General features: G+C 44.3%; 74 protein-coding genes and 5 pseudogenes (1 of these 79 only partly in view). 7 read left to right on the forward strand and 72 right to left on the reverse strand.

What is annotated here, in order from left to right:
- The 6 genes from ABN764_RS16040 to ABN764_RS16065 all read right to left on the reverse strand — a co-directional run.
- Nucleotides 1-1,637, reverse strand: partial view of a S9 family peptidase gene (locus tag ABN764_RS16040; protein ID WP_446672492.1) — the 5' portion only. Its footprint begins 712 nt before the window's first position; only the first 1,637 of its 2,349 coding nucleotides appear in the window; the start codon lies at nt 1,635-1,637; its stop codon lies off the left edge, out of view.
- A gap of 228 nt (nt 1,638-1,865) precedes the next feature.
- Nucleotides 1,866-2,678, reverse strand: coding sequence for a DUF4097 family beta strand repeat-containing protein (locus ABN764_RS16045; protein ID WP_446672493.1), 813 nt, complete (start codon nt 2,676-2,678; stop codon nt 1,866-1,868).
- A 410-nt stretch (nt 2,679-3,088) separates the two neighbouring features.
- The gene (locus ABN764_RS16050) at nt 3,089-3,691 is read right to left on the reverse strand and encodes a YdcF family protein (protein ID WP_446672494.1); all 603 of its coding nucleotides are present in this window, start codon (nt 3,689-3,691) and stop codon (nt 3,089-3,091) included.
- A 104-nt stretch (nt 3,692-3,795) separates the two neighbouring features.
- The gene (locus ABN764_RS16055) at nt 3,796-5,073 is read right to left on the reverse strand and encodes a S41 family peptidase (RefSeq protein ID WP_446672495.1); all 1,278 of its coding nucleotides are present in this window, start codon (nt 5,071-5,073) and stop codon (nt 3,796-3,798) included.
- A 367-nt stretch (nt 5,074-5,440) separates the two neighbouring features.
- Nucleotides 5,441-5,824, reverse strand: a complete 384-nt coding sequence (locus ABN764_RS16060; protein ID WP_446672496.1) for a serine hydrolase — start codon at nt 5,822-5,824, stop codon at nt 5,441-5,443.
- On the reverse strand, nt 5,821-6,621 hold the full coding sequence (locus ABN764_RS16065) for a serine hydrolase domain-containing protein (protein ID WP_446672497.1): 801 nt from the start codon (nt 6,619-6,621) through the stop codon (nt 5,821-5,823). Before ABN764_RS16065 ends, ABN764_RS16060 begins: the two co-directional genes overlap by 4 nt.
- A 168-nt stretch (nt 6,622-6,789) precedes the next feature.
- Here ABN764_RS16065 and ABN764_RS16070 point away from each other — a divergent pair, with 168 nt between their 5' ends.
- Nucleotides 6,790-7,233, forward strand: a complete 444-nt coding sequence (locus tag ABN764_RS16070) for an Lrp/AsnC family transcriptional regulator (protein WP_446672498.1) — start codon at nt 6,790-6,792, stop codon at nt 7,231-7,233.
- 84 nt (nt 7,234-7,317) lie between these two features.
- Here ABN764_RS16070 and ABN764_RS16075 read toward each other — a convergent pair.
- The 3 genes and pseudogenes from ABN764_RS16075 to ABN764_RS16085 form a co-directional block, all read right to left on the reverse strand.
- Nucleotides 7,318-8,530: pseudogene (locus ABN764_RS16075) on the reverse strand (MFS transporter).
- A gap of 281 nt (nt 8,531-8,811) precedes the next feature.
- Nucleotides 8,812-9,774 (reverse strand): proline dehydrogenase family protein, encoded by a 963-nt coding sequence (locus tag ABN764_RS16080; RefSeq protein ID WP_446672499.1) that lies wholly within the window; start codon nt 9,772-9,774, stop codon nt 8,812-8,814.
- A 77-nt stretch (nt 9,775-9,851) separates the two neighbouring features.
- Nucleotides 9,852-10,658, reverse strand: a complete 807-nt coding sequence (locus tag ABN764_RS16085; RefSeq protein ID WP_446672500.1) for an AraC family ligand binding domain-containing protein — start codon at nt 10,656-10,658, stop codon at nt 9,852-9,854.
- Between the two features lie 428 nt (nt 10,659-11,086).
- Here ABN764_RS16085 and ABN764_RS16090 point away from each other — a divergent pair, with 428 nt between their 5' ends.
- On the forward strand, nt 11,087-11,560 hold the full coding sequence (locus ABN764_RS16090) for a hypothetical protein (protein ID WP_446672554.1): 474 nt from the start codon (nt 11,087-11,089) through the stop codon (nt 11,558-11,560).
- A 191-nt stretch (nt 11,561-11,751) separates the two neighbouring features.
- On the opposite strand, the gene ABN764_RS16095 is transcribed toward ABN764_RS16090, so the two are convergent.
- The 13 genes and pseudogenes from ABN764_RS16095 to ABN764_RS16150 all read right to left on the reverse strand — a co-directional run bounded on the left by ABN764_RS16095 (nt 11,752) and on the right by ABN764_RS16150 (nt 28,781).
- On the reverse strand, nt 11,752-12,300 hold the full coding sequence (locus ABN764_RS16095; RefSeq protein WP_174808946.1) for a GNAT family N-acetyltransferase: 549 nt from the start codon (nt 12,298-12,300) through the stop codon (nt 11,752-11,754).
- Between the two features lie 163 nt (nt 12,301-12,463).
- A complete protein-coding gene (locus ABN764_RS16100) occupies nt 12,464-12,967 on the reverse strand; it encodes a hypothetical protein (RefSeq protein WP_446672501.1) in 504 nt (167 codons plus the stop codon).
- A gap of 62 nt (nt 12,968-13,029) precedes the next feature.
- Nucleotides 13,030-13,185: a DUF4279 domain-containing protein gene (locus ABN764_RS29560; protein WP_512699556.1), complete on the reverse strand. Its 156-nt coding sequence runs from the start codon at nt 13,183-13,185 to the stop codon at nt 13,030-13,032.
- Nucleotides 13,186-13,189: 4 nt separating this feature from the next.
- Nucleotides 13,190-14,307, reverse strand: a protein-coding gene (locus ABN764_RS16105) for an IS3 family transposase (RefSeq protein ID WP_446672502.1) whose coding sequence is annotated in 2 segments (ribosomal slippage) — nt 13,190-14,061 and nt 14,061-14,307 — 1,119 coding nt in all. Because the reading frame shifts where the segments join, the coding sequence is not laid out codon by codon here.
- Nucleotides 14,308-14,382: 75 nt separating this feature from the next.
- On the reverse strand, nt 14,383-14,739 hold the full coding sequence (locus ABN764_RS16110; RefSeq protein ID WP_446672503.1) for a copper amine oxidase N-terminal domain-containing protein: 357 nt from the start codon (nt 14,737-14,739) through the stop codon (nt 14,383-14,385).
- 163 nt (nt 14,740-14,902) lie between these two features.
- Nucleotides 14,903-20,800, reverse strand: coding sequence for a glycine-rich protein (locus ABN764_RS16115; protein WP_446672504.1), 5,898 nt, complete (start codon nt 20,798-20,800; stop codon nt 14,903-14,905).
- Nucleotides 20,801-21,943: a copper amine oxidase N-terminal domain-containing protein gene (locus tag ABN764_RS16120; RefSeq protein WP_446672505.1), complete on the reverse strand. Its 1,143-nt coding sequence runs from the start codon at nt 21,941-21,943 to the stop codon at nt 20,801-20,803.
- A gap of 42 nt (nt 21,944-21,985) precedes the next feature.
- Complete coding sequence (locus tag ABN764_RS16125; protein ID WP_446672506.1) at nt 21,986-23,962, reverse strand: hypothetical protein; 1,977 nt, start codon at nt 23,960-23,962, stop codon at nt 21,986-21,988.
- A 36-nt stretch (nt 23,963-23,998) separates the two neighbouring features.
- Nucleotides 23,999-25,762, reverse strand: a complete 1,764-nt coding sequence (locus tag ABN764_RS16130) for a hypothetical protein (RefSeq protein ID WP_446672507.1) — start codon at nt 25,760-25,762, stop codon at nt 23,999-24,001.
- A 39-nt stretch (nt 25,763-25,801) separates the two neighbouring features.
- Nucleotides 25,802-26,635, reverse strand: coding sequence for a protein phosphatase 2C domain-containing protein (locus ABN764_RS16135; RefSeq protein ID WP_446672508.1), 834 nt, complete (start codon nt 26,633-26,635; stop codon nt 25,802-25,804).
- Nucleotides 26,635-27,399, reverse strand: a complete 765-nt coding sequence (locus ABN764_RS16140; RefSeq protein WP_446672555.1) for a vWA domain-containing protein — start codon at nt 27,397-27,399, stop codon at nt 26,635-26,637. Before ABN764_RS16140 ends, ABN764_RS16135 begins: the two co-directional genes overlap by 1 nt.
- Before the next feature lie 135 nt (nt 27,400-27,534).
- Nucleotides 27,535-28,287: pseudogene (locus tag ABN764_RS16145) on the reverse strand (serine/threonine protein kinase); the annotation flags it as partial.
- Between the two features lie 41 nt (nt 28,288-28,328).
- Entirely contained in the window at nt 28,329-28,781 is a 453-nt protein-coding gene (locus tag ABN764_RS16150) for a hypothetical protein (protein ID WP_139070730.1), read from the reverse strand.
- A 68-nt stretch (nt 28,782-28,849) separates the two neighbouring features.
- On the opposite strand from ABN764_RS16150, the gene ABN764_RS16155 reads away from it, so the two are divergent.
- Nucleotides 28,850-29,221 (forward strand): hypothetical protein, encoded by a 372-nt coding sequence (locus ABN764_RS16155; protein ID WP_065293173.1) that lies wholly within the window; start codon nt 28,850-28,852, stop codon nt 29,219-29,221.
- Between the two features lie 2 nt (nt 29,222-29,223).
- Here ABN764_RS16155 and ABN764_RS16160 read toward each other — a convergent pair whose 3' ends face one another.
- From ABN764_RS16160 to ABN764_RS16305, 30 genes are all read right to left on the reverse strand, one after another.
- Nucleotides 29,224-29,574, reverse strand: a complete 351-nt coding sequence (locus ABN764_RS16160; RefSeq protein ID WP_446672509.1) for a hypothetical protein — start codon at nt 29,572-29,574, stop codon at nt 29,224-29,226.
- On the reverse strand, nt 29,564-29,857 hold the full coding sequence (locus ABN764_RS16165; RefSeq protein ID WP_446672510.1) for a hypothetical protein: 294 nt from the start codon (nt 29,855-29,857) through the stop codon (nt 29,564-29,566). The genes ABN764_RS16160 and ABN764_RS16165 overlap by 11 nt, the downstream gene beginning before the upstream one ends.
- A gap of 39 nt (nt 29,858-29,896) precedes the next feature.
- Nucleotides 29,897-30,625: a hypothetical protein gene (locus tag ABN764_RS16170; RefSeq protein WP_446672511.1), complete on the reverse strand. Its 729-nt coding sequence runs from the start codon at nt 30,623-30,625 to the stop codon at nt 29,897-29,899.
- Between the two features lie 20 nt (nt 30,626-30,645).
- Nucleotides 30,646-31,599, reverse strand: coding sequence for a M23 family metallopeptidase (locus ABN764_RS16175; RefSeq protein WP_446672512.1), 954 nt, complete (start codon nt 31,597-31,599; stop codon nt 30,646-30,648).
- 18 nt (nt 31,600-31,617) lie between these two features.
- Complete coding sequence (locus ABN764_RS16180; protein ID WP_446672513.1) at nt 31,618-32,232, reverse strand: hypothetical protein; 615 nt, start codon at nt 32,230-32,232, stop codon at nt 31,618-31,620.
- A 31-nt stretch (nt 32,233-32,263) separates the two neighbouring features.
- Complete coding sequence (locus tag ABN764_RS16185) at nt 32,264-34,723, reverse strand: hypothetical protein (RefSeq protein ID WP_446672514.1); 2,460 nt, start codon at nt 34,721-34,723, stop codon at nt 32,264-32,266.
- A gap of 32 nt (nt 34,724-34,755) precedes the next feature.
- The gene (locus ABN764_RS16190) at nt 34,756-35,757 is read right to left on the reverse strand and encodes a hypothetical protein (protein ID WP_446672515.1); all 1,002 of its coding nucleotides are present in this window, start codon (nt 35,755-35,757) and stop codon (nt 34,756-34,758) included.
- Between the two features lie 7 nt (nt 35,758-35,764).
- Nucleotides 35,765-36,214 carry a hypothetical protein gene (locus ABN764_RS16195; RefSeq protein ID WP_268624616.1) on the reverse strand — a complete coding sequence of 150 codons (450 nt, stop codon included), beginning with the start codon at nt 36,212-36,214 and terminating at the stop codon, nt 35,765-35,767.
- 15 nt (nt 36,215-36,229) lie between these two features.
- The gene (locus ABN764_RS16200; protein WP_268624615.1) at nt 36,230-36,517 is read right to left on the reverse strand and encodes a hypothetical protein; all 288 of its coding nucleotides are present in this window, start codon (nt 36,515-36,517) and stop codon (nt 36,230-36,232) included.
- 12 nt (nt 36,518-36,529) lie between these two features.
- Nucleotides 36,530-36,967: a hypothetical protein gene (locus ABN764_RS16205; protein WP_446672516.1), complete on the reverse strand. Its 438-nt coding sequence runs from the start codon at nt 36,965-36,967 to the stop codon at nt 36,530-36,532.
- Nucleotides 36,968-36,986: 19 nt separating this feature from the next.
- Entirely contained in the window at nt 36,987-37,382 is a 396-nt protein-coding gene (locus ABN764_RS16210) for a hypothetical protein (protein WP_446672517.1), read from the reverse strand.
- A 6-nt stretch (nt 37,383-37,388) separates the two neighbouring features.
- Nucleotides 37,389-37,814 carry a hypothetical protein gene (locus tag ABN764_RS16215; RefSeq protein ID WP_446672518.1) on the reverse strand — a complete coding sequence of 142 codons (426 nt, stop codon included), beginning with the start codon at nt 37,812-37,814 and terminating at the stop codon, nt 37,389-37,391.
- An 87-nt stretch (nt 37,815-37,901) separates the two neighbouring features.
- A complete protein-coding gene (locus ABN764_RS16220) occupies nt 37,902-38,456 on the reverse strand; it encodes a hypothetical protein (protein WP_446672519.1) in 555 nt (184 codons plus the stop codon).
- A 142-nt stretch (nt 38,457-38,598) separates the two neighbouring features.
- A complete protein-coding gene (locus ABN764_RS16225; RefSeq protein ID WP_446672520.1) occupies nt 38,599-40,593 on the reverse strand; it encodes a hypothetical protein in 1,995 nt (664 codons plus the stop codon).
- A gap of 5 nt (nt 40,594-40,598) precedes the next feature.
- Entirely contained in the window at nt 40,599-42,428 is a 1,830-nt protein-coding gene (locus ABN764_RS16230) for a pilus assembly protein CpaF (protein WP_268624609.1), read from the reverse strand.
- 14 nt (nt 42,429-42,442) lie between these two features.
- Nucleotides 42,443-43,234, reverse strand: a complete 792-nt coding sequence (locus ABN764_RS16235) for a CpaE/TadZ family protein (protein ID WP_446672521.1) — start codon at nt 43,232-43,234, stop codon at nt 42,443-42,445.
- Nucleotides 43,231-43,803, reverse strand: coding sequence for a hypothetical protein (locus ABN764_RS16240; protein ID WP_268624607.1), 573 nt, complete (start codon nt 43,801-43,803; stop codon nt 43,231-43,233). The genes ABN764_RS16235 and ABN764_RS16240 overlap by 4 nt, the downstream gene beginning before the upstream one ends.
- On the reverse strand, nt 43,803-44,867 hold the full coding sequence (locus ABN764_RS16245; RefSeq protein ID WP_446672522.1) for an SAF domain-containing protein: 1,065 nt from the start codon (nt 44,865-44,867) through the stop codon (nt 43,803-43,805). The genes ABN764_RS16240 and ABN764_RS16245 overlap by 1 nt, the downstream gene beginning before the upstream one ends.
- A 43-nt stretch (nt 44,868-44,910) precedes the next feature.
- Nucleotides 44,911-45,489 (reverse strand): hypothetical protein, encoded by a 579-nt coding sequence (locus ABN764_RS16250; protein WP_446672523.1) that lies wholly within the window; start codon nt 45,487-45,489, stop codon nt 44,911-44,913.
- Nucleotides 45,482-45,853, reverse strand: coding sequence for a hypothetical protein (locus ABN764_RS16255; protein WP_065293194.1), 372 nt, complete (start codon nt 45,851-45,853; stop codon nt 45,482-45,484). The genes ABN764_RS16250 and ABN764_RS16255 overlap by 8 nt, the downstream gene beginning before the upstream one ends.
- Nucleotides 45,854-45,891: 38 nt before the next feature.
- Nucleotides 45,892-46,761: a PP2C family protein-serine/threonine phosphatase gene (locus ABN764_RS16260; RefSeq protein ID WP_446672524.1), complete on the reverse strand. Its 870-nt coding sequence runs from the start codon at nt 46,759-46,761 to the stop codon at nt 45,892-45,894.
- 5 nt (nt 46,762-46,766) lie between these two features.
- A complete protein-coding gene (locus ABN764_RS16265; RefSeq protein WP_446672525.1) occupies nt 46,767-48,332 on the reverse strand; it encodes a DUF6382 and FHA domain-containing protein in 1,566 nt (521 codons plus the stop codon).
- 27 nt (nt 48,333-48,359) lie between these two features.
- Nucleotides 48,360-48,875 carry an A24 family peptidase gene (locus ABN764_RS16270; protein WP_268624601.1) on the reverse strand — a complete coding sequence of 172 codons (516 nt, stop codon included), beginning with the start codon at nt 48,873-48,875 and terminating at the stop codon, nt 48,360-48,362.
- Nucleotides 48,876-48,902: 27 nt separating this feature from the next.
- Nucleotides 48,903-49,679: a TadE/TadG family type IV pilus assembly protein gene (locus ABN764_RS16275; RefSeq protein ID WP_268624600.1), complete on the reverse strand. Its 777-nt coding sequence runs from the start codon at nt 49,677-49,679 to the stop codon at nt 48,903-48,905.
- Nucleotides 49,680-49,712: 33 nt separating this feature from the next.
- Nucleotides 49,713-50,417: a TadE/TadG family type IV pilus assembly protein gene (locus tag ABN764_RS16280; RefSeq protein ID WP_446672526.1), complete on the reverse strand. Its 705-nt coding sequence runs from the start codon at nt 50,415-50,417 to the stop codon at nt 49,713-49,715.
- Nucleotides 50,414-50,614 carry a Flp1 family type IVb pilin gene (locus ABN764_RS16285; protein ID WP_446672527.1) on the reverse strand — a complete coding sequence of 67 codons (201 nt, stop codon included), beginning with the start codon at nt 50,612-50,614 and terminating at the stop codon, nt 50,414-50,416. Before ABN764_RS16285 ends, ABN764_RS16280 begins: the two co-directional genes overlap by 4 nt.
- Before the next feature lie 21 nt (nt 50,615-50,635).
- Entirely contained in the window at nt 50,636-51,505 is an 870-nt protein-coding gene (locus tag ABN764_RS16290; RefSeq protein WP_446672528.1) for a type II secretion system F family protein, read from the reverse strand.
- A 4-nt stretch (nt 51,506-51,509) separates the two neighbouring features.
- Nucleotides 51,510-52,439 (reverse strand): type II secretion system F family protein, encoded by a 930-nt coding sequence (locus ABN764_RS16295; RefSeq protein ID WP_446672529.1) that lies wholly within the window; start codon nt 52,437-52,439, stop codon nt 51,510-51,512.
- Nucleotides 52,440-52,465: 26 nt separating this feature from the next.
- On the reverse strand, nt 52,466-53,689 hold the full coding sequence (locus ABN764_RS16300; protein WP_446672530.1) for a TadA family conjugal transfer-associated ATPase: 1,224 nt from the start codon (nt 53,687-53,689) through the stop codon (nt 52,466-52,468).
- Nucleotides 53,686-54,600: an AAA family ATPase gene (locus tag ABN764_RS16305; protein WP_446672531.1), complete on the reverse strand. Its 915-nt coding sequence runs from the start codon at nt 54,598-54,600 to the stop codon at nt 53,686-53,688. The genes ABN764_RS16300 and ABN764_RS16305 overlap by 4 nt, the downstream gene beginning before the upstream one ends.
- Nucleotides 54,601-56,096: 1,496 nt before the next feature.
- On the opposite strand from ABN764_RS16305, the pseudogene ABN764_RS16310 reads away from it, so the two are divergent.
- A pseudogene (locus ABN764_RS16310) lies at nt 56,097-56,288 on the forward strand (cyclic nucleotide-binding domain-containing protein); the annotation flags it as partial.
- A gap of 4 nt (nt 56,289-56,292) precedes the next feature.
- Here the strand turns inward: ABN764_RS16310 and ABN764_RS16315 are convergent.
- From ABN764_RS16315 to ABN764_RS16390, 16 genes and pseudogenes are all read right to left on the reverse strand, one after another.
- A pseudogene (locus tag ABN764_RS16315) lies at nt 56,293-56,958 on the reverse strand (IS30 family transposase); the annotation flags it as partial.
- A 317-nt stretch (nt 56,959-57,275) separates the two neighbouring features.
- Entirely contained in the window at nt 57,276-57,722 is a 447-nt protein-coding gene (locus ABN764_RS16320) for an oxidoreductase (RefSeq protein WP_446672532.1), read from the reverse strand.
- 76 nt (nt 57,723-57,798) lie between these two features.
- A complete protein-coding gene (locus ABN764_RS16325; protein WP_446672533.1) occupies nt 57,799-58,425 on the reverse strand; it encodes an immunity protein Imm33 domain-containing protein in 627 nt (208 codons plus the stop codon).
- Between the two features lie 44 nt (nt 58,426-58,469).
- The gene (locus ABN764_RS16330; protein ID WP_446672534.1) at nt 58,470-58,964 is read right to left on the reverse strand and encodes a hypothetical protein; all 495 of its coding nucleotides are present in this window, start codon (nt 58,962-58,964) and stop codon (nt 58,470-58,472) included.
- A 188-nt stretch (nt 58,965-59,152) separates the two neighbouring features.
- The gene (locus ABN764_RS16335; RefSeq protein ID WP_446672535.1) at nt 59,153-59,494 is read right to left on the reverse strand and encodes a helix-turn-helix domain-containing protein; all 342 of its coding nucleotides are present in this window, start codon (nt 59,492-59,494) and stop codon (nt 59,153-59,155) included.
- 160 nt (nt 59,495-59,654) lie between these two features.
- Nucleotides 59,655-60,665 carry a galactose/methyl galactoside ABC transporter permease MglC gene (gene mglC, locus ABN764_RS16340; RefSeq protein ID WP_446672536.1) on the reverse strand — a complete coding sequence of 337 codons (1,011 nt, stop codon included), beginning with the start codon at nt 60,663-60,665 and terminating at the stop codon, nt 59,655-59,657.
- 25 nt (nt 60,666-60,690) lie between these two features.
- Nucleotides 60,691-62,202: a sugar ABC transporter ATP-binding protein gene (locus ABN764_RS16345; RefSeq protein ID WP_174808951.1), complete on the reverse strand. Its 1,512-nt coding sequence runs from the start codon at nt 62,200-62,202 to the stop codon at nt 60,691-60,693.
- Between the two features lie 96 nt (nt 62,203-62,298).
- On the reverse strand, nt 62,299-63,327 hold the full coding sequence (locus ABN764_RS16350; RefSeq protein ID WP_174808952.1) for a galactose ABC transporter substrate-binding protein: 1,029 nt from the start codon (nt 63,325-63,327) through the stop codon (nt 62,299-62,301).
- Nucleotides 63,328-63,463: 136 nt separating this feature from the next.
- Nucleotides 63,464-64,435: a substrate-binding domain-containing protein gene (locus tag ABN764_RS16355; RefSeq protein WP_446672537.1), complete on the reverse strand. Its 972-nt coding sequence runs from the start codon at nt 64,433-64,435 to the stop codon at nt 63,464-63,466.
- Nucleotides 64,432-66,174, reverse strand: a complete 1,743-nt coding sequence (locus ABN764_RS16360; RefSeq protein WP_446672538.1) for a sensor histidine kinase — start codon at nt 66,172-66,174, stop codon at nt 64,432-64,434. Before ABN764_RS16360 ends, ABN764_RS16355 begins: the two co-directional genes overlap by 4 nt.
- 7 nt (nt 66,175-66,181) lie before the next feature.
- Nucleotides 66,182-67,780, reverse strand: a complete 1,599-nt coding sequence (locus ABN764_RS16365) for a response regulator (RefSeq protein ID WP_446672539.1) — start codon at nt 67,778-67,780, stop codon at nt 66,182-66,184.
- A 167-nt stretch (nt 67,781-67,947) separates the two neighbouring features.
- On the reverse strand, nt 67,948-68,454 hold the full coding sequence (locus tag ABN764_RS16370; RefSeq protein ID WP_446672540.1) for a DinB family protein: 507 nt from the start codon (nt 68,452-68,454) through the stop codon (nt 67,948-67,950).
- 317 nt (nt 68,455-68,771) lie between these two features.
- Nucleotides 68,772-70,166, reverse strand: coding sequence for an MATE family efflux transporter (locus ABN764_RS16375; protein ID WP_446672541.1), 1,395 nt, complete (start codon nt 70,164-70,166; stop codon nt 68,772-68,774).
- A 395-nt stretch (nt 70,167-70,561) separates the two neighbouring features.
- Nucleotides 70,562-70,774 carry a hypothetical protein gene (locus ABN764_RS16380; protein ID WP_446672542.1) on the reverse strand — a complete coding sequence of 71 codons (213 nt, stop codon included), beginning with the start codon at nt 70,772-70,774 and terminating at the stop codon, nt 70,562-70,564.
- A gap of 388 nt (nt 70,775-71,162) precedes the next feature.
- Nucleotides 71,163-71,258 (reverse strand): competence inhibitor ComI, encoded by a 96-nt coding sequence (gene comI, locus ABN764_RS16385; RefSeq protein ID WP_021260480.1) that lies wholly within the window; start codon nt 71,256-71,258, stop codon nt 71,163-71,165.
- A 134-nt stretch (nt 71,259-71,392) separates the two neighbouring features.
- The gene (locus tag ABN764_RS16390; protein ID WP_268624580.1) at nt 71,393-71,812 is read right to left on the reverse strand and encodes a hypothetical protein; all 420 of its coding nucleotides are present in this window, start codon (nt 71,810-71,812) and stop codon (nt 71,393-71,395) included.
- 312 nt (nt 71,813-72,124) lie between these two features.
- Here ABN764_RS16390 and ABN764_RS16395 point away from each other — a divergent pair, with 312 nt between their 5' ends.
- Both ABN764_RS16395 and ABN764_RS16400 read left to right on the forward strand, forming a co-directional pair.
- Nucleotides 72,125-72,295, forward strand: a complete 171-nt coding sequence (locus ABN764_RS16395; protein WP_446672543.1) for a hypothetical protein — start codon at nt 72,125-72,127, stop codon at nt 72,293-72,295.
- A 55-nt stretch (nt 72,296-72,350) separates the two neighbouring features.
- Nucleotides 72,351-72,761 (forward strand): CAP domain-containing protein, encoded by a 411-nt coding sequence (locus ABN764_RS16400; RefSeq protein ID WP_446672544.1) that lies wholly within the window; start codon nt 72,351-72,353, stop codon nt 72,759-72,761.
- Here the strand turns inward: ABN764_RS16400 and ABN764_RS16405 are convergent.
- The 3 genes from ABN764_RS16405 to ABN764_RS16415 form a co-directional block, all read right to left on the reverse strand.
- Nucleotides 72,693-73,241, reverse strand: coding sequence for a DUF4303 domain-containing protein (locus ABN764_RS16405; protein WP_268624578.1), 549 nt, complete (start codon nt 73,239-73,241; stop codon nt 72,693-72,695). The genes ABN764_RS16400 and ABN764_RS16405 overlap by 69 nt on opposite strands.
- 172 nt (nt 73,242-73,413) lie before the next feature.
- Nucleotides 73,414-73,830, reverse strand: coding sequence for a hypothetical protein (locus ABN764_RS16410; RefSeq protein WP_268624577.1), 417 nt, complete (start codon nt 73,828-73,830; stop codon nt 73,414-73,416).
- Between the two features lie 95 nt (nt 73,831-73,925).
- Nucleotides 73,926-74,327 carry a hypothetical protein gene (locus tag ABN764_RS16415; RefSeq protein ID WP_174810328.1) on the reverse strand — a complete coding sequence of 134 codons (402 nt, stop codon included), beginning with the start codon at nt 74,325-74,327 and terminating at the stop codon, nt 73,926-73,928.
- Between the two features lie 234 nt (nt 74,328-74,561).
- On the opposite strand from ABN764_RS16415, the pseudogene ABN764_RS16420 reads away from it, so the two are divergent.
- Nucleotides 74,562-74,639 (forward strand): annotated as a pseudogene (locus ABN764_RS16420) (IS3 family transposase); the annotation flags it as partial.
- A gap of 148 nt (nt 74,640-74,787) precedes the next feature.
- Here ABN764_RS16420 and ABN764_RS16425 read toward each other — a convergent pair.
- Complete coding sequence (locus ABN764_RS16425; RefSeq protein WP_446672545.1) at nt 74,788-81,345, reverse strand: non-ribosomal peptide synthetase; 6,558 nt, start codon at nt 81,343-81,345, stop codon at nt 74,788-74,790.
- Nucleotides 81,346-81,357 lie beyond the last annotated feature (12 nt).

An 81,357-nucleotide genomic window follows, 5' to 3' on the forward strand; every position in this document is an offset into this window, starting at 1 on the left:
TTTTTATTTTTCGGTAATGTTAAGTAACCGTGAATCGTCAATCCGTCTCTGCTCTTGTAAGAGATCGGATACATATCAGCCATCTGATCTGGTTTAAGCCACGGACTCAGATTACCTAAGGATGTTAACTCACCGGATAAATTATCGTACAAATAATACATCCCATAAGTCTTGTCATTCGAAACACTAACGATCAGCTTCGTCATATCCTCGTTATAATCATTTAGCCCGATTTCACTTTCACTGACGCCAAGCTTCTGCTGCAGCTTGCGGTACATCGCCTCGAATTTATCATCGAAAAACTCCAAATGCGCTTTATCTGTCACATAAACAGCCGCCAGCATTTTATCTTGATTTTTATCGTAATATGCTTCAGTTACGTCAACTTCCGGATGCTGATACAGAACTTCTTCCTCTCCCTTTACATTCAGCTTGACGAGCGCCATCTTGTCCCGACCGTTATTGGAGACCGCATAGATCGATTTACCGTCTGCCGAGAAACCAAGCGGATTCATCGCATCCCCGTTATTTAACGTAACCAGCAGTTTGAACGCCTCTTCCTCCGTATCGCGGTACAACAATGTACTTACGACACCGTCGCTTTCAGAAGCGAGCCGGATCTTGCCTTGACGATCAGCTACCCATGCCATAATGTTCCCTGGGTTTTTGGCGATCAGCTTCGTTTCCCCTGTCTTTACATTCAATTTATATACATCGAAGATGGCAGCATCTTCTTTATTCATCGAGATCAGAATTTCGTCTTTCACACCAGATAATTCGCTCACGAGTTGAACATTGACCTTATCGTAAGGCGTCAAATCCAATTCCTTATTGCCATTAAAAGTGGACGAATATACATGAAAATTCTCGTCTCCGCCCTTATCTTTGCGATATAGAATATTATCGCCTTTCCAGAAGAAGCCGGCGATATCGCGATCTTTCGAGCTTGTCACGCGAATAGGCTCGCTTTTCTCTCCGATTTTCTCTACAAACACATTGGAACGGTTCTCCCAAGTACCCGCATAAGAAAGATACTTGCCATCTGGAGAAAGCTTATACCCAAAGCTGCCCGGACTCCGAAAGAAGTCTTCCACGGAAATTTGTGGGACACCTCTCTCGTCCATCACCGATAGCATTTTATTGCTGTAATTTTTAAGCACAACAGCCGCTTGAGCTACAGTCACTGGCTGATCTTCGTGCAAGCTTCCATCTGTATTCCCTTGCATGAGCCCAAGTGCCTTGGCGCTTGCTGCATATTCGGCCAAGCTCGTTTCTCCCTGTTCCTTGCCGAGTGCCCGCACCATCATGCGTGCCATCTCACCGCGTTTGATTGGAGCGTCAACGGAAGTGAATTCTCCTTCCTTCAACCACCCTTTCTCGGAAGCAACCTTCATCGGATCGATGCCATGTTGATAGGTAAGCGATACTACCGCATAGCGGATAAAATCTTTAACAGAAATCGCTTGATTTTGTTGTACCCCTTTGTCAACAATCCCCTTCGTTATGAGCGTCTGTACTCCATCTTGATACCATGGTGCTGCTTGTTTCGCTCCATCCTGTGCCATGACTGACACGGGAACGGATACGGCCATAATAGCCGCAATCGCTGTGGAGACAAGTCTTTTTCTTGCATTCATGATTTAAGTTTCCCCTCTCTGCTGGAAGCGTTACATTAGGGAATGAATGTTAATTACTCTTTTGAGAAATATCCCCTTTTACTCAAAAGCCAATGACAGATATATCGTTTGCCGAAGAGCTTTGAATCTAGTTTTTGGCTCATATTGAAGGTTATAATCTTGATGAACTATATTCTTATCTCTCATTCACGTGATGATGATTATGGTGAGCCTGGTACATGATGACACTTAATTTTTGAACGTAATTTCACCCACCTGCGTGAAAATGTTGAGCGTTGCACTTTCGGCTTGAGCCTTACCAACATATCCATGGAGTTCTTCGGCTACAATCTTTGTGGTATTTGTTTCTTTTTCAAGAGCAACCTGATTATCGATAGTTCCTATTTTTGTTGATAGATTTACATATAGAGGTGCTGGTTGATCAGGCAGAGCGAATTCGACGCTACCAACGTCAGTAGATATGTTACTGCTTTCCATACCAATTACATCCGTTACAGTAACGTCGCCGGTACCGCTGCTCACATTTAAGTGTTGGACCGACAATTCTGACTCAACGGATATGTTGCCAACTTCATTATCTATCTCAAGGGATTTGAATTCTTTATAAGGAAGACGAATCGTTAAAGATGGCAATGGCTCCGTATTTATAATCTTTAGTTTATTTTCAAGTAGAATCTGTAATGTTCCATCTTGGATCGACGTAGTCACGTTGGTATCCATTCCTTGTGAATTGCCCTTGGATACTTCCAATTCTGCTTGATTGATTTGTTTGTCGCCTATGACAGTAATGATAGCAGCGTTACTCTGAATTTTTAGGGAATGAATGTTATTTACGTCTATTTGAGAAATATCCCCTTTTACTGCATTCGAGACATTTCTAATCTCCGATGTTTCTGAATTTACATTTGTGTTTGTCGATATAGAAGAGTTTTGTTGGGACGAACTTGGTGTACTAATGGCGGATGATTCTTTCGTACATCCGGCGAGTCCGATACTGGCAGCGGCCAGGAGAATCATAGCTAACTTCTTATTGGTGTTCAAAGTTTATCTTCCTTTCTTCCCATTGGACTAAAAATATCAAATATACTTTTTCTTCATAGCAATATTGACATTCGAGACCACTTCCTACCCTTGAAAAGCCTTGGTCAATCGAATCGTTCATACTATATGCTCCATACTCTTTTCTCCACACTCTCTCTCATAACAATATCCTACAGGACGTAATCTTCTTTTTTCTTACATTACTCTTACGAATTTCTTAAGCTGACTATATGTGCAATAATTGCCGCTGTTCAAAAACATACCACGAGCCAATTTTTGAAGATCGTTCAAACTATCCTGCCCATCAGCATAATAAAATGAGCAGACTGCGGTAGTCTGCTCAACAATGTAACGTATTCAACTATCGTGTCCCTTTAGCCTAAACAATCTACCTGAATCAAAGCTTTCGTTCATCTCAATTCATCAAGATTAAAGTCCATAATATCCCCATGCTTCGCGTAGTGTATCAATCCATTGACTTCTTTTAGAACTCTTTTCGTTCCATTTTCATACTTCCACCAATTATCTGGCCTAGTTGTTTGATCTAATACTGGATGAAAACTATATTCAAACCATGAAGGCGCATATCTTAAAAATGTTAAATGACATCTTCGCATGTGATAAAAGGCTGTGCAGATCAAAATTCGCTTCATATTATTCAGCCCGATATGATTATCCAATGCAGCTAAGGATTCAATCACATTCTCCTTCGTATTGGTTGAAATCGTCTCTATAATGATCGCATTCTCCGGGATAGCTCTTTCTATCGCAAACGATCGCATGGATTCAGACTCGATAAATTCCCCATTATATCCTCCTGAGAAGAGCAATCTAGACGAACGTCCCTGGAAAAACAGCTCAGCTGCAGCTGGCGTTCTATATTTATTGCTCGTTCTGCTAGACGGCACAACAATACAATCGCACTTAGCGTCATCATCTCGTATTCCCAGAAACAAAATCTGATGTGCGAGCTCCTTGGATACCTCTCCTTCTTCTAACTCAGATAGATACAACGTTGTCCCTCCTCTCTTAATCATATATATGCAAAGTGTCGCTCGAAGGGCAAAATAATGATGTTTTCGGGCATTTTACGTGACTCGAAAGTCTATCGTAACCCTTAGTTTCTATTAATTAATTTCAAGGCTTGCTGTAAATCTATATCTTCTTCAATATGTTTAGGTGTCCATTTGATATAGATATCTGGCTGAATTCCTTTTCCGTGTATTGGGTGTACTTCTGTTTTCTGTTTAAGTCTTGATATGGGATAGCCTAGAGAAAACTGCTTGTCCCAATTGTGCCAAACGATGTCGCTATAATCATTTACTCCCAAAGTGGCACGTCCTACTACGGTTACTTTGGATGATCCGTTACTAGTCCCCACAAATTCCTCTCCGGCACTTATACAATAACAGTCAGTTAATATAATTACCTGTTCTGGGTTATCTTCCCCTTCAAAATCGTTTACTCTGTCTGCTATATATTCCGAAAAGTCAAAAGCAACAAATCCTTGATTTCGATAGGTTTTAAATTGATTTTCAGCAAACTCTACCATCTTCAGCGTATCTTCATCATTTGTTGAATTTCGAACTTGCTCGATCTGTTCTAGAAATAGTTCCACATTACGATCAGAACAATTAAATTCACGTACTTTCAGTTCAGTACTTGGTTTTTCTCCTTTTTTATAAAAATATCTCACTAAAGAATTACTAGCATGAGCATTCCCTCCGCTATTATGTCGGACATCAACAATTACATTTTTGCTTGCAAGCAGGTCATCCTTATGCTTTTCAATTAGATTCACGATACGATCGGTATCTCCAAAATCAGAAAGGGTTACTAATAAAGTGTCTTCGTTAATAGAACGAATATCATAAGTTGACTTTTTAGGAGTTCGTCGATATAAATTCAATTCCAGTTCAACTACATCTCCATTCTCATTAATAAGCTCAAAATACGTAGCCTTGTTTAGGATTTCATCCCATTCCTCTCTCTCCGGATGAGATTCTCTAAGCATTGCACGTTGCTGTTTTCTTATCGAAGAAATCGATTGTCCGTCAATAGAAACAATTCTTGCCCCTTTTCCAAATCTGTTCTCTTCATGAACCTCTGTTACGTATAAGGTGTCTTCGTAATTTCTTACAGTAAAACCACAAGTTTTAACTTCTACCTTTTCTGAATGATGTAAGTGAAAATACATATGGCGATCTTGGAAGCTAATAAGATATTCATTCACAATTTCAGCAAACTGTTGTGGCGTCATTAATTCACTGGATTCAAGGCGCTCTATTTTTTCTGTAAAATAATCAGGATTATCCCAGCCTTTTTTCTCCTCATTCCCTGCATAATCCTGATGCATGATAGATATAATCTCAGCAAATATATTTACGTATTTCAATTTATATTTCCCCTCCGTATCTTTATTAGACAAAGACTCTCATCGAATAGTTTGGTTATACTCGAACATTTTATGATCTCTTTTCGGCTTAAACATCAAATATCTAATCGCCAGTCATTACATCGCATGTTGTGACCAGGAGGATATTCAAAAGCACACTCATTAATAAGTGAAAAGTTAAGCTTCCGACTAATAGTCCCCCTTTGTAAATAAACCCGACCCTAGATAGCTTACCTCTTAGGTCGGGTCGTGTATTTACACAGCTTTTTCCACGATTATACATCTAGTGGAATAGGAGCACAAGGTGTCGAATCGGGAAGTAGAATGACTGAAAATTATTTAGAGAAATAACTATTTGTTCAATGCGTTAATAAGCTTGATTATTTTTCTCCTGCTGAATACCGGCATAGACGGCCTCGCAGATATCCGTCGTAAATCTACCGGACATCCCCTCCAGTGCAGTATTCGTAAAGGCCACAACACTTAGCTCTTCATGTGGATCAACAAACCAAGAATGACCGTACGTACCACCCATCCTCCACGACCCTGGTGATTCAGGCGTGTTCGCGATTAGCGGATCCTTCAGCAATGTAAAACCTAACCCAAATCCTCTTCCAGGCCAATACGGCATATTCAAGTCACCAATTTGATTGGTTGTCATTTCAGCAACCAGCGCTTGTGGGAGGATAGGTGCACCGCCTAATCGCAATGCTTCCAACAGCTTCAGGAAATCTCCCGCACTGCCAATCATACCAGCCCCGCCGGAAGGATACGCTGCCTTATCAAGTGCCCGATTGGGAGCAAGCTGAAAACCAGCTGTCCCTTCCACAAAAGGTATGGCATCCATTTCGAGTAAGCGCCGAGGCTCTTCTGGATGATCTCGTAAGCAGCTGTAAGTCTCGCTTCATCTACAGCTACAAAAGCCGTATCAGTCATACCAAGCGGTTGTGTAACGAGTCTTTGAACGGCTTTACTGAGAGGCATGCCCGTCACTTTTTCAATTACAGCGCCCAGTACGTCCGTTGCTATCGAATACCTCCACATTGTTCCTGGTTCATATAGAAGGGGCACTGATGCGATCCTCCTCAGATTTTCCTCTAATGTGATTCTTGCTGCGTCCATCCCATCGGATACACCAGCTAATTCATAGGTTCCGTTATCCTCTTGAAAGAACCGATAGGTTAGCCCGGCCGTATGTGTCAGCAACTGATGAACTGTTATAGAAGCATGCCCCCCATTTGACAAGATGGGACGAAAATACGGAAGCCACGTTTCCACCAAATCGCTAAGCTGTAATTTCCCCTGTGAAATCAAGACTAAAGCCGCTACAGAAACGATAGGTTTCGTTACCGACGCATACCTAAATAAAGCGTCTTCTTGCATCACCCGCTGCTGCTCTCGATCAGCAAGCCCTGCTGCCCTATTGAATACCAGTTTTCCTTTCCATGCAATTTGAACCACAGTACCCACAATTCTTTTTTCCGAAAGTGTGTGGTCAATGACATTATTTACGAATGACTGCAATTGATTTGTCTCGATGCTGCGCATATCCTCATTCCTCTCCAGGCGTAATTGTTGATTCATTCAAGCTTGTGCGTTTATTATAAAAATAACCTCCTTCTTTTAACATAGGATGTTAAAGCTTCTTACTTCGAAATACGATGATTATAAAGGTAATTCTCAAAAATATCGTTGAACTCTAAGGAGGATCTTCCCGTGGACGAAATTGATCATCACATTCTGTTTCAATTGCAAAATCAAGCGAGATTATCAATGACCGATTTGGGCAAATTAGTTGGCCTGTCTCAGCCAGCGGTAACGGAGCGCGTGAAGAGAATGGAGGAAAAAGGCGTTATCGAAGCGTATCGTACCGTAGTATCCCCACCTAAAGTGGGCAGAGCTTGTACGGCCTACATGCTTTTTCGAACGAGGGATTGCTATGCCTTCTTAGATTTTTGCCGTGCAGTTCCTGAAGTCGCAGAGTGTTATCGAATCAGTGGCGAACACAACTATTTATTAAAAGTATTGACAGACTCCACGCATGGTTTAGAAGCGTTTGAAAATAAGTGCGACCCTTATGGCACCTATACAACCCTAATTGTGATGTCATCCCATATTGCATATAAAAATCTAATTGAGGGGACGAATTTGCTTGCGTAGTACGTTTCGGTATTTTAACTGAGGCAGAACACACAAAAGGAATCCTCATATCAGATTCCTTTTTCAGTATTCGTTTTCGTATTTTTATGCTTTTTCTTTGCAGAATGCGGGACTTTGAACCAACCAGGCGACAATTAGAGCAGGAAGTAAGAGGATAAACAGGGATCCTGGGAGAAAATTTGACCCCAGCAACTCAAGCAGGAGCGCACCGCTCACTCCTCCTCCAATGGCAAGATTCCACACGGTTACAAGCATGGATTGAGCAACATCAGAACTTTCGCCCCCTGCTTGAGCAATTGCGGTCTGCAGCAGTGTGGCCGCACCACCAAACGTAAGTCCCCACACCGCAACAGCTGACAGAATAATGATCGATTGTTCGCTGCCAATGCCCATGGCGATCGAAGCCAACGCGAATCCTGCAACGCTGATGATCACGAGCGTTCTCGAAATAGGTCTATCAGCATCCCTACAATCCATAAGCCGAGCACCGAAGCAATGCCGAACACCAGCAACACCAGATCAGTTCGATTGGCAAGTAAAGTTCCGGCTAGATAAGGAGCAATATAGGTGTAAAGTGTGTTGTGCGCCAACACCCAAGTGAACACAAGAAACAAGGTTGATCTCACACCACGAAGTTTGAAGATCTGGAAGAGTGGAAGTTGATTGCTAGTTTGTTCCCCTTCGTAATCGGGCAGCCTCCACTGTACCCAGACAAGTAAGAAGGCGGTCAATATAGATAGGGAACCGAAAATCAATCGCCATCCGATGTGAGTCCCCAAAAAAAGGTTCCGATAGGCACACCTAGCGCTAATGCTAATGGCGTTCCAACCATGGCTATGGCCATTGCTTTCCCCTTCTGTGGATCAGGCACCATGCGACGGGCGTAGCCCGCGGTCATCCCCCATAACACGCCAGCTGATACCCCAGCCAAGAAACGAGCCACAAGGGTCAGACCATAGGAAGTAGAGAATGTAGTTATTGAATTAAATAGAAGAAAGCCAATAAGACAGAACAGCAGCAGCGGTCGGCGTCTCCATCCACGAGTAGCCGTTGTTAACGGAATGGCGGCAACCAGCGAACCGATCGCATATACCGTAACTAGCTGTCCAGCAAGTGACTCCGTGATCAGGAGATCTTGTGCGATTTGTGGCAAAAGACCTGCCGGCAGGCTTTCCGTCAGAATGCATATGAAGGCCGCCATGGCCAGCGCTAACAAGCTAACAATCGGAAGACGGTTTGCAGGCACTTCGTTAGAGCTGTTCTGGGATGCAACCCTCGTACTTGTTTTTATAATCATGCCAAGTCTCCTTTATCGATGGATTTCATACTTCGGGTCTAAGCATATAGAAAACCGTTGCAAATTGGCATGCATGATTAAAGGAATTCTCAACGATCTTTCGTCATTATCCAGTTATTTTTCTGCTATTTCATTTATAATAAATGCAAAAAAAGGCGGCATCGTTAGATACCGCCTTCCGACTTACTTGTATATCTCCACCTATTGAATATTACTCTATCTACTCTCAAATTTCGTATGGATGTATAGTAGCTAACATGCAGTGGAAGCTACACACGGATTTATTCATAATTTTGTACGGGATCTGCTGCTCCAGCCTCCGTCATATCTAGAATTGCTTGAAATACATTTGGCGGGTATTCCGCAATCCGGTGGCATAGATACAAATACCATTCACGACCAAACGTCAGATAAATCCGAACAGGATAACCTGCCTTCTTCAATCGACTGCTCAAATCAGGCCGAATCCCATATAACATCTCGAATTCAACGCCTGGCTCATGGATCCATCCCCGCTTAATAACTTGATCAATGATAGACTCGTCATGAGTAGCGATCGACAGACGATGCCCTGTGCGGATGGCCTGCTCTATAAGCTGTATATATCGCTCATTTAAGGCAGATGAACGCGGCATGGCGATCTTCTCCGTTTCTTGGTACGCACCTTTCACAATGCGAATCCGTCCTGAGATATCGTTCAAATCCTGTGCCGTACGGTTCAATTGTGCCTGAAGTGTGATGCCGAGGTTCGCATATACGGCTGCTGCTTTTGTATAAATCGAAAGTATGGCGTCTGTCTTAGCTGATTCCTCCATGCTGACAAACAGCTCGACGTCGGCCTGTCGAGCTAGTGCGGCCATTGCTGTCAAATTCTTATAGGCCAATTCGCTATCTATCGATAAGCCGATGTGAGATAGATCGAACGATACCCGAGCTGGTATTCCATGTTGAGCCAACGTATGAATAAGCAGCGTAAGCTCCAGAGCCGCATGTTCGCAGTCTTGGATATCCGTCGTATTTTCACCGATATATTCAAGCGATATAGCGTACCCTTTATCGGCTAGCTTTCGTCCTACCTCAAGGCCATCCTGGCGATTCTCCCCTGTCACATACTTTGCTGCCGCGCGCTGCAAAAGCTGATAAATGGCGGGTGTCTGTTCAACAAAAGCCTTCAAATCAGCTCGACGGGCAATGGATTTCATCGTTTTAGAAAATTGCTCTTCCACATTAGTCGTTGTTATCATCAAATGATACCTCCTCTTATCTATAGGTTCAATCTACAGGATAAGAGGAGGTTACGATTGTAAAAAATTGCGCTTATCTAAACGGAGATAGCATAAGCTTGAGGTGTTGCCCCTACTATTTTGGCAAAGGCTTTTATAAAATGGCTTTGATCATAGTAGCCGGCATCTACGGCAATTTCGGCAATAGAGCGCCGTTTCTTCAGTTCCTTCTTGGCATGATTGATACGAAGTAGATTTTGATACGCATGAGGCGGCAAATGCGTTCCTTTTTTGAACATGCGGATAAGATGATATCTGCTGATCCCGGCTTCATGCTCCAACGTGTCGAGCGTGATTCGATCCGTATAATGCGCATGGATATATTCCTTGATCAAATTGACGTACTTCGATTCCATTATTCCATATGGCTCAAGCGTCAGATCGTATGCATGCTTATCTACAAGCTTGTGCACCAGTTCGATTAACGATGTTTCAATTTCTAGTGGAGTAGCACTGCGAGTCAGTGCCTCCATGGTGCGATTGAGCAGCATGCTGCAAGCTTTATTCCTCCCAGTTTCGAGCAAGAAAGGGATTTGAAGACGATTAATATCAGGCATTTCAAGATGAGCGAACCATTTCGGCTTAATGAACAGCATTTTGTATTTCCATTCTTCATCTACCGCAGGCTGACAGGCATGTAGGATAAGCGGCGGAAAGCTGATTATTCTTCCCTTCTCAACGCGCCACAAGTCGCCATCACACCATGCTTGCGTTTCGCCTTCATCGATTAAACCGATGGAATACTCTTCGTGAAAATGCTTCTGATATGCCAGGTCACTCTTATGGCAGCGCTTCGCTTCCAGAAAAGGGAGCGCTTCATCACGGTAAAAGGTTACATCTGTCATTTTCTAACCTCCAAATGTTCAACTATACTTCCCAATCATAATCAAATACGTTATTTTTCCAATCGCATTGCAAACAACAGACATTCACATCATTATGACTGTTTTTGGGGTTATGATGGATATTTTATGTTCCACCCTCTTGTTTATATCGGTATACTCGTAGGTAGTGAATATAAGAAGCTGTCGTGGTAACAGGATCATCGCATGAAAGAAACAGCAATACAAGTAGAGAACCTGTAATCAGAAAACTCATTACATACTTCAATGCATCCCCACCTAATCGGATTATTCATTCCACCTCGTTGCATTTATTCTTCTAAAAAACTTGAAAATTAACAATTAAAGTATAAAATAATATAAGTTGAAATAAGATAGAAATTTCACACGACATCTTAGTTGATTACATTAGAAAAGAAGGAATAATTATGATGATGTTTTTGATGTTGGCTATTAGTCTAGGTTTACTATTTTTCATTCATTATTTATCGAACCAGATGATTCAAAATGAAGTTACTCATCCAAGCACAAAAAAAAGCTTTATCATAAAGCTTTTGCAGTTCGTTAAATTTGCTCCTTTCATCGCTTTGCTTGTATTACTCGTACTGGTTTTAACAACTCTACATACAAAAGCAGGCATTCGACTCTCTCATGCATGGTTTGCCGCGCAATTTTGGGCTTACTATACGTTCCTGTATTGCATTTATATGATAACCAAGAAAAAACTGTTTCTGTTATCAATGATCATATCTTTATTCATAGCCATTTATAACACGCCATTATTTCGCTTTGAAAACCTATTTACAGGATATAATGTAGTTGTGGCTGATATTTTCGGAACTTTGATGTTTATCAATTTATGGATGGCAATATCAAGAGTTTTAGTGCAAATAAAAAATAAGTAACGTGAGACAAATTAAAACACCTTCAAGTAAATGCCCTTATATCGTAATATATGGGCGTCAAGCTTGGAGGTGTTTTTACGTTGAAAACTTGACATGTCTTTCTTAACAATTCGAAATGCTTATCTCGAGATAAACGGGATATCCATCACAGGATCATCCTTATCTCTAAGATTTCAATCTATTGCAGAGTTTCATTGATTAAGATACTCATCCTTTAAAAGCCCGTAATAAATGAGGTCTTCATATTCACCCCATTTTTTCACATGTTGTCTCAGTGTTCCTTCGTATTTCATACCCAGCTTTTCCATTACTCGTCCCGATGCAGGATTTTTCCCTAAAAAACGTGCATAAACTCGATTCACATTCATTTCTTCAAATGCATATTTGACAATTCCCTTCGCTGCCTCTGTACAATATCCGTTGTTCTTATGCGCTTTCCCTATCCAATAGGCCAATTCACCATGTTCAAACTTGGGATTCAGTCCGATACAGATGGCTCCGATTACATATTGATCTTCCTTATGTACAATTGCTAGTTCGAGTGAACGATTTCCATCAAAATTAACGGCATGTGTATTGATCCATTGTTCTGCCATTCCATCCTCATAGGGATGCGGGATATACAGCGTCATCTCTGCAATATATTTATCACCTGCTAATTCTTGAACAATTTTCGCATCATCTAAACGAAACGGTCGCAATAGTAATCTTTCTAATTCAATCGTCGGCAATTGCTTCATATATCGTCCCCCCGTTGCGAATCAACCCTAGATAGCTTACCTCTTAGGCTGGGTCGTATATATACTAAATTTTTCCATGTTTATGCATCTATCGAAAGAGAAGTACAAGATGCCGAACCTGGAAGTAGAATGAAATTTACGTTCATTCGCAACATAATATGCATTAATCAAGATTAATCTCATTTTCAATGGAAAGACGTATGGATTCAGAGTGAAGCTTACCATCATTATCATTCCATGTAATCGTTAACGTAGTGCTATTATAGTTATGTATATCCTTCTTTGGTTCATTATAAGAATATTCTCTGGTTATAGAACCTATATCATTTAGATTGGCGGGAATAGCTACAGTCCCTTCTTTAGAACTTGCTTCAGTCATATAAACGATGTCATAATTCCCATCCAAATTCAATTCTTCAAATTTCATTTGATAAGAAGTAATCTTCTCAAAATTCTTTGGATCACCTTTGTACGCTAACTTTCCATGTCCGCGTAGTATATTACTAGGAGTGACTATTATTTTGTAATCCGTAATGTCCCACATTTCTCCGGTACCTTTGAGGTTATATACATGGACAGCAGGATAATCTACCTTAAAGTATAAGTACCCCCAAATAACATTAGAAATAATCAAGGCAGCAATTAATATAAAGATGATTTTCTTCATTTTTTCTCCTTTAACTAACGGAATAGCTCTGAAAACTTTTGCAATATCCTATTCTGGACTGATCAATCCCATTCCGAATTATTAGCATAGATATCAATATCGAACTCGGCATTAATATCGTTTGCAAATTTAATCTGTTCTGAATCTAAGTATAATGCTGGAGTCATTCCCTCCTCAATGATTATCACGATAAAAAGCTTGTTGTGGATTATCAACACTAAATCAGACAGCTTTTTTAAGAGATAATCTTCTGTAATCTACTGGACTCATATAGCCTAAGGTTCCATGGATGCGATGTTTGTTGAACCAATTTACGTAGTCATATAGCTCCAATTCTAGGTGATGTAAACTGTGGAAGTTCATCTGATTAATGATTTCTGTCTTCATAATTTTAAACGTAGCTTCTGCAACTGCGTTATCATAAGGGCACCCTTTCATGCTTAAGGAACGACCGATCTTGAACGTAGCAAGTGTCTCATCAATCAACGTGTTCTTAAATTCACTACCGCGATCGGTATGGAATAATTGAATTTGACTTAGATTTCCTTGCACAGAAGCAAAGGCTCGTGTGACTAAAGCTGCGTCCTTTTTCGGCCCTGCACTTGAGCCAATGATCTCTCGATTAAAGAGGTCAACTAATACACAGATGTAGTGCCATCTGTTTTTGATTTTGACATACGTTAGATCGCTTACAACGACGCGCTCAGCTTCAGATTGCTGGAACTTGCGGTTCAGTTCATTTACCTGTTGCAATTCGTTGCATGTTGCTTTGTGAGGTTTGTATTGAGCCACGGTGTATGAAGAAACAAGGCCTTGTTTCTTCATAATGCGGCCAATTCGACGTCTTGATACGATAAGTCCACGTTCGTGAAGCTTTGCTTTAATCTTTCTTGTACCATATGCATTTCGGTTCTTCTGGAAGATTTCAACGATTAGCTTCGTAATACCATCTTCATTGCTGGAGTTTTTTGCTTCATAATAGTACGTACTTCTAGTTATTTGCAGGACGTCGCACATTGCTGATACCGAGTATTTGTCGCGATTTTGATGGATGACACTTACTTTCGTCCCATGATCAGCGCTGCTTGCTTTAGAATGTCATTCTCCATTTTGAGTCGTTGGTTTTCTTTCCGTAATGCAATAAGTTCATTTTCTTCTGGAGAGCGGTTGTCCTTCTCTGAGAAGGAACCTGTTTGGTGGGCTTGTTTAATCCAGCGATCCAATGCAGATGCACTCAACTCATTCTCACTTACAATGTCTGCTCTTGATTTCCCATTCTCGTATAGCTGAACCATCTGTTTCTTGAAATCATCTGTAAATGTTCGTCTTATTCTTGGCATAGTAGATCCGCTCCTTGTTATGATGTGTTAATTCTACTAGCCCTTAATTTTTCTGTCCAACTAAGTGTAGCCGATCTAGATTGCCATTGCATCAAGAGTGGTAGTATTTCCGTTTACAGTAACCGTCTTCGAACCAACTGGCATAACAATCGTATTACCTTTATGAATAATAGTTACGATTTGTTTTCCATTATCCCACTTAACATCGGCTCCCAGTTTCTCACTTATGAATCGGATAGGAACCATCGTATTGCCAGCACCGTCAATGTATGGTTCTGTATCTGGTAGAGTAACTTTCTTACCATCTACAATAAGATCAATTGCAAGGGACGGTTTCCGTACCTCAGGTAAAGAAGTTGCTGCACTTGCCATAGTGACCGACGAAAGAACGGTAGTACCAACGATGATTGCCATCAAAATTTTCTTAAACACATTTATCACTTCTCCTTTTATACGTTTTAATCTATTGCTAATTTACCAAACATTCGACTTACCCTATGAAAAGCTATATTAATTCCGGCTTCATCCATATACATTTACATATCCCCTTTAAAAAGAAATTCTGCTGAGCTTTACACCCAGCAGAACTTTGTTGTTAATGCGTTCCGGAGATCTCCAAATCATCTGCGGAAGATTTGTTACCGGAGAACACGTTAATTACCGGATAAGGAATACTTGTAGTCGGATATCTATTACCGCTTATCTTAATTTCCTTATTACCGCCAGGCACCTTGTATTGAAGTGCGTATACCTCTCCAATAGCCTTGATGTCCGCGGCCATCACTAGAACGCTTGTGTTGTTACGCATGTCTTCAATATTGCCTTTCGTAACTGGTTTACCTTTTGCTACTACTACAGCCGAAGATGGTAAGCCGTACGTAAAGTGCCAACGTTGTGCTTGCATACCAAACTCTTCAGTATCCATTTTATAGCCAGGATTTTTGAAATATCCATAAGTGTTTTCAGATCCGATATAGGTTCTATTTCGACCGGTTAGTGAGGAGATCTGAGCTGTACCAAACGGGTAGTTCATACCTGATGGTTGAGAAGTCTTCCCTGTCGCTGTACTCGTATCTCTCATTGTGGAGTAGTAAGTTACTGCGTCTGTATTGTCTTCCTCCGCTTTCGAATAATTCCTACGGCCCGATTCCTCTACCCACTTAAGTGAGTAGGTATAAGGATAGACACTTTTGTTATCCCATCCTGGTTTGACATTATCGAATTTATTAATCGGCTTATACTCACCATTCACCAGCATGTATACATCCACTGGTGTATATTTGCCAGTCTGTAAATTCAATTGATAGTAGTAAGGTATTATCTGCAGGTTAGCGTAATAGTTACCTGTAGTCTCTACATCAGCAAGAACGTTATAACCCAGACGCATTGGTTGTTTTTGCAACGCAGTTATATTGTTCTTCTCCGGAGATAACGGTAATTCTATCGGCATCTGTTGTTTATGAGGGAGTAGTCCGTAAGTGTTCAAGTAATGTGTCTCAGCACTTGCACCCTTCCCTCTTATGTCAATAGTATCCCCAACAATCTTGTTCTGCTTATTTGGATTAACTTTCTTCACAAGGTTCGGTATAAACCATTGATTAGAAGATACAGGTTCTTTGAATAGATTAGAGAATCTGAAATCACCTGTGTCCTCTATGACGAGGTTACCTATATTACCGACTACATCAATATTGAATCTCTTGATAGCACTATGTCTGGCTGCGAGATTATTATACCGAACCTTATTAATCGGCACCTCATTGTCTTCTTCACCATTAATAGCAATTGCCCTAAATTCGACCAGTGCACTCATCTTTTCTTTTGCCGCTAAAGGCACATAGAAGTCGAAATTAGATTCAGCTACCGGAAGCTCTATCCATTCATTTTGAAGATACATCTGACCCTTGTATATAACTGGATATTCGAATCGAACTGCTTTTGATTTTGTCCACTCTGTTGTATCCATATTATTGACAAAGCCCTTACCTTCTATCGCAGATGGACTGCTTATTCCCCAAGCACCGTTACCGTAGAAATCACCGTTGTTAGGGAAGTAGATACTGAATCCATAATCGAGATTGATGAAGTTACCCGGCTTAAACTTTCCAAGCCCAGGAACGTCAACTTCCTTCTCCGGGTCTGACACTTTAGGTATATACTCATAAGCGTCAGGAGGCGGCTCAGCACCTCCAAGATTCAGCATTACCTTTTCCACTCTGGTAGGTGCTCCTGTTCCGGGACTATCCGGTATAGTTATCACAGCTTTACCATTTCCAGAGTTCATACCTGCTGTCGTGGTTCCTCCTTGGACTCCTCCGATGTAGGAAGAACCTCCACCTCCACCCGAGTCATCCATATCGTTGTACCTAGGATAGTCGTTACCTCCGGCACCTCCGCCGTAGTAACCACCTCCGCCTCCGCCACCTCCGGAACTGCTTCCATCCGTGTTCGATCCACCGGTACCTAGAGACCCTGAAGAACCTCCATTTGAACCGCCATCTCCTCCGGCATTTTGAGTACCACCACGACCTTCTGAGCCGTATCTCTTCTGACCATCCCCTCCGGATAGCCCCCCACCGGCTCCGCCAGCCGTAGTGCCTCCACCATATCCTCCACCGCCGCCTGCGACTAGGATTCGATCAGACAAAGCACTGCCACCTTTGCGGAAGTCTGTGGCACCACCTCCGGAATCTGTAGCACGACCGTGTCCAGACCCACCACCGTTAGTTCCAGTTTGACCTCCCACCATTACTGTTAAGGTTTCTCCCGCGTTAAGCGTAATCGTACCTTTCGCGTATCCACCTTTACCTCCATAACCGGAGGTACCTCCCTCTGCTCCCCATGCTTCTAACGTATAAGTACCAGATGCTTTTGCAGTAAAGGTGTTAGATCCGAGAGAGGTGAATGTCTCAGTCATCCCAGTAACAGGCGGTTGATAGTTAGGATCTGATACCTCTATTCTTTGATATACAGGATCAAGTCCGACCCATTCATTATCTGATTGGTTGGTCAGCTTCAAATTGTCAGCAAAGAGGTAGTCATTCATTGACCCATCCGAACCATTAGTTTCACCTTTGACTATATGAATTCTTGCGATGGATGCGCTTGTTGGCATCGTAAAATCAATCTTAATTCCTGTCTTTGCAACACCAGTAACTACCTCTGATCCGAACGAATTTACAATAGTCCCAGATGCAGTTCTAGCATCAATGTAGAAATTACCTTTACATCTATGACAACCTAGGTCTCCGGTGAATTGATACCTCTTACCTGGCTTGACACTGATATCTCTGTAGTAAACACCTTTGATATCTTTGCCAGCTTTAGCTTTCGTCTTGGTGCTTATCTCAAATGAACTAGACCCTCCTATTACCCACTGATCGCCAGACCTGTGGGTGAAGGTGATATCTTCTGGTTTCGCTTCAGTCCAAGTTTGCCACCCTGTAACTTGACCATCGAAGTCTAGTATTTCAGCATCACCATTCGGTATGAGGTTCTGTCTATAATCAGGCTTCAGCTTTTTCTCATACTCTGTTATGCTCTGCTGCAGATTACCACCGAGTAGTTTGGAATCGTTAGTTCTCTGATCCCTAGCTTCTTCTAGAGGTATTACTATGGCTTTCTCGGTAGATACTGGATCATGCAATACTACATCATTCACTTTTGAATGTGTAGGCGAGTACGCTGATGTAAAAGATTGACCATTAGCTCCGTATTTCGGGTCATTCGTATTCGAGTACGGAGTTTCGTTAGAACCCTTATCGAGAATCGATCTGTAGAATACGGTGGAATTACCTGTTACGTATAGCCCGTTTGGATTAACTCGTATTGGGTTAATTCCTGTCTGCATGAGCCGCAGAGGTCCACCTGGCCGAGCGGGTCTATTTAACCCAGCAGGTAATCTATCGAATACGGTTTGTACTGTACTTCCACTGCCAGAGCCGATATACTTCAGAGTCGGACTTCCATACTTACCATTGTAAGAGCCGATGTTAATCGCATCTGGGCTCCACTTCGCAGCAGAGTTAACATTACTGTCCCATTGAGCGACTTTGCTAGTCTTAGGTACAATGAGTGGATCTGTTGTCTTTGCTGTATTCGATTCCTTGTCAAAATACATGACGGATTGATCTCCGCTTGAAGTCTGCAGAATTAAGAAGTCTGATACTGCTGTCACATTTGTAGTCAGAGCTCGTCGTTCTTTGAACCTAGCAGTTTCACTAACACCATAGTTATCATCTGGACTGTTGGCATCTCTGTTATCTGAGTTGCCTTCATTCCACACTACATTATCGTGCTGATTAGCCTCAAGCGAATACCTCAATCGACCAGCAGCGCTCGTGTTGGAAGCAGCAATGTTAGCGAATATAGTTGGATCTCCTTGAACGACAGATGCTGTGATCTCATTCGTTTTTGTCAGCTCTGCCATACCATTAACTTTCGATTTATCAATCTTCCATACATGGACTTTATTAATCTTCGTATAGTCGAACGTTACAGTCTGAGTCCAAGTATCGGAATAACCACCTACTGTTTTGTTATAGCCTTCTTGTACCCACCAGTAGTCTGTGTGTGACTCCTCTGGTGATCCTCCTGTACAAGGATTACCAGAACAAGGTACCGCCGGTTTCGTTACATGTTTCGTACTGTGCGATGAAACTCTCTCTGTATACGATGCTCCAGATACGTCAGTCTTAGTTCTAGGTGTTGGCTGTGGAGGAGGACTTTCATGACCTATCGATCCTGTAATTGGAGACATATTCCATCCAGAAGGAACTGCATTAAATTTAGATGTATAAGTACGAGTTGCTGTAGCATCTGAAACATACTCTGTCTCGATGTCCACAATAAATTCAGAACCACCTGTTGCAAAGTACAGGCTTCTAGTTGTTGGGGTTCCAGCCATGGCATCGAATGATTCATTTCCTGGAGTACCTTCTTTAATCTCTGACCAATAACTTGGTCGCGATGTGTAATAACCAAATCTATTCGGATCTGGCTTCTTTTTCTTAAAAAATGTGATCTTTGTTCCATCATTCGCGTCACAGGCAACCGTTATCGTATTATCATTACCATCAGTGTAAGTTACTGTCACAGTTGCAGAATAAGCAAATTCCACTTTCTGGCCTTCTGCTATTGAGTAGCTCGATAGATCGTCTTTATACTCCAGCAGGGTATTTCCAGAGAAGTATTTCTTCAACTGATCAACCGTTATAATAGACTCATCACCCGGCTTTGGTGTACCTGTCCATTGCGGACTTCCACTTCCACCAGTCCGTTTTACGTCTACTTTGAACTTGACATCTTTCTTTCCATTGAGAGCAGTCTCCCAATCCTTAAGACTTTCATCAGACTGCTTCACATTAATTGATACTGGAACGATCTTACCAATCTTATCAGTCGTAACTTCCCCACCGATCGTAGCATTGTTAGGAATAGTTAACTCAGTTGAACAGTTACACTTAATATCATCAGCTTCTTCATAGACTAATGTGAGCCACATACCACCTACCACCATACTTGGATTCCTTGTGGTGGTATTACCATCTCGGTAAAAGTTAGGATAACCTTTCACTGCTGTAGAGCAATTTAGTTTTTCATCCGACTTTCCATCAGAAGGAATACGTTCTTGGTACGAACATTTCAACTTGTAAGTTTTAGATCCTACAGTGTAAGTCTTCGGAATATTGACCTTTGTAGTTGTCGTTCGTATTCTCCAGTCTTCTGTTTTTTCTTTCGTATTCTTCACTCGTGTTTGAGAGTGCTTGATATCGTCTACAGCTATTGGAGTAGATACATCTTTCTCAATAGTTCCTTTGCTACTGTCTAGAGGTTTATTAGTTGAAGCGTTAACCATCTTGATCTCCAGTGGTGCTGTACCATAGAAAAATATCTTCTGGTCGAAGTATTGCCGAAATCCACTTTTATCTTTCCACCACTCAGCATCTCGTATTTCTTCCAAACTGTAATGAGGACCACTTTTCTTCTTACCTCCAGAAGTTACGTTGAAGTACGCTGAGAAGTAGACTGGATCGCCCTCTTTAATATCCTTAAAGTTATCCCGTGCCTTAAGGATATCTTGGATGTATTTGGCCTCCATCTCATAGATAGTTCTAGTCTTTGTTCCTTCAGGTTTACTTGTCTTCGTCATCTTCTTTTCTTTAAGCATCTTCTCTAAATCTAACTGAATATAATCTACATCCTTCTTACCTGACATAGGATTACATTTGGCTGTAAGGGGCTTAGGGTTACCACCATGATCGTCACACTTGTAATCTTTTCTTATAATCCATCCTACCGATACGTAGCGTATGCTAGTGGTCGCTGTGGTGTCGAGAGCTTCATAGTGTAGAATCCCAGTTTCTTTATCAAACGATAAACCTAAAGAACCAGTACCAGCCGTACCACCATCCTGATCTGCATAAGAAGCTGTTGGAATCATTGTAAATATCAACAGAGCACAGAATAATAGATGAATTATCTTTTTATACAATTACTTCAACTCCTTGTGTAAATAATATCCTTTCCTAAACATATTTTCAGTATTACCAGTCTTAAGTGTGGCACGGTAATCTTGACTATTTGTAAATAGGGATACGTCAGAATAGGTCTCGTACCACTGACCCACTTTCACCCATTTAGGAGATTCTGACACTTCGGAAGGATCGAAGCTATCTCTGCTAAACTGACTGGGATCTGTGGCATTTAAGACCCGGAACTTAAATTTAGTTCTGATGAAACTGGTACCATAATAATCATAGATTGTTGTAGGGTCTGGGAATGCATACCCTTCAACGATTAATTTATTTTCTTTTACAAAACTCGTGTATTTTTGAGAACCTGCAGGGTTAATGTAACCATTGTGTCCAAGCAACTTAAATAGATTATTGAAATATATGCTATAGTTAAAAGTTCTATAATCAACATTAAGAGCTAGCTTGTAATACTCTTTTACATTCTTCACAATTCGATCTAACTCTTCTTTTGTAAATCTGTCTCCAAACTCTGTAGCTGGTGAAGTGCTTGTCATATGATAGATCTTATACTTTCCAATCTTATACACGTTATCAGGGGTATCACTCATAAGAATCCATTCATCAGAGTTTTGATTAGCTCTAAGCTCACGACCCCAGCGATCTAGTGTTACAGCACCATTATCAATTTTAATTTGATACTCTGGGCTTACAATATTCACCGCACTCCAAGCACCATCCCATTTAACTTCCGCATTGAGAGTTTCACTAACAAAGCGAAGAGGGACTACTACACGTCCTTCTTTCTTAATTGCCATCGTATCGAGGGTGATTTCACTACCGTTCACATTAACCTTTTTCGAACCTACCGGCATTACGATAGTATTACCTTTATGAATAATAGTTACGATTTGTTTCGCATTATCCCACTTAACATCGGCCCCTAGTTTCTCACTTATGAATCGAATAGGAACCATTGTATTACCAGCACTGTCAATATACGGTTCTGTATCTGGAAGGGTAACTCTCTTACCATCTACAATGAGATCAATTGCAAGGGACGGTTTCCGTACCTCAGGTAAAGAAGTTGCTGCACTTGCCATAGTGACCGACGAGAAAACGGTAGTACCCACAATGATCGCCATCAAAGTCTTCTTAAACATATTTATCACATCTCCTTGTAGACATTTTAATCTATTGCTACTTTACCGAAATGCTTCTTCAAATACGGTCATGACTTCTTTGTTCTCATACGGCTTTGTATGGTTGTATGCACATGCGCGAATATGCGGAAGATGAGGAATAATAATTAATTTCGCGAGTAACGGATCAATCGATAGGTCGTGCATCATGCGTACCGGATCAATCGGCGGATCGATGAGAATCACTTTCTTCGCAATATTCTCTTCCGTGAACGATTCGATCGTCTGCTTCAACAACTTCGTCCCCCGTGTCGTGCCATCTGTGATGAAATGAACAGATAGTGCGGAAGGTGCGAGACGACTGAGCAACTCCGATTGTCCTGCATCCAGAATCACATGAATATGCGCATAATAGTTCAATCGCGTCTTCAATTCAGCGACGACCTCATCGACACGCTCCAATGTCTGATTCAGGTTCCCTTCAACACAGACAAATTGCTGCTCCAGCCGCTGCTCCAAGAATGTATCCAGCGCCATCGGCTCCACGCCATACTGCCGCAACTTCGACTCCCCGGTGAGATCGAGCAACAATGTATTCTGACGACGCGATACCACGCCCGCCCACGTTAATGCCGTAGCCGTACGCCCCGTACCCTCAGGTCCAACGAAGATCCGCAGAGAATTTTTGATGACACTATCCACGATCACGACATCTTCCACACGCTGCGATAAGAGCAAATTGATTAACTTCTGCTGATATTCAATAATCGTCGCATCTTCCTCACATAACTTGAACACAAGATTGATCAAACTCTTAATCTTCTCTTCCATAATGGACAACGATACGCGATTATGCTGCAAGTCTCCTAATATCTTCGTCGTCAGTGCTCCAATATTCGAAGGGGTGAATATGGGTTTCAACGGATTCATCACCGCATTAATATAGTCATTGTTCGACGGCAGCTCTTCTTCGAATTGTTCGAGCAGTTCGCTCACGCTCTGATCCATCGCTTGATAGACTTCGATGATTCCCTTCGATAATTCCATGAGCTCCATCTGAACCTGCAATCGAGATTCGATGAGTGACTGCAATCGACTCTGATCTTGGTAGACGAGCTTCACAGAAGCAACACCGTCCAATGCTTGTCTCACGCCAGCGATCCGGGCATCCACCGTCTCTTCCGCGGATTTCATAATGGCGACCATAATGGACATGATTTTATCGGCGACGATACTGCTCTCCAGTCCTTTGTATGCGGCACGATCAATCCCCAACGCTTTGAGCTTCTCGAATCGTTCTTCTGCCGAGAGCGACGTATCCTTGAAGACATCGATAATCTGTTGATCGAGCAGTTCCAGCATCTTCATCAGATTCGCATATTGCGTATTCTCGTCCATCAACTCGCGTAGAATCGTATCTTTCTGCAGTGATTTTTTAAAAAAGTCAAAATCACCGAATTTTCCCATCTCAGCCACTCGGGCTTCCAGCGTCGAATAAGGCTCGACATAGGGTTCTTCCGCCACTGCAACCTCAGCTTCTGCCAGCAAGACGGAAGGCTCCGGTTCAAAGTCCGCTTCGGGTTCAACAGGCGGTTCTTCCGGTGTATGCGGCGGCGCTGGCGGCAATACGACCGTCTCGAGCAGCGAAGCATCATACGTCTTCTTATCCGCTGATTCCAACACACGGTTGTCCGATCCAATGAGACGAATCTCAATAATTGTATTAATCGCATCCTGAATGCCTTCGGGAGTAACCTTGTCCGCCTTCACCTTCGTCACATCGCCTTGAATCAGCTCCGTATCCTTATCTTTCTGATAGAAGTAGACGACGCCGACCGAAGGATGCCGCTCTTGGATCGCTTCGTTCAATCGCAGTCCCAAGGACCCCCGCATATCTTTCGGTCCAAGCACGATCGCATCCATATTAGAGACCGCCGGGTCCAGTGGAAGTGTCTCTATCATTTTCTTCACATTGGTCTGAAACCCTTTCTCTCCTAACGCTTTCTTAACAAATGGGCCTAATGCTGCTCCATATATCATGTGTCCTGCTTCCTCCCATGAATGAGTTCACCTGAATCATTGGAATTTATCTTTATAATCTTTGAGAAACTGTATATTCAATTGCGAATTCCGATCCGCGTTATACATGTACGGGAAATAATATCCGCCCACAATATGCGCCTGCTTCATAAAAGGTTGATCTAAGTTATACGTCCTCGCGACGAACTGGAGCAGATGCTCCATATATGTCTGAGATGCATCGAACGTCTTCTGTTCTCCCTTCGTACGTTTCCCAGGCTCTGACTTCGATGCACGTTTTAGCTTCTCATAATCCTCGTTTAACTGCTTTATGAGATCTGCCCGCTTCGCGGCATACGGCTTGTTCAACTCTTTGATGCGCGCCTTCAACTCTTGAACCGTGGCTTCCATCACATCCATCTCTTGGCGGTGTTGCTGCTTGATCTTAGCGAACTCTACCGCTTGTTGTTTCAATTCTGCGGTAATCTGATCCTTTGCGGATGCACCTGGCTGAATGATTCGAATGCCATACCCCGCCAAGCCGGATAATATCGCCACGATACAGATCCACACAATCCATTTCCCATGCCGTGTGGGTGACACGGACGTCGAATCGCTCCTGTCCTGATGTTTCGTTGACGACTTCTCACGCGTGTTTGCCGCTCGCTGAAGCTTCATCTCCAGCATATGTATCGCCATCTCCAGCTCTTTTGCAACGCTAGACTGCGCGTTCAACGCGAGTAAGGATCGGTATACTGCCATTGCATCCTGCAACATGCCTTGTGCTTCGAAATCCTTCGCATGCCTCAGAAGCGCTGCATTCAATGTCCCCTGTTCACTTGCAATCTCCGGCTGGCTCAATGCAACCTCGGGCTGTGCCTTGCCAAGAATCAATTGCTCCATCTTCGACAACGCTATGAGCCACTCACCGAATGTCGGACATTGACTGAGATCATGGCTTCCCCACGCTCGAACGAACAAGGAGGTTAATTCTTCGCCCCACGCCATGCGAAGCGATTCCTTCATGGCCTGATACCGCTCGCAATTCGTTCCGAGCTCGCCGGGCGCGTAATAGCTCTCCCCCCACACTTGCGATACGAACGTATCTGTGCATGAAGCCAGCATCTCGCCTAATAGTACGGCGCCTGCGAATCGATCTGCGTTTGCACACCACATCGAGGCTTCATTCAACCGAGGGAATCCGTATCCTGGCGATCCCGCAGGTACATATTCGGGCCGTTCGAGCTGCGTCGAGTACATCTGCTCCAAATCAATGAACTGTATCGATGCATCCGTATTCACCATTTCGAATTGATCGTTCATCATCGGTAGAATGATGTTCGGTCCCGATAAATCGCAATGGGCTAGACCGCGCTGCTCCATGGCTGCGAGCGATTTCACGAATGCAAGAGCAATTACATAACTCTGTTCCTTGCTTAACATTTCCTCCGATATTAGCACGTCCATCCATGTAGGCCCTTCAATCCAAGGCATCACAACGGCATAGAGCAAATCCGGCTCCTTGCTAAGCAAAGCCGCATTCTCAGGCGTAATCACGGATCTACTGCATGCTTCGAGGCCCGGAACCTTCGCAAATTGGGCCATTTGGCTAGCATAATAGACCGTCATCGGATTCACGAATTTCGTGCGAAAGACTTTCATCGCTTTCTTCTGTCGCCGATCTTCCGAATAGAGCAGGTACACAATCCCTTGACGCCCCTCCTGGCCGTAAGGAATACCCGCTGCACCAGGGTGTTCCCCAATGCTGTAACATTCGCCGTTCATCTCAAGCAGCGCATTAACTTCCGGTTGAAACCCCATCCTTCATTCTCCTTACACTTCTCTAGTACAACTTCGCAGTCATAGCCCGTCCCACAGGTCGCGTCCCCATCGAATATGGAAAAATGCCATATCATCACTCGAGGCATCCAATGCTTCCTGCTTAATCACCTGAGATAACAATGCCGGCGTCACCGGATTATGAAAATCTAGCACATGCAATCCGTCCGTATAGAGTAGAACTTCCCCGCCATTGCCGATATCCCCCTGTTGCAACGAGGCACAATAAATGTGAGCTTTTCCATGGACAATGCCAGATTCACTATTCCATTGATGAGACGTATGGAATTGATCCCCTAGCAATTCACTTGTCTCCTCAGCACCCTGCCAGAGTCGTATCCGAAGATCGCCATGCCAAGCGAGACGTATGCTTCCTTCCGGCCTAGATAAGCTCGGCAGATCTACTCTTCCGCAAGCGAACATCGTGCCGCTGCCTTGTCTTTTCTTCGCTTGTAATACTTCGCGAAGCATGCCCTGAATATGTTCTGGAATCGAATGATCTTCGAGTTCCTTCCTCGCTCGAGCAGCTGCAGTGTCCAAAACCACTGCCAACTCACGTTCGAGCATGGAGGCATCCAGCGATGCTCTGCTTAATGACGCCAGCCACTCCAACAGGCGGTCACCTACAAATCTCGCAGCGAAGTCGCCATAATACGACATACTAATGCCGTCACAAAGCACGAATACGATCGACTGATCCGATTCCGCGAATGTGCAATAATCTTGACCGGTATCTCCCGATGCTCGCGACTCCGCTGAACGCGAATAACCGTACCGATAACTCCAACCTGACCTGATCTCTTCTCGAAACAAGGTTTCCGACGTTTGCGGAACATGAACACATACATCCCTCATTAGCGCACCGGCGTCGCTGCAGACATCTGGAATCCTAACGAGACCAGATCTGGATTCGTCCCTGGGAACATGAGCATCGCCCCTTCGGTCAAATTGTAGTTCGCATCAAGCATCATTTCGCGATAGCTCTCTGGCATCACAGAGGACATCTTTTGCAATTTAACGCCGTATTCATCCGTAAATACGGTATCATCGTGTACGCCAGACCAACGTTTCGGCTCATCGATTGCATGTTCCAGCACATCATCGGAGATAAAGATGTTCTCGACAAGTACATGGCCATCAGGCACGGACATCGCTTGAATGCGGCGTACAATCGGTTCCGGGTCTTCGCCAGAATATACGCCATCCGTCATATGGCAGATGAGCGGAGCCGGGCAGGATTGCATGAACGGCAGCTCTTGCTGCAACAACTTCTCCGCATACAAGAATGCTTCGGCCGTATTCGTATATCGATACGTGCGCAAATTCGGCAAATCGCCGGCCCCCATAACTTCATCGATTCGTTTAATACCGCCTAGCAAATCATGCACCTCATCGCTATAAGCCAAGATAGCGACGCGATAGCGCGAAGAGATGCGGCTCCCTTTCGTGGATCGGAATACCATTTGCCTTAAAGCAACATAGAGAGCGTCCCGCACCACATCGATTCGACGCCTACCTCCATCCGTCAGTGTCATCGAGCCACTCACATCGAGCAGATAGATAACTAGCGCCGGATGACTCTGGGTCGCTTGCGTCGTATACGGCTCACGCTGCACCATCTCATGCTCACGTACCCTCGACTTCGCTGGATACGCTGCCAGCTGTGACGGAGTTACCGCTTCGGTTCGCATCAAGATCGTCTCTGTCACCTGTGCGCTTGCATACATGACCTGAATCTGTAACAATGCTTCTCGTACCTCACGTACACGCTGATACCGTCGATCAGGGTTCGGGTCTAGCATCTTCAGTAGGACATCCAGCGTCTCTTGCGTCACATCACCTAGTGTCGTTCGAATCGATTCCCGATGTTGGAAGTAGAACTTACCCTTCGAGAGCAAATAATACAGAACAGCCCCCATCGCATAAATATCCGTTCGCTGATCCGTCTGCCTTCGCTCGAACTGTTCCGGTGCCGCGAATGCGACCGTCCCCATTTGAACTGTATCCGCGAATTTATCTTGATCGTACGCGCGGGCAATCCCGAAATCGATTAACCGAATATTGTCGAACTCATCGATCATCATGTTCGAAGGCTTCAAATCCCGGAATATGATCGGCTTCGGTTGCTGATGCAGGTAGTCCAAAATATCGCATAATTGCAGCATATATTTGAAAATTCGATGCCTTGGCAACTGATTCGCTGCCGCTTGAAATATCTCTTGCAGCGTTCGTCCTTGAATGTACTCCATCACGAGATAACAGCGGCCCTCTGAATCCGGCTCGAAATAATCCGCGATCTGGGGAATATAAGGGTGCGACAGACGCGATAGCAACTGAGCTTCCTCTAGAAACATCTCGGCCCCTTGATGCTTCACCATTTCTTTCATAGCCCACGCTTTGTTATTCAGCTTCGTATCATGAACCAGATATACTGCCCCCATACCTCCTTTGGCTATAAGCGTCTCTACCCGGTATCGATTCCCCAATATGGTTCCAGGTTGTAGCACGATTTCTCACCGCCCTTGTTCTCATCCATTCACCTTGTGTTCTACCATACTTCCTCTACCCTATAACCGTTAGAAAGAAATGATATCTTCCAGAACTCCACCATATCGTCGCCAAGCGCGACTTTGATGCCCCGCCTTACTTTGATCGGTATGTGCGTAAGTTCTTTGCGCAGCAATACACCCTGATCCTCGTAGGTCAGAACGCTCCACGTTCGAACTCTGTATTTGCGCGTACCGAACATTTTGGGCGGATTCTTATATATTGATTCCAATATCTCGTTGCACAGCGTGCTCGTTGCATATTGACTAAAATAGCTAATTTCAATAGACTCATGAGTGAGAATATAAGCATCGTCTGCCCGCTCTAGAAAATCATATAAATCCGAAGAAATATGATCTGGAATTGACTTTCTTCGACTTCGAGCCAGTATAGAGAGCAGAGCTAGACATCCAACGAGCACCGTCAAAAGAAAGGCCATTGAATAGTAGGTCATTCTATCACCGCTTATCCGTTGTAATGATTCATCCCGATCTTGATCAACCCGACGAAGGAGACTGCATCATGAAAACCAAAGAAATTACTGCCGCACAATTCTCTGCGGCATTCGGCACGGATCGCATTGTACCCGGTTCATTTTCTTACTTCTTCTGCGATAATGGTATCGGAATCATCCGCGACAATCATCGGAAATCCATCGAAATCGTCACGAATGATGCTTCGGTTCCGACAGACATTTCATATGAGGAAGAACTGGTTCTCCTAAGCCTGGTCTGCGGCGAATTCCAGGAAGAGATTGTTATTCCCGCTCAAGATACGCTGGAAGACTATGAGACAAGAGAGAAGCATAGCCGTCGACCGCTCTATGCAATGTGGATCGGATACGCATTATTCGTCGCAATCTGCATCCTCGTCCTCCTCCTCGTATATCGTTAGATTCATTTCTTCAATCGAGCAATCCATGCTTGCTCAGCTTTCATCGCAGAGGATCCCCTTCTCATTTTCTGCGAATATTGCACCGCCCCTGCAAGCCTCCCATCAATGAATTGACTCGTTGCACCGAGAGACTCCATTAACGCTTCAACCGCTTGATTGATGCTTGCTGTACCCTCTTTCATCGTGCGCCCTTCCTCATTGGATAGGTCGAGATGCAGGGACTCTTCATGCAATTTCATTAACTTCTTATGGATTCCTTGAATACTCTTATGTGCTCTGTCTTCGAACTGGCGACTAGCCATATAGAGCGTCTCGAGCTGTACGGGGTCGAGTAAATTCGTCTTACCGCCCATAGTCCGCGTCCTCCTTATTCAACTGAACTAGAACAGGGTCTCCCGTAGGATTTTCAATCATCTGCTGAACTTGATCGACCACGTCAACTAGTTCCGCAATTTCACCTTGCATCTGTTCATACTTCTCTTCTAGAATCTTAATGAATGTCAAATCGCTAGATTCCGCTGCATTGTGATAGACTTCAATCAACGCCGTCACCTCACCATGAAGGATCTCTAATTCCTCTGCGATCATTACCATTACATCACGAGGATGCTCGTAACTTTCTGTATCTGTATTCATGCTCTCCTCCTTACTTGCTTGCCCCGTATCTTAACGTTGCTAGAGTAGCAGTTGTTTCGTCGCTCTACGCTCTTCTTGGGTCGATGCCGCTGGTTTCATCGCCGCTTCTACGAGATGCTCTCGCTTAGCCTTTGCCATCATCGATGTCTCGATCGATTCTACATTCTCCATAGGCTGATGCTTAGGTGCTGCATCTCGTACAATCGGTTGCTGCTGCAATTGCTGTTCTATACAGTCCTGCGCCGCTAGCCTCTCGCTGTTCGCAAGCTCTACTTGTCCCTCTTGAACAGTCATGCTTCGATACGTCGGCGCAGCCTGATAGCGTTCTTCATAAGGGATGGCAGATAGAAAGAATCGATCCCATGCCATCTCATATTCTTCTTTTGCGGTGAGGGAGAAGGATACGCTCTTCCGAATCTCTTGCGGTTTCAGAATGAAATTCCTCACGCTGATCATGGCCGTAATGGCATGCAATACTCCACAGCAAACCTCAATATTTCGTTCTAAAGCTCCGTCTACCAACCTTAAATAAGGAGCAAGAATATGCAGCGGTCTTGGCGCTTGCTGATAAAACCATTCGACAATCTCCTGGTTCACGCTCGTTCCGCCCACCAACTCCAATAAATGGTCCAAATCTGCATAACGATCCGTTAGAATAACTGCTTGATCATACACATCGCGATGAACATAGTAGTATCGATCCTCTTTGTGAAGAACGAGCGTGTTGATAGTCACTGGTATATATCGTTCTTTCGAACAGACGATCATTCGATGTTACCTCCGTCCTATTACTCGTGTGTTATGAATTTGCCCGGGTCCACGGCTTCTCCTCGAATGAACAAGCCCAAATGCAAATGCGGCCCCGTCGTCTGGGCTCCGGTATTGCCAGATTTCGCAATTTCATCGTATTGTGCAACTTTCTGCCCCGGAACAACCTCTAAACTCGATAAATGCCCATATAGTGTTGTAATACCATGTCCATGATTGATCTTGACATATTTGCCGATCGCGTAGTTGCTCGAAGCTTCTTCTACGACGCCGTGAAATGCCGATAGCACTGCCGTCCCCTCTGGAGCGCTGAAGTCCATGCCTTTATGAAATGTCATCGCTTCGCGCGTCACTGGATCAAGCCGTACTCCGAAAGGCGATGTCATGACGCCCGGAATCTCGAGCGGCGATTTGAATGTCGTTACCTCTCCCAATTCCGGGTACGTCGTAGCTTGTTTCACTCTCTCGCGCTGCTGCTCGACCTTGTTCTCCAAGCTCTTCAGCTCTTTCTCGCCTTGTGCCATATCTTGTGCCGGGACTTCATACGTGTGCACATATTGCGCAACCCAATCTTTGCGCAGCTGCTGCTTCGCCTTCAGATCATTCGAAATGGAGCGATACTTCGCATCCAGCGCCAGTATATCCTCCACCTCTTGATCCTTACTCTGTTCCATAGCGGTTATCGTCTCATTCAACGTATCGGATAAGGCGTACAGTTCTAGATCCATCTCTTTCAGCATGCTCTGTTGATTCGCATCATGCAGCCCAGCGGCCACAGCCAGCATCGTATTCGCGTTCACTTGATACGCTACCGCATGATACGCCTCTTCCATCTTATTCAGCTTCTTCCCTTCCTCGGCAGCATCGCTTACCGCAACGCCATACATCCGCAACAAAACAGAGGCATCTTCTGCATAGATCGTTGAACTGGATAGTAGAAACATAGCAAGTGCTAATCGAATGACTCTATTCATAAATGCCTCCTGTATTTATTATTTTGTGATTTTTATATCCCAGTAGTCCATTTGCGTGAAATCATCCCGATATACGATTCGAAATTCATCTCCCTCTGGAACGTCGAAGTACAAATAACCTTCTTTAGGAACATTCTTCACATAAGACCTCTCTGCTCTTAAACTTGCTTCGAGTTGCTCACCAAATACACCTGTCGCATATCCGATATAGTTATCGTCACCAAAATTCGTTTCATCCACTTTATAAACACTAAATTCATAATATTCAGATATCTCATCAACTTTTGGATCGATAGCTGTTATTTTCGCTTTAATTTTTAAAAATTGCTGTTGGTTTGGACGAAGGTTACCTTCATCTAAAAGCTCAAGCTTTTGCAGAGCCACTCCCTCCTCCAACGTTATTTCGAACCGCCCGATTTTCTTCGTTTTCTCTCCTATGAACTCGATCTTTCCAAGTAAATCATTATCTTGCTTGTTCTCCTTACTATCGCTCTTTTCTGTTTTCTGCTCCGTGTTTGTTGAGACAGCGGAATTATTCACGTCGCTTTGGGTCGTTTCCCCTTTACTTCCACATCCACTTACAATCAAACCAAAAACTAATGCCATCATTATTACTTTCCATGTTCTTTTCATTTGCAACCTCCGAATTTTGTATTTTAATTGACTAATATGACATCGCACGATCGCCATGTGTATAGATATACCGATTCCCTTCAACTCTTCCATTCATTTGAACCGTCGTATTCATTGCCCGCATGATCCCGGGTAGAAACCATAGCCGTATTGAAAACTCTGCATTGCCATTCACATAGGTCTGATGTTTACTTAAATCCTTTTTCGTATTAAACTGAATTAATGCTTGCATTCTCGATAATTTCTTCTCTTCATTGCTATGTAGAAGTAAGAATATTCGTAAATAATCTTTATAACCCAACATAATTTCTTGTAAAATTGGCAACCCAATAATCGGCACATTTTTCCCTTGTAAAAACATTCCTATATCTTTCACTGCTTTAACAACCCCATACGCAATCGCAGCTATCATAACTAATATTGGATGCCCTAGGGCTCGTACGGTTTTATCCATAAACCCTTCCAACGTCCTCAGCGCCAAGCGGAATAAGAACAACTCTCCATACGCCGCACTTATATTCCCTCCCGGTGTATCCAGACCATACACGATATACTCCAGTTCAGATCCTTTTACACTCATCATCTTCGTGAACTCAGCTGCGATCTTATCCATATCGGGTTTTGGCGATGCGAGTATCGGGCCAAAGTTCGGCTTGAAGCTGTTAAACCGCTGCACAGCATATTCATTCACATAGAGTTCATTACGCATCGTCATTAATAAGTTGCTCAACCCTTCGAACAGCTTGTCCATTGCACCCATCGCGGATTCCGCGGAATCTTCCATATCGTCCGTGATTGGGATGCTCGACTTGCCTCCCCCATCGTCCGTGATTGGGGTATTCGACTCGCCTCCCCCCACCCCGCCGGATGCAAGATAACTCTGATAGAATCCATCCAACTTGACATAATCCTCACTTGCTGTCTGAATCCCTTTTACCATCTTAATGATCGTGAACATATCCTTCATGCCGAACTCACCTTGCTTCTCCAGTGAAGGCGCACTCCCGTTGCTTCCATCCTGCTGCTGACTCTGCTTGGTTCTCGCTTGATAGACTTCGTTATCCTTCCGACGCTTCTCTTCTTCCGGATAATTGTTCGGATTGCCATGCTGCACAATCTCTCCATTCACCGCTTCATGCTTCGCATGCGTGCTGCCTGTCAACCCCTGCACGGGTGATACTTCCGGCGGATTCGTCGTCCGGTGATAGACCGTAGGCATCATACTCTGAAGCTGGCTTATGCCCGCCTTCGTCTCCATCAGTTGACGCTGTTCCGTGGCCAATTCCCGCTCAATCCGTTCAAAATAGCTATCTGGCAGAATTAACGCTTCCAGCTCTTTTACGACTTTATCCAGCTGCTCTTCAACAGCACCTAACTGCGGATCCGTAGATGTTCTACCTTCCGTCTCAGGTGCATTCGACACTTGTTCATAATTCTGCTGCTGCGTATCTTGCTTGGCCTTCTCCCATGCCGCCTTCATCTCTTGATTCGACTGCTTCGCACTCTCGATTGCTTCTTTCATCGTCGCATAGCTTTTCTCCATGTCCTTCACAGTCTTAAGCGCATGATTCATGGTCTGATGCAGACTGGATAGATATGGATTAATGACGGCAAGATTCCGGCTGATCTTCGCATCCAGCTCGCTGATTTTCTGATCCAAATAGCTGATCTGGCCCGAGAGCAATTCAATTTGCCTTTCTAACGATGACGTATTGATAGATTGACCTTCTGGCGCGCTGGCGATCCGAGCGCTTAACTCTGACTCTAGCGAGGATCTCTCCGTTTGTTTACTAGACCGAGTACCATCAAGCCGGTCACGTTCATAATCCATGGACTGCGTATCTGTGTACTTGCTATGAATCGTGCTATACTGCCCGCCTGCTTGCCGAATCTTACTGATGTCGGTTAGCAATGAACTGCTCTTACCGAGCAGTCCCTGACGCTCTTTCCAAAAGTCTTCCAGCTTCTTCTCCCGCTTCGTATAATGCTTCTTCATCTTCTTCGCCGATTTTGTCGCAGCCGATGCAGTCTTCAACACCTTCGCGAGCGGCTTGAATTTGTCCAGCATATTCAGCGTAATCTCGATCGGTGCCTTGTACTTCATGTCTTCTAAAATCTGCTGCTGCAAGATCACATGGTTGCCTAAGTCACCCGTCGTCTTCATCTGTGCTGAACCTCGCAGCAGTTCCGGCGTAATGAGTTGGAATCCGCCGTCTTCCGGCTTATTCAAGTTCTCTTCGATGATCTGCTCGAACAGTTCCTTCACCTCGGACTCCTTTACACCGAATAGACCATACTTTCCTTGCAGCTCCTGATCGAACGCAGCCAATACCGAACGCACCGCTGCTTGCACGGCCGCATCCGTCTGACGCTTCGCTGCCTGAATTCTGGCATAATCGATCAGCACCGCATTGAAGAAGAAAATGATAGCAATGATCGAAATGAGGAAGATCGAAACCGTTCCTCGTGTATCTCGTATGAACTTTCGCATCTGACACGCTCTTTTCTTTATAAGCCTTATTCCTACTTTTTCAATTCAGTTTCCGTATCAAAATAGTATCCTGCTAGCGCTGCTTCCTTCGCTGTGGAATAAATATTCTCAATAACAATGCCTTTCACGGGATCGACTTCCGTACTGACAGGCGCTTTATCCGCGAACGCATAATATTTCATTCCGTTTCTCGTATAGCCCAGTACCATCCGGGCACGATCAATCTTCGAACCTGCAATACTGAACCCGCTTATCGGCTTAGAAGTCGTTAACGTAACATTCTGCACAAGGACGAGCAGACTCGGTCCTTCAATAGGATTAACCCCGCTAAAGGTTGTCAGCTGACTGGGAATGTAGAAGAAATTCTTCCAATACGGATTAATCGTATTCGTCTCGTTAATCTGATAGGCCATATCGTTGGAAATGTTATTGTTAATAATCTCCTGCGCTTCACCTCTCGAAAGACTTCCGGTTGAGGTAGGCGGCAACCCTTGTATTTTCGATAGGGTGCTATCTGTTAAGGCGAGCGTCTCCTCCATCCCCATATTCAATCCATAACTCGTTCCCCCATAGGTATAGAGATAAGGCATTTTCATCCCGAACACCAAATCCCACTCCACTTCATTTGCGGGTGTCTCCGGATAATTTCCTGCTTCATTCGTCACCAATTGGTGCGAAGCAAGATAATACCCGTCATACCCAGCTACCGCTGCAACAGGGATGAAATCCTTAATTAATGCTTTATTCTCTGCAGACGGATACAGATCGTAATTGAATGCAAATACGTCCAAAAAGGTATCTAAGGCAAGAGCCGGATTTACGGTCACAGCTCTCTGCTTCGTATAATCCATATCCAAATTCCCTGTATTCAACATCGCCATCGCTCCAGCATCCGTCGCATAATCGATCGCATAAGATAGCTTCAAGCGCTCAATCTCATCTTTCTCTTGAGAAACATACTGCATATAACCAAGCAACAATGCAGCAATGAACAAGATTGCAACGATGTTCACGAATCCAAAATGACGACTCATCTGCCACCTACTTCCTCACCATGCCCGCTAAGGTCTGCTCGAATTTCGGCGAAGCAAGATGCAATATTCGATATTGAAGACGCTGTCCACCAGTATGATCAACCGCTTTGACCGTCACTTTGATAATATCGCCTTGATTCCACTTACTTAAGTCATCATTCAGCACATAAGACGTATACGTTCCTTGCTTCCCATCAGGATTGACGACTTTCATATATCGCTTCACTGTCGCATCCATCGTCATGCCATAAGAGGAGATGCCTAGGTAGAAATCCTCAAGATCTGCCTCGGATAAGCGCCCATTGTCTGTTACCTTATCAATGAAGTTCGTCATTTCATTCAGTATGCTTCGATTCATGGTTAGATCCTTGCCCATCGATTTGATAATTAACGGTCCCCCTACCAATATTACAAACGCTAATAATACCCCCAATATTTTATTGAATATGTCCGTCATGCTTCCAACCTCTCTCTACGTCCGGGCTAATCTGGATTCTTCGATAGCGAACAGTATATCTTTTATCAGCACGCCGTAATAGACCGAGACATGACCAGCCTCATCCCGATACTTCATCAGCGATACGATCTTCCCCTTCGCCCCTTTCTTGAGCGAACCGTACATTTTTTTCTTATATTTGTCCTTCGGATCCAAATACTTGAAGATTAGCTCTGCAGCTTGTCCACGCGCGAATGTCGGATCTGCGACTAGGACGGTCACCCCTTTCCGGTACAGGGGAATGTGTAGACCAAATAGTCTCATGTAATAACCTCCTTAACGGTGAACCTCCCAGAATCTCATCCCGGTCCCTGACGGGTCTGATCGCGGCCCCGCAAAGAGCGAGAGCTGTACTGGTGTCGACAGCGGCAATAGTGACCTTGCTTCCTGCAACATGAGTTCTTTATTCGTTAAAAAAACATCATCAATCGCAAACTCCCTTGGCGTTCCCATCATATTCAGACGTAGCTTCTTCGGCTCCGGTGTATATCGATCTGCTACGACGAGCATCATTAGGACATCATTCGTTGTCATCACTCGTGCTGTCGGGATGATCTCGCTCTCCGTCTCCAGCGCGGTCTTTTCAATCTGAACGCCGAACCCCCCTACATGCCCTTGGAATAACGGAACCGCGCAATAGATCATAATAGGGGTGAAGATCGCGAGTGCCATAATCAATGTCATGAGATCCAATGCATCATCTGCTTCATTCATCGAATTCCTCCTTAAAGGATTACTTTTTATCGAATTCTTCCATAACGATGACTTCATACGCATCCAGTTTTTTATCCGCGTCAATGACCTTTAACCTTATTTTCTTCGAGAGCATCGAAGTCAGATCTTCGATCTGCGTCACGTTAATACCATAAGCATTGCCTGACAGCGACTTCACGGCATTCGCATTCTTCTTCAGCATCATGAAGGCCGATGCGGCGGGAACTGGCCCGTAATGAGCCGTGTTGATTAATTCGGTTGCGAACGTCTCCGCTTGAGCCTCTTCTACGCTTGTGACCGCTTCGCGGCTGAACCCTTGACTCATCGCCCAGAACAGGCTAATGATTCCGATGATTACGGCGACCACGATGAGTGTGATCATCACATGGATACTATTGCTGACTTCATTATCCATAGGCTGCTAATCTCTCCTAAACTCAATTCGGATAAGTGCTCCGTTCAGATCGTATTCGAGATGAGCTTGATACGTTGCAGTTACACCCTCGAAGAGCTTCGTTAAATACAGCGTTGCGAAATGTTCTCTCTTCGTGTCTTCCGTCCACTTTAGATCAAAGTTCACGTCAGGTCCTGGGGAAGTATCAACCCATATGGCTGGCATGCCTCGCGATTCTCCGATCGCAGTAATGATATCCTGTGAATACACCGTCGTACCATTAAACTGCCTATACTGTCGATACTCCTTCACGAGCGCTACTGCATTATCATCCTCTTGCATAATTCCTGCACTATATCTAGCTAATCCTCCCAACACGACGATGAAACTAAGAACCAATGCTGCCGTCATCGCACTAATGCTAGCCCAAATGGCGGCTGGCCACTCATTCATAACATTCCCTCCTTTGTTTCTTACTCTATGAGAATCCGCGAAGGCATCGCATGCAGTTCGCGGATCCTAACAGTATGAAAAATGAAATTATTGCTGCGTGAAACAAACTCCCACGATTGTCCCCGTGTTATCTTTAATCAGTTCAGCTAGAAATTTAGCAGTTGGTCTTACATAAGCATTCGTTCCTGTTTGAGTTAATGGGATATAGACCATATTAGGTTTGGTAATGCCGTCTGTTGCAAAATCTTGAGTGTAGAATGAGTCTGTAGACTGTGCCTTCTTTAAATTACTATTGATAAATGTTTTGGAACCCGCAATATCCGTACCAGGTGTAGTATCTTTCAAAATAGCCCCATAGTTATAGCCCGAACTACCAGCTGCTTTCGGCTTTGTTATCATCGCAACCGGTCTTCCCTCAAACAATTTAATCGCCGATATTACTTGTGTACCAGATAGAATTTTCTGATCGTAATCATCGAACTGTGCCAATGCCATAGAATCCATGGAGTTCTGCACCGTCGTAATCCCCTGATTCGTCGTCCCCCGCGTAAAGCCTAGAATGACAAAGATAACCGAAATAATAACCCCAATGACAATTAACGCAATCGCTATTCGTGCGCCTGATCCCAATTCGCCTTCCATTGATTATTCACTCCTCAAATTTGATTGATAATTGATGCTAGGCATCTTTTTACTGAAGAACCCCTATCCTATACATGTTCATCGAACAAACTGCGCTGCGCGCCTCACCCCCTTTCTTGCGACTCTAGCTCTTCCCCTCGTGCTACGTGACATGCTTCAACGCCGCCATGAATTCCTTGAACCCGAGAATCCCGAGCGGGACGAGAATGTAGAGAATTGCGGTAAGCACGAGCGGCGCCATCGCCAGTGGACTCACCATCGACCGTTTCTTATTAAGGGTCGCATTCTGCGAAATCTCGCGAATCCGCATAACATGATCCCGCTCTGTCACAAGATCACTGAACGCTTCTGCGAGCGAAATTTGATGAATCGTCAGAATCAGCTTATCGACTAACCTTTTGAATCCAGGCAAAATCGCTTTGGCTTTTAACCGATTGAGTGCCAAGTCAGGATTCGAAGGATATTCATGATAAGCATCCAGAATCGCGTTCTTATGTACGCGGCTTTGCCGTTCCAGCCAGTACAATGTATCCAGCGTATCTGTCGATGTATTCATGAGAATCGAGATAATCGTCTGCAGTTGCAGCACATCTTCCTCACTCTCTGTCTTGAGCAGCCATGCCCTTCCCCGAAGCATCAATTCGGGAACCTTGTAAGCGATCAGACCGACAAAGAATGCAATAAGAACCATCCACCATTTGAAATAAGTATTGTAGTAACTCGTATATTTCTCTTGCAGACGCTTCACTTGTGCATCTTGGTCAAATGCCGGCAACTTAGGCAATCTAGCCTTTACCAGTTCCTTCGTCCTACTCTCGCTTAACATGACTGGCTCCGCCAAATACTGCCGATCCATTTCTTCCCGAATCCGAATATCCTTCGCCGTCAACTGCTCACCGCCAACGAGAGAAACTTCACGTACGTTGTTATAGACGAATTCCTTCCCGAGATTAACGGCGAAGAACATGCAGACTATCGTGATGACGAACGCCAAGACCGAGTACAGAATCTTGCTCGCATACAGATGCTTCAAGTCCGTCATACTCAGCGCGCCTTTAATGACTCGGAGCTTCCTTGCCTTCTTGAACTGCTTCTTCGGCATAATGTCCCGAACGATCTTCGCGTACCACTCTTTCCGAAGAAGATATAGCACAATGCGATTACGATCATCCTTCTTCACGGAGACTGCGCTATTCACCTTCACGATCACCGTATAACCAATAATCGAGGCGAGTAGAATGACTATACGGAAAATATAACCGAGCACACCATTGTAGATCACAGATGTACCAGGAATGATTGAACTGAAGAAGCTCTCGATAATACCGATTGCCGCAAGCGGGGCCACCGGCAAATATTCGAGCATTCCGAATCGTGCCTTCTGCAGCGAAATCCGGCGGATCTCCAAATTCACTTCATCCGACATCATCCCCATTGCTTGCAAGAAGTTAGAAGAACCATCGCGCAGCTTGGTATCACCGGAATTGTTCAAGATGTAACATACGCCTGCCAGCGTACATAACAGCTTGAACGGCGTCGTCTCATAGAATTCATCCAATCGTTTGCGCCCATTTACATCTGTAAGAATGGCATGAATCTCCTCGAACGCACGGTGGAGCTCTGAGCCTGTTTCCGTCTCCGCCACGGCTTCCGGAATCGAGTTCAGCCGCAAATAATTTTGCCGAAGCGAGGATAAAGACATCGAGAGCTGCTTCAAGAGCTTGAAATGCACGCTGTCAACCTGCTTGTCCACCAATACCGTATTTAGGATGATCGCATACATCACCACGAGCAGCGTAGAGAATAAATCCTTGAAGATCAAAGCTCCAGCAAGAACTAGTGCGATAGATGAGACAGTTGCAATCAGATATGAACGAACCGAATACACTTTAATCTCTTGGTTCGTGTAGACGGACAGCTCCGCGATCTTCGTCTTCACCTTCCTGTAGCTTCCACGAGTCAAGAAGAACTCGTCCAAGAACTTGCTTAACCGATAATAGGTAGATAACGATATGATGCCTTTCCGTTTCGGTGCGTTCAACTTCCGCCGAGCCATGGAACGTTTGCGATCCGAGACGATAATCATCGTGATACCGACTGTCGCAGTCAGGATAATCCCAATAAGTAGAAAGATCATAGTGACTATAACCTCCAATTATCGAGAATGAATTTCTTGAAATCCTTCACGTGATCTAATGGCATCACATCCAGCATCTTCTTCGTTAACTCCGTCGTGAACCAGTCATAAGTCTCGTAAGTGTTCGTATCCAAGTTGTACTTAAGAATATCCCTCGTCGTGAACGTCTTGCGATCCGTCTGTCGCGTATAATATTCCTTCGTAATTTCATTCATGGAATGTACCGGATCACCCTTATCGTAATCCGGATACGGCACGCTCACGTCGAGTTTCACGATCTCAGAGATTCGCTCGATGTATCTTCGTCCATCCGTCGTATAATTCAGGTGAATATCCACGCGGATGACATCGATGACCTGTTGCTCTGCGGTAATCATATTTCCTGAGAAACCCCCAGCATTAACGAGAGAGTTCCGAATCGCATAGACCAATTGCTCCGCCAAGTTCGCATGATGCGAAAATATCGTAAAGATCGAGGCAACTTGTCCCATTTGGATCATTCGCGCCGCAATTGGATCCGTTGCAACCTCCCCGACAATCGAGACGGCAGCATCCGATTTCTTCAAAGCATCTTGCAATTCCGAAGCCGATACATACTCCGTCTCTTGAACGGATAGGATGTTCCGCTCCGGATACAATTCCCGAAGGTACATCTCGGGAGCCATCTCCAACACGCGAATCGTATACCTTGGATCGATATATTTAACTGCGGCGGTCATCATTACGGTCTTCCCGGCTCCCTGTCGCCCCGTGAACCCACAGGTCACTTGTCCCATCATGAGGTATTGCACCAATTGAATCGCGAGAAATGCTTTATTGACGTAGGGCTTATCAATCAATGCCGGCAAGGATGAATCGCTTAGCGTGAATTTACGAACGAAAACAGCCCAATACTCAGCAGCTGGCGGTCTTAATGCCAATACCCTGGACTTATCGTACATGGTATTAACAAGATATCCACGCTTCTCCGTTAGTGGGCCGGGGTTATTATAACGACATAAGAGCTGTACGATTCGTCTCAGTTCTTCTTCTGAGTTAAAGTTCAAGAATCTTAGATGAATGTACTTACCGTTAAAATATAACCAGACAGACCTAGGAGCCTTCATGATTTTCTTCTCTTTGTTCAGGAGTGCACTTAGAATGGAACCCGATGTACCACAGTTAAATCCGTTAATATTCATCTCGCGCAATGTATCGATAATGCCGAACCCTTTATATTTCTGATAAATGATAATGGACAAAATATCGAGCATGACGGGATATGTTAATTCGAAATTTTTCTCAGCGTAAATCTCATCGATATCTTCATTCGTTATCAAGTAGGATGCCTGCGACTTGTCTTCGATCTCGAAACGTTCACGATCCAGATTGTACTCCTGAATCATCTCGGATAAGGCATCCTTGCCGAACTGCTTCTTATAGAAGTACATCAAAATCTCGAACTTGATCCGAGGTTCCATATAGTTCGCATGGAAATCATAGACTTCCAGTACCTCTTCCTCTGTCTTCAAGGTATCAGAGATAATACTGCGAATCAGATCCTGTACAATCAGCTTCGCAGAATCAATCCCATAGACGCAGTTGCGCATCGCATCTAGAATTCTTGCCCTCCGCTTATACATGGATTCGAATTCTTCATCTGCAAGACCCGAGAAATTCTCGTCTTTCACCAGATCGGCTAAGCTGTATTTCACGATATCCAGCAATTTATCAAGCGTAAGTTTATCGGAAAGTTCAACATCCGGCGTCTCACGCTTCGCCCGCAAATACAGAGCCCCGACCAAGACTAAAATACATAGCGAGGTAACGACGATGAGCACAGCATTTAAATCCATCCGTCTTCTCCTCCCTATTCCTGCGGCCAGGTTGTTCGACGACCTAAGTTCGCGAGTACCGTCATGACGCATTCTTTGAGATCATTGTTCAGTTCAACGACTCTCGGATCTTTCGCTAGAATGTAGGGAAGGATCGTCTGCAGCTTCCCCATGTTGCTTGTCCGGCGAATGAATGCGTTATAGCTGATCTTGGCGCAACGACGATGTCTCAAGCGCATGCGCTTCGTCGTATCTCGGAAAGCTTCGACGTAAGGATCATATTGGTTGAATATGTAGATCAGACCCTTATGATTCAGTTCCTTCATGATGCCTGCTGACTCCCAATCCTTCAGTCTGTCCCCTACATCCTTCGATTGGGTGAGTACCATGACGATTAAATCTGAATTCTCTAGAACAGACTTCGTTATCTCATCATAGATTTCCGTTACGACGTCCGTAATGATGATTTCGTGATTTAAGTTCTCCATGACGAACTTGAACAGTTTCGCATTATCTTCGTCCGAGATCGTCTCTGACGCTGTATCGATAATCTGCAAGTTCGGTACGCCAGGTACTTTCAGGCAATAGTCTTGAATCTCATCACCTGATATTGCACTGGCCTCCAACAGCTTAATGACTTGCGTAAGGTTGCGCGTCCTATCTTCAATTGCCTTCAATCCGAGGAAGCTGGAAATCGATTTATTATCGTTCCCCGCGTACGTTAAGCAAGTTGTCAACTGTTGCGTCTGAGCGATCGCTAACGCGAGCAGGACACTAACTGTCGTCCCGCCTTGCTTGCGGTCCGGCGTAATAACCGATATCCTCATTTATCCCACCTCCTTGTCAGCAGCTTGAATGCCGTTTTGCTTGTCATCTTGAGGCTCGGAGCAATCAGCGTCGCAAGTCCTTTGTTCAAGTCATTCGACGGCATCGGGGCAAGGATATGAAACGCCTCGAACTCTTCGACCCGCTTCCAGATCAGCGAGATCGGAGATACATTAATCGCCCCTTTCTCTCTTCTACCGTCGTAAGTCATCTTAATCGTGTGGTAATCGCCGATAAGATCTAGGATTGATTGCTCTTCCTCCCCTGGAGGATAGCTCTTCACGTATATCACGAGCGATAAATTCTCAGGGATCGTATCCTGCAGATCATAGATTATGTGTTCGAAATCATCTACCGTATAGCCAATCTCTTCGAAAATCTCGTCCGGCGATGCATCCGATACCGCAATCATGATATTCGCCATATGCCCTTGCGATTCGCCATGCTCCAAGAGTCTCTTGTAATGCCGATGATTGCTGAACAACGCTACATCTCCCGTTGCTTGCAGCAATTTCATCAAAGCGTAGATGACAGGTCTTTTGTCTGTATGACCGTATACGCCGATTTGCATTACTCAACAACACCTTTCTCAATATTTAAAGTCGGTGCTTCCGTCGGAGCATTATTCGGAGATGTATCTGAACTCGATGGAGTAGGCGTCGGAGCAGGCGTTGGGGCTGTTTCCGTTGCCGCTTCCGATCCGCCTGGATTCGCCAGTTCCTCCGCGTCTTTCCGAGCTTTCTCCTCGCTCTTCAATTGATTCGCTCCGCCGTCAACCTTCCCCTCAATCTCCTTGCGACCTGACGAGATATCTTGTCCCGCCTCTGGACTTACCCTCGAAATGCCGGCATCGATCATGCTCCGAGTGGAGTTATTCAGATCTGTGTTGATTTTAGATATAATGTTCGGATCCGCGACCATAATAGCTAGAATATTCTTCGGCACTGCATAGTACTGAATTGCTTCTTTCTGAATGCCCGGTTCAACGTACTTCGCCAAGTATAAGGATGATCCGTTCTTCTTCTGCAAGAAATAATCAATGAGAGAAGCTTGATACATATGAATTTCCTTCTCGTCCATTTTGAATTTAATCGTCTTGTCATGAATCGCCTCAACTCGCTTATGTGTCAACACAATGTAGTCTTCGCCAAGCGGATACACGATTCGGAAATCAACGTAGTCCCCAACTTTTAGTCCGATTGGCATGACATTTGCGACGACATCATATTCCCGCGTCGTATCATCGAGATTATCTTCCATTACCATGTCTTTACTAAGCACTGTACCTGGGGTAAGACCGATTCTGTAATACTTCCCGATAATCGACTCCGCATCGAGCACATAACTTTGATTCACGAGCGACTCCGGAAGCTGACGAAGTTCCAAGTCAGTCTCAGCGACTTCTTTACCTGGATATAAACCTTGCACACCATCTTTGATGGTCCAAATCCCTACCATAGGGCCCAATCTGTCAATCGTTGCTTGCAATGTAGCGATTTCTTGGTTGTACGATGCGGTAAGTTTTTCTTGCTTCGGCCCCCAAATCAGGAAATATTGCCCCACATTCGTCCCAATAAAGACAATCGCGATACCCGCAACGATCGTAATGGTCCGCCAATTCCACTCAATATTCATGGACTCTGTTCCCCCGCTGATAAGTCATTTTGTATAAATCGATCTACTTTACGAAAGCTTTGGAATCCGGAAGTTCCCGCTTGACGTCATCGAATACCTTCATCATGCGTTCAAGAATAATTACTCTGGCCATCCGTCCATTCTTTCTTAAATACATATCCATAGAACGATGATCATTATAGCTTCCTATGAGCTCCCAACCGTCATACAACAACGTGTCAATATATTTTGAGCTCTGTTCAATTGTCGCTGTATATGTATAAGGAATCGACTTCTCCATTCCAATCTGGAGACTTGCCGGATCTATCACCATCTGATTCGCTAAATAAGTGAAATTCTTAATCACAGTAGTTCCCTTTACTCTATGCATAGCCGGGAATACTTCCCCAGTTGCTTTTCTTAGTGGTTCAATCGATTGTTTGACCAAATCCTCCATATAGACGGTATCCCCCATCACATAACTCACGAAGTGCTCTTGATCCGTCATCGCTTCCTTTACGATCATCTTGGAAGTAACTTGATCTTCACTAGCCGTCACTTGCTGGGATTCCCGCACATAAATAAATAAAAATACAAGCGATAGTGAGCAGCTTAACATGGCTATCGCTGCTTTCTTATTCAAACTGTTTCACCGCTTCCCCGTTATAAGTCAGTTTCACGTTGCCAGCTTCGTCCGTGCTTAATACAATTCCGAGCTTGCGCAAGTTCTGAACCGCCTCTTGCAAGGTTTCATCCATCTGAATGTTGAAATTCATCTTGCCATAGAACACTTCCAGAACGTCACCCTTCTTCTTAAAACCCACATCCTCGACGCTCTCTACGCCAATGTCATTTGTAACATCATGAACGAGACCGTCTCTGCCAACATAATTCTTCACGATACTTAATAGAGCAGGATCCAAGCCTTTCTGTTGCTGACTCATCCATAGGAATCCACCAATCAACAATGCAATGAATCCGATTGTGAACATCGCTGTTCTTAACAATTTATCACCACCCTATCCATACATCGTTCATGTGATGACTAACGCTGATTCTTGATCAAGTTTCGCCAAAATGAACGGCGGGATCGACCAACTACTTGCTCCCGCGCTTGCATAATGACGACACTGACATTATCCATCGCATCTCGTTTGCAGGCAGATGCAACTAATTGATCGCTTATATCCTGCAATGAATCGTATTGAGATTGATGGCATTGAATAAGTTCAACCAATTCATCGTCACGAAATATGGAATAAAACCCATCAGTGCATAACAAGAACATGTCATCATGCCGGATATCTCCACAATCGCGATAGATTTCCAACTCTTGATTAATTCCTAGACAATGGGTCAATACATGACGCATAGGGTGACCATTCATCTCTGTACGCGCTAACCGACCGGCTGCAACCTCTTGTCCGACCCATGAATGATCCTTCGTCAATTGTTGTAGATGAAAGAGGTGTTGATGCTTACTAAGCATCCCTTGAGATGATAATTGATAGATTCTTGAATCGCCGGTATGATACACATAAAAACGAGACCGGTGTACAATCAAAACAGATAAAGTTGTTCCAGGTAACTTGCCTTGCGTCGTTCTAACGCGACATAAGGATGCGTTAATTTGCGCGAATAACACTGCGATCTCCTCGTCGAATGCGCTTCGTGGGTTCGGAGCCTGAATCAATGCAGCGTAACGCAAGTCCCACCATAACCTCACTTGTTCTATGGCGAATTGACTCGCGTAATCCCCAGCACCGTACCCACCCATGCCATCTGCAATGACGGCCAGCACATCTTGATCACCTTCTTGGTTTCGCTCAATCCTCAGAAAACAGCGATCTTCATTAACCCTTTTATTGGGACCTTCATCTGTCGATAATCCGTACGCCCAGTCATGTCTTATCAATCGCGCTACTCCGTTCTGAACACAAATTCCGTAGTGATGATCTTAATAACATCCCCATCTCGCAATACATAAGGTTGATTAGCCGTCATCGCTTCCCCGTTCAACACGCTTCCGTTCTTTGAATTCAGATCCACTGCATACCAATCGTTCTCTTCACGCTTGATTTCAAGATGTACACGCGATACTCCGGCAAGATCTTCAACATGTTGAACGGCAGTTCCATCCCGTCCAATTCGATAAGATGACATATGAATCACTTGCTGCATCACATGATCGCCTTTTCGAACTTCAAGAATCGGAGGTTTTTGACCGTGCAATGGTGACATGCCTTGATCCAGCAACACTGTTTCTTGCGATGTATCTGGTCTAAGCAACGTCGTCTGCATCGATAAGTTCTGGTAATATTGCGGATCGATTGAATCCGGTTGTACCTTTCCTTCTTGAATATTTATTTTCTTCTCGAATTGAATTTGTTTAGGTTCCACATCTTCTGAATGGACAACTACGTTCTTGCCCTTCTTGGATACCTTCTTGCTAGGACGAGGCTGCTTCGAATTGATGCTCTCTCCTTGACCTTGAACCTTAGCACCGAACCATAAATGCCGAAACTTAACGAAGATATAGGCCGCATCGAACGCAAGCAGCGATAAGCCTAGGCAGATTAACATCATGCCTTCACGAGAATCATCCAAATACAATTTCAATAATATGGCATTCGTTAGAACCAGCAATAATATGAGAACGATCTTCCCCCGTTGTTGCAACGGTTCGTATGCTCGAACTTCTAGCAATGAACCCACCTCTTCTTGATTCATCGACTTAGGTTTTGTCTGTGCTGCCGGTACTTCGCTCGCCTGAAGAGTCGTTCTCTTCAGGCGAGACCCCTCTTGTGCTGCAGCATATTCACGCTCTGCGCTAGGATGGCCGTTAGCACCTTGACTCGGTGCCGGACTCGGCTGATGAACTGGGCTGCTGTACGCTTCCTCATGAATCTCTTGAATATTATTCTTCAATAATTTCTTCAGATCGCTTATACGAAAGGCTTCAGTTCGACAATAGTTCAGAATTCGTTGGAATCCTTCACCCTTCACTTCTCTTACATAGCCGATTAAGCTCATGGCCAAATCACGAATCTCTTCGGCAACCGTGCGTTTATTCGCTAATTCTTTCACAGGAAGATAGCAGAGATGCACATCTTGAATACTTGTTCCGACATAAATAAAATTCTCATGCAGAACATAATTCTGCTCCAGCAGCATGTACGTCTTGTTATCTTCTAGCGCTGATACGATTTGGAAGAGCAATTCATAGTATTCGAGTAAGCGAATGGGAGCAGACGACAACACTTGTAGAAGTGGACGCTTGGAAGCGACATCATAGCGTAACTGTGCAGATAAATTGAATTCTTCTATGCTTACGGGCAATAATCTCGGTATCGAATTCGATTGGAGCATTTGAACTTGAAGGTTCATAAGCGCTGAACCACTCAACTGTCCATCGTGACCGAACACAAGAACATTTCCTTGATCTTGCAACAACTCATATGTAATTCCATAAATCTGTTGATTCATGTGCAAGTTCCTACTCCCTTTTATCTTTTATTGAATGAAATAGTAACAAGTCGTTATTGCTGCTGGTAGAACCGCATACATGAATGGAAACCTCATGTTGTCTTCTTTCGCAATTTGCTTAACGGAGTCTTTGCTGCGAAGCACTATCACACCGAGAAAATACTTCAACATGCGGCTGATTCGCTTCATAAATTCACGCCGAAACAGCAAAATGAACACGCCAATTAAGCCTGCGTACAAAATGGCGTACATCATGCAATACAACACATATTCAACGCCCGTCAGCGCGCCGATCGCCGCGAATAACTTCACGTCTCCCGCTTCCATCGCTTTCAAGAAATATAAAATCAGTAAAATTGCAAATCCAATCACTGCCGCTAAGCATGCGTGCAGGAAACCAGAAACTCCTCCTTGATATCCGTGGTATGCCAAGCCTACTGCAACGCCTGAAACATTTAACACATTCGGAATTTTGCTATACCTTACATCCGTATAGAACGCAATAAGGATAAATACACCTAACAAATAGAACTCTATGGGCACGACTTAACGCCTCTCTTCGCTGTGGGACTAACTCATACCAGACCATACCCGTTCCACTGCCTTCGATCTAATCTTAAAATCATAAGATATAAATGGAACAATGAGGCGGACCGTATACTCGACATTAACGCCGAATTTAGGATGCTTATCCGTGAGATTCGGCAATGTTAATTTGGTGATATTCAGATTTTTCTTATCGATAAGTCTCTCATCTACAAAACTCATAACGAATGGCCTTACCGCATTGTTCACTGCACTATTGACGCGATCCTTCATTTGCTGCTCGACACGCTTCGTATATTCTTCTAATGATTCGCTAGCCTCTTTAATCGGAGGAATTGCCTCTTTCTTAACTTCTTCCTTCAATTCATTTGTGGCAGCTGACAATATATGATCTTTCACGAAATCCGTCATAACTTGACTAATCATTGGATCTAGCCCCTGTTGTTCCAGTTGCTTCTGCAATCCATTAACAATCGGATCCGTCACGAGACCATCAATCTTCGAATCAATAAATTCTCCAGCTTTATCAACGCGTGCATCTGAATCCGTCGCCAGTTCATACACCTGCTGAACAGCTTCACCAAGCGGAGACCCCTGAAATGCATTAAACGCGTAAGATATGGGATAAATATGTGTCGCAGCTTGCTTTGTCATTTCCGTCGTCGCATTTTGAAGTGCCATTTGCGTAATCGTAAGACGAATAATAGCAATCAACAAAATAACAAAAGCAAGAAATAAAGGGAGCACCATCGCCGCTTCCAACGTGATGCTACCGTTTTCATTTTTGCGGAACCACTTCATGCTCTCTCCTTTTCAGCCTTTATCCGATAACATTTATTTTTTCTTCTTAAGAATCGACATGATCGTCGTTTTGGAAGTCGTCACCATCTTCTTGCCTGCATACAATGCGAAATCCACACTTCGAATAAACTCGGTCGGCTCTGTAATGTATGAACTCGCTTCCGCTTCAACGCTATCCTGCCTGAATAGTACCTTAATAAATTCGGGCATGCGCAGCGGGTTCTCCAGGCGAACCGTTACAGTCCGTTTGTAGAAATTATTCTTGTACTCGATCGATCCAGTTACACCTGGAGGCAGCGTGCTCACGGCACGCTGCAGCTTGTAAGCAACCAAATCCCCGCCCCTGGCAGGCTGTGAACGATCCGTTCCTGTCACAGTCAGAATCTTTGGCGAGCCAACTCGCGAGAACTGAAAAGTCAGCACATCGAGCAGATTGAAATCGCTGAACCGCCAATACAATCCATCGTTCTGCTTCTGTTGCTGTGTACCTGCGTCCTTTTCGTATGGATCATACGCTCCTGACAGTCCATCCTTGTAGGTGTTATCCCAAGTCCATGCAGCATTCTTGGCTGTGCGATCTGCGAGATAGTGCAGGGACGACTTCTGATAGACATATAGACTTAAAAAAATCAGTAAGATTGTTACAAGGAATATGATCGGAAAAACGAGGGAAGCTTCAATCGTGAAACTTCCCTTTTGGTTCGTAAAGAACCTTCTAGATTGGTTGTGGATGTTCATGGTTTTGGTGGTGCTTTGTCAAAATCTTTAATTGTTTTGTCAGCATTACCAAGAAGCTTCTGCACCCATTCCACAATATAACCCTTGAATATCACTGCAATAATAACGATAACCGCAATAATCAAAATAATCTCCAGCGTCCCAATCCCTTCCTCGTTCTTCCAAAATCGCTTCAATCCTTCTGTGAATCGTTTCATATTGACCCTCCAACATATAATTTATTTCATCATCATAATTGCGGGGGCAGCTACAACTACCATCACAACCATAAAGATAATGACCATCGGAAACACAAGCTTCGAAGAAGCTTCTTCGCCTAATGTGCGTGAGATCGCCTTGCGCTTCTCCCACAAATTGCGCGACAGCTCTTGAAGCGCAACGACGAACTCCTCGCCACCACGGCGATAATTCAATAGTACCGTCGTCGTGAACACGGATACTTCTTGAATCGAACAGCGCTTGCTGAAATCCTCCAACGCCTGCGCGAAGGAATAATTGTTGCGAAGCTGATTCGCAACCTCCTTAAGCTCCATATAGAGCGGGCTGCGTTCTGGCTGTTTGGCTTGATCAACACAATGAAGAATCGCCATCTGTACCGTCTCACCCGCATTGACAAGTAGTGTTACCTTATTCAAGAACTCTGGAAGCTCAAGAAGAATCTCTTGCTTTCTCTTCTTTATCTTCGTATCCAAGTCTCGTACCATTAGCACAGGTGTAATAACGGCGAATAATAGACCCATAACTGCTAGAATCATTTCCCCTTCTGCTGCAATGGATAATCCCAGGGCGAGCAACAATACGAGCATGATCAGTGATAGGAGCTGCGCCATGAATAGCTTCGTGTGCTGCAGCCCTTTCTGCACCCCGTATAGCATAATTATTTTCTGATGTGCACCATTCATTCGCGTATGTAACCGATCCATTAATTGAAACCGGTCAATGATATACAAGGATGCTGGAGCCATGAATTCCAATTGGAATTTGCCCGTATATTCTGCTAGAAACTCCTTATACCGCTGACCTGCTAACAGGAATGATGCTGCAATACATCCAACCACTATCAACATTGCAATCCATAAAATTATCATGTATTCACACCTTGATCTTCATAATTCGCTGCGTTACCCAATAACAGGCTGCCAAAACGACCAAAGCAATCGTCATAATGAGATATCCCATTCCGCTGTGCATCGGAGCCATGTAATCGGGAGAACTAAAACTTAGGAACGCAACGATCATTACCGGTGCAATCGACAGCGCCTTAGATTCGAATCTCTTCTGAGCCACCATGACGGATATCTCTTGTTGAATCTCCAGCTTATCCCCGATAATATTGGATGTTCTGCGAATAATCTCTACAAGATCTCCACCCGTTCTTTTGCAACTGATGAAGACATCCGTGAAGTTCTCAATATCCTCCAACTGGGCTCGTTCACTAAAATCCATCAATGCCCGTTCGATCGGTTCACCGTTCTGTATACGATGCGTTATAATTTCAAACTCACGTATTATATAGGTCGTAGGATCCGGATATAATAAGCGCAAATCTTTAATTGTCTCCTCAAATCCATTCTCGACGGATCTTCCCGCGCTTAGTGATGATGACAATGAATAAAGCGCTTGCTTAAACTGTAAATTCAGTTCATTTTTTCGCTTCTCTAGCAACTTTTTACGTTTGAACTTCGGATTAACAAAACCAAAACATCCCGTTACGCCTGCTAAAATGAGGTTGTTATAAAACAAATATCCTAGAGCGAAGAACAATAGATATCCAATTACGATAGCTTCAGTCCGTTCCCTCGCGGATAACGTATACTCTGCATAATGAATAAGTGCTTCATTGCGAGCTTTGTGCGACTCTTGTTGGGTTCTCGCTTTGTTCTTCTCTACATGATCATTTATATCCTTAGACCCTTCATTGCTTAATAGATCATTGACTGATGTACGCTTCCTTCGATCCAAAATCAGATATACAAGCCAGATAATTACTCCAACGCCGCAAGCGATTAGAATAATGTTCATTATTCCCCTCCTCATTCACCGATTTTTCACATCTGAATACCCGACATTTTAAGCTTGAATATGTTCTTCAGCGGGTTTCCTGTAGGTTTTAACCCCCCGATAATTTTGCCCTCTGGTGTCTCTCCTTCTTCTTCGAACACGTAGAGCGGATTTAGCTGCACCTCACCTTGATCTACACCAACAATTTCACTAATTTCTACAACCTTACGGGACTTATCTCTCAATCTTGACAAATGAACCATAATATCGATCGCCGAACTAATCTGCTTGCGGATAACTTCAACAGGCAATTGAACACCGCTAAGCACCATTGTTTCTAGCCGGCTCAACATATCATAAGTATTGTTAGCATGTCCCGTTGATAATGATCCATCATGACCTGTATTCATAGCTTGAAGCATCTCCAACGCTTCCGATCCGCGTACTTCCCCGACGACGATTCGATTCGGGCGCATCCGCAATGAAGATTTAATCAAATCTCGCATTGTAATTTCGCCCTTGCCTTCCGTGTTGGCATTCCGCACTTCCATACTTACTAGGTTCGGGACGCTCTGAATTTGAAGTTCTGCGGAATCCTCCACGGTAATGATTCTTTCATCAGCTGGGATGTAATTCGATAATGCGTTCAAAAAAGTCGTCTTCCCTGACCCCGTCCCTCCGCCGATGAAGATGTTATATTTCGCAACGACGAGATTCTTCAAAAAAGTAGCTACTTCCCTTGTTAAAGCCCCTCGCTGAATGAGATCTTCAACCGTCATTGGCTTCTCCGGAAATTTCCGAATGGTTACGGTAGGTCCCTTTAATGCAATGGGTGGCAATACGACGTTAACCCGAGATCCATCTTTCAACCTAGCATCGACAATAGGCGATGCTTCGTTGACTACCCGATTCACTTTCCCGACAATGAGTTGAATGATATCTTCCAGCTTTTCTTGACTTTCGAACTTGCCAGAATATCGATGCACATGTCCTTCCCGCTCGATAAAAATCTCGTCAAAATTATTGATCATAATCTCCGTAATACTCTTATCGTCGATTAGCGGTTGAAGCACATCTAGTCCTCGAAACGAATTAAAAATGCGATTTACGCACTCTTTCTTCTCTCGAGCCGTTAAATATTGTTCTTGTGAATATTGAAATACCGATTCTTCAATAACTTGGAGCAAATCCTCATCAGAAGTTGAGCTGGACAAATCAAGTCTGCCCCGAACATGCTCCTTAATGGCTAATACCGTTTCTTCCAATTTCACGCCCTATCACTTCCCTGGGCAAATAATGTGACCAATCGCAGCACCTCAGTATTAAATTCCTGCGATGCGAGCAGCGCTTCGCCACTCTTTACGTTCTTCCACTTTGGAACGTAAGGCAAATATCCTTCAATCCCTAGCTCTGTGAAATTTATCTCATTACTGACCGTTCCCGTATATTTGTTCAGTATAAAATGCATTTTGGAGAGAATATGCGAATACTTATTCGGATCACTAGCCTCCATATATGACAACCCGATTTCTGTCTTGTAGATACACTGTATATCGTCTTGCATGAAACAGAGAATATGGTGGCTGCATTCCAGAGCACCCATTATCCGTTCGTGGAAGCTTGTCTCGCAGTCCAACACGACGTAATCGTAATCCATCGAATGAACAATAACTTCAATAAGGCTTATAACATCCTCGCGCGTTATATCTTCAATCTCGCTATGATTCGTAATCGGCTCTATGTACACAAGTCCCGTTTCGATATCCGTTTTTTTATGCTGATTCACCTTTGCGATCACTTGTTTTTTATTAGATTTTACATAATACAATATTTCAGCAAAGCCATGTCCAGGCTTCGTATTGAACCATACCGGTAATGAACTGATATCTTCTAAGTTGATATACATTACTTTCATGCCTGCAAGGGACAATTCTCTCGATAAATTCATAGCGGCCGTTGTCTTCCCAGACCCACCGACCATCGAGTAAAACGAGATGACTTTCGCATTTCCATTACCGGCGCTTTGCTCTGCGATCACTTCATGTTGTTCTAGATATAGAGTCGTAATTGTCGAAATTAATTGATGGATCGGTTGATATTTAAAAACGGAGGGATACGTTTCACTTTGTTTAGAAAACTGGCTATTTGTAAGAAAGATTAACATTCCCCATGATTCTCTCATCTCAGCCTCATCAATAAAATCAGGCTCTACTAGAGTGATATGTGTCAACGAGGGTTTATTAAGATAGGAGATGAAATGTTCCTTATTTGAAAATGCCTTAATTGAAATTGATGATACAAATTCAGATTGTCGAACATAACCCATTAACATTTCCAAATAATCTTGTTCCGAAGATCCTATGACTAAAGATAACTTTTCCATGCCCATTCCTTTCCCTATAACTTCGTTACTCCACCTGCGATCAGAATAATACCCATTACTGCCATAATGATCGAAATCAACTTTTCTTTTCCTGGTTTCCCTGACATCGGCCTCTCCATTTCTTTAATTGAATTCATCACTTCACCTCTGACCCTACATCCCCTCTTTTTTAAAAATCGGGACACAATAACATCATTGCTGGGTACTTAAAATCATGTCATCAGACCTAAATTCTCGTCGAAACATGAGAAAATAATACCAATGCACTAAGTATAATACTCATGGAAATAAAAGAGAATAGCGGAAACTGTCTAGTTTTGTCTTTTTTTGTTGCTCAATTTTTGGGCTCCATTAATTCTGTATCGATCATGAAAAAGGTACTCAATAATTTGATTTATTTTCCCTATTCTCATTCATCCGCTTTTTAACTGCTTTATGGCGATTCAAATGTGGGGAAACGTTGCGTATTATTAGCGTTACAGCCCTATTCTATTTGATCGCTGCTGTGGGTTTTGGGTGTAGTGAATTGTAGAAAATGCTTGTACGGATAAGGATTGCTGAGCACTTAAAAAATCATGTCTTCAGACCTAAAATTTTGTCACAAAACGAGGAAACAATACCGAAGTACGATGAAAAATACCTCTGTAAACAAAAGAAAATAACGATAGTTGTCTATTTTTGTCGTTTTTTTTGGAATTTTCTTCTTGGTCTCCATTATTTCTGTATCGATTACGATATTACTTTCCATTCGAATGCCAGCCTGAAGGGATCAACGAGCTCCTATATAGCTAGCACCGTTTCTACCAACTTCACGCCACATCACTTCCACTTCCCTGGGCAAATGGCGAATAATGTAATCAATTGTAGAACCTCTATTTTCTCCTTCTTTTTTTAAAATCGGGATAATAATATCATTACTGAATACCTGAACACATGTCTTACGACCTGTTTTTTTGTCACTAAACGGGAAAATAATACTTATGTACTCTTTATGTAAATAAAAGGCAATAACTTTGATTGTTATTTTTTGTCACATTTCTCTTTTTCTTGGTTATCTCTGTATTGAACATGATAACGGTATTCTATAATTTGAATCCTAATCTTATTATCCCTATTCTCATTCATCAGCATTTTAATTACTTTATGGCGATTCAAAATGAGGGAAACGTTGCGTATTATTATCGTTACGGCCATACAAAAATCGCGAACAAGCTCGTTTAGGTACGTGAGCCGGTTCGCGATAGGATTATTCCTATTTATTAATTTCATCAATCCAAGTGATCAGTGGGAGAAGCATGAAAGAATCATTGGTGAAGTACATGGCGAAATATACATCCCTTACTAAAGTGGAACAGCGGATTTTTCTCGAATCTATTCATTTAGAGGAATATAAAAAAGGAACAGTGCTCCTTAGACAAGGAGATGTTCCTACGAATTGTTATTTTGTATTACAAGGACGTGTAAGGCAATTCTTGATTCATGAATCGATTGTCAAGCTAAGTGCGACAGGTCATCCATGAAAGCTTCGTAAGCAGACATCCAGCCTAGACATTTACGAGGACGATTGTTAATGAGACAGATAGCCCTAGCCAAATCTTCATCGGTGACCGAAGCAAAATCATGGCCTTTAGGGAAGAATTCCCGAAGAATACCATTTCCGTTCTCATTAGAGCTTCGCTGCCAGGAAGAATACGAATCTGCAAAGTATACTTCTAGATTATGAAAGCTCTCAAGGCTGGCATAACAAGCAAACTCTTTCCCACGATCTACTGTAGTGGTTTGAAGGGCAGCTTGAGGATACTGACTGGCAACCACCAAAGGCGACCTCCAACGAATAGGCGGTAAGATCGGGCATTTTCAAGGCTAAGTAGTGCCGTGTCTTACGCTCAATAAAATTGACTACACAAGCTTTGCTTTTGCCACGGCTAGAGGCAATGGTATCCAGCTCCCATTGATCGAAGGTTTCACGCTTACGAACCTCTTTAGGGCGCTTGCTAATCGGTTGAACCGACATCTTCCAGAGGCCTCTGACGCTTGCCTTTATGTCGTAATCACCGGCTGCCAACCGTCCATTGTATATCCACCGATAGATGGTTTTGAAGCAGACGAAGGGCCTGCTTTTGAACCGGTCTTCTCCGCTATCTGTTCCGGTGACCAGTTGCAAGATTTTTCCTAAAAATACGTGCATATACTCAGTTCATATTTTTATCACCTGCTATCTTGAACTACATTCGCATCATCTAAACGAAATGGTCGCAGCAGCAATCTTTCTAATTCAATAGTCGGCAATTGCTTCATATATAGTCCCCCGATGCAAATCAACCCGACCCCAGATCTTGTTCCATTTGTGGCAAAAAACCTGCCAGCAGGCATTCCGTAAGAATGCATATGAAAGCCGCCATAGCCAGTCCTAACAAACTAACAATCGGAAGCCGATTTGCAGTCACAGTAGTCATGAATTACGAACACAATAATTACTGGATACCTGCGGTTCCAAACGTACTGTCAATTACCTGTTTATAGTTATCCCATTTAAAGTAAAAAGGCCCTAAAGGAATCGTTTTATTATCATGATCTTTCATGAAATCCTTCCAGATTACGATATCTTCTTCCCTCTCAATAAATACCGAAATAAATCCACAATCTTCGTCGCCACACCAGGGACATACTAAAATCGGATATCTATTGTACATATATTCATGTTGTTCTCTCAACAAAAAATAATCGATCATAAGTTTTTGATTCGCCTCGCTCCCCCAACCAAGAGATGGAACCAAATCATGCTTTTTGAACATTTGATAGATAGATCTTCCGTCAATAATCAAGTCTGCGAATCGGGTGTTCTTATTTCCATCTTGATTCGGATCAAGTTCATCAAATCGAGTGGCAGGCTTCGTTTCCAAGAAATTAATTTTTTCCATATTCCTCTCCTTCATTGCTGTGACATCAGCCATTTTTTCTATAAATCGAATGTGCGATATCCAGCACAGCGTTCATCTATTCTCCCCACTCATAATCAAATACCTCATAAAACTCTTTCGTTTCAAGATTTCTCTCAAAGGCACATTGAGGCTCCCGATCTATAAAAGAAAGAATCGAATCATCTATATTCAATACCTTCCCTATCGAAATAAATTGATAATTATCGATATCATCAGGATCGTTTTCTTCTTCATACCCCGTAAAGAAACTCCATCCCGTATCCGATTCCGAGCCTTCATTAGGAAAGTCCCTTACCATAAAATTAAATTCATTTCGCTCCAGTACATCGTTCGTTACAACAACCTTCTTCTCAAAATAATAATCCCAATTGACAGCGCTAGGATCATGATGCATCGTGTCGCAAATATGTTCGATTTTAAAATGGATTTCTTGACCGAAAACCAGATCCTTAATAGATACCGGCTCATTCCGTAATGTTCCAATCAGTTCATCACCTGATCGATGGATGATTTCAACCCACATTCTTTCCCCACAATATTCTGCATCTTCTTCCCCGCATAAAAAAATAAGCTTGACCAACTCGCCAATCTCAATCTTGTTCAACACGTATTCACTAGGTACATAAAACGTATAGGGCGCTTCCTTATGTCTTTCTACAACACTATCCAAACTCCAAGTCACTTTTATATGTATCTCCTTTGCACTTTCAGAGTCGATCTACTTTATCATCTGGAATTATCGGGTGGTTGCTGAGCATGTCTTATAAGCTTTCCACCGTCAAAATATTTGCCATATTTCTTTATTATCCCTTCTATTTCTATATCTAATGGGATTCTATTTCCGGTTTTCCATGTTAAAAAATATGCTCTTACTTCACCACTATAAAACACCCATGAAAAAAACTTCTTTGCAAATTTATGTGCTCCATTCGTTCTAAAATAATTCATTGAACTAGCATCTTTCCATACAGTTACGGTCTGACCGATCCCTCCTTGAAGTTGACCTGAAAGCTCTGCATATAACAAATTCTCATTCTTTGTAAGCTGCTTCTTTACAATTTCATTCACAATCCCGTTAATGATCATACGTGTAATATTAAATCGTTCCCCACGTGTTACTGATATAATAGCTGTTTCAGGCAACTCAACATCTCTGTTCCCTAACGTAAATTTTGCTCCATATTTGTTATTAGGATCTTGACATTTTACCCAAACCTTCACCAAAAACACCTCCAATACTCGGGACTTTCAGCTAATGCTCTTGTATCTACAAGCCTAAGTGATTTAAGGGAGCGAAAGCGCAGAGCCTGACGGACTTAGCCTCGCAGGGTTGTTCTCTCAACTCTTCATTTTTTGACTTAATCAGTTTACGCTGCCGTCTAAGTTCTTCCTTCATCGAAGCATATTCTTTAATATTGCAATCGATGTTTTAGTGGCTCCTTCAACCATTCTTGTAACCCATCTGTACTAATAAAATTGTCGGTTCCAATCCTAACAATCGGAAATAATAATCTACTAGTATCTACACCATTCCTTAACATTAATTCTTCACTTGAAATGATGGCTCTTACTTGGGATTCAGTAATATGTAAATACTCAGCCGCTTCTCCGATCGTCAAGAGCGGTTTATGTCTGGATCCGTATTTCATTACTTCTCTGTCCGAGGATTGACTAATAATGACACTGCTAACAACAAGAGAAAGCCCCACAAGGAATGAACAGATGATGGCACTAAGATTTAGTTGCTTCATGATTTGTCCTCCTTTAAATAAAATCACACATAGTCAAACCAAAGAACATTTACACCTCTCCCATTACTATACATTCAATCCCCTACAAAAGTTTCCACGAAATAAAAAATGAAAGAACCCTCCCGAAAGGAAGGGTCTCAACCTACACAAATCAATACCATTACTTCTTAGCTGCATATTTCCGCATATCGAAGGCAACAGCCGCTACGATAATCGATCCTTTAATAATCAACTGCCAATACGGGCTTACGCCGATGAAGGTCAGACCATAGTTAATGACCGTAAAAATAAGCACGCCCGTCACTACACCAGGAACCGTTCCGATGCCCCCAGTGGTCGACACGCCGCCGACAACGCAGGCGGCAATCGCATCCAATTCGTACATATTTCCGTAGTTATTCGTCGCTCCCCCGGTTCTTGCCGCTTCGAGAACCCCAGCCAGGCCATACAGCGCGCCGGCAATGGCATAGATATACACAAGGTTTTTGCCCACGTTAATGCCTGATACCCTTGCTGCCTGCTGATTCCCGCCTATTGCATACATGTTCTTGCCCAATCTCGTTTGGTTGAACACAACCCATACGATAAACGCAACTACGATTGCGATCACCACAATAATCGGAATGGATACACCGCCATATCCGATGCTCCCTGTACCGAAATATTCTTTAAAATCAGGCCGCAAGCCGCCGATCGGCTGCGAATGATTCGGAGCCGTGTCAAAGTATAAGGAGTTGACGCCATACACAGCCACCATCGTACCTAAAGTCGCTATGAATGGAGGCACCTTGAACTTAGCGACGATTACCCCGTTAATGAGTCCAAATATTAGGCCTACAACGACTGCTAGTAGAATCGGCACGAATAACGGCGGTTCCTCCAGATCGGGGAAAAACCTGCGCGCATAATCGGTTGTCTGCAGCATGGACGCCGATACGACCGCGGATAAACCCACAATCCTGCCTGCAGACAAGTCCGTACCGCCTGTAATGAGCACAAATGCAACGCCCAGGGCGATAATGACCCGTGTAGATGACTGATTCAGGATATCCCGGAGTGGATTTAATCCTATAAATGAAGGATCGTAAATCGCAATTCCAATGATAAGAACAGCCAGAACCATATAGATGACATTTTGGGAAATAAAACTTTGAATTCGCTTCGCGTTCATCGTAGATCTCACCTTTCTCTGCCGCTTAATGCTGCGCCGCTAGCCGCATAATTTCCTCTTCCGTCGCTTCCTTCCCGTTCAAAATCCCTGTCAACCGCCCTTCGGACATGACCATAATGCGATCTGACATCCCGATGAGCTCCGGCATTTCCGAAGAGATCATAATAATGCTCTTGCCCTGCAAGGCCAGTTCAGCAATGATCGAGTAAATTTCATACTTAGCCCCGACGTCAATGCCGCGGGTAGGCTCATCCAACAGCAATATATCCGGTTCCGTCAGGAGCCAGCGTGCAAACAGCACCTTTTGCTGGTTCCCGCCAGACAGGTTCATGATGAGTTCGCGCGTAGACGGTGTTTTGGTTCTCAATTTCTGAACCATCGCATCCACTTCCGCCTTCTTCTTTTTCCCGTCTAACAGGAAATAAGGCTTGCGATAGCGCTCCAAATTCGCGATTGCCGCATTCTCATGAACCGATAACACCGGGAAAATGCCTGTCACGCGTCGTTCCTCCGTTAACAATGCCATACCATGTTTCTTCGCAATGACGGGAGAATCGATCCGTACCTCCTTGCCTTGAATCGAGATGGTACCCGATTGGATGTCCCGGAGTCCGAATAGGGCCTCCATCAATTCAGTGCGCTGTGCGCCTACCAATCCGCCGATCCCAACGATTTCACCACGGTGCAAGTCAAAACTCACATGGTTGAACGATTTGGGTAGAGGGGAGGTCAGTCCTTGAACGCGCATCACGACCTCGCCGGGCACGTTGTTCCGTGGTGGGAATCGGTTCGTCAAATCGCGTCCAACCATTCGAGAAATAATCAGGTCCGTTGTTAATTCGGATGCCGGCCACGTCCCGATTTTTTTCCCATCTCTCATAATCGTCACTTCATCTGATATCTGAAGGATTTCTTCCATTTTGTGCGATATATAAATAATGGCGACGCCATTTTTTTTCAACTCTCGAATGATTCGGAACAACTGCTCAACCTCGACATCGGTAAGCGATGACGTCGGTTCATCCATCACAATGATACGGGAATGAAACGATACCGCTTTGGCAATTTCGATGGATTGGATTTTGGAAACCGATAACGTATGAACCATTGTCTCGGGCTGCAACTCGATGTCCAGCTGTTTGAATAAATCACGCGTATCTCGCGCCATGCGCTTATGATCGATAAATCGTAGAGGGCCAATCCCTCTCGTCGGGAATCGTCCCAGCCAAATATTCTCCATCACATTTCGGTAAGGTACAGGGTGAAGCTCCTGATGAATCATCGATATCCCGATATTCAATGCCGTTTTGGAGTTCGGAATCTGCACAGCTTCGCCATTCACCATAATCTCGCCTTCATCAGGGGTATAGATCCCGAAGAGGCATTTCATTAACGTTGATTTGCCCGCTCCATTTTCGCCCATCAGTGCATGTACGGTTCCGGGCCGCACTTGCAGCGTCACTTGATCCAACGCCTTAACTCCGGGAAATTCCTTGGAAATGTTGTTCATTTCGAGCACGAATTCATGCTGTCCCATCCCTTTCGCCCCCTAAGTCTCTTCGTAAAAAGAGGAGGTACGAATAACGAATCATTCTACCTCCCCAACTTGAAGCCAATAGTTCAACGGTTCACATTACTTCGCGTCAGCCATATTGTCTTTCGTAATTTTCTTATAAGAAATCCAGATATAATGATTATCCGTGATCTCATAGCCGACATTTTCCTTCGTAGGTTTCTCGCCTTTCGCCAGCACGCTTGCAAGCGTGATCGCAGCCTTTCCTTGGTTCTTTGCATCATTCAGAACGGTTCCAAGCAATGTGCCTTCTTCCAATGCCTGCAGCGCCGGTGCTGTCGCATCTACACCTACCACAGGAATGAATTTGTTATCCTTGAAATAGCCATTCGCCTTCAATGCCTCAATGGCGCCCAAGGCCATATCATCATTGTTCGCAAAGACGGCTTCAATCTTATCGCCATGTGCAGCCAAGAACGCCGCCATCTTCTCCTGCCCTTTTACGCGATCCCACATCCCGGTATCTTCCTGCAGCTTCTCAACTTTAATCCCCGCGTCTTCGATCGCTTGGATTGAGTACTTCGTACGGAGTTCAGCATCCTGATGACCAGGCTCCCCTTTTAACATGACATATTGCAATACGCCATCCTTGTTCTTATCCGCATCTGGATGCGACTTCCAATAATCCGCAATGAGCTGACCGGACATCGTACCGGATTCTTCCGCCTTCGCACCGACATAATAGACTTTATCCCATTTCTTCATATCTTCCGGTAATGGCTCGCGATTCAGGAATACAACCGGAATGTCTTTGGCCATCGCCTTATCGATAATGACACCCGCTGCCGTACGGTCAACAGGGTTAACGACCAAGGCTTTAACCCCTTTCGTGATGAACAAATCCACTTTATCGTTTTGGGTCGGCTGTGAATTCTGACTGTCCACGATATCGGCTTGGGCAATCCCTTTCGCTGAATCCGAAATCGCATTCCGTACGCCTGTCATGAACGTATCGTCGAACTTATAAATCGCAACACCTACTAGGGGTTCACTGCCGCCGTCACCGCCTGAACTTTTCCCGTTTGCGCAGCCGCTAACAACTGTCGCAATTAATGCACTCGCCAGAATCAAAGCTGATACTTTCTTCATTTGATCAAGACCTCCTCAACATCATTCCTGAATACCCTAGAAAAGAATACGCTTTCATTATGATGGATTCTCATGGGATCCGGTATCGAAAATCCTCCTGAGTTCTATCGAAATTCTCATCACCTTGCGCACTGAGTTATTTTACAAACGGAAACAACAGCTTCTGGTTTTCTGGCCACAGCATATTGTCCAGATCAATTAGCTTAACGCCTGTATCTATTCTTTCAGGTACGTTCCGCCCCTCAATAATGTCGACGGCGTACTTCACGGCGAGATATCCGTTATTAAATGGATTCTGCAAGACCAACGCCTGAACAACTCCATCTTGCAACAACCCCATTGTCTCGGGTGGACTATCGAATGCGATCACCCTCACTCTTCCACCATGGCCGGATCGTTGAACCTCACGCCCTACGCCGATTGAAGATTCTGCATTTAATGCAACAATCCCGTCCAGGCTTGGATATTGGGCGAGCCATCTGCGCGTGATCTCCTCCGCATTTCGTTGATTGGACTGTGAATATTGAATATCCACTACACGAACATTAGGAAATCTGGCCACATAATCTTGAAACCCTTCTTCCCGTTGATTCGCATTTTTGGCTGCCTCTACAAAGTTCATGACCGCAATTTGACCCGATTCATGAATCAATTCGATCATTCGCTTCGCGGCCAGCTGCCCTGCTTCATAATTGTTCGTACCGACATACGTTTTCACGCGTGCGGATCCAACCTCTGAGTCGATGGATATGATCGGTATGTTCTGATAGGCAATTCGATCAGTCGCTTGTGCTAACCCCATATAATCACTTGCCGCAAGAATGATGGCATCCGGACGGTTCTGAATGGATTGATTCACTAATTCAATCTGACCTGGAATATCATCTTCATGATTCGGAGCCAAGAATTGAAGTTTCACATTGAATTCCTTGGCTGCAGCCTCAGCCCCGCTTTTCAGCGTGTTCCAGTAATCGCCTTGATTCATTTTGACGATCAGGTCAATGGTGAGCATATTATCCGACATCATATTGGTCTGAATGGAACAAGACGACAGCGAGAAGGAGAGTGACAAAATCACGATTAACAATAGATTCATTCTTCGATTCACGACTCTGCCTCCCTTTCATCCCGGACAATGGGAAGCCAGATTTTGACCGTTGTGCCTTCTTCCAGCTCACTCTCGAACTCCAGTCCGTAACCTTGACCGAAGCATAGCTGGATCCGATCATGTACATTTTTCACGCCAACGCCTGACCCACTTTCACTTCTTACCTTCTTCGTTAGAAGACTGTTCACAATCTGAGGACTCATGCCTAAGCCGTTATCCGTTACTTGCAGCATCAACTTATCTTCTACAATAGCGGCTGTTATGGTGATCATCCCTTCCTCCTGCATCATCTCAATCCCATGCACGATCGCATTTTCGACGATTGGCTGCAAAATAAGCTTCATGGTCATGCAATCCAATGCCTCATCCTGGATATCTATTGCATATTGAAATTTGCGTTTATAACGGATGGTCTGAATGATTAAGTAATGTCTGACATGTTCAATCTCTTCTTGTACGGTGATGATGTTCTTCCCTTTACTCAAGCTAATCCGAAAAAATCGCGATAAAGATGTAATTGCCGTAACGGCCTCCCTTGTTTCTCCCCGTTCCGCAAGCCGGATGACCGAATTCAAGGTGTTGTATAGGAAGTGTGGATTGATCTGTGCTTGCAGCACATCAAGCTCACTCTTGCGCTTCGCCTCTTGCTCCACAATAATCTGATCCATTAACTGCCGAATTTGCCGAAGCATCATGTTGAACCGGCTGGACAATTGATCCACTTCATAGATGCCCATCGTCGAGATCGGTACTGTAAAATCCCCTTCCCCCGCGCTCTTTACCGATTTCGCTAGATTCTGAATGGGCAGTGAGATTCTCGCAGATACAACGATCGACACGAATAGAACAATCAGAATGACGATGACGAGAAACCACAGTATAAAGGTATTTAGTTCAGACTTGGTTGTTACGATCTCATCTTTGTAGGCGACGCCTACAACTTTCCAGCCGATCGGATTTACCGTTTTGACGGTAATCAGCTTGCTCTCGTCATTGCTGTTATCTTGGAAGCTTCCATATGCGTAGGTAAGGACGCGTTCTAAGTTCTCATACTTTAACCCTGCATAAATCAGTTGCTGCTGCGGATGGTAGACGATGTTGCCGAAAGAATCGATAATGTAGATATAGCCCCTCTTGCCAAAAGATACTTGCTTGCTTAATTCGTTGATTGTCTTGAAGTTCATATCGATAACCAGCACACCCTGATCGGGCTGCCCCCGCCCTGTACGATACCCAGCTTGCTTACTGATGGAGACGGCCCATTTGTAAGTGGTTTTAAATAAATTCTGAATATGAGGCGAGGAGAACGATAATTGATCTGGGCGCGCCATAGCGGCCTCGAACCAGCTTTGCCGCTCTAATTGTGTATTGCTCCGCATGGTCAGTTGAGGAGTGTTGAAGACCAGCTTTCCTTGCTTGGTAAACAAGGCGATCGAAATCAAATCTTCTCTTGTTTTCATAATAGATTTCAGCTGCTCTACTAAAATAGGATTCGTCACGGAAGGACTCCTACGAATCAGGTCTTGAACGACGTCGAAGATACTTGTAATGTTGTTCACATATATCTCCAAATTATAATTGACCTGCTCTACGACCTGCTGAATATTCAAGTCCGCATTTGTCTCCGCCGTACTGGAAAATTTGTTATACAGCATGACGCTGACCATACACACCGCCGCAACGGTTATGAAAATAAATGTTTTTGCGATAATAAACTGAATGCTCCTGACGTTGATCATGCGACCTTCACCCTCGATCCCGATTGCGGTATTCCTTGGGCGACAATCCGTAGCGCTTGCGGAAGCTGAAGCTGAAATAATTCGGATCCGCATACCCTACCTTCTCACCGATCTCGAACGCTTTGAGATCTGTTGACCGCAGCAGTTCCTTCGCCGCTTCCATTCTTAGCTCTAGTAGATAGCTCACGAAGGTGGTTTTGGCTTCCTTCTTAAAAATATGGCTGAAGTAGCCTGTGCTGATGTGCAAATGCCTGCACACCGTATGAATCGAAATATCCAGATCCGCATAATGAAGCTTCATATACGCTTTTGCGTCATCCACCAGCTTCTTGTAGCCAGTCTGCCGCTCGACGGCGATGCAATTCATAATTTTCATACATTGATGAAGCATCCAATTCTTTGCCTCTGACGCATTATTGCAATGATAGATTTCCATCAATGGATGTACGGCACCCCCGAGGAACTGCTCGAAGTTGACGTCCATATCTTTCGCCACTTTCATCATGGCTGTCCAAATTTCGATCCAATAGATTTGAAAATCTTGCAGCGAAACCGTGCAGGATTCCACGACATCAAATAACTCGCCCATCATCGCTTGCGCTTCTTCTATCGTCCCTACCTTCATACAGCGGATTAAGGCCTGCTCTTTTATGTCGTCGAATACAAGTGGATTCACCCGCTTCGCCTCTACATCTTCAATCCAGATGACGCGATGATTTCCGTGAATCAATCGATAATGCAGTGCTTGTACCGCTTCCTGATAAGAAGATGCCAACTCGGACAGATCGTTCACGACAGTTCCCACGCCAATCGTTACCGTTATTTTGAGAAATCGATGGACACTCTGAAGAATCTCTTCTAGTATCCCGATCATCTCCTGACTCATCCTATCTCCCTCTCGGCTTGCGCTCATCGTTAACACAATGACATGATCATGGTGAATAAATACCCGTCCCGGCATATGCTTCAGCACAAGCTCCTCAGCAATATTGCATATTGCAAATTGCAATAAATAACGGTTCTTCTCTTCCTTGCTATGATCCATTTGAATCGCAGAGACCAAATAAGCGGAACCCGATAAGTCCATCTCATAACGCTCGCATTTCTCATGAATATCCTCCAATGAACACTTGCCTGTAAGGAGAGAAGATAAAAATACATGCTGCAATACAGGTAAGCTCTTTCGATAATGATCCTGTAGCGTTAGTAGATTGTTCTTCTCCGCAACCTCCTGATCCATCTGCTGCTTGACCTTCACCAGTGCGGCTTGCAATTCAGCAGCGGAAAATGGCTTGAGCACGTATTCGTCTATATGGAGCTTGATCGCCTTCTGCGCATATTCAAATTCATCGTAGCCCGTTAATATCATTATTTTCATCGAAGGATCATGACTACGAATCCACTCCGCGAGCTGCAATCCATTCATGAAAGGCATATGAATATCGGTCACCACAATATCCGGCTGCAATCTTTCTATGTACTCCATTGCCTCTTGACCATTCTCTGCCGTCTCCACGACCGTAAACCCTAATGACTCCCAGTCCATTTCATGCAGCACACCTTCTCGTACATCTTCTTCATCATCAACGAGTATTAATTTGTACATGGACATCCCCCTTTTTATGAGAAAAGCTAAAAAAGCCGGCAATCGAATGCAAGCGGAACTTTGCTTCAATTACCGGCTGTTGCTCGTATGAAATTATTATTCGCTAGTGAATTGACTTCACCTGTATAGTTCGGAATTAATTGACCGCATCTTCCGCATGCCAGTCTTTATCTAACCCCATTTATTATGTCTTGAATTTGTTGAATGTGCCTTTCTTCATGTACGTACGTCGATTTCACCCAATCAATCAATAACATCTCTTTAAAGGCAGGGTGAACAAAATGTCTTCTACTCAGTATCGATGGATCCTCTAATGCGTTTAGCATTTCAACAAACTGTTGTCTGGAACTGTTTAGTTTTGCAATGATGTCTTCATATTCGTAACGTTCATCCGTTGGCTTTACAATGTCCGGAGCCGCTAGCTTTATTTTTCTGTCCAGTAAAGAATCGATTGGCTTGTGTTCCACGGATGATTCTTCTGTGTTCTGTAACCCTCTCTTAATGGCTACGACATATATTTCTTCTACCTTGGCAAGGTGCTGACATATCTGACCAATACTCCAACTATCCTCATCTTTTCGTTCGTTTAATTGATCTCCATTTAATCCTTTCAGAATTCCGAACAGTTTGTCTCTTGTTTCCTTTAAGTTTTGCTTGATTTCTTCCAGTTCCATAGAAACCTCCCTTTCATTACTTGTTGTGATGAAACGGTTAGAACATTACGAAGTGGTTGTCAGGTGGGTGTAAAATTGCACAATAGATGGGGCTGCACAATGCGGATAAACGAAACTGCTGATGTATGACTGGGCTGCTACTATCATATGTAAATACAGTTCATTTAGAATATTCTGCAAAATGCCCTCCTGTTCCTTCCTCTCCGGGAGTCATCCAGTGTACGAGAGCAAAAAAAAGACAGCGTGACTCCTCCTTAAATAGGATTTCGCTGTCTTTTCTCTTTGTTTAAGAGCTAACGTAATGGCTCATGAAACTATCAAATCAACTTCCGGCTGTACCACTTCTCCCCGCGGAAGCGCCAGAGGAAGACGGAGCCGCGGATCCCCCACTCTATGACCATTGCAATCCATACCCCCATGATACCAAGGCCAAGCGGTATCCCGAGTACATAGCCCAGAATGACACGGAACAACCACATCGTGAGCATAGCAGTAATCGAAGTAAAGTTGGAATCACCCGCTGCACGAAGAGCCGATGGCATAATAAAGCTGATCGACCATAAAAATGGCTGGGTAATCACAATCAGCACCGTAAGTTTAAAGATCTCCGGAATGATCTCTGCCGGAGGAGAGAACAATCTAACGATCCAAGGGAATAAAGGCATGAGAATCACTGCCGCAATAACGAATATGATGGAGGACAGCCACAGGAAAGACTTGATAAACTTCCTCGCATCCTCAATATTGCGTCGTCCGATGCATTGGCCTACGACCGTGACGATCGCGATGCTTAAGGCATTCGCTCCGATCTGGAACACAAGCGATATGGAGCCGCTTATGGCATTGACCGTGATCGCAAGCGTACCGAGCTGAACGATAAACGTCTGCGTCAGCAGCTTCCCGCCGTTAAAGAACATCTGCTCCGCTGCAAAAGGAACGCCGATAATCATAATTTTTTTCAAAATCGAAAAATCCAACTTTAGTGCATTCTGAATTCGGAACTGCAACGTCTGATTGATCTTCAACAAATAAATTAACGATATCACCATTCCCAGCACACGAGCCGTAAGCATGGAAATGATCAATCCGACTACGCCCATATCGAGTACCGTAATGAACAATATATTCAGAAACAGGTAGGTCAAGTTCATAATGAACGATAGACCCAAGCAGGCCTTCGTCTCTGCCACGCCGCGCAACGCCCCCGTCACAGCTTGAAAAATCGCAATGAACGGGTACGTGAGGCAGCTCCCGATCAAAAAGATCCTTGCATTATCCAGGACATCCGCTTCTGCACGACCGAACAGTAAGTCTAGTGTGGGGTTATGAAAAATAATAACGACCGCGCTGATCAAGATCGACAGCAGCGCAACTGCCGAGATGGCTTGAGCAGCTGACTTCGAAACCATATCCGCATTGCCCCTGCCTTTATACTGTGCGACGATGACGGTTCCCCCCGTCGCCACAGCTACAAACACGTTGACCAAGAAGATGTTCAACGAATCCACCATGCTGACCGCACTAACCGCCGCTACCCCCGAGGAGCTGATCATGGCCGTATTCAGCAGGCTCATCAAAATAATAAAAGCTTGATCCACAAATATCGGAATAATAATCGCGATAATTTGCTTATAATCAAGCGTTTCTCCTGTGAAATATTTATTCAACAGGAAGGTCGTTCTTCTCTTTATACTGGGAACAATTGTACTCACCGTATCATCTCTTCTTCGTGTATTGTGCCAAGGATCCCCTTGACCTCACATAGTGACGCACTATTATACCACTCTTTAGAGGAGATGAAAGTGAGGTGTGTGTCCTTATTCATGCATATTTCGTGATTTCCGAGCACCGCACTCGCTTTTGCAGTCATTTTATGTACATATAGCAGAGATGCGGCTTCTTACTCGCCTACACATCATGTCCAATCATAATGAAACATACTTTATGGTTGAGTTCGAGATCACTCCTACCCAAAAGTTCCTTTTATACTGTCCCAAGGGGTTCTAATCGCCGGTCACCCAGTCATTGCATCGCATGCTATTTCCAAGGGAATATTCCGAAAGCACATTCACTCCTGACCGAAAAGTTGAGATAGCGGAAAATCGCGTTATACTAATTCGCTTTTAGAAAAGTATCTAATCGTTTTCCCATTTTCAATTGCATACTCAATTTCATTTTTCGTACTACTACCGATATAACCTTCAACATCGATAACAATTATTTCGTCCGACATTTCTATCTTGCGGAGATGTATTTTTGCAAACAATTCTGCTTGTTCCGTAGTAATCTCAATCCCTTCGCTTTGCTCGAAAAACGCCAAACTAATAACAATGTTCCCTTGAAGCGTTAAGTATCTATTGACTTGTTCAAATTGTTTTTTTAATTTTATAGAGCCACAAAGTGTAATTACCTTAAACTATGTCCCCTCTTCTTTCCGCTGATTTCTCATTACTTGTTGCATCTTATACCCAAGAGGCTTTATGGAGAAAAGGAGGTGAATATATCGATAATGACGACTATGTCTTTTGTCTATTTCAACATTTCAACAATTCAGACCTTTGATACATCTTTTCGATTATGGTACTATATATGTAATAAAGACCAAGTGCTGCGAACACTTGGTCAATACAATTGGCTTGGATGGGTAATCCCTTCTTAGTCAATACGGAGATAAACCCACCTTTGGCTGCAACCTTGGGGTGGGTTTTTTACTTTCTCTTGTTGTTATGATTAATGTATGTTAAAAGAGCAAGAATGAACGATCCAAAAAGGAGCATGATCGTTATTGCATCTTTTACTTCCATGGCCTCACCTCCTTTCGAAGGGAAACCATGCCCACCCAAGATTCAATTGTAGTTATATTTTACCTTTATTCACACCTGCGTACAAGTGTTCTTATCTTGTTTTTAAAATCATGAAAACGCGTTCCTCGAGAAACCTATGAATTATTATTGTTATCAATACTTTCTTGGCTGAATACAAATTCCTTCTTAATAAACCTTATATTACTTACTATATTATCTGCTTCACTTTCTGGTATACCTTCTCTAATAATATTTCCTTCTTCGTCAAGTAAACGAACATTAGTCCACTTCAACTCCAACGATTTAGCGAATCGTTCAGCATCTCTTCTATCAACATATTTCCAAACCACTTTCGATCTAATATGTTCGGGGAGCCATTGTGCTCTAAATTTATTTAGTTTCTTATATGAAATATATTTTTCAATTCTCTCACCACCTCTTGCCATGCCGAATACTTTAGGGCTCCTTGCCATCCCATGACAATACAGTATATACACTTTCGCTCCATTTCTAAGTTGCTTATCTATCACAACATTCGCAACAACTCCATACATGATTGTGATTCTCCCTCCCTGCAAAGTCTTCGTCCCACAGTCATCATTTATGATATCTTTTTATTACGTTAGGAATCCTAATGAAATATATAACATGTATCTCGTGATGAATATATAACCCGAGACCTTCCTTATCCATAACCATTCGACAACACACTTTGCTTTCCTAGAGACACAAAATTATCTAAGTGCTATTGATCACAAAAAGGTACTCTGGATAAGGAGAAAATCATACTGAGAAATAAGTAAAGGGCGTACAGGAAAACCTAAATCCGGTAACTTCATTAATTACCGGATCTAGGAGGTTGGCAAATGGAAAAGTTTTTCGTTCTAGCAATCTTATTATTGGTGACAGGCTCTTTGTCCCATAACAATATGATGCAAAAGCAAGTGACTCCTAAGCAAAAACAAATTTCAACTCATGATCATGCTGCGAACACCGGCTGGAAATCCAGCAAACCAGTAACCCACAGGAAATATTGAAAAAAGGGATCCGACAGGTTCAACAGAACCAACAGGGGAAAGTAAAAATGATACTGTGGATAATAATTTATCCGAATTCGAGCAGCAGGTTCTGGATCTAGTAAATCAGGAAAGATCCAAAACAGGATTAAGTTCCTTGGGTAGGAGAGAGGAATTGTCAAATGTGGCTATGGTTAAGGCACAGGACATGTACAACAACAATTACTTTGATCATAATTCTCCAACACATGGATCACCCTGCGATATGTTGAAGGAATTCGGGATCACATACAATTCTGCTGGAGAAAATATCGCAAAAGGGCAAAACACCCATTCCCAAGTTATGAAGGATTGGATGAATAGCCCCGGCCAAAGACCTGTTGTATTGCATCCTCGAAATCCGATTCTATGGCAAATATCACCCAGCTTCTATTCCAAATACTTCTTGATAAAGTTTGGAAGGAACGGTCGCTTTTGCATATCTTAAGTCATCCTCATCATTAAAATCGGATACATAAGCAACAAAATCACTTGTTCGATTCAGATGAATAAATGCTGGTTCCAACTCTTTCAATACGTCAATCATACAATCAATTAGTTGCTTATTGTGATAATCGTACAAGTCATCAGAAACATCCTCCACTTCCGAGAAAAAATCCTGATGTTTTGTCATCAGTTGATCCATTTCTTCTGTCCAGTCAATCATTTCCTCAAATGCAAAATCACCTATGCTGAACTTTATATCCTCCAGTGAACATCTATCTTCATATTGTCCTTTATAAGCATCCTCATATTTAAAATGCAGTTCTGATAACGTGTTCCAATCTAATGTTATATACCCATTTAAAACTAATGTTAGGACGTATACATCCTTATTATCACTTGTTTTTGCAAACTCTTTTATTACCTTCAGATAATGTGATACTAATAGTTTCTTAAATAACTTATAATCAAATTCTTCTTTCATTTAAACTCTCCTTTATCTCACGTCTGAGTTGCCGTACCCTCACAATATTATTGTTTTATATTTCAATCCTTCTTCTATGATCTCTTCCAGAGTTAGAGCTTGATAGTATATCAAATCTGAAAATATCACGCATCATCAATTCGCTGCTAATTATTCTTGACCTACCTAGACCTTATCCATTTAAGTTGATTGCTTCGATTTGTTCTCTGTCAAAATCAACTATCAATATGTGATCTTGTAATACATTGTCTCCGCAAGTTATTGTTGCTCCGTAATCCTCTTTGCTATTAAATGTTATATTTACACTATATACTTCAATTTCTTTAAACCAATCCTTATGTACCTGTTCACGAAGTTCGTTTTCATAATAGTTTCGAAAAACAGTCTCACACTCCGTAAACCAATTTATGTACGACTCTACATTACTCATAATTGAATCTAATTGCGTATTCGTGGATATATTGATACGCACTTCATCTAAATCTTCATCCTTTATGAATTGCTTAAATATTCGTATTGTATTTTTCAAGCCATAGCATTTGTATCTCTCATCACTTTCTTCTACCAGCTCAATGAAATTATTCACCATTTAATAGCACCTCAATTATGTAGCATTATCTTTCTTGATAACAACAATGAAAGTACAACTCGGCTTCTCTGAATCTAAATTGTTGCTTAAAGCTCTTATTTCTTTAAACGTAATTCAAATTCTTGACATGCGATAACGAAAACCTCGTCATATGTATATATTACATATTGCTTTAACTCCAGACCTCTTGCATTCTTTATATCTCTAAGTATTTTTGTATTACCTATTTCTACGAAGCTACTACTTTCATGATATGGATGATCAAACATCTGTAAACTTACATCTAACTCGACCATATTAAAGTAATAAACTTTCTTGAATAGCAATTCGTATTTAATAAACTCTTCATCATCTGATTCTGTACATAATCCTCCGCTTATCTCGCCAATTAATGTAACTTCTTTCTTTTGATAATTGAATTGAATATCATCAAGGAAAATCGCGTCTCTTCCATGAATTTCACCCAATTCGGTTTTTATAGCTTTGATTTTTTCCATCTCTTTCAACCTTTCTAGCCCGATGCGTAGCGTAGATAGTTTTTAGGCGATTTTCATCTTTTCCAGAGTTCTCGATCATAGAAGTCTAATTCGAAATGTTATTTTCATTTTTATTTTTCCCTTAGATGAATTTCGTTTACAAAATGTTCCTCGAAATAACAAATGGTACAAGACCTATTGTAAGCATTTATATGGAAAAGACAATAAGCCATACGTAAATGATAGAGGTTTTATGAGTTCTATAACAACGAGCGCTTTCCAAAGAGACTAAACAACCTTAGTCCGGTTCAATACCGAACTAAGGTTGCTTAAAGGCTGCTTCTTTAGTGATGTCTACTTGACGAGAGTTTAGCAAGGCTCCAATCACAAGGGAGCTGCTGCGAGGTTACATATATGCTCAGTTTAGATGTCAATCCTAGAATCATGGTTGAGATCGAAACCAAGTTACACAGCCATAGCACTACACGTGCTGGATCAAGCTTCTCATCTCATTCACTGGTAAGTATCCGGAATTTTGCAAGTAGGTCACGATTTTTTGCATATACAGTGCATCAATTTTCGGCCAATAAAATCCGGCCTTGCTTAAGGCGATTTGTGTTTGTAACGAATCATGCTTGACAATGGCATAATCGCCTTCAAGCTTTTCTCCTGCTGCCATTAACATTTGAATGTCATGAATGTGCTTATCATCCTGAGATAATCGAAGCATGAGATCATGGAACGCCGCACCATCCAACAAAGCAATCTCATGCCCCGACTTGTGTAGCAATTGCACGACCTCGCCAAGTCCAACTTTATGATGATTGTACAAATGGAAAACGTAGTTTTCCCCAGCGCTTGCATCTGCTTTTATTAAGGCAACGACGGCTCTGCTGCACGCATCAACAGGAGTAAACTCTATATCATTAGATATGAATTGGTTCGATGCAACCCCATGTTGCAACATAAATTTGAAGCGGCTCATAAATGCATTGTCCGCGATATTATGTTGATGCTGCCCATCACTGTGCCGGTTGGTCAGATTGCCCACCCGGTAAATGGCAGCGTCCACCCCATTCGAGATCGCTTGGAACAGTGCATGTTCCGCCCAAAATTTACTTTTCACATACACATTATCCTCATAATTTTGTTGAACGTAAAAATCATTTTCGGTAAATACATGCTGCTCTTCCCCAAATGTAATATGACCTGATACGCTCATCGTGGACATATAATGCAGTCTTTTATTACGTCCTACGAACGATATAAGCTCTTCAAGCGTTGTTACATTCGCTTTTTCAAAATCAGCGTAATTACCGAAGTGTTTGGTCAACGCGGCAGAATGGATGACACTACTGATCGTACTGTCAAGTTGAGCATATTCAGCATCGCTTAAGCCGAATTGTTTCTCAGACAAATCCCCCTTTACGATAACAACCCGGCTGCTTAGCATAACTTTATACTTTTCAAGCTTGTCATGAAAGTAAAAGGAAATCTGTTCCAGCAACCGATTCCGCGGGTCACTTCCCCTAATCAAACAGTATACTCTGCTATTGGTTCCATCCAGCAGCTCCGCTAGTAAATGTATACCCAGGTAACCCGTGACCCCTGTAAGCAATACATTACCGATAGGGTCGTAGGTTGCATGAGCGATGTCTTTCTTCGGAGGCTTGAGAAATTGCAGCCTAGATGTATCGGAATGCAAGTATTTTTTTGAACCATGGTCAATCTTTTGCGCGATTTTTTGTATGGTTTGCAGATCATAGTAATCCTTAACCGTTACATGCCATCCTTCTGTCAGCCCTTTTGCCAATGCCTCCATAATTTTCATGGAGTGCCCGCCTAAGTCAAAGAAGGAATCGTGGACGCCAATTGAAGTTTCCTTCATCCCTAACACGCTTGACCAAATCTGTACAAGTTTTCTCTCTGTTGCATGACGAGGCGCGATATAACTTGCAGGTGTTTGCAGTGTACTGTCGATTTTCGGGAGAGATTTCGTATCAATTTTCCCGTTCGGCGTTAACGGCAAACTGTCCAGTTGCACAAAATACGTCGGCACCATATAGCTTGGCAAGCGCTCGCTCAAGTATGTCCGCCATTCCTGTGCGCTGCCTTCTCCGACCAGATACGCCGCCAGTTGCTTTTCCCCCGGCCTATCTTCCCGCACGATGACGACAGCTTGCTTGATCGCCGGCAACTGACTTAACACCATTTCAATCTCTCCGAGCTCAATCCGGAATCCTCTGATTTTCACTTGGTCGTCGATCCTGCTTACATAGATCAGGTTGCCGTCCGGCTGATACTTAACAGCATCTCCTGTTCTGTACATTTTCGCTCCAGACTCACCGCTGAAAGGATCCGGAAGGAATCGCTCCTCTGTCAGCTCTGGACGATTCAAGTATCCACGAGTGACCCCTGCCCCGCCAATGTACAGCTCCCCAGCGACACCGATTGGTACAGGTTGTTGATGTGGATCCAACACGTATAACTTCGTATTCGCTATTGGTCCTCCAATTGGCGGTATGCCCTCCTGCAAGGGGCTGACCTCTGTTGCTGTAGCCACGACTGTACACTCTGTAGGGCCGTAGTTGTTGATGAGTGCAAAAGGCAATGAAGCTGGCGGCGACTGCCGCAGCATATCCCCCGCCGTCAGCAAACAGCGTAAGGATGTATGCGACGGCCAAGGCAGATGAATCATGATTTCGGCCATCTGCGTTGGCATAAAACCGATCGTAATTTGCTGGTCAACGACCCAATTCTGCAACGCTGCAGGATCCGTTCTTACGCTTTCCTTGCACACATGCAAACTAGCGCCTCTGCACAGATAGGGCCATATTTCTGCCACTGCGGCATCAAATGCGATGCTTGCTATTTGACTCGCACGATCTTGCTCCGTAACTTGGAAAAATTGCTGGTGCCAGAACACCATATTGATCAGTGTGTGATGTTCGACCATGACCCCTTTCGGATTCCCAGTAGTTCCTGAGGTGTAAATTAGATAGGCCATGTTGTGCGGCGTCGTGGCGATTGACGGATTCCGGTCGCTCTCCTGTGACAGCATCTCCTGATCGGCAGCGCTGTCCAGACAGATGCGCGTGATCGGCTCCGGCACCCAACCGCTTGTCTCACTCTGGGTCACCATCAACTCAATTCCCGCATCCTGGGTCATGTAAGTCAAGCGCTGCTGCGGATACGACGGATCCATCGGCACATACGCGCCACCAGCTTTTAAGATCCCCAGGATCCCGACGATCAGGTCCGCCGAGCGTTCCATGCAGATCCCAACCAGCGTCTCCGGCTTCACGCCTTTCTTCCGCAAGTAGTGCGCCAGTTGGTTCGCCCGCGCATTCAGTTCCCCATACGTCAGCTGGCGGTCTTCGTCAACGACTGCCACCGCTTCCGGCCGTGCTGCCGCCTGCTCCTCGAACAGCTCCTGAATTACCGGATCCCGTGGATACGCCGTCTCCGTCCGGTTCCATATCTCCAGTTGCTGCTTCGTTTCTGCTTCGCTAATCAACTGCATCTGGCCTATCGATCGCTCTGGATGCTCCGCCACTTCATGCAGCCATCGCTCGAAGTGTACCGCCATCCGCTCGATGGTTGACGCGTCGAATAAGTCCGTGCTGTATTCGAAGCTGACGCGCATCCCCTCTTCGGCTTCTTGCACGCCTACCGTCAAGTCGAACTTCGAGACCGACATAAAGCTGCTTATCGTATCCATCCGGCGTTCCAAGTCCATTGGCAGCTCGCTCGGACGGCTTTGAAGCGTAAATACCGTCTGAAACAATGGCGCATAGCTCGCCGACCGCTCCGGCTGCAGCGCCGCCACGATCTTCTCGAACGGGATGTCCTGATGCTCCTGCGCTTTCCATGCTTTCCCGCGCACTTGCGACACCAACTCCCGGAAGCTCGGATTGGCCGACACATCCGCACGGTACACCAAGGTGTTGACAAAGAATCCTATCATCCCCTCAATTTCCTCGTAATGCCGGTTCGCAATCGGACTGCCGACGGCGATATCTGTCTGTCCCGTATAGCGGGAGAGGAAACCTTGGTAGGCTGCGAGCAGTGTCATGAATAACGTCGCTCCCTCTTGACGACTGAGCGCTTTTAACTTGACGAGCAAAGCGGCTGGAAGATCCACTTCATACAGCTCTCCCCGGTAGCTTAGCTGCGCTGGACGCGGACGATCCGTCGGCAGCTGCAGCACTGGCAGTTCCCCGCCTAGCTCTTCCTCCCAGTACGCCAACTGACGGTTCATCACGTCTTCGCTCAGCCAGTTCCGCTGCCAATGCGCGTAGTCGGCATATTGCAAGGATAGCGGTGCCAATGCCGCTGGCTGCCCTCCCGCAAACGCCTCATATAGTGCGAGCCATTCCCGGACGAAAATGTCCAACGACCATCCGTCAAATATGATATGGTGCAGCGTGCACAGCAGCACCCAATCGTTCTCGCCCATCGCGATGGCCTGCGCCCGGATTAACGGTCCCTCAGCCAGTTGGAACGGCTTGTCTGCCTCCGCTTGCATGAGCGACTTCATCTCGCGCTCTCTGTCCTCGCTTGCCAGATGGCGAAGGTCCGTCATAGGCAGACGCTCAGGCTGGTGTTCGCGAATGATCTGTACCGGCTCGCCGTTCGCCTCGCCAATGACGGTGCGCAGCGCTTCATGACGCTGGAGCAGCGCATCGTAGGCTTGTTCCAACGCCTCCAGCTTCCAAGCTCCCTGCAACCGCCATGCGCATGGAATATTGTACAGCGGACTGTTCGGTTCCAGTTGATCGAGGAACCAGAGCCGCTGCTGGGCATACGATGCTGGCATATGCACGCCTCGTTCCACCGCTTGAATCGGCGGACGTTTCTCCCCTTCTCCCCCTTGCGCTAACAGCGTTAATTGGCGGGATAAGCTTTCGATCGTCGGGTGCTGGAACAGGTCGCGCACCGCCACCTCCACGCCGAATACCTCGCGCAGACGCGAAACCGCCTGCGCCGCTAGCAGCGAGTGGCCTCCCAAATCAAAGAAGGAATCATAGATACCGATCCTCTCCACGCCAAGCAGTTGACCCCATACCGCCGATACGAGCTCCTCCGCTGGCGTTTGCGGCGCCGCATAGCCCTCTTGCGACGACACTGTCGGGATCGGCAGTGCCCGCGTATCGATCTTCCCGTTCGGCGTTAACGGCAAACTGTCCAGTTGCACAAAATACGTCGGCACCATATAGCTTGGCAATCGCTCGCTCAAGTATGTCCGCCATTCCTGTGCGCTGCCTTCTCCGACCAGATACGCCGCCAGTTGCTTTTCCCCCTTCCTGTCTTCCCGCACGATGACGACAGCTTGCTTGATCGTCGGCAACTGACTTAGCACCATTTCAATCTCTCCGAGCTCAATACGGAATCCTCTGATTTTCACCTGGTCGTCGATCCTGCTTACATAGATCAGGTTGCCGTCCGGCTGATACTTAACAGCATCTCCCGTTCTGTACATTCTCGCTCCAGACTCACCGCTGAAAGGATCCGCAAGGAATCGCTCCTCCGTCAGCTCTGGACGATTCAAGTATCCACGGGTAACCCCTGCCCCGCCAATGTACAGCTCCCCGACGACACCGATTGGTACAGGTTGTTGATGGCGATCCAATACGTATAACTTCGTATTCGCTATTGGCCCTCCAATCGGCGGTACGCCCTCCTGCAAAGGGCTGACCTCTGTTGCTGTAGCTATGACTGTACACTCTGTAGGACCGTAGTTGTTGATGAGTGCAAAAGGCAATGAAGCTGGCGGAGACTGCCGTAGCAAATCCCCCCCCGTCAGCAAACAGCGTAACGATGTATGCGACGGCCAGGGCAGATGAATCATGATTTCGGCCATCTGCGTTGGCATAAAACTGATCGTAATTTGCTGGTCAACGACCCAATCCTGCAACGCTTCAGGATCCGTTCTTACGCTTTCCTTGCACACATACAAACTGGCGCCTCTGCTCAAGCAGGGCCATATTTCTGCAACTGCAGCATCAAATGCGATGCTTGCTATTTGACTCACACGATCCTGTTCCGTTACTTGATAAAATTGCTGATGCCAGAACACCATATTGATCAGTGTGTGATGCTCGACCATAACCCCTTTCGGATTCCCTGTAGTTCCTGAGGTGTAAATCAGATAGGCCATGTTGTGCGGCGTCGTGGCGATTGACGGATTCCGGTCGCTCTCCTGTAACAGCATCTCCTGATCCGCAGCGCTGTCCAGACAGATGCGCGTAATCGGCTCCGGCACCCATCCGCTTGCCTCGCTCTGGGTCACCATCAACTCAATTCCTGCATCGTGGGCCATGTAAGTCAGACGCTGCTGCGGATACGACGGATCCATCGGCACATACGCGCCCCCAGCTTTTAAGATCCCCAGGATCCCGACGATCAGATCCGCCGAGCGTTCCATGCAGATCCCGACCAGCGTCTCCGGCTTCACGCCTTTCTTTCGCAAACAGTGCGCCAGTTGGTTAGCCCGCGCATTCAGTTCCCCATACGTCAGCTGGCGATCCTCGTCAACGACTGCCACCGCTTCCGGCCTTGCCGCCGCCTGCTCCTCGAACAGTTCCTGAATTACCGGATCCCGTGGATACGCCGTCTCCGTCCGGTTCCATAGCTCCAGTTTCTGCTTCGTTTCTGCTTCACCAATCAACTGCATCTGGCCTATCGATCGCTCTGGATGCTCCGCCACTTCATGCAGCCATCGCTCGAAGTGTACCGCCATCCGCTCGATGGTTGACGCGTCGAACAAGTCCGTGCTGTATTCGAAGCTGACGCGCATCCCCTCTTCGACTTCTTGCACGCCTACCGTCAAGTCGAACTTCGCGACCGACATAAAGCTGCTTATCGTATCCATCCGACATTCCGAGTCCACCGGCAGCTCGCTCGGACGGTTTTGCAGCGTAAACATCGTCTGAAACAATGGCGCATAGCTCGCCGACCGCTCCGGCTGCAGTGCCGCCACGATCTTCTCAAACGGGATGTCCTGATGCTCCTGCGCTTTCCATGCTTTCCCGCGCACTTGCGACACCAA

It is taken from the genome of Paenibacillus wuxiensis, assembly GCF_040195695.1.
In the GTDB taxonomy this organism is placed as follows: Bacteria; Bacillota; Bacilli; order Paenibacillales; family Paenibacillaceae; genus Paenibacillus_B; species Paenibacillus_B suaedae.

Coding starts and splice junctions, on each gene's coding strand:
- ABN764_RS16175 (WP_446672512.1), bottom strand. CDS start 31,599: ATGAATAGAGTCATTCGATTAGCACTTGCTATGTTTCTACTATCCAGT.
- ABN764_RS16290 (WP_446672528.1), bottom strand. CDS start 51,505: ATGATAATTTTATGGATTGCAATGTTGATAGTGGTTGGATGTATTGCA.
- ABN764_RS16345 (WP_174808951.1), bottom strand. CDS start 62,202: ATGGGACAGCATGAATTCGTGCTCGAAATGAACAACATTTCCAAGGAA.
- ABN764_RS16410 (WP_268624577.1), bottom strand. CDS start 73,830: ATGGTGAATAATTTCATTGAGCTGGTAGAAGAAAGTGATGAGAGATAC.
- ABN764_RS16295 (WP_446672529.1), bottom strand. CDS start 52,439: ATGAACATTATTCTAATCGCTTGCGGCGTTGGAGTAATTATCTGGCTT.
- ABN764_RS16240 (WP_268624607.1), bottom strand. CDS start 43,803: ATGCAAATCGGCGTATACGGTCATACAGACAAAAGACCTGTCATCTAC.
- ABN764_RS16220 (WP_446672519.1), bottom strand. CDS start 38,456: ATGGAAGGCGAATTGGGATCAGGCGCACGAATAGCGATTGCGTTAATT.
- ABN764_RS16395 (WP_446672543.1), top strand. CDS start 72,125: ATGGAAAAGTTTTTCGTTCTAGCAATCTTATTATTGGTGACAGGCTCT.
- ABN764_RS16305 (WP_446672531.1), bottom strand. CDS start 54,600: ATGAGAGAATCATGGGGAATGTTAATCTTTCTTACAAATAGCCAGTTT.
- ABN764_RS16140 (WP_446672555.1), bottom strand. CDS start 27,399: ATGGTGCAGCGTGAGCCGTATACGACGCAAGCGACCCAGAGTCATCCG.
- ABN764_RS16225 (WP_446672520.1), bottom strand. CDS start 40,593: ATGATCTTTCTACTTATTGGGATTATCCTGACTGCGACAGTCGGTATC.
- ABN764_RS16390 (WP_268624580.1), bottom strand. CDS start 71,812: ATGTATGGAGTTGTTGCGAATGTTGTGATAGATAAGCAACTTAGAAAT.
- ABN764_RS16125 (WP_446672506.1), bottom strand. CDS start 23,962: ATGATATATGGAGCAGCATTAGGCCCATTTGTTAAGAAAGCGTTAGGA.
- ABN764_RS16155 (WP_065293173.1), top strand. CDS start 28,850: ATGAAAACCAAAGAAATTACTGCCGCACAATTCTCTGCGGCATTCGGC.
- ABN764_RS16165 (WP_446672510.1), bottom strand. CDS start 29,857: ATGAATACAGATACAGAAAGTTACGAGCATCCTCGTGATGTAATGGTA.
- ABN764_RS16060 (WP_446672496.1), bottom strand. CDS start 5,824: ATGATTGGCAGTGCGGGAGATTTCCTGAAGCTGTTGGAAGCATTGCGA.
- ABN764_RS16170 (WP_446672511.1), bottom strand. CDS start 30,625: ATGATCGTCTGTTCGAAAGAACGATATATACCAGTGACTATCAACACG.
- ABN764_RS16370 (WP_446672540.1), bottom strand. CDS start 68,454: ATGGAACTGGAAGAAATCAAGCAAAACTTAAAGGAAACAAGAGACAAA.
- ABN764_RS16085 (WP_446672500.1), bottom strand. CDS start 10,658: ATGACAGATGTAACCTTTTACCGTGATGAAGCGCTCCCTTTTCTGGAA.
- ABN764_RS16195 (WP_268624616.1), bottom strand. CDS start 36,214: ATGACGGACATATTCAATAAAATATTGGGGGTATTATTAGCGTTTGTA.
- ABN764_RS16335 (WP_446672535.1), bottom strand. CDS start 59,494: ATGAAGCAACTAAATCTTAGTGCCATCATCTGTTCATTCCTTGTGGGG.
- ABN764_RS16365 (WP_446672539.1), bottom strand. CDS start 67,780: ATGTACAAATTAATACTCGTTGATGATGAAGAAGATGTACGAGAAGGT.
- ABN764_RS16135 (WP_446672508.1), bottom strand. CDS start 26,635: ATGAGGGATGTATGTGTTCATGTTCCGCAAACGTCGGAAACCTTGTTT.
- ABN764_RS16185 (WP_446672514.1), bottom strand. CDS start 34,723: ATGCGAAAGTTCATACGAGATACACGAGGAACGGTTTCGATCTTCCTC.
- ABN764_RS16215 (WP_446672518.1), bottom strand. CDS start 37,814: ATGAATGAGTGGCCAGCCGCCATTTGGGCTAGCATTAGTGCGATGACG.
- ABN764_RS16160 (WP_446672509.1), bottom strand. CDS start 29,574: ATGGGCGGTAAGACGAATTTACTCGACCCCGTACAGCTCGAGACGCTC.
- ABN764_RS16205 (WP_446672516.1), bottom strand. CDS start 36,967: ATGAATGAAGCAGATGATGCATTGGATCTCATGACATTGATTATGGCA.
- ABN764_RS16405 (WP_268624578.1), bottom strand. CDS start 73,241: ATGAAAGAAGAATTTGATTATAAGTTATTTAAGAAACTATTAGTATCA.
- ABN764_RS16230 (WP_268624609.1), bottom strand. CDS start 42,428: ATGGATTTAAATGCTGTGCTCATCGTCGTTACCTCGCTATGTATTTTA.
- ABN764_RS16120 (WP_446672505.1), bottom strand. CDS start 21,943: ATGTTTAAGAAGACTTTGATGGCGATCATTGTGGGTACTACCGTTTTC.
- ABN764_RS16150 (WP_139070730.1), bottom strand. CDS start 28,781: ATGACCTACTATTCAATGGCCTTTCTTTTGACGGTGCTCGTTGGATGT.
- ABN764_RS16360 (WP_446672538.1), bottom strand. CDS start 66,174: ATGATCAACGTCAGGAGCATTCAGTTTATTATCGCAAAAACATTTATT.
- ABN764_RS16415 (WP_174810328.1), bottom strand. CDS start 74,327: ATGGAAAAAATCAAAGCTATAAAAACCGAATTGGGTGAAATTCATGGA.
- ABN764_RS16285 (WP_446672527.1), bottom strand. CDS start 50,614: ATGAAACGATTCACAGAAGGATTGAAGCGATTTTGGAAGAACGAGGAA.
- ABN764_RS16280 (WP_446672526.1), bottom strand. CDS start 50,417: ATGAACATCCACAACCAATCTAGAAGGTTCTTTACGAACCAAAAGGGA.
- ABN764_RS16095 (WP_174808946.1), bottom strand. CDS start 12,300: ATGAAGCAATTGCCGACGATTGAATTAGAAAGATTACTATTGCGACCG.
- ABN764_RS16080 (WP_446672499.1), bottom strand. CDS start 9,774: ATGATAACAACGACTAATGTGGAAGAGCAATTTTCTAAAACGATGAAA.
- ABN764_RS16350 (WP_174808952.1), bottom strand. CDS start 63,327: ATGAAGAAAGTATCAGCTTTGATTCTGGCGAGTGCATTAATTGCGACA.
- ABN764_RS16090 (WP_446672554.1), top strand. CDS start 11,087: ATGATGTTTTTGATGTTGGCTATTAGTCTAGGTTTACTATTTTTCATT.
- ABN764_RS16200 (WP_268624615.1), bottom strand. CDS start 36,517: ATGAGACTATTTGGTCTACACATTCCCCTGTACCGGAAAGGGGTGACC.
- ABN764_RS16130 (WP_446672507.1), bottom strand. CDS start 25,762: ATGGGGTTTCAACCGGAAGTTAATGCGCTGCTTGAGATGAACGGCGAA.
- ABN764_RS16275 (WP_268624600.1), bottom strand. CDS start 49,679: ATGAAGTGGTTCCGCAAAAATGAAAACGGTAGCATCACGTTGGAAGCG.
- ABN764_RS16190 (WP_446672515.1), bottom strand. CDS start 35,757: ATGAGTCGTCATTTTGGATTCGTGAACATCGTTGCAATCTTGTTCATT.
- ABN764_RS16245 (WP_446672522.1), bottom strand. CDS start 44,867: ATGAATATTGAGTGGAATTGGCGGACCATTACGATCGTTGCGGGTATC.
- ABN764_RS16065 (WP_446672497.1), bottom strand. CDS start 6,621: ATGCGCAGCATCGAGACAAATCAATTGCAGTCATTCGTAAATAATGTC.
- ABN764_RS16180 (WP_446672513.1), bottom strand. CDS start 32,232: ATGAAAAGAACATGGAAAGTAATAATGATGGCATTAGTTTTTGGTTTG.
- comI (WP_021260480.1), bottom strand. CDS start 71,258: ATGGAAGTAAAAGATGCAATAACGATCATGCTCCTTTTTGGATCGTTC.
- ABN764_RS16210 (WP_446672517.1), bottom strand. CDS start 37,382: ATGGATAATGAAGTCAGCAATAGTATCCATGTGATGATCACACTCATC.
- ABN764_RS16235 (WP_446672521.1), bottom strand. CDS start 43,234: ATGAGGATATCGGTTATTACGCCGGACCGCAAGCAAGGCGGGACGACA.
- ABN764_RS16100 (WP_446672501.1), bottom strand. CDS start 12,967: ATGAAGAAAATCATCTTTATATTAATTGCTGCCTTGATTATTTCTAAT.
- ABN764_RS16320 (WP_446672532.1), bottom strand. CDS start 57,722: ATGGAAAAAATTAATTTCTTGGAAACGAAGCCTGCCACTCGATTTGAT.
- ABN764_RS16265 (WP_446672525.1), bottom strand. CDS start 48,332: ATGAATCAACAGATTTATGGAATTACATATGAGTTGTTGCAAGATCAA.
- mglC (WP_446672536.1), bottom strand. CDS start 60,665: ATGAACGCGAAGCGAATTCAAAGTTTTATTTCCCAAAATGTCATCTAT.